This window comes from Flavobacterium sp. Leaf359, assembly GCF_001423985.1.
Taxonomy (GTDB): domain Bacteria; phylum Bacteroidota; class Bacteroidia; order Flavobacteriales; family Flavobacteriaceae; genus Flavobacterium; species Flavobacterium lindanitolerans.
In genome coordinates, this window is sequence record NZ_LMPW01000013.1 from 79,633 (window position 1) to 167,919 (window position 88,287).

Here is an 88,287-nt window from a genome sequence, read left to right on the forward strand (position 1 = left end):
GGAACAGTTGCATCATACGTAAGGTCTTCCAGTTTTCCAAAATTGGTTGAGGCTTCGTAACTGATTTGAGCCTGGCTGGCATAGCTCAATAACAGTAGTAAAGCAATGGTAATTTTTTTCATAATAGACATTTTTTGTTTTTCTAAATTTTCAAAAAAACAACAGCTATTTCAAAAAAAACAGGCGGACATAGTGTGACATCCTTTCGGACAAAATGTGATTTGTTGTGTTAAAGCGTTGAAAGATAATCGTATAGATTAATGTCGTGTGGAAGTTCCATTCGGGCGGCAATACGTTCCTTTCTTTTCCTGCAGGCATCTGCAGTAATGTTCAGCATGGAAGAAATTTCCTTTGTGCTGAGGTTCATATAGATGTAGGTTATGAAACGGATATCGTTTGAATTCAGTTTTGGATGTTTTTCTTTCAGGCTGTTAAGGAAAGTCTGGTTCACTTCTTCGAAATGGGTAATAAAGCTGTCCCATTCGTCGTCGGTCTTCAAGTGTCCTTTTAGGTTTTGGATATGGTTTACCAATGCCGGGTCTTTAGAAATTTCCGGCAGTTTTGATAGCGATTGGAGTGTTTCTTCAATTAATTCGTTTCGTCCGGACAGGTAAAGAGCCTTTGCAGAGAGTTTCCTGTTTTTAAGCTCAATTTCATTTTTCAGCTTTTCCTGTTCCAGCAGTGCGCTGGTTTCTTTTTCCTTGAACATTTTTTCGAGCAGGAGATTATCGCTTTTTTCCTTTTCGAGTTCCAGTAGCACGATTTGTTCGTTTCGCTCGGCAATCAGCTTTTTCTGTTTGTGTTTGATGGAAATGTTTCGCAATGTCCAGACCAGAAAGACTACAACAATAAATATAACGGCAATGATGGAATAAAAAAGTTTTCGTTCTTCGGCTATCTTTGATTCGTTGTTGGCGATTTCTTTCTTGTAATTCTCAATTTCAAATTTAACCCGGCTGTTTTCAAAGACCTTTCCGTTTTTAATCTCATTCAGTTCGCTTTCGGTTTTTATAATGGAATCCCTGTAATTTAAAGCCAGGGCATATTTTTCCTTCTTAAAATTAATATCTGATAAAAGCCTGAAGATGTTGATTTTGGTTTCCAGATTGGGCTTCCTTTCGAAAACCTTATTGGCATAATCGCTGGCCAAATCAAGGTTGTTGTCATTTAGATAGCTCTTTGATATGATGGTCAGTAACGAAATGCCGATGTCGTTATATTCCAGGTCTTTTGTTGTTTTGTATAGTTCTTGAGCTATGGTGCGTGCCTGTTTTGAATTTCCCTGCAGGTTTTCATTTTCGGCTATTGCCATTTTGGCTAAAATCTGCAATTGGGGTTGCGACCCCAGTAAGGGCAGGGATTCATTAAAATAGGCCCGTGCTTTTTTTAACTCGTTGGTTTCATTAGCAACATTTCCCAGATTCATGGCATAAAGCCCCACTTTAAGCGTATCCTTGTTTTCCTGTGCGATATCATAGGCTTTCTTGAAATATTCGTTTGCCTTTTCGTAGTTCTTTTCTTTTGAATAAAGTATGGCGATGTTGTTCAGGACAACCATTTCTGATTTTGGGTCCAGGTGTTTTACCGCAATGGTGTAGCTTTCGAGGTAATGATTGAGCGCTTCGCCATAATCGAGCATGGTATAGTAATTGGCGCCAATATTATTGGTTGCGAGAAAAAGCTGCCTGTACCACCTGTTTTTTTCTGCCTGGTTTTTGGCCTGAGTTAGGAGTTCCAGAGACTTGACGTGATCTTTTTTCCACATGTAGTCAATTCCGGAAACAATGAGCGAATCGCAGTGCGCGGTGGCCTGAGCCTGGAGTTTGGACGTAAAAAGCAGGCATAACAAGAACGGCAAACAGACGGACTTGACGTAGCGGGCTTTTTTATGCATTGGGAGTTTTTTTATTCAAATATAAGAATAAGTATTGCATAAATGGTTGCGTGGCGATGTGTTGAAAATTCATAAAAAAAGCTTTTCTGTTAGGAAAAGCTCTGATTTGTATTGTGAATTCTGATTATGCCTTTTTGCCGGAAGCTACAAGGTTTCTTTCGATTTTGTGTTCCGGACGGCTCCATCTCGGTTTCTCTCCTAAGGATTCGAATTGCGAATCTTCGGCTTCTACTGTTTTAGGCTGTGAAACTTTTGTAAATGGTTTCTGCGGATTTAAGCCCAGCATTTCGAACATCTTCATATCTTCGTTTACATCCGGATTAGGCGTTGTCAATAGCTTATCGCCTGCAAAAATGGAGTTGGCTCCTGCAAAAAAGCAAAGTGCCTGGCCTTCGCGGCTCATGTTCGTTCTTCCAGCAGAAAGTCGTACCTGAGTGTGTGGCATAACTATTCTTGTAGTGGCTACCATACGAATCATTTCCCAGATTTCAACCGGTTTTTCTTCTTCAAGCGGTGTTCCTTCCACAGCAACAAGAGCGTTGATAGGCACAGATTCCGGTTGCGGACTTAAAGATGCCAGGGCCACAAGCATTCCGGCTCTGTCTTCAATACTTTCGCCCATTCCTATAATACCGCCACTGCATACGGTTACGTTGGTCTTACGTACATTCTCGATGGTTTGCAAACGGTCTTCATAACCACGTGTGGAAATAACTTCCTTATAGTATTCCTCAGAGGTATCCAAGTTATGGTTGTAAGCATAAAGTCCGGCTTCGGCCAAACGTTGCGCCTGATTTTCTGTAAGCATTCCCAAAGTACAGCATACTTCCATGTCCAGTTTGTTGATGGTTCTCACCATTTCCAAAACCTGGTCGAATTCCGGCCCGTCTTTCACATTTCTCCATGCGGCACCCATACATACTCTTGACGAACCGCTTGATTTGGCTCTCAGGGCCTGTGCTTTTACCTGCTGAACAGACATCAGGTCATTGCCCTCAACTCCGGTATGGTAGCGCGCAGCCTGCGGGCAATAGCCGCAATCTTCCGGACAGCCACCGGTTTTTATAGATAGGAGAGTAGAAACCTGAACCACATTTGGATCATGATTCATCCTGTGAATAGAGGCGGCTTCATATAGTAAATCCATCATCGGTTTGTTGTATACCGCTATGATTTCTTCTTTGGTCCAATTGTGTCGTATTATACTCATAATGGTTAGTCTTTTGTTTGTTCCAAAAGTAGGTAATTCCATAATAAGTATAAAAATCTTTTCCCGAAAGTTAGAAACATTGGATTGTTGATTAAATAAAGCAGGGGATTGTCAAATTTGACAATCCCCTGCTTCAAAACAGGCATCGTTATAATTTAGTCTACCTTATTGATTTTCTCTACTTTATCTTTCCAGTATTGCATCATGGCAAAGGAAACAATCATGGATGCGGCAGAACCTTCAATGAACAGTCCAAAACAGAACTGATATAAAGACGGGTCACCTCCACCAAAAATATAGCTGTCTGCAAAAGAGTCCAGATAGGTATTGCCGCCTCGGTATTCTACATAAATCATGAAAGCAATGAGTCCTAAAATCAGCCCGACCATTGCGGTTATAAAACCGGAAAGGAGATTGGTCAGATAGCCGTTTATGCCATCATGATAGTTTGATTTTATGGTCTTGTTTACACCATAGATTACAAAAATAAAATTAACGAGTCTGAGATAGATGTGGTCTTTTAGGTCGAGTGCTTCAATAAGCAGGAAGTATAATCCTAAACCTATAAAAATAATCACACCGTTGGTTACTAATCTGGATACTTTCATAATATTCTGTTTTTAGTTATACTATTTAAGTTATAAATGATTTGGTTTTAGGGGTACCGCTCGATTTATGTATTAAAATTACGAATATTATTTTATTTTTCGCATCCTATTTGGACTTGCTTTGAATTTTTAGTAAAATTTTAATAAATTAAGTTTTTTCTGATTAATTCAAAGAAGTTGATTTTACAGGTTTATTATTTTCGTCATACAGTAGAATCCAATCGTTATGTCCAAAATAATCCCATTTTGCAGCAGCCAGGTCTACAGTCGGATCGATGAGTTGTTTGTAAGGTTTGCCATTAATTGAAACATGACAATCCACAAAAACACTAACATCTTTGCCCTGTTTTGCAAATACCTTTTTTATTCTTTGAGCCATTTGCCAGATGGCATCGGGCTTGTCAGCAACCATGGCTATTTGCTTGTCCGTAAGGCTGGAATACAAGCTGTAAGGCAGGCGCTCTCCGGTCTTTTTGTCAATGACTTTATATGTGGAATAACCGGTTCTTGACCGAAGCATCATTCTCCAGCTTAAACGGTGTCCTTCTTCCGTCCAGAGTACGTCGCCTTTGATAAACCAATGGCGAACCGGCAGTGCAATCTGGATTAAAAAATAAGGAATAAAAAAGTAGAACAGAATTGATTTGTTCTGATAAATGGGTTCGTTTCCTTCCGGTTTGGGTTTCTTTTTGAAAAATAATGCCCTTATTTTTTCAGGAGGATAAAAGAATACGGCAAAACTCAAAGCAAAAAACGGAAAGATACCTATTTGCAATGTGATGGCGTTAAAGAGGTGGAATAGTAAAGAAGCGATAAAGGCAAGGGTTCTGGTTTTTTTCCAAAGTAGCATCGGCACGATAAGCATGTCGAACAAAATACCGGAATAGGCAATGAAAAGATAGAACCATTTTTGGTTGAAGATGTTCTGGATAAAAGGATAGGATGATTTGTTTGCTAAAAGATTTTTAGTAAAAGTGCCATCGAGCCAGTCCGGATAGAATTTAGATACTGTTGCAAAAAAGTAGACAATGGCCACCTGAAATATCATTACCAATGAACACCATTGAGGCATTGTCAGGCTTTTTATTTTGGGGTTTTGCTTGGCATCAAGAGAAGCATATCGGTTTGCGGGAAGGAAAATCATGATCAGGCAAACCAGAACCAGCATGTAATAATGATTGTTATAGGATGTTTTCTGCATCCAATAGGTTAGGGTCCATAAAACAGTAAAAGCAGAAAGACTCCATTTGTATTTCCAGCCAAGCATTACCAAAATGCCAAGGACTCCCATCGTGGCAAAATAAAAATACATTCCGTAACCAGGAAGCGGTTGCAGCCATTCCATTCCAATATGGCTGAATGTAAATTGTGGCTTTATGAAATTTTCTTTGACCCAACCAGTCAAAATGGCTCCAAAAGTTTCTGCTGCCAGTAGAAAACCGAAAAAAATACGAAAAATAATTAGCGGTGAATTGTCTATGGGCAGAAAGAGCTTTTTCATTTTAAACTTTTTATAAAACTTTGGGTTATGATTTTATCATTTTCAATCGCTGCTTTAAGGGTGTCAATAGAATCGAATTTTTCTTCAGAACGAATCCGTTGCAGAAAATAAATGCGCATTTCCTTTCCGTATAAATCTTCTTCCAAATCTAAGAAATTTGTTTCTATTGTTCTTTCCTTTCCGTCAACGGTAGGATTGGTGCCAATGTTCATCATGCCAAAAATTTCTTTTCCGTTCCAGTGGCTTTTGACGATGTAAACGCCATTTAAAGGAATCAGCTTGTATTCTTCTTCAATTTTTAAATTGGCTGTTGGGAAGCCAATTGTCCTCCCGAGCTGTCTTCCTTTTACAACTGTTCCCGTAATGAAATAGTTGTATCCAAGATATTCATTTGCTAATTGGATATCGCCACTCAAAAGGGCTTTCCTTATTTTTGTGGAGCTTATGGAAACTTCGTCGATTTCTTGAGCAGAAATTTGTTCTACTTCAAAATCGTATATTTTTCCATAGGCAATCAAATCGTTGATATCTGCAGAACGGTTTTTTCCAAAACGGTGGTCGTGTCCTATGATTATCTTTTTGATTTGAAATTGGTCGACAAGTATGGTCTTGACAAATTCTTCGGCACTTAACTGCGAAAAACTTTCGTCGAACGGATGTATGATTAGGTTTTGCAGCCCAATGTTTTCTAATAATTCTGCTTTTTCCCGGATCGTATTCAGGAGTTGTATTACAGAATTACCCTGTAGCACCATTCTTGGATGTGGGAAAAAGGTAAGTACCAGACTTTCAGTATTGCTTTTTTCAGCCTCTTGTGTGAGCCGTTCGATTATTTTTTTATGCCCCAAATGAACGCCGTCGAATGTTCCAAGCGTGGCAACGGTATTTTTGTTGGGTTTAAAATCTTGTATGTTGTGGAAAATATTCAAAATGGTGGGATTATCTTTTTGGCAAAATTAAGCTATATGCCCAATAAAAAAAACTTCTGGGTTCATATCTTACTGATGCCTTGAATAGTAAGTGGCTGTTATATAAAAATCAGGATATAGTGGATGTTGTTAAATATCTCTTTCATTTTTATTGTTAAATAATTAGAATATGCATATAAATCATTAATTTTGACTTCGTAAACTATAAAAATTATGAAAAAACTATTACCGCTAATTGTTTTTGTCCTTATGTTTTCTGCGGGTTATTCGCAGTCTCTACCAATTTGGACAAAAACCACTGCAGAAAAGCTAAGTGTTTTGGAAAAAGCAGACCGTAGCTCTATGCCACAAAAATTCCAGATTTATCATTTGGATTTTTCAGGATTGAAATCACAACTGCAAATGGCTCCTTCAAGGGAGACAGGTGAGGTTTCAAATGTAATAATTGCTTTTCCAAATCCACAGGGAAAGCTTGAAAATTACAGAATTTATGAATCGTCAGTAATGGCGCCTGAATTAGCAAAAAAATACCCTGAAATCCAGGCTTATATTGGTCAGGGAATTGATGATCCAACTGCTAAAATCCATCTTACAACTACAATTTTTGGTCTTCACACAATGACATTGTCTGGAAGAGGAACATTTTACATTGATCCTTATACCAAAGACGTAAAGAACTATATTGTTTATGATAAGTCGGATTTGACAGCGCCTCGAAATTTTGAGTGCCATGTTCAGGATAGTGCTACAAATTCAGAAGAATTTATCGGGACACCGCCTCCGGCGAGCGACGGAAGATTCAGGACATATCGTTTGGCAATGGCTTGTACGATTGAGTATGCAGCTTTTCACGTAAATGCAGCAGTTGCTGCAGGAACTCTGAGCCCAACGGCAACTACAGCACAAAAGAAAGCGGCTGTTTTTGGCGGCTATGAACGTTACTGTTGCTCGTGTAAACAGTGTTTATGAGAGAGATATGTCGTTGAGAATGCAATTGGTTGCCAATAATGAAAGCATTATTTTTATTGATTCTGATAACTTTAATAACACAAATGCAAATCAATTGATTAACCAAAGCCAGACACAGATTACTAACATAATTGGAAATGCAAATTTTGATATCGGACACACTGTTAGTACTGGTGGAGGCGGACTTGCCGGTTTGGGAGTTGTTTGTTTGACAGGGCAAAAAGCAGCTGGAATTACAGGTTCTGATGCACCTGTTGGAGATCCTTATGATATTGATTATGTTGCCCATGAAATGGGTCACCAGTTTGGAGCAGAACATACATTCAACGGAGTAGGAGGAAGTTGTACAACAGTAAATGGTTCGGATCCAGGTACACGTGCTCCGGGTCAAGCTGTTGAACCGGGAAGTGGTTCTACTATTATGGGTTATGCGGGAATCTGCGGAGCAGTGAACGTTCAGTCCAATTCCGATGATTATTTCCATGCGGTAAGTATTGCTCAAATGGTAGCGCATATTACCGGTTCAGGAAATTGTGTTCCTGGAGTAGCAAATGGAAATACACCGCCGGTTATTGCGCCATTAACTAATTATACTATACCTAAAGGAACGGCTTTTGTCTTAAAAGGGAATGGTACTGATGCAAATGGTGACGCTTTAACCTATTGCTGGGAGCAAACAAATCCGGGAGCAAGCACAGCAAGTCCAAGCTCTACAACAACAACATCTAATCCGAACTTCAGATCTGTACGTCCTTCTACATCGCCAAATAGATATATGCCGTCTTTAAGCAATGTGCTAAACGGTAATTTGACGTCTGCATGGGAAATGATTCCTTCTGTAGCCAGAACAATGAATTTTGCATTGACTGTCAGAGATAACAGAGCTCCAAATGGCGGACAGACATCCAGACAGAATATGACGGTTACTTTTGACGGTAATTCAGGACCTTTTGCTGTAACATCACAAAATACAGATGGAATTTCATGGACACAAGGTCAGACGCAAACAGTTAATTGGAATGTGGCAGGAACAACTGCAGCGCCAATTAATACTTCTAATGTAAATATTTTGCTATCTACAGATGGAGGATTAACGTATCCAATCACTTTGGCAGCTAATACTCCAAATGATGGATCAGAGGCAATTACTGTTCCTAATGTAGCAGCTCCTTTTTGTAGAATTATGGTTGAGGCAGTAGGAAATATTTACTACGCCATTAACTCAAAATCTTTTGCTATTGGATATACTGTAACAAATACTTGTAATACCTATACTACCAATACAGCTTTTGCTATACCTGATAACAATCAGAACTTTACTGTTAGAGCTACCAGCATACCAACAACTGCTAACATATCTGATGTAAATGTGGCTGTTAATATATCTCACACCTATCTTGCAGATTTACAAGTCGTACTTGTTAATCCGGCACAAACTCTTGTTCCTCTTTTCCTTAATGCATGTGACGGCGTGACTACGAGTTTAAATGCAACCTTTGATGATCAGGGTACTAATGTTACCTGTGGTGCTGTGATTACGGGTAATATTCTGCCAGCAGAGCCATTATCTGTTTATAACGGAACAAATCCACAAGGAAACTGGTTGTTTGCGGTTAGAGATTTAGCAGCACAGGATACTGGAACTGTAAATTCATTTTCAATAACAATTTGTTCTCAAACTGCCGTTTTGAGTACTGAAAATTTTGGGCTAGCAGACTTTAAGATTTATCCTAACCCAAATAATGGTACTTTCAATATTCAGTTTAATTCTGATTCAAGTAATGAAATTAAAGTCGGTGTACATGATATTAGAGGAAGAGAGATTTTTAATCAGTCCTACCAAAATACCGGATTGTTCTCACAAAGCCTTCAATTAAGCAATGCACAGTCGGGAATTTATCTTGTTACTGTTCAGGATGGAGATAAGAAAGAAGTTAAGAAGATAGTGATTCAATAATCACTGAATCTAAATCATAAAAAAGGAACTCGAAAGAGTTCCTTTTTTTATAGGTTTATTTTTATATGGGTGATTATTTGATTGTCAACAATTGGTGGCATGTCGATTTGCAGTTCAGAGCCTTTTTTGACGAGGTTGCCTTTAGTTACCCTGTAATACCCGGCTTTTCCTTTGCAATAACAAAAAACGCCAAAAAGCATTTTGGTACTTTGGATTCCTTTATCTGAAAAAGAAAAATCAGTATAATTCTTATCCATTTCGAAAACGATTTCTTCTGAATAACCGGCATCTTGCAATGTTTTGTCAGCTATTTTCTTTTGGTATTTATAAAGGAAAACAACCTTATCCGGATTTTCTTCAAGTTCATAATAAACCTTGTCGATACCGTCTGTTTTTACATTCATGCTTTTGTTTTGGAGAATTTCAAAACTGCAAATTCCTTCTTCTGGACAAGGGCTTTCAATTTTGGTTTTTTTGCTATTGTTTGCCATGGTTTTGGAAGTTTTGGTGCTACAGCAGGCTATGACCAATCCGATTAGTGGTAAAAGGATATATTTTTTCATAAATTTTGTTTTTCTTATATTAAAGATAGCAAAAAGAAAGCCAATTATTTTCCGTTGAAAGTATTCATGGTAATGTCAAGTCCTGACAATGCGAACGAGCGGATGATTTCTGCGGCAACGTCTAGCCTTTCCGGAAGTTTTGCCGTTTCTTCTTCATTCCATTCTCCCAATACATAATCGACCTGCCTGCCTTTTTTGAAATCGTCGCTGATTCCAAATCGGAATCTGGGATAATCGGAAGAGTTTAGGGTTTGCTGTATACTTTTTAATCCGTTATGTCCGCCATCGCTTCCTTTCGGTTTGATTCGTATGGTTCCGAAAGAAAGGTTCAGGTCATCTGTTATTACCAGAATATTGGAAGCCGGTATGTTTTCCTTATCCATCCAATATTTTATGGCCTTGCCGCTAAGGTTCATGTAAGTGTTGGGCTTTAAAAGAAAAAGCGTTCGGCCTTTTAGCTTGTATTCTGCCATAGCGCCAAGCTTTACGGTTTGGAAATCAAGACTTTCTTTCCGAGCCAGATGATCCACTACTTTAAAGCCTATATTATGTCGGGTATTTACGTATTCTGCGCCAATATTTCCAAGGCCAACGATTAAAAATTTTTTCATCGGGTCTGAATCTGTTGTTTTTTGTTTTTTGCTAAAAATGTTGAAAATCCAATTTTTCATTTCGTAAAAATAGTTTTTCTCTGCGGATTAGCTTTGCTGTTTTGTAATCTTTTATAAGTATGTAAAATAAAAAAAGCATCAGTTTTAGGCTGATGCTTTTGGTATAATTCAAGGTGAAAATTATTTTTTCTTTCCTTTTGCTGGTGCTTTTGCAGCTTTTGCAGCTTCTTGAGCAGCTTTCATTGCAGCACGTGAAATTCTTACCTGAGCAACAACAGTGTTGTCTGGGTGAAGCAATTTGTAGTTGTCAGCAACTAATTTAGTAACGTATAATTTGTTACCCATTTCAAGACCTGAGATATCAGCATCTACGAAGTCAGGAAGGTTTTTAGGAAGTGCTTTTACTTTCAATCTACGTTGGTTCAAACGTAAAACTCCCCCTAACAATACACCTGGAGAAACACCAGTAACTCTTACCGGAACTTCCATAGTGATTTCTTTGTCATCGTGTAATTGGAAGAAGTCTAAGTGCAAAATTTTGTCTGAAACAGGGTGCACTTGAGTATCTTGCAATACTGCGTTGAAAGTTTTACCACCTTCAAGTTCGATCACAACTGTGTGAGCGTTTGGAGTGTAAATCAAATTTTTGAATGCTTTTTCTTCTGCTGAGAAATGCACCGGCTGATCTCCTCCGTATAAAACGCAAGGAACCATTCCAGCATTACGTAAGGCTTTAGTCGCTGACTTGCCCACGCTTTCTCTTTCTGATCCTTTAATTGTAATCGATTTCATTTGTAAATATATATAATTAATAAAAAATTCTACATTAAGAATTTACCGCTGATAGAGTTATTGTGCTGTACCATCTGCATTACTTCTGCAAAAAGCGGTGCACAGCTCACCACACGGATTTTTTTCGATTCCTTCTTCAACGGAATAGAATCGGTAACGATTAACTCACTTAATTGTGAATTCTCAATTTTTTCATAAGCATTACCAGATAAAATGGCATGCGTACAAATAGCTCTTACGCTCAAGGCTCCTTTTTCAATCATCAGGTCTGCCGCTTTGGCAAGAGTCCCTCCGGTATCAATCATGTCATCCACAAGAATGATATTTCTTCCTTTTACCTCGCCAATCAGTTCCATACTTTCAATCACATTGGCGGCTTTTCTTTGCTTGTAGCAGATAACTACGTCCGATTCTAAGAACTTAGAATAGGCATAGGCTCTTTTAGAACCTCCCATATCCGGAGATGCGATTGTCAGGTTCTCCAGGTTCAGGCTCTTTACATATGGCAAGAAAATAGTCGATGCGAACAGGTGATCCACTGGTTTTTCAAAAAAGCCCTGAATCTGGTCAGCATGCAAATCCATAGTCATGATTCGGGTAGCTCCTGCAGCTTCAAGCAATTTGGCAACCAATTTTGCCCCTATGGGCACACGAGGTTTGTCTTTCCTGTCCTGACGGGCCCAACCAAAATACGGTATTACAGCCGTAATGTGGCGAGCCGAAGCTCTTTTGGCAGCATCAATCATTAGCAAAAGTTCCATAAGGTTGTCTGCACTTGGAAAAGTGGAGCAAACCAAAAAGACTCTTAATCCTCTGATTGATTCTTCGAAAGACGGTTGGAATTCACCGTCACTATATTTTGAGAACGTTATTTTACCTAGCTCCACGCCATAGCTTTTAGCTATCTGCTCGGCTAAATATACACTTTGAGAACATGCAAATATTTTTGCTTCCGGTTCTTGGTGCGACATTTTAATTTGTTGTTTAGTAGTTAGTTAGTGTTGTGTGTTGTAAACGAGGTGCAAATTTAGGAATAAAATCCAACTCTGAAAGAATATTTTTCACTATTTTTTCTTTTAAATGAAATTATTTTTTTTACATTTGCACCCACAATTGAAACACATCAATTGCCTGGATGGCGGAATTGGTAGACGCGCACGACTCAAACTCGTGTACTTAGGTGTGTGGGTTCGATTCCCACTCCAGGTACTTAAAAACAAAACCTCTGAGAAATCAGAGGTTTTTTATTGATGTTTGTTTAAATCTTCTTGATTACATAAGTCACAATACCCCAAATCATAAAATTGTTTTCTTCCGAAATTTTGATGGGTTTATAAGCCTGGTTTTCCGGCATAAGATACAATCCGTCTTTTTCTAGTTTTAATCTTTTTACCGTGAACTCGCCGTCAATAAAACAGATGGCTATTTTTTTATCTGCCGGTTCCAGACTGCGGTCAACAACAAGAATGTCCTTGTCATTTATTCCCGCATCTATCATGGAATGTCCTTCGGCCTTTATATAGAAAGTGGTTTCCGGATCTTCAATTAAGGCTTTGTTCAAATCAATTGTAGTTTCCAAAAAATCAAGGGCAGGCGAGGGAAAACCTGCCGAAACGCCTTGTGAGACATATGGAATTTTAAGCTCGTTTTGCAAATCGGGCTTGAAAAAGGTCAGTTTTTGGGCTTTATGTTTGCGGTCTAATGGCATTTGGCTACAAGTATTTGGTCCCAACGGGTAGTGTATTTTGGCGAAAGCATATTTTGTTTCATGTTCCATGTTTTGGAATCCTGAGAACCCAATTTGACTTTCCGGTCTCCGATTTTAGAATTGATTTTATCAATAGCTTTCATCAATAGATGGTGTTTCGGATTTTCTTCCTCAAACAAATGGAGCTGTTTTTCATTGGTATTGATTAGCTGGGTAACGATTACGCCTGCTTTTTGAAACCGCTCTCCCTTATGTTCCTCATATAATTTTTCCAGAATCCGTATGGCGGCCTGATTTATGGTTAGCGTAGAATCTGTACCAAACGGCAACGTAATCGAATTGTGATAATATTGTTTGGTTGCCGGTGTTTTGTGTTCCATGGTTGCCAGCATTACAACCACTGTATGGCAGCAGGAATCTTGCGCCCGGAGTTTTTCTGCACAGACAGAAGCAAAAGTAGAAACACGTTCTCTCAGGGCATCAAATTCAGTTAACTGTTTTGGGAAGCTTCGCGTAATGGCAATGCTTTTTTTATTACCGGGTTCTTCAATGCCTAAAACCGATTCTCCTAATAATTCTTTCCTGAGCCGTAGACCGGTAACTCCCATTTCTTTTTTTACCCAGCTTTCATGAAAGGGTTCCGTGAAATCATAAGCCGTTAGTATATTTTTGGCCTTCATCTTTTTCTTCATGCGGTATCCAATACCCCAAACGTCTTCGATTTTAGTCCATCGCAATGCCTTGATGCGTTTTTCTTCGGTGTCGATAACATAGACACCATTGGTACGTTCCGGATATTTACGGGCAATTTTATTGGCTACTTTGGATAGTGCTTTCGTCGGAGCAAAGCCAATACAAACGGGAAGGCTTAATCCTTTAAGGAGCGTATCTTTAATTTGTTTGCCATAATTGTCATAATCAGGAATATTCATTCCTTCGAAATTAAGGAAGGCTTCATCGATGCTGTATATTTCTACATAGGGAGTAAACCTGTTGAGGATATTCATGGCACGCCGGCTCATGTCGCCATATAGGGCATAGTTGGAAGAGAATACTTTGACCTTATGTTGCCTGAGCATTTCCCGGACTTTAAATTCAGGAGCTCCCATAGGAACGCCTAATGCTTTAGCCTCATCGCTTCGGGAAATAATACATCCGTCATTATTGGACAATACCACAACAGGCTTTCCATTATATTGTGGTTGGAAAACCCTTTCGCAGGACGCATAAAAGTTATTGCAATCGACTAAAGCATACATACTACAAAATTAAGGCAAACCCTTAAAAATTAGTCTTTGACAAAAGTTAATGTTGAAAATATTATCGTAAGAAAATTATACAAAAAAAGCCATCAATAGTATGACGGCTTTTCTATATAGGGTGTTTTTTATTTATACTAACAAATCCAACAGAAAAGAAGGATAAAGTCCTATTGCAATATTTAGCAGGATAGCGGCTGTTGCGACCGCACTGTATACAAAAGGAACGGGTTTTGCTGCTTCTGTGGCATCTTTAGTATACATGGCCAGAATCAATTTGAAATAGTAGCCAACACTGATGATAGAGTTTACTACGGCAACAATTACCAGAATGACATGTCCCGCATTCAGCATTTGCCCGAATAAGAAAACTTTAGCGAAGAATCCTGAAAATATAGGAATTCCGGCCATAGAAAGCAAAGCTCCGGTAAGCACAGCGGCTAACAGTGGGTTTGTTTTTCCCAGTCCGTTGAAATTAAAAATATCTTCGTTGTCTTTGTCTTTAGTAACATACAGCAGTACAGAAAAAGCGGCAATTCCTGCCAAAGCATAGGCAGAAGCATAATAAAGCAGTATTCCGGCAGAAGTTGAAACGGCCAAAAGTGTCATCAGCATAAATCCGGCATGCGAAATACCAGAGTAAGCCAGCATTCTTTTTACATTGTTTTGTCTTAGTGCCATGATGTTTCCAATTGTCATGGAAAGGATAGAAATCAACATCAAGGCTGTTTGTGACGAATCAGGAAGGTTCACATTCATTGCACTTACCAATTTAAAGAAAGCAGCCATAGCCACAACTTTAGCCAAAGTACTCATCAGGGCAGTTGTCAGGGCAGGAGAGCCTTCATAAACATCCGGTGCCCAGAAATGAAACGGAACCGCCGCTATTTTGAAAAGCATACCAATGCTAAGAAGGATAGCACCTATGTAAAACCAGTCTTCTACATCTGCAGAAGTTCCGGCTTCCTGAATTACGGCCATGTCAAAAGAACCGATAGCCCCATAAATCAATGCAATTCCAAATAAAATAAATCCGGAAGCAAAAGCTCCCATCAGGAAGTATTTCATACCCGCTTCATTACTTTTCAGGCTCAGACGATTGCTGGCTGCCAAAACATATAATGAAATGGAAAGAATTTCAATTCCAAGGAAAAACATGGCTAGATTTCCAAAAGCTACCATAGCAACGGCACCTGTCAATAGAAATAGTTTGATAGAAACAAAATCGGATATTTTGTGTATTTGCTTTTCGTGAAAGCTAGGTGTCAGGGCAATTAAGAACACTGTCAATATTATAAACAGGCAAGAAAACGGTGTTGAAAAATTATCGCTGACAATCATATTATTGTAGGTGTCGGCAGAATCATTTAATCCAGTCACTGTCAATCCCAGGATTGCAAGCAAGCCAATAATTGTTACAGGGACAATTGCTTTCCTTACGTTGAAAATTTCAGCCAAAAGGCATAAAACCCCTAATACGGCAATAGCTATTAATGTATACATTTTATATCTGACTAAATTAAATTCTGTTTATAATTTTTACTACTTCTTCAAGGCTTGGTGTAATCAAATCAATGATTGGTTTTGGATATAGTCCGAAAAATACCAATACGCCAATAATTATTACCATTACAACACCTTCATTGAAGTTGATGTCTGCAAAAAATTTCTCGTTTTTGTCTCCCAGCATTACTTTCTGGAACATTCTTAGCATGTAAAAAGCGCCCAGAATAATTGTTGTTCCACCAATAATACAAACGGTAACACTTCTTTGTGCTAAGCTGTAAAGCAATTCGAATTCTCCCACGAAGTTGAATGTTCCAGGTAAGGCTACAGAAGCTAAAACCAGAATCATGAACATGGAAGTGAATTTAGGAGCCTGAATTCTGATGCCTCCCATTTGTGAAATTTTTCCGGTTGCATATCTTCTGGAAATAATTTCGGCTGCGAAGAACAGACCTACTACGCCAAAGCCATGGGCAATCATCTGCAATGTAGCTCCTCTCAAACCATCTAAGGTCATAGTATAACAACCTGCCGCAATCAATCCGACGTGAGCCAGTGAAGAATAGGCCAATAATTTTTTAATGTCTTTCTGCTTCAAGGCTACGATAGAGCCGTAAATCACTCCGGCAACACTTAAACCTACAAGATAGAACAAATATTCTTTTGCCGCTTGCGGAGCAATAGGCAGTTGCCATCTGATAATACTGTAAAGCGCCATTTTCAACATAATACCGGATAATAGCATTGTTCCAACAGCCGGAGCTTTTTGGTATACTTTTGCCTGCCAGGTATGGAAAGGAATAAGTGGAATCTTAATGGCATAAGCCAGAAAGAAGCCAAGGAATATCCAGAATTGTTCTTGCGTAGACAATTGAGCTTTAATAAGGTCGCTCAACATAAAGCTTCCTGCTTTTTGGTATAGGTAGATAAAGGAAACCAACATGAATAAAGACCCGGCGAAAGTATAGATAAAGAACTTTACGACAGCTTTCTTTCTGCTTTGCGGATTACCGTTACCCCAGATTAATGCAATGAAATAAATAGGAATTAATGAAAGTTCCCAGAAAATATAATATAAGAAACCGTCTGCGCTTAAAAACGTTCCCACCATAGCAAAAACCATGAACAGGATTAAAGCATAGAAGTTTTTGGATTTAGCATAAGTATTTCCAAAAGACGAGAATATAATCAGCGGAGTCAGGGCTGTAGTAAGGACAATTAAAGCCATACTCAAACCATCTGCTCCAAGAGCAATATAGATTTTAGGAATTGTTATCCACGGCTTGATGAAGTTGATATCCTGTCCGGCATTATATAAGTTCAAAAGATAAATCGATGCACCAAACGCAGCAAGACTAAATAGCAATGCTATTTTTGAAGCCCATTTGTCTCCGGATAGAAAAGTAGCAATTGCTCCGACTAATAAAATAATTAATAATAAAGATACGTCCATTAGTGATGAATTATTGAGCTAAAAATAAATAAGCGATAATTGAAGCAGTTCCGATAACAAAAACAAAAAGATAGAATCCTACGCTTCCGTTTTGAAGTACTCTTCCTTGCGTTCCAACCATATTTGTGACTTTGCCCAATCCGAAAATAAATCCTGATAAGGCTGTTTCGATAAAGTTTTTCGAGAAGCTTGCTATTGCATAGATTGGCTTCACGATTACCGCCATATAAATTTCATCTACATAAAACTTATTATATAAAACTTTTGAGAATCCTGTAATTTCATTGTCTTCTGCAGGCACCTGAGATTTTTTGATATAATTGGAATAGGCAATTCCAATACCAATTAAGGCACCCACAACTGCCACTCCCATCAATATAAAAGTAGTGCTGTCTAAGTGGTGTTCTTCTCTTGCTCCAATAAAAATTGGCTTCAGGTATTCGTTCAACCAGCTATGTCCGGGGAAGCTGATAAAACCTCCAACGGTAGATAGTATAGCCAATACAATCAATGGGAAAGTAATCAGGCCCGGTGATTCGTGCAAATGATGTTTCTGTTCCTCGGTTCCTCTGAATTCTTTGAAGAAAGTAAGGTATAATAAACGGAACATGTAGAAGGCAGTCATGATTGAAGCCAACGAAGCGATAACCCACAATGCCTTGTTTTCATGGAAAGCTACCATCAGAATTTCGTCCTTAGAGAAGAAACCGGCAAAAATAGGAATACCTGAAATGGCTAAAGTTGCAATCAGGAAAGTAATGTAAGTAACCTTCATGTATTTTCTTAAACCACCCATTTTTCTCATGTCCTGTTCGCCGTGCATAGCATGGATAACAGAACCCGAACCTAAGAACAGACAAGCTTTGAAGAAAGCGTGTGTAATTACGTGGAAAACGGCAATTTCATAAGCGCCTAATCCTAAGGCCAAAAACATTAAGCCAAGCTGTGAAACTGTAGAATAAGCCAAAACCTTTTTAATATCGTTCTGAACCAAAGCAATAAATGCAGCAACTAAAGATGTTATGGCACCTATTATGGCTATAACCATCTGGATAGTTGGTGTCAAATCGAATATGAAGTTCAATCGGGTAATCATAAAAATTCCGGCAGTAACCATTGTTGCTGCGTGGATTAAAGCAGAAACCGGGGTTGGTCCTGCCATCGCGTCAGGAAGCCATGTGTATAATGGAATCTGAGCTGATTTTCCTGAAGCACCAATAAAAAGACATAGTGTTCCAAAAGCAAGCCATCCTAAATCAACCGTACGCCCGGAAGCTACTATGGCTTTAATTGTTGTGAAATCAACAGAGCTGAACAGGTAACCCAGGGTGAAAATTCCGATTAAGAATCCAAGGTCTCCGATTCTGTTCATGATAAATGCTTTTTTAGCAGCATCGTTGTAATCCTGGTTTTTATACCAGAACCCGATAAGCAGGTAGGAGCATAATCCAACACCTTCCCAGCCTATGAACATGATTAACAGGTTTGAACCTGTAACCAGTGTTATCATGAAGAAAATAAACAGGTTGAGGTAAGCAAAAAACTTATGCAGATTTTCATCATCGTGCATATAGCTTATGGAATAGATATGAATTAAAGTACCGATTCCTGTTACGAAAAGTAACCAAAGAACAGACAGCTGGTCTAACAGAAAACTGAAGCTAACGTCGAAGTTTCCAAGTGTCATCCAGTGAAACAGGTCAATGAGTATAGGCTGTTTTGTACTGTTTATCTGAAAGAAAAAGTTTAATGCGATTCCAAAGGAAACAGCAACTGCAATAGTCCCGATGGTTCCGGAAACATTACGGCTGACTTTTTTTCCAAAGAATACGTTGAATAAAAAGCCTGCAAATGGCGCCAATAATAAAAATAATAGTAAGCTTGTCTCCATTAGGGATTATCCTTTTAAATTTTTTAATTTATCAATATCAATCGAATGAATGTTTCTGTAAATTCCAACCAGAATAGCCAAACCAACTGCAACTTCTGCTGCAGCAACGGCCATAGAGAAAAATACGAATACTTGTCCTGCTGCATCCTGATGGTAGGTTGAAAAGACAACCAGCAAAAGATTTACCGCATTTAGCATAATCTCAATTGACATAAACATTACGATGGCATTTCTTCTGAACAGAACTCCAAATATCCCGATACAAAACAGTATCGTAGAAAGATAGATGTAGTTGTTAATGCCTATTTCCTGTAAAACATTCTGCATAACTATAAGCTTATTTTTTCTTCTTTTTTAGACAATAGAACTGCTCCAATCATAGATACTAATAACAATACTGACGCAAATTCAAATGGAATCATGAAGCCGTTTTTCTCATCAAGCAATACCTGTCCCAAAACTTTGATGGACTGGTAATCTTCACCAGAAACATAATATTCCTCAATAATTGGCATTGATTTTATGAAAGCAGCCAAAAGTACAAAAGCCACCAGACAGAAAGAAGCCACTGCTGCGAGTATCGTAAGCCCGCTTTTGTGTTTTTCGTCTTCTTTGTTGAGGTTCATTAACATTATCGTAAAGAGCAAGAGAATCATAATTGCTCCGGAATATACTATGATGTGTACAACAGCCAGGAATTGTGCATTGAACAGCAAATAGTGTCCGGCTATAGAAAAGAAACAGATTACCAGATAGATTGCGCTATGAATCGGATTTCTGGAAAAAATCGTCAGGAACGCAGTAGCTAAAGTAATTGCAGATAAAATATAAAATACAGTTGTCAACATATTAATTAGCCGTTTTCAATTTAGTATTATTCAAAGCCTGTTCTAAAGGCATAACCAATTTATCTTTTCCATAAATAAATTCGTCTCTTTCGTAATTTGCCTTTACAATCTTTTTAGATGTAGTCAGATAGATAGCCTGTTTAGGGCAAGCTTCTTCACACAAGCCACAGAAAATGCAACGCAACATATTAATTTCGTAGATAGAAGCATATTTCTCTTCTCTGTACAGGTGTTTTTCATCCGGCTTTCTTTCTTCTGCTTTCATTGTAATAGCTTCGGCAGGGCAGGACAGTGCACACAAACCACAGGCAGTACAACGCTCGCGACCTTCCTCATCACGCATGAGCATATGCTGTCCGCGGTAAACAGGACTCATTGGACGAACCTGTTCCGGATATTTAATCGTTACTTTTCTGGTGAATAAGTGCTTAATAGTGATTAACAATCCTTTTACGATTGCCACAAGATAAAGGCTTTCCCAAAAATTCATCTTTTTGTTGGAAACCTCCTTCTTTCTTCCCGATAATGATATAGTTTCTATACTCATTTTGATATATGATTTAAGATTTTTGATTGGAAATATCCCTTCTAAATCTTTTTATTAATCCTGATTTATTGAACCAACAGCATTACTACTGCGGTTACTATAATGTTTGCTATTGCCAGTGGAATCAAGGCTTTCCATCCCAATCGCATCAGCTGGTCGTAACGGAATCTCGGTATCGTCCATCTTACCCACATAAAGAAGAAGATGAAGAAACATATTTTTATAAACAACACGACTATTCCAAGGATGTTTGCCGGATTGACACCCCAGTTTTCAACAGCCCATTCCATTCCCGGATAGTTGTAGCCTCCAAAATAAAGAACGGCCAAAATTGTTGATGATATGAACATACTTGCATACTCGGCAAAAAGATAGAATCCCATTCTCATGGAAGAGTATTCCGTATGGTAACCCCCAATTAATTCGGCTTCACATTCTGCAAGGTCAAAAGGAGTTCTGTTTGTTTCGGCAAAAGAACATACCAGAAAAATAATAAAGCCCAGAGGTTGATAGAAAACATTCCAGTGCATGCCGCTTTGGTTGGCTGAGATTTCGCGCAAGCTAAGGGTTCCTTCCATCATCAGCAAAGCAATGATTGAAAGTCCCATAGCAATTTCATAAGAAATCATTTGGGAAGCTGCACGCATAGCAGACATCAATGAGAATTTGTTGTTCGATGCCCAACCTCCAATCATGATTCCGTATACTCCAACAGACAATACTCCGAATACGTATAAAATGGCAACGTCAATATCTGTAGCCTGCAAAACAATATCTCTTCCAAACAGGTGCAGTTTGTCTCCCCATGGAATAACGGCACTGGTCATTAAAGCAACGCTCATAGAGATGGCAGGACCTACTACGAATAAGAATTTGTTTGGTGTGTCAGGAAGGAATTCTTCTTTTGAAAATAATTTAAGTCCGTCAGCAAGCGGTTGTAATACCCCACCTTTTCCGGCTCTGTTTGGTCCGATACGGTCTTGAAGCCAGGCAGCGATTTTTCTTTCGGCAAGTGTAGAATACATCGCCATCAACATAGTGATAGCAAAGATTATGACAATAAAAACTCCTTTTTCTATGATTATCGTACTGTCCATCTTATCTAAATATTACCTTCCTTAAATTCCTGTTCCTCTTCTTTTCTCAAAGGAACGGCTGCCATACTGATTTTTCTTCTGTCCTGTTCACGGCCTTTCAGGATTCCTTTTTCTGTTTCGATAACAACCGTATCTAATTTTCTGGTGTAATTGTTTTGGTTGATAACCGAATCTTTTTCGAATTTTCTTGGACCTTCAATAACCCAGTCTTCTACATTTTTATGGTCAAAACGGCATTCGTTGCAAATGAATTCTTCCACTTCATGGAATTCGTCTTTTCTTCCGGTAACTCTTTGTATTTCGTTTCCAAACATCCATACGGTTGTCTTACCGCAGCATTTGTCACAGTTTCTGTGGGCGTTGAATGGTTTGTTGAACCATACTCTCGATTTGAAACGGAAAGTTTTATCTGTCAATGCTCCAACAGGACAAACATCAATCATGTTTCCTGAAAATTCATTGTCGATTGCTTTTGAAATGCAGGTTGAAATGTTGGAATGGTCACCTCTGTCAACAACACCGTGAACACGGTTGTCTGTTAGCTGGTCTGCAACCATAACACATCTGTAACACAAAATACAACGGTTCATGTGCAATTGGATATTCGGGCCTATGTCTTCCGGCTCGAAAGTCCTTTTTTCTTCAATATAACGGGTCTGTGATTTTCCGTGTTTGAAACTCAAATTCTGAAGATCACATTCTCCGGCCTGGTCGCAAACCGGACAATCCAATGGGTGGTTAATCAGCAAGAATTCCGTAACCGCTTTTCTGGCGTCTGTAACCCGCTCTGATTTGATGCTGTTTACTTCCATACCGTCCATTACGCCTGTAACGCATGAAGCTACCAATTTTGGCATTGGTGTTGGATTCGCATCGCTTCCTTTGGAAACTTCAACCAGACAGGCACGGCATTTTCCGCCTGAACCTTTCAGTTTTGAATAATAGCACATCGTTGGCGGAACCGATTCGCCACCGATCATTCGAGCAGCCTGCAGGATAGTGGTTCCTGGTTCTACTTCTATGGTTTGACCGTCTATTGTTACTTTCATTTTTTTATTCTTGATAAGATAAAGTCTTAAAGTTGTATAGTCTTAAAGTGTAAAGTCTTGAAGTTGTAAAGTTTTAAGGCGTTAAAATCATCTGGCTCTATACCTTCCGACTTTTGACTTTAGGATTTCCGACTTTATACCTTATGACATTCGACTTTAATACTTTCGACTTTAATACTTTCGACTTTATTACTTTCGACTAAATTTAAACTGTTTGTTTTCCAACCAAGTGTCTCACCTTTTCAAAAGGCTCGTTTACGAAATGGTCTCTGTTTTTTATTTTTTCCGGGAAACGGACATGATATTCGAATTCATCTCTAAAGTGACGGATTGCAGCGGCAACCGGCCAGGCAGCAGCATCACCTAAAGGACAAATTGTGTTTCCTTCAATCTTGCTCTGGATGCTCCAAAGCAGGTCAATATCTTCTTCGCGGCCATGGCCGTTTTCAATTCTGTGCAATACTTTTTCAAGCCAGCCTGTTCCTTCACGGCAAGGCGAACACTGTCCGCAGCTTTCGTGGTGGTAGAATCTGGAGAAGTTCCAGGTGTTTCTAACAATACAAGCGGTATCGTTGTATACTATAAATCCGCCGGAACCTAGCATGGAACCAGTAGCAAATCCGCCATCACTTAATGATTCGTAAGTCATCAGACGGTCTTCACCATTTGCAGTCTTATAAATCAAATTGGCTGGCAGGACAGGAACAGATGAACCTCCGGGAACAAATGCTTTCAAAGGTCTTTCGTCAATCATTCCGCCCAGATATTCATCAGAGTTCATGAATTCATCAACACTAAGTCCCAATTCGATTTCGTAAACGCCCGGATTTTTGATGTGTCCTGAAGCAGAAATCAGTTTGGTTCCGGTTGATCTTCCAATTCCTATTTTAGCATATTCTGCACCGGTATTGTTAACAATCCAAGGCACTGCTGCAATGGACTCTACGTTGTTTACTACGGTAGGATTTGACCAAAGTCCGGAAACAGCCGGGAATGGCGGCTTGATACGGGGATTTCCTCTTTTTCCTTCCAGAGATTCAATCAAAGCAGTTTCTTCACCGCAGATATAGGCACCACCACCACAATGAACATACAGGTCAAGGTTGTAGCCGGTTCCTAAAATGTTTTTTCCAAGCCATCCTGCAGCATAGGCTTCTTTAATAGCTCTTTCAAGAATTTTGTACACCCACATATATTCACCGCGGATGTATATATAAGATAAGTTTGCTTCTAAGGCATAGCTGGAAGTAATCATTCCTTCAATAAGAAGGTGAGGAATGTACTCCATCAGGAAACGGTCTTTAAAAGTTCCCGGTTCTGATTCATCAGCATTACAAACCAAATGTCTTGGCTTTCCTGATTTTTTATCGATGAAGCTCCATTTCAGCCCGGTAGGGAAACCAGCACCACCACGACCTCTCAATCCGGAAGCTTTCACTTCTTCCACAACTTCATCAGGGGTCATCGATTTCAGGGCTTTTTCTACAGAAGCATAACCACCGTTTTGGCGATAAACTTCATAGGTCTTAATCCCCGGAATACTTGCTTTCTCTAATAATATTTTCTTTGACATATTATTTATCGTGTAATATAACCTTGTTATCTCTGCAATCAGCAATAAGTTGGTCGATTTTGTCTTTCGTCAGATTTTCCTGGAAAAAGTCACCAAGCTGCATCATGGGTGCATAACCGCAAGCTCCGAGACATTCAACTCCACGTACCTCAAACATTCCGTCTGCTGTTGGCTCACCAACTTTAACGCCCAGTTTGTCACAGGTATAATCCATCAGATTTTCAACACCTCTCAAACAGCAAGGTGAAGTCTGACAGAACTCAAACATATATTTTCCAACCGGTCTTTGATTGAACATCGTATAAAAAGATACGACTTCATAAACCTCGATTGGCTTTATTTCAAGTATTTCGGCAACCTTATCCATCAGTTCAACGCTCAGCCAATTGTCATGGGCATCCTGAACATCGTGCAGGACTGGCAAAAGGGCCGACTTTTTCTTGTCTGCCGGATAATGGCTCAAAAGCTCGTTGATGCGTTCCATCAATGCTTCTGTGATATTTATTTCTTGTTTGATATGTAAACGTTCCATTTTCTATTTCAGATTTTTGATTTCAGATTCAATCTGACATTCAAAATTTATACTCCTAAATATATTTTCTGATTTCTGATTTTTGATTTCTGATTTCTGCGGCCTCAAACCCTAAATCTTAAATCTTAAATCCCAAATCTATAATCTCTATGCGTCTAATTCTCCTGCAATTACGTTCAAGCTTGACAGCGTAGCAATTGCATCTGAAAGCATTTGTCCTTTTACCATTTCATTGAATGCCTGATAGTAAATAAAGCATGGTCTTCTGAAATGCAGTCTGTAAGGTGTTCTGCTTCCATCAGTTATCAGATAGAAACCTAATTCGCCATTACCGCCTTCAACAGGATGGTAAACTTCTGTTACCGGAACAGGAATTTCTCCCATTACAATTTTAAAGTGGTAAATCAAGGCTTCCATTGTAGTATAGACCTCTTCTTTTGGCGGAAGATAATAATCCGGAACATCTGCATGGTATGGACCTTCAGGCATTTTTGCCAGCGCTTGCTTGATGATGCTGATACTTTCCCAAACTTCTGCATTTCTAACACAGAATCGGTCATAAGTATCACCTGATTTTCCAACCGGTACATTAAATTCAAAATCCTCATAAGAACTGTACGGTTGCATAACACGAATGTCATAATCAACACCTGTAGCTCTTAAGTTAGGGCCTGTAAATCCGTAGCTCATGGCGCGTTCTGCAGAAATAGGACCTACATTGATAGTCCTGTCCATGAAAATTCGGTTACGGGTCAGCAATTTTTCGAATTGTTCCCAAACAGGAGGGAACTCTTCAAGAAATTCATTAATTTTTCGGAATGCAGCAGGACTCCATTCTCTTTCAAAACCTCCAATTCTACCCATGTTGGTCGTTAGCCTGGCACCACAGATTTCTTCGTAGATTTCGTAAATTTTTTCCCTAAACTGGAATACATATAAAAAGCCTGTCAGGGCTCCGGTATCCACACCCAAAACCGAGTTGCAAATGATATGGTCGGCAATACGCGCCAACTCCATTATGATTACCCGTAGGTATTGTACTCTTTTAGGAACTTCTATATTTAGAGCCTTTTCCAAAGTCATCCACCACCCCATATTGTTTATAGGAGACGAACAGTAGTTCATTCTGTCGGTCAATGGTGTGATTTGGTAGAAAGGTCTGTTTTCAGCAATTTTTTCAAATGCGCGATGGATGTAACCAACAGTACCTTCTCCTTCTACGATTCGTTCCCCATCCATTAAAAGAATGTTCTGGAAAATACCGTGAGTAGCAGGGTGCGTCGGTCCTAAGTTCAGAATGGATAGCTCGCTTCCGTCTTCATTCTGTCTTTGTTTGATGATATCGGCATATCGTAATTCTGGTGGTAATAATAAGTCTGACATTATAGGTATTATTTCAGTACTATTAGCAATTATCTGTTGTTCTTCCGAAGAAACGGTCGTCTTTATCAGTTCTTCCGCCATCTTCCAATGGGAATTCTTTTCGCATAGGGAAAGAAACCATTTCGTCCATGTTCAGGATTCTTTTCAACTGCGGATGGCCTTTGAAAATAATCCCAAAAAAGTCATAGGTTTCTCTTTCCTGCCAGTTAGCTCCCAGAAACAGGCTGGTTACGGAATCAATTTCCGGATTTTCGCCATTCAGGAAGCATTTGATTCTGATTCGTACATTGTCTACCCAGTTGTGCATGTGATAAACTACGGCAAATTGCCTGTCTGTTTCAGCATCCGGATAATGAATGCCGCACACGTCTGTAAGAAAGTTAAAACGAAGCGTTTTGTCGTCTCTCAGAAACTGCATTACTTCGAGTATTGATGTGGAATCTACTTCAAAAGAAAAAATATCGTGTTGCTGTGAAAAATCGCGTACAATTAATTCGAAATTATCAACCAGCTTATTTTGTATGTCGGAAGTTTCTAAAGCCATTTTTAAGAAATGTTATAAGAAGCTAGTAATTCTTGATATTCTGGAGAACTTCTTCTCCTTACGGATTCAGATTTTACTAAATCCTGAAGGCGCATAACGCCGTCAAGAATCTGTTCCGGTCTAGGCGGGCATCCTGGCACATAAACGTCTACAGGAATTACTTTGTCAATGCCTTGCAATACGGAATACGTGTCGAAAATACCTCCTGATGAAGCACAGGCACCAACAGCGATAACCCATTTTGGTTCTGCCATTTGTTCATAAACCTGACGTAAGATTGGTGCCATTTTTTTAGCAATTGTTCCCATCACCAAAAGCATATCTGCCTGGCGGGGTGAAAAACTCATACGCTCTGACCCAAAGCGTGCAACATCATAATGTGAACCCATAGTTGCCATAAATTCAATACCGCAACAAGAAGTAGCAAATGGTAATGGCCAAAGAGAATTGGCTCTGGCAAGTCCAACTACAGTATCCAGCTTTGTAGCGAAAAACCCGGTTCCTTCATATCCTTCGGGAGTTTCTACCATATTTATTTTTGAATCACTCATTTTTTTTAGATTTTAGATTGCTGATTTCAGATTTCTGTGAAGTCCGAAACAAGAATCTGTTTCTTTGTTTTTATAAATTGGGAAAGTCTTAAATCATAATTCCCAAATCAAAAATCAATTATTCCCACTCTAATCCTTTTTTCTTCATTACATAGTAAAAACCTACTACCAGAAGAAACATAAAGATTGCCATTTTGGCCAATCCTGCCCAACCCATTTCTTTGAAATTCACTGCCCATGGATACATGAAAATAACCTCGACGTCGAACAACACGAATAAGATGGCAACCAAAAAATATTTTACAGAAAAAGGGATACGGGCGTTCCCTACAGATTCAATCCCGCACTCAAAGTTTTTGTCTTTGTTGACCGACTTTCTTCTTGGGCCTAAAAAACTTGATCCAATAATTGTCATAACCACAAACCCGGTAGCAAGCAAAAATTGCATTAATATAGGGAAATAACTAGTCTGATCCGTACTCATAAAGAATTTATTTTATAAAATAGTTACAAATATACGAGCCAATATTGAATTCACAGCCTACGGATTTCAATACTATATAGTATTGTCCTTAATTTTAATTTAGAATGAATAAAAATAATAAATTAGTAATGTCTGGGGTAGTTATTCGTTTTTTAAATGTTTAAATCAAAAAAAATGAAAAATTCATTTTTACTATTAAAAAAATGAAAATAATTTAATTTTATGTTAAATCCAGAGTATAAAAAAACCGCTCCATTTATGGAGCGGTTTAACTTTTAGGAAACTAAAAATAGTATGCTATATATTAGTTTTGAAGTACTGCAACCTGTGCAGCAACTTTACCTTTTCTTCCTTCTTCTTCTTCGTAAGATACTCTATCTCCCTCGCGAAGTTCTTCCGCTTTGATTCCTGAAGCATGAACGAAAATGTCTTTTCCTGTTTCTTCGTCTACAATGAATCCATATCCTTTGGATTCATTAAAAAATTTAACTGTACCTGTACGCATTGTAATAATAAAAATAATTAATAATGAACAAATGTAGTATTTAATATGATACGAAGTATAATTTTATGTTAATAAATTGAAAAAAAATTATTGATTAAAAAATCTTTTTGTGATTTTTCCTAAAATTCAACCATTTGATTTTCAATTTTTAAGCGAAATACCTCATTTTTTTGATTATTTATGATAAAGATAATCTAAAATTTTAAGAATTATTCAAACTCATTAATTCCATAAAGAATCTCTTTCATTTTTGATCCGTTTACCTCTACAGGGCGATAAGCCATGTTGAATTTGCTTATGGCAACATCAATATCGTCTTTTAATTTTTTGTACTCCAAGGGAAGCTTTGTTTCGCATTGTTTTTCATTCTCATAACTGTTAAGAATGATCTTGAACTTTTCATAAAATTTGCCTCCCTGATCAATAAAACTGTTGTATTGCGTTATGAATTGCAGGAGCCTGTCAATTGGAAAGATGATGTTAACCTGCGATGAATACAATTGGGGTCCCTGTTGTGTTTTCAGATTGGCAAGATAATCGTTTGTTTTCTGCTTTACGCTTTCCCAATCATCTGATGTCCTGCAGCTTTCCAGCGTATTGGCATATCCTATAGGCTTTGTGTATTCTTTGAATAAAGTTTCAATGTCGGTTCGAATCTTTTCATTGCTTTTCTGAAGAAAAGCTGTTTCAAAATAAATCGTATTGAGCTCATTTTGCATTCTGAGCGTAAAATCCAGAATGCACTCGATATTTGCAATTTCCTTGTCCTTTTCATCTTTTGAAAGTGAAGAAACCATCAGATTTGAGAAAGTCTGTACTACAGATACGATGGTGTTGGTTCCGAGTATTGAGGTGAGGTCAAAACCGGCCTTTCTATCTTTTCTGCTTTTTACAATTTCTTTTAGTTTTTCATATTCCGGATATTGATTTGGGTTGGAAATCTTGTTGATTTCAGAGAATGTTCGCACCGATGCAAAGTGATGGTCAAGGCTTAAAACTTTTTCATATAAAAGACGGATAATCTGGAGTCCTTTCAAATATCTGATTTTGGACAGATCCTGCATTTCTTCTTTTTTAAGAGATAAGATTTCCTCTTTCAGCAAATCCTTCTGGATTAAAAAATCGATTTTCGATGCAGTTTCTTTTGTGTCATAAATTTTAGCCGAAATGTCCTGAATACGCAGCTCTTTTTCGCGAATTTTAGGCGCATAATAGGCATTTATTTTTTTCAATTCTTTTTGCATTTCCTTGAAGATAGCATTAAACTCGGGATCGGATCCATTAACGGATGCGGAAGAAGCCGTAGCGAAAAAAAGGAAGGCAACCCATAAGACTGATCGTATCATGATAGTAATTTTTTAGTTTCCTGAAAGTGTCAATTTAATAAGGACATACTCGGAGTTGATTTCTACAGGATAACTTCCTGCGGCAACAATATCTTTTGCTGTACTGAGGTTGATCGCCTTTAAGAAATCATGTTCAACAGTATAGGAGGCAGGAATCCTGAAAGTAATCGCATCGCCAGGATTTACATTTTTTAATGCTTTGCCTAAAAGGGCAACTTGCTTATCTTCTGTCATAGCTGTTTTTTTAATTCCTATGCAGAACGAACTTTCACCGGTTTTATAAGCATTGGCATTTGAACTTTTCGGGTCCTGGTTGGTTGGAAACAATTTGCATATAGAGCCACTTAAAAGGCAGTCCGGAAATTGTTTTCCCAAACCATTGTCATCAATTGAAATACCAGGTGAAGATCCGCTTTGGGCCAGCGATATTCCGGAAAAAAGCAGGGCCGGGAGGTATAGAATTTTTTTCATCTTATTGTTGTTTTTAATTAGGCTCAGAACAATAAATTCATGGCCTTGGGTTAATCATCTCGATTTTGTTTTGTGTGAAAAGATCAGGCTCCTCATAAAAACGATACATACAAAAAGCAGGTTAATCAGGGCGGTAAAAAGGAGTACTATTACCGTTTTTCTGGGACTGGTAATTTTTTCTCCTTCATTCTTTACATAGCTTATCATTTCGTCATAGTTCGATAATTCGATGATAAAAAAGAGATTGATCAGGTTGATGACGATGATAAAAATTAATGGTATTTTGGTAGTTAACTTCATAATTGATTGATGATGTAGTGAAGTTGGGGCTATTACTTGAAATCTTTAATCATTTGTACTATTATTTTATCTGCAGCATCTTTTGAAAATTCTGCACTGTTTAACAATAATATATAGCTCTGTTTTGAATCAGTATCCACATAGGCGGCACTTGAATAGCTGATTGTTCTTCCTGCATAACCAAATAGGTTATACTGGTCATTTTTAAATTTTAGTGTCCCGATTCCGAAATATTTATTTTTTGTTGTTCCTTGTGGCTGTACAATTGTTGTCAGTATTTTGGCACTTTGAGAGTTTATCAGGCGATTTGAAAAAAACAAGGCGCGAATGAAAATATTCAATTCTTTGGCTGTTGTAACAAAATTTCCGACACCATCTGAGAAATTATTAATTCCAAGTTTAGGGAAATCATCAAGGTTCATTCCGCTGGCATAAGAAGAAGCCAAACCGGGAATGTTTTTTGAATAATATGTTTTTGTATGCTCAAGTTTCAAAGGTTTGATAATGCGTTCTTCCACTACATAATGCAAAGCCTTGTCTTCGATTTCTTCTATGATTTCCTTCAGGATAAAATAATTGCTGTTGGAATATTCATTCTTTTCATTGGGAGCAAATGACTTAGAATTGATTAACTTGTAAAAAGCGGTTCTGCTGAAGTCCTCATAAGGTTGTAAAAAAGAGGAATTAAACGTAGTGGCTGTGAGATAATCCTGAATGCCACTGCTATGTGACAAAAGGTTCTTTATAGTAATGTTTGCGGATATATTTTCGTTTTTCCTGATGATGTTGAATTTTGATAGAGGGTCATCAAGTGAAAGCTTTTTTTCTTCGATTAGCTGTAAGATCAAACATGAAATGTATAATTTGCTGGTACTTCCAATACAAAAAAGCTGATCGTTGGGACTGGGGACATTTTTTTCAAAACCGATATTCTCTATATATACCTTGTCTTTGCTTTCAACTAAGGCAACAATTCCAAAATCTTTAATAGAGTCTTTATAAGGCCCAATTATTTTAAGGAGCTTGCTTTGAGAAAAACCTGCACAGGTAAAAAGGACAAACAGTATTAGAATTTTATTTTTCATAAGCCAGTTGGTTTTCTAAATCTTTTTCATATTCAGAACTTGCATTACTATTGTCTTTTTTAAGGTAAGGAATATAATATGCCGCAACATTCAGTATAATCATCAAGGTTCCGAAAAAGTATAGACCCATAAAAAGGATAATGGATACGTGCATTGAAATAGTAAGTGTCAGCCAAAGTTTTCGGGTTTTGGAATAGTTGATGAAAACCGGATAAAATGTTTCCGTTATCAAAGTCAATATTCCAATACTGATATAGATAAAATTAGGTAGGTCGTAGTCTGCAAGACTGATTAGCCCGTTATAATTATGACCGGAAACAGCTCTCCAGACAGATTCTCCATTATACCAGTTTATTCCCAGCCCTTTGTCCAAGCCGGAAAAGAAATAAATGACACATAAATGGGCCTGAAGCAATAACAATGACCATTTTAAAGACGATTGATTTATTTGGAATTCCTTAATCATATAATCCAGCGAGAATTTCCCTTTTGGAAAAATAATGCAATAAAAAAGAGCCATGGAAGCGAAATAATCTGCACCATACAGATAATAGTTCATTGATTTTAGAATGATTATCTGTAGAATGAAGGACGCAATAGCGGCAACTCTGGTAAAAGCACCCAAAAGCAATAAGCCAAGCATGAAAATATAGACATATATTACGAGATATACGAAATCGTCAAATGCCAATGTAATGCCTAAGTTTGTAAGATAGTGATGGAGATCAACAAGAGTAGGGCTGTAGCCATCAAAGACAAGATCAATAACTTCAGGCTTGATAAAAGCATTTTCCAATAAAATATTGGGAATATCTGCCCAAAAGGAAAAAAGATTCAAAAGGCAGTAGAGCGCGATGGAAATTCTAAAAAAAGAATTCCATTCTATTTCTGAAACAGAGTTATTGAAGAATTTCATAATTCCAATTTTTAACATTGATTAATATTGGTCCGTATTTTTTAGCCAGATCTTTGCTTTTTGTTGCCAATGACGGATATTCAACTAAAAAATATTTTAAGGTTACTTCGTCACAGCCAGGATTATGGACCCGTATCTTGGATTGGTATTTGGCAGCAACATTTTTAATCAATAATTCGCCATATTGATCAAGTAGCAAATCCCGTTTGGTCATCTTATTTGCTTTTTTCTTTTTGGCAGTATTATCTAAATGGTCTGTCATATTCGAAATTAAAGTAGTATATCTCGAATTTCCTTCATTGGTAAGGAATTTTATATCAATACCTTTGTCACAATAATCAAACATGAACAATCCCATACTTTTGACATTAGGAGCAAAAAAGCCAAAACCTGTTTCTGTAGCCGTATATCGGTAGTAATATTGGCAATAGCTGTTTTGTTGGAATTTCTGAATTTTCGAAATAAAATTATCTGATTCCTTTTGGTGGTAGACATAGTAGATATGGTTGGTTGAAACCACACCTGTAATTACCAAAGTGAAAAGATGGAAAAAGAAAAATATTTTCATCCGGTTGTTTAATAGCTTCTTGATCATAATAATAAAGTTTAAAATGCACTATCCGGAGAAACCAGATAGTGCATTAATTAATACAGGAATACTAGTTTCCGGCATAAGCCGCGATTCTTCTGGATAGAGAAGTGAATTCAGCCATTTCTGCGTCACTTAATCTTGCGTTATCCCAAACCACAAAGTTTTTGTGAACTAAAGCAATGTTTAACCACGTTTCGTTCAAGATTGCTTTACCAGCTTGTGCCTGAAGCGCCATGCCTCCGTTGGCCATAGCTCTTTTCAATTCAACATCAGAAATGTTATATTTTGTTTGCAAAGTTTTGTTGATTACAGTTTGATCTTCACTGCTAAAGCGTGTATCACGAGTTACGTCATACAGGTCACGTCCAATTCTTTGAACTCCGGCTTCAGTAGATTTTGTGAAAGAGAATAATGTTAATGATAAACATGTAAGCGATGTTAAAACTAATTTTTTCATGATATTTAAAATTTAGAGGGCATTTCCGCTATAGTTGATTAGGAAAGCGGTTTGCCATGGTTGATTAATTTTTTTTGTTTGATTTTTTTAGGACCCAAACATGTCCTTCGATTTTTCCAAATTAGGAAATACTGGGATGGTCTCTGATATTTTTCATGGTCATTTTGATTGGTTTTGGTTGAACTTTATTTACTTAAACAACTTAACTTTCAGGTTATTCATTGATGGTATTCGCAATAGCATTTACACTGGCTGCTGTTGTGATGGCTTTTGCCATATTTTCATTACTGCCGTAAATTGAACCGGTTATTCCATGGTGGATGTCCCATCTCCTTCCTTTTCTACGCAGGTAATTGGCATGTCTGGCGATTGAGCTGGAAGTAAGGATTGCCTTTTTATCATTAGCTGTTAAAACAGTGTTGGACGATATGAGGACTTCAAAACCGACAATGTAATCGTGGATGCTTTTTGCTGTCGCTTCACTATCTATCATTTGTGTTAGGGCAGCAGCAAGATTCTCTAATTGATTTTTAGCGGTAACAGATAGATTGTTGTTATTGCTGATTGCCGTGTGATAACTTTCGTCAGTGCTTAAAATCCAATTAATATTATTGTAAGCAATTGGAGAATAGTTATTGTTCTTCATTGGGTCGAACTCTGAAAAATTATTGGCAATAGATTCAATATCAAATATGATTTGTGAAGGAGTAGTATTAGTAGGGGTGTTGGTGTAATACTCTTCAAGGATCTGGCGGTATAAAATCCCGGCGTTGTCATAAGAATTCGCAGTATTTTGTGGACTCCAGCTGTGTGGATTTTCCTTTTTATGATTGATAGCAGATGTACCGGATTCTGTTCCATTCATTTCGATATCCTCATCTGTAGAGCATGACAAAAATGTGAGTGATAAAAACAGGGATAATGATAATAGCTTTTTCATGTGATTGGGAGTGTTAGGTTTGTTGTTATTATTTTGCTCTCGGGTTCATTTTTATTCGGACATAGAACCCTCGATTTTTTTTAATCCGTTTTCAAAAATTGCTTCAGGATTACGTTGACAAAGCTATCTTGTGAATTTTCCGTTTGCAAGCGCATATGATACGAATTCGCGAAAAACGCGCTACGAATTCGCGAATTCGTAGCGCGTTTTATTTGATTTAAAATATTGATTATCAATTAATTATTTTAATTTCTTTAAAAAAATAAATCATCGTTTCGATGAAGTCATTGCAGAAATTAAAAACAGGAGATTTTTACTGTTTTATATATTTTTTTATGCTACATTTATAACTCTTTACATATTTGAATATATTATGCACATCAAAAAACCGCAGAAATTTCTTATGGAAAATAAGTTTGGTATCTTCCTGATACTTTTTTTGATGCTATCAATTCCTGTTTTTTCACAACAAAAAGGATTTTCTCTGCCAGATTCCCTAGAAGATAAATCCTATGACTACCTTAATAATAGAATTGACCTTTATGAAGAAGATACTATAAAGGCGCTTTTTTATCTGGATTCCTATTTATCAAAAGCCAAAAAGGAAAATAACCTGAATGAAATAGTCAATGCATATTCCAATACTATCTTTTTTGTATCAGACAGTCTGAAACCAATATATGCGGATAGTATAGTTGCTTCTGCAAAAATGACCAATAATGCTCCTATCATCGGATCGGCTTACATTTCGAAAGGGAATTTTTATTATTCTATCAAGGATTATGTTCAGGCTTTGAATTTCTACCTGAAAGCCAGTGATTATATTTCCCGTTCCAACGATGATTATCTCAAATATGAACTCAAGTATCATATAGCGGGAATTAAGATTCATTTAGGATTTAATGATGAGGCTCTTGCTTTGCTGAAGGAATGTGTTGATTTTTTCAAAAAGAGTAACGAATATGATTACCAACGAGGCTATTTGAATTCGCTTCATTCTTTAGGATTGGTTTATAATAGGCTCGGAAAATATGATTTAAGTACAGAAACTAATGAATTTGCCTTAAAGGAAGCCAAACGCCTGAATGTGGAACTGACACAGAATTATATCATCCATTCTGAAGGAATCAACCAATACTTTAAAAAAAACTATCCAAAAGCAATCCATGATATACAACAGGTATTACCGGCAATCATAAAAAATAATGATTTTGCCAATGAAGCTGTCGGTTATTTTTACATAGGAAAATGCTATTGGGACCAGGGACAACAGCAAAAAGCACTGCCTTATTTTAAAAAAGTAGATCGTGCCTTTGCCGAAAAAAATTACATACGTCCTGATTTGAGGGAAAATTATGAACTGTTAGTTGGCTATTATAAAGAAAAGGGAGATGTGAAAAATCAGCTTTATTATATCAACAGGCTGATGAAGGCAGACAGCGTGCTCAATGCGAATTTTAAATATATGTCCGGGAAAATTCATAAGGAATATGACACCAAAGCACTCCGTCAGGCCAAACAGGAAATTGAAAAACAATTGGCTGGAAAGGAGAAGACTACTTTACTATTGTATTTTTCACTGGCTGTTTTTTTCTTTTTGACACTGTATTTTTTCTATCGTTATTATAGTAACCAAAAACTTTACCGCCAGAAGTTTGAAGAGCTGATGGGGGCAGAAAAAGAAGAGTCCCAGGCTATAGCTGTTGAAAAAGAAGAAGTAGAAAAGAAAGGACTCGATATCAATCCCGATGTTGTAGCCGGTATAGTAAAAGAATTGGAGAAATTTGAAAGCCGTAAAAAGTTTTTAGAAAAAGACCTCACTCTTGTGAATCTGGCATCAACGTTCAATACAAACGCTAACTATCTTTCCAAGGTTATCAATCATTACCGGAACAAAAACTATAATACCTATCTGAATGATTTGCGTATTGAATATATAGTTGAACTTTTGAAAAGCCAGTCCAGATACCGAAACTATACTATTAAGGCCCTGGCAGATGAAGCCGGATTTAGCACACCGCAACACTTTTCAAAGGCCTTTTTTGCTTCTACCGGCATTTATCCGTCATACTTTTTAAATGAGCTCAATAAAGATTTAAATAATTAGCAGCATAAAAAAGCCCCGATTTCGGGGCTTTTATTATTTAAGTCGGATATGAAGTTCTTCCAATTGCTTGTCGTCAATGGCAGAAGGAGCATCAATCATCACGTCGCGTCCCGAATTGTTTTTAGGGAAAGCGATAAAGTCGCGGATGGTTTCCTGTCCTCCTAAAATAGCAACCAATCGGTCTAATCCAAAAGCTAGTCCTCCATGTGGCGGTGCTCCAAACTGGAAAGCATCCATCAAAAATCCAAATTGGTTTCGGGCTTCTTCTTCGGTAAAGCCAAGGTATTTGAACATTAGCTGCTGTGTTGCCTTATCATGGATTCTGATAGAACCACCTCCAATTTCATTTCCGTTCAAGACCATATCATAAGCATTGGCTCTTACGTTGCCCGGCTCGGTTTCAAGTAAGGAAATATCTTCCGGTTTTGGAGACGTAAACGGGTGGTGCATCGCGTGGTATCTGCCGCTTTCTTCGTCAAACTCCAACAAAGGGAAATCTACTACCCATAGTGGAGCAAAAACTTCAGGATTTCTCAATCCCAAACGGGTTGCCAACTCCATTCTTAAGGCACTCAATTGAGTTCTTGTCTTGTTTGCAGGGCCGGAAAGAACCAGAATCAAATCGCCCGGTTTTGCTCCGGTGGCTTTTGCCCAGTTTTGCAAATCATCCTGGTCGTAGAATTTATCAACAGACGACTTGATACTTCCGTCCAATTCATATTTGGCATATACCATTCCGGTAGCGCCTATTTGTGGTCGTTTAACCCAATCAATCAGGTTGTCGATTTCTTTTCTGGTGTATGAAGCACAGCCAGGAGCCGCAATTCCCACTACAAGTTCGGCATTGTTAAAAACGGCAAACTCTTTATGTTGTGCCACTTCGTTCAATTCGCCAAATTCCATACCGAAACGAATATCCGGTTTGTCATTACCATAGGTTTTCATGGCATAATCATAAGTAATCCTTGGGAATTTATCTACTTCAATTCCTTTGATTTCTTTCAACAGATGGCGTGTCAGTCCTTCAAAAACATTCAGAATATCTTCCTGCTCTACAAAAGCCATTTCACAGTCAATCTGTGTAAATTCAGGCTGTCTGTCGGCTCTTAAATCCTCATCACGGAAACATTTCACGATTTGGAAATATTTGTCCATACCTCCAACCATCAACAATTGTTTGAAAGTCTGAGGGGATTGAGGCAACGCATAAAACTGTCCTTCGTTCATTCTTGACGGTACGACAAAATCTCTGGCTCCTTCCGGAGTCGATTTGATAAGGTAAGGCGTCTCAACTTCACAAAAATCCAGGTCTGAAAGATATTTTCTGACTTCCATCGTCACTTTGTGACGGAAAAGCAGGCTGTTTTTTACCGGATTTCTTCGGATATCCAGGTAACGGTATTTCATTCTAATGTCTTCACCACCGTCAGTTTCATCTTCAATTGTAAATGGAGGAGTCAATGCCGCATTCAGCAGGCTTAATTCTGAAACTAAAATTTCAATATCGCCGGTTGACATGTTTTTGTTTTTTGACTCTCTTTCAATAACAGTTCCTTTTACCTGAATGACAAATTCCCTGCCCAATGTTTTGGCCATTTCAAAAACGGCAGCATCGGTTCTTTCTGAATCAAAAATCAATTGCGTAATTCCATAGCGGTCGCGCAGGTCAACCCAAATCATAAAACCTTTATCACGTGTTTTTTGAACCCAACCCGCAAGCGTAACTTCTGTATTAATATGTGAAGCATTTAGTTCTCCACAATTATGACTTCTATACATTATCAAAATTTTAGATGGCAAATTTAGTGATAATTGTCAATTATGAATTATGATTTTTCAAATTATAAAGAGTGGAAAAAATAAAATTTATATAGGTAATAATCAATGTTCTTTGAGGTTTTTGCTTCTTTATTCTGTTTTGAGCAATTGATGTGTTTTTTGGGGGATTTTGTGAATGCCAGTGTTTGTAGGACTTACGAAGATTCCAATGTTAAGTTTTTACTCAATGTTACCAAATTGTTAAGTTAAAGTTTTTTAATTGTAAAGGAATAATTATATTTGTTAGAGAATTGTAAATAACTAAAAAAGACAGAATTATGAAAAAGTGTTTGATTATGGCAGTGATGCTGGTTTCTGGAGTTGTTTTTGCGCAAAAAGCGGATCATAAATATGAAGTTGTAGATAATATGGTAAAGGCTACCTATTTTTATGATAATGGAAAAGTGATGCAGGAAGGATTCTATAAAGATGGGAAAGTCCACGGAAAATGGATTTCTTATGATGAGGCAGGAAACAAAAAATCTTTAGGAGAATATAATAACGGTGCAAAGACCGGGAAATGGTTTTTTTGGACAGATAATAATTTAAGTGAAGTTGATTATTCTGACAGCAGAGTTGCCACGGTAAAAAACTGGAAGCAGGATGCTCTTGCAAACAGAAATTAAATCTGATTATCTCCAAAAGAAAAATCCATTAGTATTCTAATGGATTTTTTTTGTTCTTATTTTAAACTTCTGTCACTGCTTTTTCCGGAACCAATTTCCTTGAAAGAAGCAATAATTTTGTCCATAGGTTCTTTGAATTTTTCCTTGCTGCTTTCTATCGTCCAGGTTACAATCTGGTAAAACCTGTCATTTCCCTCGACATAAGCGATATCATAAAAAACAGGAATTTCATCAGCTTTTCCAGTCAGCGTAAATGTTTTGGCTTTTAGTCCGTTGATTTGAGTGTCTTTTGTATCTGTAAAAACACCATTTTTGATAGACGCTTCCAGGCTTCCTCTTAAAATTTGATAATAACCGTTGAAATCGGGAGTAAATTCGGTTGTGGCTTTTGCCGCATTGGCGAATTCCTCTTTAGGCTCATCTATGATTACGATGTAAAACTCTTTGAAAGCATTTTGATATTGTAATGAAGCCATGTCATGCAGGCCTTTTGCTTCCGAAAGAAAGGAAGGCAGCTCTACGGAATATTTGTTTTTTACCGTTACGGTTTCGGTTTTGTCTGAAGTGCAGGAAAGCATCAAAACAAAAAGGCTAAGTGCCATTATCTTTTTCATAGGATGAAATTTTACTGCAATATAAAAAATGTGTCCGAGATTTATTCCGGTCGGACAAGAAAATAGGCTTTTGCAGGAGCAAAAAAATCCCGACTGATGGTTTTCAGCCGGGAAATTTCAAGGTTAATTCGTTTTTGGAACGATTATTTAAGAGTGTTTTGCGGTAAATCCGTCGTCACTCAATTCTTTGTGATCGTAATCGGCTACCATCAATTCCTCATATTTTACAGGTTCTTTGCCTTTGTTGAATCTTGCAATCAGGCTATCGAAAATAGCATATACTACAGGAACAATAATCAAGGTAAGGAATAATGAACTAATCAAACCTCCAATAATTACCCAGGCCAAACCGTTGTTCATTTCGGCAGCAGCTCCTGAAGCCAATGCAATAGGCACCATACCGAAAACCATCGCGATTGTTGTCATCAAGATAGGACGAAGTCGGGCATGGTTCGCCTGAATCAGTGCCATGTATGTCGTTTCGCCTTCTGCTTTTCTGTGGTTTGCGAAGTCGACAAGAAGAATCGCGTTTTTACAAACCAGACCAATAAGCATGATTACCCCTAAAATCGTGAAGATATTCAGCGAGTTGTTGGTCAGTGCCAACGCCATCAATGCTCCGATAAACGATAATGGTATCGAGAACAAGACCACAAACGGATAAACGAAACTGTTATATAAAGCTACCATTACCAGATAAACCAAAATAATAGCGGCTAATAAAGCAATTCCTAACGTACCGAAACCTTCTGCCTGGTTTTCCATATCACCACCCCAAACATAGCTTACACCTGTTGGTTTTTCCAGTTTTGAAAACTGCGCTTCCCATTCAGCAGCAACGTCTCCTGAAGGTCTACCTATGGTCTGTGCTTTAATCGATACGGCGGTTGCCTTGTCACGACGCTCCAGTAAGCTTGGTCCTGAACTTTCTTTAACGCTTGCAAATTGAGATAGTTTGATTTGCTGTCCCATATCGTTAATGAATACCAGGTCGCTTACGTTATTAATATTCGAACGGTCGTATTCATTAAAACGGATATTGATGTCGTATTCATATTCTCCGGCACGGAACTTAGCATCTGTGTTTCCGTTAAATGCAGTCTGCATGGTTGTTCCAACAGTTTGTAGTGTAAGACCTAATGCAGCCATCTTATCTCTGTCAACCTGAACGGCAATTTCAGGGCTACCTTCTTCTACGGAAAGTTTGATTTCTGTAGCTCCCTTGATTTTCATCAGCTGTGCTTCTGCTTTTTTGGCAAAGGCTGTTGCACTTTCTAAATCCGGTCCGGTAACGGTCAGGAAGATAGGAGCTTCATCGGCACCTCCCATGATACTAACAGGTACGGTCTTGATTTTGGCACCCACGAGAATTTTTTCCAATTCACGTTTCATTTTAGCCGCATAGATATACGTTCCGTCTTCACGAAGTGACTTATCAATCAGCTTCACGTCAATCTCTGCTTTGTAAACGGTAGCCTGTGTCGCACCAAAACCTTCACTGGTTTGTCCTACAGTGGTTACAATTTCTTCAATTTCTTTTTTATGTCTTAGATAATCTTCTGCTTTTTGGGCAATAAAGTTGGACTGCTCGATAGAAGCATCTTTTGGAAGTTCGATTTGTACAAGGAACTGCCCACGGTCAATTTTAGGGAAGAATTCTCCTCCAATAAATCCGGCACCAACCAATGCAAGTGAACTGAAGAATAATACAACAACAATAGCTAAAGTTGATTTCTTATATTTCAAAGACCATTTCAAAATATCAGTTACCTTATGCGTAAACTTGTCAAGTCCTCTCTCAAAAGCAAGGATTATTCTTCCAAAGAAAGTTCTGTCCGTAATATGCTCCAGTTTTCCATATCGTGAGGAAAGCCACGGTACAATAGTAAATGATGAGAGTAAGGATAGCAACGTAGCAATGATAACGGTAACACAGAATTGTGTAATAATGTTGGCAACCAGACCTGTACTCATAGCGATAGGCAAGAATACAACCACGATAACCAATGTAATTGCGGTTACGGTAAATCCGATTTCTGCAGTTCCGTCAAAGGCGGCACGTACTTTGTTTTTACCCATTTCCATGTGGCGGTAAATGTTTTCCAATACCACAATCGCGTCATCCACAAGAATACCAACCACCAATGAAAGTCCGAGTAAGCTCATTAAGTTCAGGGTATAACCCATCATATAAATCCCAATAAATGTAGCAATCAGGGAAGCCGGAATGGAGACCATTACAATAAAGGCGTTTCTGATACTGTGCAGGAAGAAAAGCATTACGAATGCTACCAGGAATACGGCCAGGAACAAGTCATGGATTACCGAATCAGCCGCAGCCAGTGTAAATTCTGAAGTATCGTTGGCTACTTTAAGTTTTAATTCTTGCTTTTCGTAATCTTTTTCAATTTTAGCAATAGCAGCATAAATCTCCTCACTCACCGTTACGGCATTAGCATCGGTCTGTTTGATAACCTGTAATACAATTGCATTGTTGGAATTGACACGTGCAATTTTCTCAACTTCTTTCTGTGAATCCTGAACATCGGCTACATCGCCAAGACGTATTTGGATTCCGTTTTTAGAGGAAATTACTAAATTCCTCATTTCTTCTACATTCTTGTATTTTCCGGCAAGACGAACCAACATAGTAGTTTCTCTTGTCTGGATATTTCCGGTTGGAAAGTCAAGGTTGGAAGACAATATCATCTGCTGTACCTGCGGAACAGAGATTCCGTAACCTTTTAATTTGTTTTGGTCAAGACTTACCTGAATTTCTCTTTCTTCACCACCAACTAAGTTCACCTGAGCCACACCTTTTACACGTGAAAGTATAGGCTGGATTTTCTTGTCTAACAAATCATAAAATGCCACTTCGTCCATTTTTGCGGTTGCCCCGATAGTAATTACCGGCAAGTCGCTCAAAGAAAATTTGGTCAGGGAAGGCGGGTCAACATCTTCCGGTAAATCCTTTTCTATGGCATTGATTTTTCTTTGCGCATCGTTAAGAGAATAATCGGCATCGGCTTCCGGTTCCAGAGTTACCATAACGATGGATAAACTCTCGATAGATTTCGATTCTACTTTCTTTACGTTTTCCAGAGAGGAAACAGCGTCTTCGATTTTTTTGGTTACCGTATTTTCTACTTCCCCAGGAGAGGCTCCCGGATATACAGTAGAAATCGTAACCACGTTTATTTCAAACTTCGGGATCAATTCATAGCTCAACTGGCTGTAGCTAAACAGACCGCCGAGCGTTAGAATGATAAACAACACAATCACAAGGGTTGGTCGTTTGATTGATATTTCTGCTATTTTCATTTTATAAGTTTAAAGTCTTGAGGTTTAGAGTCAAAGGTCATAAAGTCAAAAGTTGTAAAGTCAAAAGAGAGGAAGTCGAAAGTTGTAAAGTCAAAAGTCACTTTTTTGTCAACTATCCACTATTAACTATCCACTATCAATTATCGACTATGAACTAAACTGTCAACTATTTTATTGGATTTACTTTTGTTCCGTCAGTCAGGTTGATTTGTCCGCTTATAACAACAATTTCCCCATCGTTTAAGCCGTCAAGAACCTCTACTTTTTCTCCGAAAACTCTTCCGGCAACTATCTTTTTCAGTTTTGCAACATTGTTCTCTACAACAAATACCTGATTACTGCTAACACTTCCTACAAAAGCATTTCTAGGAATTACCTTAAGCGGTTTTTGCTGTGTCGCTTTTGATGTAAATTCCGCTGTTCCGTACATTCCTGCCTTGATTTCATTGTCAGGATTGTTTGCAATTTCAATTTCTACAGGGAAGTTTAATGATTCGTCTGCTTTTGGAGCAATGAAAGTAATTTTTCCGGAGAATTCCTTATCAGGAAATACACTTGCCTTTACTTTAACGACAGAACCTACTTTTAGTTCAGGAATCTGGTTTTCGCTCACGGCTACTTTCAATTTTAGCTTTGAAACGTTGACCAATTCAAACAATTCTGTCCCTGGTGCTACTACAGAACCCGGTTCGATGCTTTTCTTGTTTACGATTCCGTTAATGGAAGATTTGATTGTTGCATCACCATAAGTAATTTTAGCCTGGTCTAATTTTGCTTTAGCATTGACAAGCGCCAGTTTTGCCTGGTCTAATTGCTGTTGTGTAACACCACCTGTTTTATATGCATTTTCATAACGCTTGCTGTCTGTTAAAGCATTTTGGTAGGCTGCATTGGCATTCTGTACATCAATAGAAAGCTGGTCGCCTTTTATGATAGCCAATGTTTGTCCAATTCGAACCTGGCTTCCTTCTTCTACCAAAACTTTGATAACTCTTCCTGAATTTTCTGCGGAGAATTTTAATTCCTGCGATGGAATAAAATTACCATTTGCCACGAAGTCCGAGTTGATAGCTTCAGTTTTTACAGATGCAGTTCGTACAGCAACTGTGGTATTTTTCTCTGAAACGATTGCCGTTTCGGCTTCGTTTTTCTTTTTATTATTCATTAAAATGAAACCAAACAGTCCAAGGACGCCTATTCCAATACCTATATATATTAATTTTTTCATCTTTTGTATGATTGATTTTTAATTGATTAAAGTTTTTAGCTCTCCTTTAGCTTTGATTAGCTGAACTTCAGCCAGCTTGTAATCCAATAAAGCAGAGTTGTAATTGTTTTGTGCTTCTACCAAAGAGTTCTCGGCGTCAAGTAGATCTGTCAATGAAGCCAATCCATTATAATAATTGTTTTTGGTGTCGCTTAGGACTTCTTCAGCCAGTCTCACATTTTCTTTCTGGTTGTTTATCGTGATAATACTGTTGTTGATTTGCGTTTTTGAATTCTCATAGGCCAAATCAAGAGAAAGTTTTGTTTCCTGCATATCTTCTTTAACCTGTTTCAGCTCAATATCAGCCTGACGGACTCTCGCTCTTGTTCCAAATCCGGTAAAGATTGGAATTTTCAGGTCTAAGCCAATGATGGAATAGTCTGACCAGTAAACACCTTCTGAAGACTTTGCTCCTAAAGGCAATTTAGGTCCCTGTCCGATATAGTTATAGCTTCCGGAAATAGCTAAAGTGGGATAATACTCAGCAACAATAGATTTTTTTTGGTAGTCCAAAAGTTGCTCCTGTTTTTTCAGTAAGGCATATTCCGTTCTTTGGGTCGAATCAGGTTGTTCTGAAAGCGCATGAGGCGTAACCTCAAATTCTGTCTGCGGAATCTCGATTTGCGTTTCAATTGGCATACCCATATAAAACTTCAAAGAGTTTTCCTGTAATTGCACCTCATTGATTAACTGTTGTCGTTGCGTATTGATATTGTGCAATTTTACAGTAATACGGTCCAAATCAATTTTCTTTGCAAGCCCGTTCTCATACTGGCCTTTGATAATTTCTTTGACTTTTGAGGTATTCACATAATTACTGTCAATTACGGTAAGCTTCTGTCTTTGTACAAAAACCTGATAATAATTGTTGGCAACTCTTTCGATTACCTGTTCTTCTGTAAGCTGCTGATTGATTTGATAAAACTCACGGGTCGTTCTGGCTGCTTTCAAACCGGTAAATACGGCCTGGTCAAAAATGTTTTGCGTTAATGAAACACCTCCTACAGAACTCCACTTTTGTCCTAAAGGAGCTAAGATGGTAGTGCCCGGCTGTCCGAAAAAGTCACCCGGCAAGGCATTTAATTGTAAAATTGGATTGTAGGTCACATTTCCGTGAGCACTAATCTGTGGCAAAGCTCTGGAACGTACTTCCTGGATTTGGTATTCGCTGTTCTCTACTTTAAGCTTGGCCTTTTTAGCATCTGCTTTATTTTCCAAGGCATATTGGATGGCATCTTTTAGCGTCAGCTTTCGGGTCTGTGCCTGAATGCCTTGCGAAAAAATGAATCCGATCAGCAGGATAGCGAGTCTGTTCATACTCTTCATCTGATTTAAATTATTTATTATTGATTGATTTTGATTGTTCCTTAAATAAGGTATTCATTATAATTTCTTTTCTGTCGTCCAGAATTTTTTCATATTCTTCATCGGTCAGGCGCATGGTTTTTTGGAAAAGCGGACGCATGGAAATAGGAAAGGAGATTAGGGAAACCATATTAATTATAAACTGTATAGGTTCCATTTTTTCGATGGTTCCCTTTTCCATTTCTACAACCAATTCTTCGTAGAATTTTTTAAGCATGCGTTCCATTCCTTCTTCATCCTTAAAATAGCATCCCTGGTTAAATTGTGTTACCAGATAAATTTCCATGTAGGGATATTCTTTCGCCATTACAAAAGAATCATCAATAAATTCTTCAATTTTGGCCTTAAATGGCAATTCTGAAAAAACAATAGATTCTGTTCTTTGTTGCTCTTTTTCCTGAGCATCTGCAAAAACAATTTCAAACAATTTATCTCTGGAACGGAAATAATAATTTATCAAGGTTCTGTTAACTCCCGCGGCATCAGCTATTTCCTGGGTGGTTGCATTAAATTTACCTTCACCAAAAAATAATTTCTTGGCAGTTTTTTTAATCAATTCCTCAGTAGCTTCATCTTTATTTTTAATGTACATAGTGTTTAACATTTTTGTTTAACAAAATTATTAAATAATTTATTTTGACAAATTTGTCAAATTGTATTTAACTTTTCTTTAACAAAAAACGTTTTCGCGCTCTGTGAATTTTAGAACTTCGAAAGTTTGTTGAGGTATGAAGAATACCTTACTTTAGCCAAAATTATTTTTATGCATTCTATTAGTGAATATCAGGATGGCTTTATAGATTATTTAGAGAGCCAGAAGATTGTTGGTGAACCAAAATCGCTATACGAACCAATACAGTATATATTGTCATTAGGAGGAAAAAGAATTCGTCCTGTATTGACATTGATGGTCGCAGAGGTTTTTGATTTGGAGTATAAGAAAGCTTTGCCTGCAGCTTTTGCGGTTGAAGTATTCCATAATTTCTCTCTCGTTCATGACGATATAATAGATGATGCGCCGCTTCGTCGGGGCAAAGAGACGGTTCATGAAAAATGGAATATCAATACCGGTATTCTTTCCGGTGATGCGATGCTGATTTTAGCCTACCAGTATTTTGAACAGTATGAGCCGGTAATTTTTCAGGCATTAGCGAAGATTTTCAGCAAAACAGCGCTTGAAGTATGCGAAGGGCAGCAATGGGATGTGGATTTTGAAAACCGTGACGATGTTACTATTCCGGAATATCTGAAAATGATTGAATACAAGACAGCCGTACTGGTTGGAGCTGCCATGAAAATGGGAGGGATTATCGCTGAAACTTCTATTGAAAACTGCGAAGCGATTTATAATTTCGGATTAAATCTTGGTATCGCTTTCCAATTGCAGGATGATTATCTTGACGCTTTTGGAGATCCGGAAACGTTTGGAAAACAGGTTGGAGGTGATATAATTGAAAATAAAAAAACGTATCTTTATTTGAAGACGCTCCAATTTGCAACACCGGAAGTAAAAGAACAGCTGCTGCACCTGTATTCGATACAGCCAACAGACAATTCTGAAAAGATAAATTCTGTAAAAGAAATTTTTAATCATACCGGTGCCTCAAAAGCCACTCAGGAAGCTATTAAGGAATATACGTTTAAGGCTTTTGAAACCTTGGAAAAATTAAATATTGGTCAAGATAAAAAAGCAGTATTGAAAGCTTTTGGCGAAAATTTGATGGGTCGAAAAGTTTAATATCTGACGCTGATTATAAAACACCCTTTCAGGGTTCCAAACCCTGAAAGGGTTAAACCGAAAAGGTTATAAAAAATAGTATGAATTTTATTGCACCCATAAATACAGATGATTTGCTTTCTGAAGCAGAGAAAGAAAACCTGTATTTGAAATTACTGGAACAAGTCAACAAGGACTTTAATTTTGCAAACGAACCGATTGATTTTCCGTTGAGTACAAAGCCGGTTGAGTTGAAAATCCAACTGCATGAAAAAGTGTACAGGCTAATCCAGCATAAATTTGCAGAATACCTGAACCTGCTTTATATTATTGATGTTCCTGAAGTAGAGGTCAAAAAATTAGACGGCTCGGATTTGGTAGAGCTTTCCGAACAGATTACTTTTCTTATTCTCAAAAGGGAATGGCAGAAAGTTTGGTTTCGAAATAGACTTTAGAAAGTTTCTGAGTTGCTGAGGTCCTAAGGTTCTATGGTCTTTAGCTCTCTTATAGCCAGATGATTTCGAATTAATTTGAATGTGGTTTTAACCTACAAAATTTAGAAGCTAATTCACAAAAAGGAAATACATAACCTACCTTTAATAACGTTTTCTTTTAAACATAATATACACAACCTTAGCACCTCAGAGCCTTAGTCCCTTAGCACCTTAAAAAACACACAAACTTAGCATCTCAGTATCTTAGTGTCTTAGCACTTTAAAAATAAACCCTCACAAAAGGCATCAAAGCATCATTATAAACATTTTTGTCACTGTCGTGTAAAACATTATATCGGGCACCAACCGTAATATTGTCCATTCGGTAACCGGCTCCCAGAAAAAGTGCCGTACTCCAAAAATTGTCAGAACCACCCCCAACTTTATCGTCATAGTCCAGATTGACCCTTAACTGTTCCAATTCTGCAGAAAGTTGAATTTCGGGAATCGGATTTGTCAGGAGGATAAGGCTGGGGCCATAGATATAGGATTCATAAAAGTCTTTATCTCTTACATAACTTACCTGCAATGCCAAACCTGCTGAAAAATAGGGATTGAAGTCATATATTGCGCTTGGAGCCACGGAAAGATTTGTATATCCTGAACCAAAACCAAGACCTAATCCGCCTCCAAAACGTATCCTGCTTTGGAAATCATTGTTCGTATTTTGCTGTGCAGTAGCATTTGATGAAACAGCCAGGAAAATAACTGCCATCAAGGTTTTTGTTATATGGTTAAGATTAAGTATTTTCATGGCCAAATTTTAAGTTAAGTTTAAGACATAAAAGTATGAAATATTTATTAGATTGTTCTAATTGTCGTACTTTTGCAAAAATATTTTTAACAAATTAGGACATTCAATTAAATTATGGATAGGTTTTCCTTTTTAAACGCGGCACATACTGAATTTTTTGCTCAATTATATGATGAATATCTTGAAAATCCGGATAGCGTAGAGCCAAGCTGGAGAAGTTTCTTCCAGGGCTTTGATTTCGGGATGCAGACATATAATGAAGAATATGAGGCTCCGGCACAACAACTTGCCAATTATGCGACATCAGGTAATGTTGATGTAAGCCAGATTTCAGAAAAACTACAAAAAGAATTTAATGTGCTGAAGTTGATCGATGCCTACAGAACGCGCGGTCACTTATTTACGAAAACCAATCCGGTAAGAGAAAGAAGGATTTTCAGCCCGAATCTGGATCTTGAAAACTTCGGACTATCCCAGTCTGATTTGAATACTGTTTTTGATGCGGCAAAAGCCATCAAAATTGCACCATGCTCTTTACAGGAAATCATCGGTCACTTAGATAAAATTTACTGCCAGCACATTGGTGTGGAATACATGTATATTCGTAAGCCGGAAGTAATCCAATGGATTCAGGACAGAATCGGATACAATGACAACCATCCAAGATTTTCAGATGACCAGAAGAAAAATATTCTTAATAAATTAAATGAGGCAGTTTCTTTCGAGAACTTCCTTCATACCAAATATGTAGGTCAGAAACGTTTCTCACTTGAAGGTGGTGAAACATTAATCCCGGCTCTTGATGCTTTGATTGAAGCGGCGGCAGAAAAAGGAGTAGAGCAGTTTGTTATGGGAATGGCACACAGAGGCCGTTTGAATGTTTTGGCAAACGTTTTTGGAAAAAACACACAGGATATTTTCTCTGAATTTGACGGAAAAGATTATGATGATGACGCTCTTTTCGATGGTGACGTAAAATACCACTTAGGATTAACTGCTGATAAAAAGACAAAATCAGGAAAAAATATCAATATCAATTTAGCACCAAACCCTTCACACCTGGAAACGGTTGGAGCTGTAATTGAAGGAATCACAAGAGCAAAACAAGATCGCTATTTCCCGGATGACTTCTCAAAAGTATTACCAATTGCACTTCATGGAGACGCGGCTGTTGCAGGACAGGGAATTGTTTATGAAATCGTTCAGATGGCACAATTGGACGGATATAAGACAGGAGGCACAATTCACCTGGTAATCAACAACCAGGTTGGATTTACGACAAACTATCTTGATGCCCGTTCTTCTACCTACTGTACTGATATTGCAAAAGTGACACTTTCGCCAGTTCTTCACGTAAATGCAGATGATGCAGAAGCGGTGGTTCATGCCATGCTTTTTGCTCTGGATTACAGAATGCAGTTTGGAAGCGATGTTTTTATCGACCTGCTAGGATATAGAAAATACGGGCACAATGAAGGTGACGAGCCTCGTTTTACCCAGCCAAAATTATATAAGATTATTGCCAAGCATCAGAATCCAAGAGACATCTATGCAGAAAGATTAATGGCAGAAGGTGTTATTGATGATAAATATGTAGGCAAATTAGAAAAAGAATACAAGGCGATGTTGGATGAAAATTTGGAAGCATCGCGTAAAAAAGACCTGACTATTATTACTCCGTTTATGCAAAACGAATGGAATGGTTTTGTTCAGGCAGATGAAAAAGAAATGCTTCAGAAAGTTGACACGACTTTCTCAAAGGAAAAATTGGGAGAAATTGCACAGACAATTACAACATTGCCAAGTGATAAGAAATTTATCAGCAAAATCCAGAAGCTAATCAATGACAGAAAAGTCATGTTTGAAACGGATAAGCTGGATTGGGCAATGGCTGAATTATTAGCTTACGGTTCTTTGATGACAGAAGGTTATGATGTTCGTATTTCAGGACAGGATGTAGAAAGAGGAACATTCTCTCACCGTCATGCTGTTGTGAAAGTAGAAGATTCTGAAGAAGAAGTAATCTTATTGCAGCATTTGAAAGACCAGAAAGGGAAATTCCATATCTACAACTCGCTTTTATCAGAATACGGTGTGGTTGGTTTTGATTATGGATATGCTTTGGCAAGTCCAAAAACATTAACGATTTGGGAAGCCCAGTTTGGGGATTTCTCTAACGGTGCTCAAATCATGATTGACCAGTATATTTCTGCTGCAGAAGACAAATGGAACAACCAGAACGGACTTGTAATGTTACTGCCTCATGGTTATGAAGGTCAGGGAGCGGAACACTCTTCAGCAAGAATGGAAAGATACCTGCAGCTTTGTGCAAACCACAATATGTTTGTGGCCGATTGTACAACTCCGGCAAATTTCTTCCACTTGTTAAGAAGACAGATGAAAACGTCCTACAGAAAGCCATTGATTGTGTTTACTCCAAAAAGTTTGCTACGTCATCCGGCGGTAGTTTCTTCTGTAGATGAATTTGCAAATGGAAGCTTCCAGGAAGTTTTAGACGATCCGAATGCAAATGCTAAAGACATTAAAACTTTAGTATTCTGTACCGGAAAATTCTATTATGATTTGGTCGCAGAAAGAGAAGCAAACGGAAGAAAAGATGTGGCCTTTGTAAGAATCGAACAGCTTTTCCCATTACCGGTTGAGCAGTTGAAAGCGATTATTGAAAAATATCCAAATGTTGACGATTATGTATGGGCACAGGAAGAGCCTAAAAACATGGGAGCTTACGGATATATGCTGATGAATTTTGATTTAGTGAAATTCAGAGTGGCTTCTTTGAAAGCGTATAGCGCACCTGCTGCAGGAAGCTATGCTCGTTCTAAAAAGCGTCATGCGGCTGCAATAGCAATGGTTTTTGATAAAAATCTTTTCAGCTAATTAAGATTTTGATGCCTGTCAAGGCTAAAAAACGTAATTTTGAAATAATAAGTAGTATACAAATAACAACACCATAAAATTATATACAGATGATTTTAGAAATGAAAGTTCCTTCACCGGGGGAATCAATCACCGAAGTTGAAATCGCAACTTGGTTAGTAAAAGACGGAGATTACGTAGAAAAAGATCAAGCGATTGCTGAAGTAGATTCAGATAAAGCAACTTTGGAATTGCCGGCTGAAGCTAGCGGAATTATCACGCTAAAAGCAGAAGAAGGTGATGCTGTAGCTGTGGGCCAGGTAGTTTGCCTGATTGATACAAGCGCTGCTAAGCCTGAAGGAAGTGCTCCGGCAAAAGAAGAGAAAAAAGAGGAAGCTCCAAAAGCAGAAGTTAAAAAAGAAGAGCCTAAAGCAGAAGTAAAGCCAGCACCTGCTGCAGAAAAAACGTATGCTACAGGAACTCCTTCGCCTGCTGCGAGAAAAATCCTGGATGAGAAAAATATCGAAGCATCATCTGTTACAGGAACCGGAAAAGGTGGTAGAATCACTAAAGACGATGCGGTAAACGCAAAAGCTTCTATGGGAACTCCGACAGGAGGAAACCGCGGTTCTGAAAGAACAAAATTATCAATGCTTCGCAGAAAAGTAGCAGAGCGTTTGGTTGCAGCCAAAAACGAAACGGCAATGCTTACTACTTTCAATGAAGTAAACATGACGCCAATCAACCTGGTTCGTAATGAATATAAAGATGCCTTCAAGGCAAAACACGGTGGTTTAAGTTTAGGTTATATGTCTTTCTTTACAAAAGCAGTAACAAGAGCATTACAACTGTATCCGGACGTAAACTCAATGATTGACGGACAAGAAAAGATTTCATACGATTTCTGTGATATTTCAGTAGCAGTTTCCGGACCAAAAGGATTGATGGTTCCTGTGGTTAGAAATGCTGAAAATTTGTCTTTCCGCGGAATTGAGTCTGAAATCAAGAGATTGGCTATAAGAGCTCGCGACGGACAAATTACTGTAGACGATATGACCGGAGGAACTTTTACAATTTCTAACGGAGGTGTTTTTGGAAGTATGCTTTCAACACCAATCATTAACCCTCCACAATCCGGTATCTTAGGAATGCACAACATTATTGAGCGTCCGATTGCAGTGAATGGAAAAGTGGAAATCCACCCAATGATGTATGTAGCGCTTTCTTATGACCATAGAATTATTGACGGACGTGAGTCAGTTGGTTTCCTGGTTGCAGTAAAAGAAGGTTTGGAAAATCCGGTAGAATTATTGATGGATAACAATCCTAAAAAAGCTTTGGAACTATAATTTCAGGCTTTGGAATAAATAAAAAATCCCGTTCGAAAGAATGGGATTTTTTTATGTCTTTGTTTATTGTTTCAAATAAAAATACTCTCCGTTATAGTCAATAATACCCTTGCCTTTCATTAAAATATCTGCTCCAATAATGCCATGGACAGGTTTTGCCTTGTATTGCTCCAACGCCAGATTAACGTGCGACATATTAAAAATAACCAATGAAAAATCATCGGTTTTCCAACGTCCCAATTGGAGCGTGTTGTTTGTAGACATCTGGGTTTCCATTCCCACAGCTCCGGCTCCGGCTGCTTTTGTGGAAGATTCTTCTGCGAACAGGTTGAAATGTTCAATATCTCCAAAGCCAACACAGCTGTTGGATGCGCCGGTGTCTAATATAAAACTACCACTAACACCATTAATTTTAGCCTTAATGACGAGATGGTTCGTTTTTGATATTTTTAATTTGATTTTTTTGTAACCTTTCTTTTTTAAGGTATCGAAAATAGTATCCATTGGTAAGCTATGAGTAAAATCAAAAATAACGATTTACAGACAAACCCATCCCATCCAAAACATAATATTTTGCTAAGATTTTCCTGCTTTTGGGATTTGCGTACATTGTTCCTATTTTTGCAGTATGATTTTAGTAGACACCCATTCGCATATTTACAGCGAAGAATTTCAACAGGACAGAGAAGAAATGATGCAACGTGCTTTTGATGCCGGCGTTCAGAAAATTTTTGTTCCGTCAATCGATTCCGGCTATACCCAAAAAATGTATGATTTGGAAAAACAATATCCGGAAAACGTATTCCTTATGATGGGATTACATCCTACCTATGTGAAGGAAAACTATGAAGAAGAATTGGCCTTTGTGGAATCTCAACTCTCCAAAAGAAAATTCTATGCTGTTGGTGAAATCGGGATCGACCTTTTTTGGGATAAGACCCGATTAGAAGAACAGAAAATTGCTTTTAAAAGACAAATCCAGTTGGCTAAACAATACAGTCTTCCAATAAATATCCATTGCAGAGATGCATTCGATGAGGTTTTTGAAGTTCTTGAATCAGAAAAAGATGATAAGCTATTCGGGATTTTCCATTGCTTTACCGGCGATTATAATCAGGCACAACAGGCCATTTCTTATAATATGAAATTAGGAATTGGCGGTGTCGCAACATTTAAGAATGGAAAAATAGACCAGTTTCTGAATGAGATAGATTTGAAACACATTGTTTTAGAAACCGATTCGCCTTATCTGGCTCCGGTACCTTTTAGGGGCAAAAGAAATGAAAGCAGCTATACAAAGCTTGTGGCAGAAAAATTAGCCCTGATATATGGCGTTTCTGTTGTCGAGATTGCTAAAATCACGACCGAAAATGCCAAAGAGGTTTTCGGTATTTAACAAAGAAAACACATCAAATTCATAAAATTTTTGTTCATTTGTAGATTGTTAAAAAAACGTATGTAATGTCAAAATTCGATAAGATTCGACCGTTTTATGATAGCGAAGTAAACGAAGCCTTATGCAAAGTTGCCGATCATCCGATGATGAAAGCCATGATGAGCTTTACATATCCGGACATCGAAGAAAAAGATTGGATAGAACAGCTAAAAAGGACCCATTCCATTAGAGATTTCCAATGCAATTTTATTTATCATGCCGTCATGAAAGTGCTCGAAAAAAGTTCGGACGGATTGACTACTTCAGGTTTTGAAAAATTAGAAAAACATACCCCATATCTTTTTGTTTCCAATCACAGGGATATCATTTTAGATACGTCGCTGCTTAACACTTGTCTTTTCGATCATGGTTTGGTCATGACTGCTTCGGCTATTGGAGATAATCTAGTTCGTAAATCGTTCCTGCATACCTTATCCAAATTGAATCGAAATTTTCTGGTTCAGAGAGGTCTGTCGCCCAGAGAGTTGCTTCAAAGCTCAAAATTGATGTCGGAATATATCTGCCAGCTTATTTTAAGAGAAAACCGTTCCGTTTGGATTGCCCAACGTGAAGGAAGAACAAAAGATGGTAATGATGCCACACATCCGGGAGTGCTAAAAATGCTTTCGATGGGTTCTGACGAAGAAAACCTGATGAACTATTTTAAGAAATTAAAAATTGTTCCGGTATCTATTTCCTATGAATACGACCCGACAGATGCGCTAAAAATGCCTCAGCTAATGGCAGAAGCAAATGATGAGGTGTATATCAAAGAGAAAAACGAAGACTTTATGACGCTTCTGAGCGGAATTATGGGCCAGAAAAAAAGAATCCATATTCACGTAGGAGATGTTTTAGAATCTGAATTGGATGAAATTGCTTCTAAATTTGACAATTCTAACCGTCAGATACAGGCTTTAGCACAGGCAATAGACGATTCTGTGCTGGCAAACTACAAGCTATGGCCTACCAATTATATTGCTTATGATTTGCTGAACAATACGGATAAATATTCCCATCTGTATACCGAAAAGGAAAAGTCGCTTTTCGAAAGAAGATTAGAAATAAGAATTGACGAAAATAATCCGTTAGAACTGCAAGGCTTCCTGGCAATGTATGCCAATCCGGTAGTCAATAAATCAAAATATGAAAATGCTGTCTAAAGCAAAAATACTCTTGATCTATACCGGTGGTACTATCGGTATGGTAAAAGATTTTGAGACCGGTGCCTTAAAGGCTTTCAATTTTAGCAAACTGCTCCAAAGAATACCCGAATTGAAACAGTTGGACTGTGAGATTGAAACGGTTTCTTTTGATACTCCTATAGATTCTTCGAATATGAATCCTGATAAATGGGTCAGGATTGCAACGATTATTGAAGAAAACTACATTGCTTTTGATGGTTTTGTAGTGCTTCATGGTTCAGATACGATGTCGTATTCTGCCTCTGCACTGAGTTTTATGCTGGAAAATCTTTCCAAGCCGGTCGTATTTACGGGTTCCCAATTGCCTATAGGCGATTTAAGGACAGATGCCAAAGAAAATCTGATTACGGCAATCCAAATTGCTTCATTACAGCATAAAAACAAGCCGGTTATTAACGAAGTATGCCTTTATTTTGAATATAAGCTGTACAGAGGAAATCGCACTACAAAAATAAACGCAGAGCATTTCAATGCTTTTATGTCGCCCAATTATCCGCCATTGGCTGAATCAGGTGTCCATCTAAAAGTAAACAATGACTTGCTGTTGCCAAAATCCGGAAACAAAAAATTCCAGGTACATAAAGAACTGGACAATAATGTGGCTGTCGTAAAAATGTTTCCCGGAATTAGCGAAAATGTACTGGATGCTATTTTCTCTATTCCCAACCTGAAAGGCGTTGTATTAGAAACCTATGGCGCCGGAAATGCACCAACAGACGAATGGTTTATTGCATTGCTAAAAAAAGCCATTAAAAACGGACTACATGTCATCAATGTAACGCAATGTACGGCCGGAAGCGTAAGTATGGGACATTATGAGACGAGTACATCGTTGAAAAAAATAGGAGTCATATCCGGAAAAGACATCACTACAGAATCGGCAATAACAAAGCTGATGTATCTGATTGGGCAAAAAGTTTCCCCAAATGTATTCAAGACCATTTATGAAACCGCTTTACGGGGCGAATTGTCATAATTTTTTAGCGATAAATTTTCTTTAGTCATAATTTTTGCAGTTCTTTGCAACCGCAAATTAATAGAGAGGTGTCCGAGTGGTTGAAGGAGCAAGCCTGGAAAGTTTGTATATGGGTAACTGTATCGTGGGTTCGAATCCCATCCTCTCTGCTGAAAAATCCAAACCCTGTAAATCTGATGACTTACAGGGTTTTTGCTTTTGTAAATTTTTAAAATGGATCATCTTCTTTAATATGTTTAAGAAGGATTATCAATCTTGGTTGTGTCACCATGCGAATTTGGGCAGCCCATGCAAAATGCCGGCTATTGAACCAAATCGCTGTTAGCAGACATTTTTTCAAAATCTCCAGTTTGTTTATTAAAATAATATTTTTCGATAAGTTTTTTTTGTTTTATATTTAAACTATAGCTCTCTATTTTTCCAATAAACTTGCCTTCGTATATTTTAATTGTATCTACACATTCGTTATCGCTTTTGTAAAGTATGTCAATATAATTTACGAAATCTAATTTTTCTTTATCTTCTATCCAATCAAATGATGAAATTCCACAACTAAAAATTGAACTTATTTTTTGAGTTTTAGAATTATATCTCATAATATCCATATTGTGATAATTTCCTAATGTACCGCCTGCTGCAGATTCAACTATAAATTCTTTTTGATTATCGTTGCAATTTACATCGATAACTTTCAAATCTCCACTAGCTCCAGCTTTTGATACAATATATTCGTATTCTATTTGCGTTTTGGTTTTTCCATCAAAAAAGACATAGTGGCCCATATCACAAAATATATATTCCGGAATATTATCAGCGTTTAAATTTAGCCTTTCAGGCTTGAAAGATTTGATATAATCTTTGAATAATAATTTTGTGGATTTTATATTTTCCCTTTCTTTTTCTATTACATTCTTTTTGTCACTTTCCTTTTTACAACTTATAAAACTAATTATAGAAAGAATAAATATTATTTTTTGCAGGGTTTTCATAAAATGTTGGTTAACTAAAAAATTGGAAAAAATTTGACTCTCAAATATAAATAGATTCATTGCAATATTTTAGATAGTAATTATAATTGAACTAGTTTTTCATTGAATATCTAAACTTTCTCTTTTTTACTCCATTTTGACTTTAAAATTAAATTGAGTACCTTATGCTAAAAATACGGGAAGATGAGGAAAATTACAACCCTGTTTAATCTAAGTGAAGGAGAAGATAACCGGGAAAAGACACTCGAAAGCATAAAGAAAAACATTTCTTTTAAAGGAGCCAATCTTTGGATTTTGGCTTGTGCTATAATCATAGCTTCGGTAGGATTAAATGTGAATTCGACCGCCGTTATAATAGGAGCGATGCTTATATCACCTCTTATGGGGCCAATTGTTGGAGCTGGTTTTGCATTGGGAATTTATGATTTCGGACTTCTGAAAAGATCACTCAAAAACCTGTTGATAGCCACTGTGGTCAGCCTTACGGTTTCTACACTTTATTTCTTTTTAAGTCCGTTCAAAGATGTTCAGTCAGAACTTTTGGCAAGAACGGCGCCTAATATCTATGACATACTCATCGCATTTTTTGGTGGACTCGTTGGCGTTATTGCAGTAACCCGGGTTGAGAAAGGGAATCCAATACCCGGCGTTGCAATTGCAACAGCCTTGATGCCGCCACTTTGTACGGCAGGTTATGGTATTGCGACCGGACAATGGTCTTTCTTTTTAGGTGCTTTTTATCTGTACTGCATCAATTGCGTCTTTATAGGACTTGCTACTTTTTTAATTATAAAATATCTTAATTATCCTGCCGTAAAACAAGTAGATGAAAAACAACAGCGTCAGGTAAAGTATATTATTTCTTTTCTGATTGCTGTCATGATTATTCCAAGTAGTTATCTTGCCTATACGTTATATAGAGAACAACAGTTTAAGAAAAATGCAGATCTGTTTATTGAAAATAAATTTACAAGCAATGGTTATACGGTTATCTATAAAAAAACTGAATATAGTTCCAGAAGAAAGCAACTGGAACTGGCTTTTTTATCTAAAAGATTTGATAAGGCGGAACTTAAAGAACTTCAACGGGAATTTGTAAAGAATAAATATCTGCAAGGAGGCAGACTTGTTATCCGCCAGGACAGCACAGACAGACTCTCGGCACTGAAAGGGGATATACTTAACCAAATAAGAAGCAGTGAAAATGAAGTGGATGGCAAGGATGCTAAAATTATGAAACTTGAAAAAGAACTCGCAGATATACGTTTTGATAATGTGCAAATCCTAAAAGAAACCAAAGCGCTTTTTCCTTCGGTTACTTCCATAGGTGTATATAAAAATAACATTGCTATTCAAAAAGACAGCATCATTCCGATAACAGCAGTTGTTTATGAAACTTCTGTAAAATTGGACAAGAAAGATAAAGAAAGATTTAGGCAATGGCTCAAAGAAAGGCTTTCGGTAAATAATATGACTTTGTATAATAAAGACGACGATTAATTGGTTGATATTTTTAAAAATTGGAATCTAATAAAGGAAACTTCAGCTTAGATTGTCTTTTTTTATTACTTTTATTTGCTCAACTGCCTACCTATGAAAAAGTACTTTAGCATCTTTATATTCTTTATTTCTTTAAGCGCTTTTGCCCAGGATCCGGTGAAGGAAAAGCAGATTAAGCAGGCACAGGAACGAGAAGAGCAGGAGCGTATCAAGGAAGTTTTAAGTAATGATAAAACAACCGATATCCGTAAAGTGGAAGAGGATAAAAAGAAAAAAGATTCTATAAGCGCTACGGTAACCGTAATCGACTCGTTATATAGGGAAGACCAGTTTTACATTGGACTGACTTATGATTTGTTACAGAACAGGCCGGATGGTGTTAGCCAAAATTCATTTTCATCCGGAGTTCATATCGGTTTTTTAAGAGATTTTCCGCTCAACAAGAGAAGAAATATTGCCATTGCCGTTGGTCTGGGCTATTCCATGAATGATTACAGGCAGAACATAAAGATTACCGAAGTTGATGGAAAACCGTTTTATGAAGTAGTCAACGAAAACGATGTGAATTTCGATAAGAATAAATTTGCGCTCCATTATTTAGACCTGCCAATCGAATTCCGATGGAGAACTTCAACAATCCAAAGCCACCGTTTTTGGAGAATTTATACCGGATTTAAGCTTAGCTATCTGTTGCTTAATAAATCAAAATATGTCCAGGGAAATGAGAAAGTCAGGATTTTTGGCAATGACGATTTTAATAAGCTGCAATACGGCGCTTATATTTCCTTCGGTTATAATACATGGAACTTCCATGCTTATTATGGCTTGAATTCATTATTCAAATCGGAAGCAAAAATTGATGGGAAGTCAATTGATATGAATACTTTGAATATCGGACTGATGTTCTATATACTATAACCAAAAATAAAGAAGTCCCATTTGGGGTATCACTCCGGATAAAAATCCCACTATCAATTCTTTGGTGTCATGGGCTTTCATCGACAATCTTGAAGTGGCCACAATTCCATTTAGTAACAGGAGAAAAGCAACCAGATAAATATGATTGGTTTGTGTATGCAGACTAAATCCGATTGCAAAAACGGTTATCGAACTAATTGCAATCATGTGTATGCTTGCCTTCAGGTTGATAAAAACGAAAAGTAAGGCTAAAACCGTGCTGACCAAAGCTCCAAAGAAAAAATAATAAAGCTCAGGGATAAGTTCAATGCGAATACTTTCCCGAATCAGTATATAAAGCAATAGAATATTTACAGCCAATGGGATTTTTCGTTGCGAAATTTCCGAAAGCATAAAAGAATTGGCCCTGCCCAGAGTCATAAGGAAATAAAATATGGAAATCGGAATCAGGATTGTTAATATGATAACCTGAATCGTGACCAAAAAAACTTCCTGATAGGGATGGTATCGTTCTGTGAGGAAAAAATAGAGCAGGACTGCATATACCGAAATAAACATCGGATGGAAAACATAGGAAATTATAGAAAGCAGTCTTTTCACTATCTATATTTTCTTCCTCATTCGTGCGACAGGAATATCTAATTGCTCTCTGTATTTTGCAATTGTCCTTCTGGCAATCGGATAGCCTTTTTCCTTTAATATTTCGGCTAATTGGTCATCAGGCAACGGTTTCTGCTTGTCTTCTTCCTCAATGACATTCTGCAATATTTTCTTGATTTCCAAAGTAGAAACATCTTCACCCTGATCATTTTTCATGGCTTCAGAAAAGAATTCCTTAATCAGTTTTGTGCCATAAGGAGTTTCTACATATTTGCTGTTTGCCACGCGGGAAACTGTAGAGATATCAAGACCAATCATATCGGCAATATCTTTAAGAATCATCGGTTTCAACTTGGTTTCATCACCGTCAAGAAAATATTCCTGTTGGTAATGCATGATGGCATTCATCGTCACAAATAAGGTTTCCTGACGCTGACGAATAGCATCGATAAACCATTTGGCTGAATCCAGTTTTTGCTTAATGAATTGTACAGCCTCTTTCTGCTGGCTTGACTTGTCGCGGGAAGCCTTATAAGTCTGCATCATTTCCTGATAGTCTTTGGAAACGTGCAACTCCGGAGCATTTCGCCCGTTTAAGGTCAATTCCAGTTCGCCATCAACAATACGGATAGTGAAATCAGGAACAATATGCTCAATCATCTTATTGTTTCCGGTAAAAGCGCCGCCCGGTTTAGGATTCAGCTTTTCAATCTCATCAATGGCTTTCTTCAACTGGTCTTGTGAAACACCATATTTTTGAAGTAATTTATCGTAATGTTTTTTGGTAAAAGATTCGAATTGATTCTCCAAAATATCAATAGCCAATTCAACAGATTCGGTTGGTGTTTTGTGTTTTAGCTGTAACAAAAGACACTCTTGTAGGTCGCGCGCGCCTACTCCGGAAGGTTCTAATTCATGAATGATATGGAGTATTCGTTCCACATTTTTCTCATCGGTGTAAATTCCCTGAGTGAATGCCATATCGTCCACAATATCGGGAACGCTTCTGCGGATGTAGCCCATATCGTCAATACTGCCCACTAAAAACTCTGCGATTTCGCGTTCCTCGTCATTCAGTATAAAAGTATTCAGCTGATTGATAAGGTCCTGATGGAAACTCACAGGCGCTGCAAAAGGCATGCTGCGGTCTTCATCGTCATCGCTGTAATTGTTTGCCTGAAGTTTATAATCAGGCGTTTCGTCATTGCTTAAATATTCATCAATGTTGATGTCTTCGGCATCAATTCTGTCATTGTCAAATTCATCATATTCGTCATAATCATCGTTTTCGAATTCGTCTCTTTCGTATTCATCCTCTTCCTTCCCGGCTTCCAATGCCGGATTTTCCACCATTTCTTCTTTCAATCGTTGTTCAAAAGCTTGCGTAGGCAATTGGATTAGCTTCATCAGCTGAATTTGCTGTGGAGATAATTTCTGGGACAATTTAAGTTGTAAAAACTGCTTAAGCATCTATTGAGTTATTTGGTATTTATAGTTCAAATTTAAACATTTTCAACTAAAAATGGCACACGTTAAGATAAACTTGTGCCATTTTGATAAGGAGTTCTATAAAGAAATTAATCCACAATAAATTAGGGATAATTTTTATAATTAATTTTTAAATAGGGTAGCTTTTGGTTGAAAAATGAGAGGTGTGATTATCTCTTTTAAATCCTTTTTATTAGTTTTTATATTGAAATGAAAATATTATTCTTGACCCAATTTAGTCTTTAATTAATTTTTCTACCAGCCAAACCCGTTCAACAGGGTATAATTGCCCGAAATTTTCTTTATCTCTTATGTAAATACTTATATTAAAGAATTCTGAGTAATAAAATTCAGGTTTTTTTTCTCTTTTAGTTTTTGTTTTTTTTGCAACCATACTGTTTAAGTCTTCAATTGTACAGACATCATCCTTAATTAATTCGAATTTTTCTTCTTTTTTCTTCTTCTTTTTGTTGTATACAAAGGTTTGGTTGTCAATTGCGAATATGCCATCTTTAAAACAGTCTTTTGAGGAATCAAAAATGATGACAACTTTTTCTTTGTTGATTTGCGAAAAGCTTTCTGTAAAAACAATTACAAAAAGAATTATCAGATATTTCCTCATCATAGCTAATTGCAATTAGTGTTCGAATTTTAAGTTGTTACGTTAGTGAAATTATTCTCTGTAGTTGAAACAAATTATTCCAAATAACTGTATTTTGGTTTATATCATTCAATAGACCAATTCCATTTTACCTTGTATAGAATACCTTTATTATCACTTAGTTTTTCATAGATGTAAATTTTATCGAAATAATCATTATAATAGTATGCAACGACAGGCCGTTTAATTTTTTTTAAATAATTGTTGACTTTCTGAATGGCCTGTTTTACAGAGATTAATTTTTTTTCATAGTCTTTGAAATTGACCTCCTTTTTTATACCACTGCTATCAAATACAAAAGCAAGCTTATGATTACTCTTAGTGACTGATTTGTCTTTTAAATAAAAATTTATGGTTTCAGTATCAGAGTATTTCTCGTCACCGTTATTCTTATCAAAACAAATATAAATCGTCTCTTTTTTTATTTCTTTGTTTTGTGAACTGGAGTTATTTATGATTAAAAAGACAAATAATAAACTATATATTTTATTTTTTATTGACATGGTGGATTTGAATAGTTATTATGTTTATAATCTCGCCTCTTTGACATAAAGGAATATTTTGTCAAACAATTGAAAATTGGCTATTTCATATTACAAATTGAAAGCTAATGACAATAGAAGGAGTGTTATTTATTTCAAACACTTTTTGTTGTTTTATTCAACGCCTTTATAATAATGCCAACTAACTTCATATAGAATGCCAGCATTAGGGGAAGTTCTTTTGTATAAAAAAACTTTTTCAAAATAAGAATTATAGCTAGTTTCTATGATAGGTGGAGGGGTATTTTTAGGATTTTTCTGCCTCCATTTTTTTACATATTTTTTTCTTTGATTCATGATTTTTTCAACCGCCATTTTTTCTGTAATTAATTTTGAAATATCATTTTCTGAAATGCATTTCTGCTTTTGTTTGGATTTATTATAGCTGAAATAACTTCTGTTTCCTATATAAAAATTAGTAGTAATTGAATCAATTTTAATTTCCTTGTTGTTGATGTCCTTGTCGTCATAAAAAATATAAATAGTTTCTTTAGGCTTGTTTTGTACTTGACAAAAAACCACTTGAATCGTAAAGAAGAAAAAACTGTGTATTATAATTCCTTTTATTGACATTGGGAAGTGGTTTTAAATTCAATTACTGTTTTTAATCTTTTTTATTCTTGATATAAAGGGGTGCTGACAGAAAATTAGCTGTGAAGTATTACGTCATTATTCTTGTCCAATCATACCAGATTCCCAAATGTCAAATGTTCCGTTTTTTCTAGGGATTAAAAAGAACATTCTATTATAGATGTAATACTTTAAGGGATGTTTATAAAATTCTTCTAAAGTTAAATAAGGGAGGTTTTTAATTGTAGGGACGTTTTTTTTGGTTGTTGCCCAAAAAGCAACACTAATCGAATTTTCGGGTTCTGATGAAGATATAATGTTTGGAAATTCTGTTCTCTTTTTTAATTGGGCATTTATCAGGCTGTCTCTTTTTGTCTTAATATGATAGCCGCCTGTATATACAAAAAATGAAGCCCTACTGCTGTCTTTGGCTATGCCAAAATATAGGGTGTCGCACGGACGGCTTAAAAAAAGATACTCGACTTTTTTTATTTCTTGACAATGTGCATTTGTAAAAAATAACGGCAGTACACAAAAATATATTGTTTTGATTAGTTGCATGGATTTGTAGTGTTAGAGTTATTAAAAGTTCGAATGGTATTAATAATAGCAAGTCGCGTTGCCTGGGGTACAGCTAGCCATGCAACTGTAGAATCCGTAAAAAGCCCCGTTTGATCATTAATGCTTTGACCGGGTCCACCTCCCATCAACCCTTCCCAGGCCAGGGCATCGTAAAATGATTGAGGATGGGCATTGTTGTCAAATTGCATTAGAGCTGTTGCGATAACTGTTCTGTATTTTTCTGCCATATATTGGTGTTGGAAATCAGAAACTATGCCGTTTGTTGGAATTCCTAATTGGTATTTAGTGTAGTTTTCCCAAAGTTCAAAATAATTGTCTTTCATTTGGACTACCTCTGCCGGGCTTAGAGATAATAAAACATTTCCTTCCATATTAGAAATTTCCAACAGCCTCTTAAAAATTAAGGCATGGATAAATTCATGAATCATAGTTCTCGCAATACTTAATTTTGGTCTGTTTAATAAATCAGTATTAAATTTTATGCCTATCAGATTATTACTCAATACGCTAGTTTGTGCATATATTCGATTAGACGCAGAAAAAACTCCTGCACTTAAAGTTACATCTACCAAAGAAAGGTTGTTGTCGAACTGATTTATAAAATAATTGAAACTGGTTGATGAACTATTAAATTCATCATAAGTGGTATTCAAACAAGGATTATTCTCAAAAGTTGGGTCTTTTATTATTCTATATGTAAAATCAACTTCTCCACCACGCATCATCGCATCAATAGCTTCTTTTGCAAAAAGTGAGCTTGGAGTTGAAAAATTGTTTGAAATTAAAAAATTAAATATTGAGCGATAAACCGCTTCCGGCCTTTTGCCTGCAAGCCAGGTTCGCTGTTCGGGTGATAAACTTGCTAAAAACAACCTTCTGCCAACATTTACATTATCTCCATGTACAGGTACCGTATTTGGGACTGATGTGCCTGGAGCAGGACCGCGAATAGGAGTAGGATTTGACGGGTAATTTATATAACCTCCGCCACCTCCACCGCCGCTACCTGTAGTACTACAAATAAACATGTGTGAGGTGCTACTGCTTGGACCGCTTTGACAACTGCATGATTGTCCGGGCCAGTGTCCTGCGCAGGGGCATTGTTTTTCCGTTACAAATGTGAGTACATAACAGTCTCCTATTCCCATTCGGGCACCTGTTTTGTAATCTACAAAATAGGTTTCAACTACAGCCAGACCATCTGTGTCTTTGTTGTATTTGTATTTGATGACAGAAACTCTTGGCTCTTCCTTTCCCTCTATAATTTCAACTAAGAGATTTTCAAATGAATTTTCATCAGATTTATCTCTCAATATGGCAAATGTATAGGAAGTATATCCTTTTGCGCTAATTTTATTTATTTGGGTAGAATCGATAGTAAAACCATTAACGTCTTCGAGTGGAGATTTTTTTAAAAAACCAGAGTTTACAGATATATGCCTCGAAAGTAAAGAGGAAGTCTTTATAAATTCTTCTTTTTTGCTTAGTTCTGCAAAATTTGTTTTTATAAGTTCATACTCTTTTTGAATATTTTCAGTAGGTTCTGAGGTGTCGTCTTTAGTACAACTTATAGCTAACAGTAATAAAATGCTAACTTTTAAAAAGTGCTTAAATAGTTTCATGGCTTATAAAGTTTCTGTTAAGTTAACAAAAAACTTTATAAGCCATGAATTTTTAATATAATTTTTTTGCTATTTCTTAAAATTCTGCATTTCCAGGAGTCCTTGGAAAAGGAATTACATCTCTGATATTTGTCATTCCGGTTACAAACAGTACCAGTCTTTCAAATCCAAGACCAAAACCGCTATGAACGGCAGTTCCGAAACGTCTGGTATCTAAATACCACCAAAGTTCTTCTTCGTCTATGCCTAATGTTTTCATTTTTTCAACCAAAACATCATAGCGCTCTTCTCTTTGAGACCCACCCACGATTTCTCCAATACCTGGGAAAAGGATATCCATAGCGCGAACTGTTTTTCCGTCTTCGTTCAAACGCATGTAAAAAGCTTTGATGTTTGCCGGATAATCGTAAAGAATTACCGGACATTTGAAATGCTTTTCAACAAGGAAACGTTCGTGTTCAGATTGTAAGTCAGCGCCCCATTCCTCAATGATATACTGGAACTTTTTCTTTTTATTAGGAGTTGAATTCTTTAAAATGTCGATAGCTTCGGTATAAGAAACGCGCTTGAAATTGTTTTCCAAAACAAAGTTCAATTTTTCAAGCAAAGTCATTTCACTTCTTTCCGCTTGAGGCTTTGATTTTTCTTCTTCTAATAAACGGCCTTCTAAAAATTTCAGGTCGTCAGCACATTTATCCATTGTGTATTTAATTACATACTGGATAAAATCTTCCGCCAAATCCATGTTGTCATCCAGATCATTGAATGCTACTTCCGGCTCAATCATCCAAAATTCCGCCAGGTGACGGGAAGTATTGGAGTTTTCAGCTCTGAATGTAGGTCCAAAAGTGTAAATCTGTCCTAAAGCCATTGCAAAAGTTTCGCCTTCCAACTGTCCGGAAACGGTTAGGTTGGTGTGCTTTCCAAAGAAATCTTTTTTATAGTCGATATGTCCTTCTTCTGTTCTTGGCAGATTGTCTAAAGGCAACGATGTCACCTGGAACATTTCACCGGCACCTTCTGCATCGGCTCCTGTAATTACCGGAGTGTTTACATATACGAAACCTTTTTCCTGAAAATATTGGTGTACGGCAAAAGACAATACCGAACGCACTCTCATAATAGCACCAAAAGCATTGGTTCTAACGCGCAAGTGAGCGTTGGCACGCAAAAACTCAAGCGTATGCTTTTTAGGCTGCATCGGGAATTTTTCAGGATCGGAATCACCCAAAATTTCCAGACTTGTTACCTGAATTTCATATTTCTGACCGGCCCCTTTGCTTTCTGTCAAAGAACCTTTTAAAGCCACTGCCGCTCCGGTAGTGATACGTTTTAGCGTTTCAGCCGGAGTATTTTCAAAATCAACCACACATTGGATATTATTTATAGTCGAGCCATCATTCAAAGCAATAAATTGATTATTTCTGAATGTTCTTACCCAGCCTTTTACATAAACTTCCTGCAATGTTTGAGCACTATTCAATAGCTCCTTAACTTTTGTGTGTTTCATTTTTAATGTTATAAAATAGTTTTGATTTATTCCTGCGAGCCAAAAGACAGGCTTTTCGCTCTGAAAAACAGAACGCAAAGATAATAAAAAAATCAGTCAGGAGATGCCTGTTGTGTTGTCAAGTCTGTATTCCGTTTTTTTCTCTAATTTTACAAAAAAATAAAAATGAAAACCAATATTTTGGTCTCAGATACGCTGTATGTCATCGGGATTGTGTTCATCATAATTCTCGTGATTCTTGTATTTTTTCTTATTTACAAATTAAAAAAGGCAAAAGCCCAAAGAAGAGAATTTGAGGAAAAGTATAATACGCTTGAAGTGAAAGTCAATGGACTAAAATTAGAAACTCTGGAATCAAAACTAAATCCGCATCTTTTTAAGAACATACTGAATTCGATACAATCGCATGCCTATCAGACCTATCATGCGCTTGATAAGTTGGCAAATGTTCTGGATTATATCCTGTATGAAAGCCAGAAAAAATTTGTTTCTCCAAGAGAAGAAATAGAGTTTGCGTTAAACCTGATTGAAATCAATAAAATTAAGGTCAGTCCGCTTTTTGAATTAAAAGTAAAAACGAAAATCAAAGAGGCGGAATTGCTTTATGAACAGCCGATTTTAGCGCCAATGATTTCGATTGATTTGATTGAAAATGCATTCAAGCACGCTGATTTGAAAAGTCCTGATGCTTTTATCTCCATCGTATTTGAATTTCGGGACAGCTGTTTTTACCTTACCGTTTCCAATAAAATATCCGACCACCGGACTTTGAAAAAAGAATATAGCGGATTGGGTTCAAATACGCTGGACCAGCGACTTAAAATAATTTATAACAATAATTACAAGCTCGATAAATTTATCGAGGACGATGTTTATATTGCTCACCTAAAAATAGACTTACTTGAATACAAAGCTCAAATGCTTGCTGCTGGACGATGAATTGCCGGGATTGACGTATCTCAAAATGCTTTGCGAACAGATTCCGGAACTGGAAGTCGTGAAAGCTTTTGACAATCCTGAAAAATTGCTTGCCGAAATGGCCAACCTGGATTTTGACCTCTGTATAACAGATATCGAAATGCCTGGTATTGACGGTCTTAGCGTTGCCAATCTGTTGAAAGATAAAATGGTCATCTTTACGACGGCCTACAAAGAGTATGCTGCCGATGCTTTTGATATTGAGGCTATCGATTACATTACAAAACCAGTAAAGAAAGAACGGTTACAGAAAGCTGTGGTCAAGGCGTTGGAAAAAAACAACAAGAAAGCAACCAACAAGAAGTTTGTTCAGTTGAATACGGATAAAGGAAAAGCGCTGCTGTTTTTTGACCAGATTTTATACATACAGCCATCAGAAACGGACAGTCGCGACAAGGAAGTTTTAATGAAGGATGGAAATATAATCCTGCTCAAAAATATCACTTTTGCCAAATTGCTTTCTCATTTACCTAAAGCTGATTTTTGCCGAATCAATAAGAAGGAGATTATCGCCATGAAGACGGTTAAATTCTTTGCACATGATGAAATTACGGCTACAATTATGGATAAAAACGGAAAGAATCTGGTGCTTTTTTTAAGCGATATTTACCGTTCCGATTTCTTGTGTAAAGTCAATATTTGAGTTTTATTACAAAATTTTTCCTTCTTGTTACAATAGCCCCAAAGTATTTTACAAAATCAATTTGTAAGAGATTTTCAATACAGATATTTGCAACAACAAATTACTTACCTCATGCAAAAGCACAAAAATTCTATTTTTTATGTTCTTCTGATAGCTGTTTTTTCTGCAATAATGTATTGGTTCCTCGATAAGGGAAAACACCTGGAGCATGGAAGGACAATTATTGAAAAAACTTCCGATAAAACCCAATGGGAAGAGTTTATCCTTTCCATGCAGCATAGTTTGCAACATCCATTGGCGATTTTGTTGGCCCAGATACTTACCATTATTTTAGTGGCCCGTTTTTTTGGGTGGATTTGCAGAAAAATTGGTCAGCCATCGGTAGTTGGTGAAATCATTGCAGGAATTGTTCTCGGGCCATCATTGTTGGGATTGTACTTTCCGGAATTTAAAGAAACCATTTTTCCGGTAGCATCGCTTGGAAATTTGCAGTTCCTAAGCCAGATTGGACTGATTTTCTTCATGTTTGTTATAGGTATGGAACTGGATTTGAAAGTCCTGAGAAATAAGGCGCACGACGCAGTAGTAATCAGTCATGCCAGTATCATTTTTCCTTTTACGCTGGGAATCGGGCTTGCCTATTTTATGTATGAATCTTTTGCACCTGAAGGTATTGAGTTTTTGTCGTTTGCACTTTTTTGCGGCATAGCGATGAGTATCACAGCCTTTCCGGTTTTGGCTAGAATCGTTCAGGAAAGAGGCATTCACAAGACAAAATTGGGAAGCATCGTAATCACTTGTGCAGCGGCAGATGATATTACAGCCTGGTGTATTCTGGCGGCAGTTATAGCTATCGTTAAAGCCGGTTCTTTTGTAAGTTCTCTGTATATTATTGCTCTGGCTGTGGCTTATGTATTTCTGATGATTATGGTGGTAAAGCCGTTCCTGAAAAGAGTAGGCGACCTGTATTCTTCCAGAAAAACATTGAGCAAACCAGTTGTCGCTATTTTCTTCCTGACACTTATTATTTCTGCTTATGTGACAGAAGTTATTGGAATTCATGCGCTGTTTGGAGCTTTTATGGCGGGTGTAATTATGCCGGAAAGTGCCAAATTCAGAAGTATTTTTATTGAAAAAGTAGAAGATGTTGCTTTGATTGTATTGCTTCCGCTATTCTTTGTGTTTACCGGATTGAGAACAGAAATCGGTCTTTTGGATGATCCGTATTTATGGAAGGTAACCGGGTTAATTATTGCCGTGGCAGTAGCAGGTAAATTTTTGGGAAGTACATTGGCTGCAAAATTTGTGGGACAAAACTGGAGAGACAGTTTGTACATAGGTGCGCTGATGAATACCCGTGGATTGATGGAGTTAATCGTCCTTAATATCGGTTATGAACTGGGCGTACTTTCACCAATGATTTTTACGATGATGGTAATCATGGCTTTAGTAACGACTTTTATGACAGGACCGGCATTAGACTTGATTAATTTTATTTTCAAGACCAAAAACTCAATCATTCCGGAAACAATAAGCAACAAGATAAAGTATAAGATATTGCTTTCTTTTGCGATTCCGGATAGGGGAATCTCCTTGTTGAAAGTAGCGAACAGTCTGGTAAGAAAACAAAATGGCAATGCCATCGTTACGGCAATGCACTTGTCTTCCAGTAACGAACTGCACGGATTTGACGCCAGCCATTATGAACAGGAAGTGTTCAAGCCTATTGTTAATGAAGCCGAAAATCTGGAGCAAAAAATCATTACACTTTTTAAGGCATCGGTAGATATTGATTCGGATATAACCGAAATTGCCAACCAGGGCGAATTTGATTTGCTGTTGATAGGATTAGGACAGTCTATTTTTGAAGGAACATTATTGGGAAGAGTTTTAGGCTATACTACAAGAATCATAAATCCTGACAGGCTTATCGATAAATTTACAGGAAAGGAAGGATTGTTTGAAAACTCTCCTTTTGATGAGAGAACACGCCATATTATTGCCTACAGCAAGATGCCGGTTGGTATTCTGGTTGATAAAAATTTAGACGAAATCGATCAGGTGTTCATGCCGCTTTTCTCTGCTGAAGACCGATTCCTGATTGAATACGCACAGAAGCTGATTCACAATAATGGCTCACAGGTAACAGTATTAGATCCTACAGGAGAAATAAAAAACAACTCTGAAATTAAGGAAAGCATACGTGCTATAGAGCAAATTGCTCCGAACCACATAGCCATGTCAGGTGAAAAAACCATGAAAAAAGAATTTCTGGAGAAACAAGACCTGATGATTATCAGTCTTGATAGCTGGAAAAAATTGGTTGACTCGCAAAGCGTTTGGTTAAATAATACGCCTTCGGTGTTAATTATTAAGCCGTAAAAGTTTTAAATTTTTATTTTTGTATTGAATTATACTTATAAAGATTACGTTATTATTAATTCTAAAAACCTGCTATGGACAACATAGCAGGTTTTATATTTTAAAACGGTTTTAAAGTCCCAGATTCAATATTACGGTTAGTTTAATCGAAAGGTTATCTTCGAATTTTGCAAGCTGATTCGGTCCATATCTGTAAAATCCGGATAAACCAAAAGCTTTATAAATCTGGTTCAATTCGATACCAGACTCAAAATACCCGTCTCGTAAGGTTTTGTAGTTTAATCCGATATGCTGTTCGGGTTTTTCCATATCACCCCACGCCATTCGGGAAACCAAAACTAATGAAGGTTTTATTCCTTTAAAAACAGTTACTCTTTTAAAGCCATGTTTTAATTGAAACATCACATATTTACTGGAGAAAAACTCATTAAAATACATGGTCTCGAAACTGTTCTTGCCGGCAATCGTAATTCTTTCTATCAGTTTTTCTTTGGTAAGGCTGTTAGGAGAAGTGTTGTAAAGATGTGAAATAGGAACGTCGCCTAATGCATAGCCTGCTTCCATTAATAAGGCTGTTCTTTGTCCGTTCAGGTAGCGCTTTTCATACTCTGCTCTTACATCTATTTTTGAGAAGGCAAAATCGTTTTCAAAAACTTTTGGCAAGGATTGGGTAAACTGGAATGTGAATTTCGGATAGCGTTTTTCAATCTCTAGTTTTCCGGTAGGAGTCTGCATATAATCGCTAAAAGGATTCCATTGCAAGGAAACCATCGCGGTGGTCATATCATAATTTGTATATGATTTTCCATCAACAGTATAGATATAATTGAACTTTGGCTCAATCCGGCTATGGGTGAGCTGCCAGATACTTTCCGTTTTAGGAAGGATTTTCGTTTCGATATACCCCCGCCATGTCTTATGGTTATAAAAAGTACTTAAGTTGATAGGTCGCGGATCATAAATTTTAAAAACCCTTTTGTCAATAGCAAAAGAAGTACTCGCAATCTCTCGCACATCATCTGTGTAACCTCCGCCAATCCATGAATTTGAAAAAATACCTACCCGAACAGCGCCGCCAATGCTGTATTTGAAATCGCCATCTTTGGTTCCGTAAGCCGTATAGCCATCTAAGCGATATTTGTTGGAAAACTTCTCATTAGTAATCCCTCCCAAACCTACTCGGAAACCCTCATAGTTATTATAACTCAAGAGATATCGGAGATCCATATCTACCGGTCCGATAGGCACATAACCGTTGAGTATTTTTCTTCCCAGGCGTAACTTTTTTTCAAGCCGTTCTTTTTGGGCAATGCTATCTAAGGCAAAATAGGTTCTTTCACTGCGGCTATCCAGGCTGTCTTTCCGGAAACTATTCCAGAAGGCTTCGTCTTTTTTAACTGCATCATCCTTAATTTCAATAGCAATGGCATCATGTCTTATTTTTACAGGAGTATTGAGCTCTTTGCCAAAATTATATGATTTTGAAAGCAGATAGGTGAAATCCGAAGCGTCTTTTTTTCGATGTGTATTATTATTGTCTAAATCACCCTCAAATTTGATTGTACCGCCCAGTATCCGAATGTCATCATCGTTTTTTCCTTTGACAATTTTGAACTCTTTTTGAGTAGGGAACCAGATATCCATACCTTCAAGATATTCAAACTCATGTGTAGCAGAAATATCCAAAACACCGCGGATTCGCATGATGGCTTTTGCGATGGCATAATTCTCCTTGTCGATATAAACAATGCCTTCCAGCCCGGAAGATTTCCTTTTTTTCTTTGGCTTGAAGTAGATCATATACGTGTCCCGGTTATCAAGCTTTACTGTATCTAATATTTTGAATCGGTAATCTTTAAAAGCATCGGGCGCAATAGGACTATTGTATTTTGTTTCAAACAACTCGTATTTTGAGTCATAAACGGAAAAAGACTGTAGGTTGAAAGCAATAATCTCATAGATAGGATTCCTGAATCCGGCCATTTTCGTGCCCAGAATCGTCTCTTTCAGTTTTTTGCCATTGAATTGAAACTGCGATACTTTTTCCGTCTGGAATAAATGCTGGCGGTCAATAATTTTTTTGAATTTGTAATTCGTAGAATCGACATTCTTAAATTCCCTTCCCGTATAGCGTTCCACAAATACAGAATCAATGCTTCCGTCAATAGAGTCCGGATTTGCGGAAACAATCAGTTTGTTATAAGATTTGAATTGAAAACTCAACAGTTTTTGTTGCGGGTCGTTCTTCTTTTTGTTTTTAATGGCTTTGCTTATGATGCCGTTCGCAGGATTTTCATTTGAAGTGAGCTGTATTTCATCCAAATGCTCTGCTTTTGGTGCAAGCAATAAGTCATAATATTTTTTATTTCCCGTAACAGCTATTGTTTTAGGAGCATAGCCAATATAAGATATGGTAAAACTATTTATCTGGTTTTCGTTTTGCAACAGAAACTTTCCGTCTACGTCCGTTACTGTGGAAAAACTAGTGCCGGTTATTGTTGCAAAGGGAAGTGGTTTTTTTGTGTTTTCATCCCGCACGATTCCAGAAACCTGAAATTGTGCCTGTACCGAAACCGAAAGAAGAAAAAATAAAAAGGTCAGGTGCTTCATAAAGTTATGTAACAGACGAATAGATGGTAGTTTTGTTACACACTGCAAAAGTAATCGACTTCAATAAAAAAATCCACTATTTAAGTGGATTTTAATATTTAGTAATACAAATAGGATATAAATGCATTAAACTTTCATGATTTCAGCTTCCTTAGCAGCCAAAAGTTCATCTATTTTTTTGATAAAAGAGTTAGTCAGGTTTTGAACTTCTTCTTCAGCACTTTTGCAGATATCTTCAGAAGTTCCTTCTTTTTCTAATTTCTTGATATCAGTATTCGCATCTTTGCGGACATTTCTGATTCCGATTTTTGCATCTTCCGCTTCTGATTTAGCCTGTTTAACCAAGTCACGACGACGCTCTTCTGTCAAAGGCGGTACACTGATAATGATTACATCACCATTGTTCATCGGGTTAAATCCGATATTCGCTATCTGGATAGCTTTTTCAATCGGTTGCAACATACTTTTTTCGTAAGGCTGGATTGTAATAGTCCTGGCGTCCGGCACGTTGATGTTTGATACCTGACTAAGAGGTGTCGCAGCACCATAATAATCAACAAATACACTACCTAACATGGCAGGACTTGCTTTACCGGCACGGATATTTAAAAATTCTTTTTCAAGGTGCGCAATAGAACCTGACATCGATTCTTCAGCACTATCTAATATAAAATCAATTTCTTCAGTCATTTTATCTAGAATTTCAGATTTTCAGATTCAGATTTCAGCCTTCCGGCTATTATGCTGAGTCTGTTTTCTAATTATACATTAACTACAGTTCCTACGTTTTCTCCTTCGCAGATTTTCAAAAGATTTCCTTTTTTATTCATGTCGAAAACAACAATCGGCAAGGCATTTTCCTGACTTAGTGTGAATGCTGTCGTATCCATTACATTGAGGCCTTTTTTCAAAACATCGTCAAATGAAATGGCGTCAAATTTTATAGCATCCGGATTTTTTTCCGGGTCAGCCGTATAAACACCATCTACCCGGGTTCCTTTAAGGATAACATCTGCATTAACTTCAACACCTCGTAGTACAGCGGCTGTATCGGTTGTGAAATAAGGGTTTCCGGTTCCTGCTCCAAAAATTACAATCCTTCCTTTTTCAAGGTGGCGGACTGCTCTTCTTTTGATATATGGTTCTGCTATCGCCTCAATTTTTAAAGCTGTCTGCAAGCGTGTCAACATTCCTTTGTCTTCAAGAGCTCCCTGAAGTGCCATTCCGTTAATTACGGTTGCTAACATTCCCATATAATCGCCTTGCACCCTGTCCATTCCATTACTGGCTCCGGCAACACCGCGAAAAATATTTCCTCCTCCAATTACGATTGCAATTTCAACGCCTTTGTCATGAATTTCCTTGATTTCATCTGCATATTCCGCTAATCTTTTCGGATCGATGCCGTACTGTCTGTCGCCCATCAAGGCTTCTCCGCTCAATTTCAGGAGTATTCTTTTGTATTTCATCCGTTGACTTTGTTTTCGCTTAAGTTGTGCAAATATAGTCATAATCTGTTTTTTTGGAATAAGTTGGCGAAAAAAAAGTAATTCGTAATTTTAAGCTTATTTTCGCGCCATTAAATTGAGATTATGGAAGAAATTATTAAGAACAGTTTAGAAAAAAGCAGTACTTATTTAGAATACAGAAAAATAGTTGCTGATAAACTTTTGGAAGGGAAATCAACCGGTAGCGTCCAATCTGATGATTTATTGCATTACAGCAAATTGAATGAGACGAGAATGAACCGTTTGGAAAAAACGATTGTCGTTTCTGCTGAAATTGAAGAAAGGCTGAAGCTGTTAAAAAAGCAATATATCTGGCTGGTTATTTCTGAAGGTTGGTGTGGCGATGCTGCGCAACTGCTTCCTGTTATGCATAAAATGGAAGTTCTAACGGACCATATTGATTTTAAGATAGTATTCCGCGATGAAAATGAAGCCTTGATGAATAAGTTTTTGACTAATGGCGGAAAATCAATTCCTAAATTGATAGTTCTTGATAAAGAAACTTTGGATGTTTTGGCAGATTGGGGACCAAGACCAAAAGAGGCATTTGATTTAGTGAAGAACTATAAAGAAAAGCATGGTGTTATAGACGAAACAATCAAAACAGAATTGCAGATGTGGTATCTTCACGATAAAGGAATTAGTACTCAAAATGAGCTTTTAGAAATGATGCGGCTAATCGAAATTCAGGAATAATGGCAGGCTACGAAGAACAGGGCTATTTATATCTTAAAAACTTCTTTTCTGAAGCTGAAATCATTGCAATTGAAAACATCCTGAATAAATTTCATATAAAATGGTTGGAAGACAATGCCGTCTATTATGAAAAAGGATTGTTAAACAGCCATAGTCTTACTTCGGGCAATTATCTTAATGAGGAAGAGAAAACGTTACTTTTTAAGTTTATTACTCAAAATAAGCTGCAAACAATTTTGAAAACAGTTTTTTCAGAAACTCCAATCTTCCTGAATACACAGCTTTTCTTTGATCCTAAAAACAGCGAACAGAAGAACTATTGGCATCGGGATATCCAATACACCGGAATGTCGGTTGAAGAACAAAAGAAAGCCATTCACAATCAAAATGTGGTTCATTTCAGAATTCCGATGAAAAAGGAATCCGGAATTGAGCTTATCCCTAAAACACATCGCGAATGGGATTTGCCGGAAGAATTTGATGTCAGGAATTCTTTGAATGGTGCCTTTCCTAGTGATGATTTGCAACGAGGAAAAGTTGTCGGATTGAATAGGGGCGATTTGTTGGTTTTTTCTGCCAACATGATTCATAGAGGACTTTACGGACACAATAGATTTTCACTGGATGTACTTTTTTGTGACAATATTCCTGAAATGAGAAATTTCATTGACCGGAATAATTATCCTTCAAAAGAGATTTTAGAAAATCTGGGCAATAAAGAAATGTTTGATTTTTAGAACTACTTCAACGTTCCAAGAATAGAAATCTTATTGGATGTTGACATTCCACCAGGATTGCATCCCGGTTTGCCTTCCGGAATTTCACTACCTATCTGTTTGTAATATTCAACCCAGGCAGGGAAAAACTCATTAGTTCCCGGTTCTTTATAAGTCATTGGGAACAATTGGAAAAAAGGCTTGTCTTTATTGGCTTTTTTAAAAGCATCATAAATCAATTCCGAACAATAATACTTTCCGTTATCATACACATAGTCGTCATCATAAGGAACGCCTATTTGTTCTAAGGAAAAAGAAATCGCTTCGGGAATCAATTGGGTGTATTTCTTTTTTACACGGCCAATATACATAGGCTTAGAAGTGTTTTTTGAAAATTTTTCCAAAGTATTCAATCGCACTTTTGTTCCGGCCGCTTCAATGATATAAATCGTATCGTTTTTTTTGTAAACCAATCCCATGTGGCTAAAATCATTGCCTTTGTAGCCTTCGGTTACGGCTTCAATAGCATCACACAAAGGGCCGCAATCCATATCCTGGAAAATAAAATCGCCGGTTTTTAAATCGGATGGATTTATTTGGGCATATGAAAAACAGGAAAAAAAGAAAAAGAGTAAAAGGATTGTTTTTTTCATGGCTATTCTGTTTTTTCAGAAAGGGAATCTACAAAAGCTTCCAGCCCATAACCGTCTTTTACATCATAATTACCAATTTTAGTCCTGCGTAAAGCGGTAAGGTGACCTCCGGAGTGCAAGGCTTTTCCAAAATCAAAAGCCAGTGAACGGATATAGGTTCCTTTGCTGCAAACTACCCTGAAATCAATTTCGGGAAGTGCAATCCGCGTAATTTCGAATTCGTGTATAACGGTTTTTCGTGTTGGGATTTCAACTTCTTCACCATTTCTGGCATGTTCGTATAAGCGGACGCCATCTTTTTTCAGTGCCGAAAAAATGGGAGGACGCTGGTCAATTTCACCAAGAAACTGTTTTACGGTTTCATGGATAAGTTCCTCAGTAATGTGTTCTGTTGGAAATGTTTCGTTGATTTCCGTTTCCAGATCGTAAGAAGGCGTTGTGGCGCCAACGGTAATCGTTCCGGTATATTCTTTTTCCTGTCCTTGCAGTTCGGCAATCCTTTTAGTGAATTTTCCGGTACAGACCAAAAGTAATCCGGTAGCCAACGGGTCCAATGTGCCTGCATGGCCAATCTTAATTTTTTTTAATCCCAGCTTGCTTTTCAAGGCCCACTTTAACTTGTTAACCGCTTGAAAAGAGGTCCAGTTCAAAGGCTTGTCAATCTGTAAAACCTGTCCGTCTTGAAAATCTTGTGCCGTCACCGCAAATTATTTTATGTAAATGAAATAGATAAGGAGCAAAGTTCCTGCTACGATTCTATAATAACCCCATGGTTTGAAACCATATTTTTTGATAACACCTATAAAGAATTTGATGGCAATAATTGCAACAATAAAGGCGATAATATTTCCAATAACAAATAGTTTCAGATTGTCACCAGATTGTGTCAGCAATTCATAACCTTTTAATCCCGAGACTTTGTAGGTTTTTAAAAATACAGAATAGCAGGTAACAGCAAGCATGGTTGGAACGGCCAAAAAGAATGAAAATTCTGCGGCAACCTGTCGGGTCAGTCCTTGTTGCATACCGCCAATAATTGAGGCAGCAGAACGGCTTGTTCCCGGCATCATGGCCAGGCATTGCCAAAAACCAATAGTTACAGCTTTTTTTATCGAAATATCTTCTTCTTCTGCAACAACTGGATTTTTGAAATAGTTGTCAATAAAAAGCAGTATAAAGCCTCCCACAATCAATACGATTGCAATCGGAATAGGGTTGCCTAATACTTCATCAATATAATCATCAAAAAGATAGCCCAAAATTAATGCTGGAACTACCGCTAAGGCTAATTTGATATAAAAATTCAGCTTGCTGAAATTGAAAAATTTTCTCCAGTATAAAACTACGACAGCCAGGATGGCACCAAATTGTATGGAAACCTGAAATAGTTTGGTAAAGTCGTCTTCCTGTATTCCAAAATAGGAACTTGTGAAAATCATGTGTCCGGTAGAAGAAACGGGCAGGTATTCTGTTAAGCCTTCAACGATGGCGATTAAAATTGCTTCGATTAAATCCATTCTGTTAGGTAAGATTGTCAATTATCAGACGCTATTTCGCCAAACGAAATAGAGACCTGATTTTATTTTTTAGGATTTTTTAAAATGGCATAAATTGTAATTCCGAAACCAATCAGCACAGTAGTTGGAGCCAAACGGATTCTTCTGAAATCAAAAATCTTATCGCTAAAAACAGCCGGATCGTCTGAACCGCCTCCAGACATCAGGATAAATCCGAGTGCAATAACACCAATTCCTATCAGTAAAAATTTATAGTTTACCTTATCAAAAAGGAACTCGTTTTTTTGTGTATTTGTTTCTTTAGTACTCATAATTTTAAGTCAAAAGTTAATAGCAAAGATTTTTATATATACCAAAATCTTAAATCAAAAATCTTAAATCAAAAATCCAATATTAATACAAATCATCCGTACGCAAATTCAAAAATCGCTGGGTTGCAAAGAAAGTGCTGAACCAGGTAATAAGAATCCCGACAATTAGCACGCCAACCAACACCAGGCCAACCATCAACTGGTCTTCCATGATTTTCAGATTTGGGAAATTAGTGTCTACATAATACAATACGCCAATCAAAGCGAAGATGGCCAAAAGCGATCCGATGATTCCCAATTTGATGCTTCGCCAGATAAAAGGCTTGCGAATGAATGATTTTGTTGCGCCAACCATTTGCATGGTCTTAATGATAAAACGATTCGAATAAATCGACAGACGCATGGAGCTGTTAATCAGTAAAACGGCTACCAGCGCCAAAAATCCGCTGGCAATTAAAATCCAGAAACTGATTCTCTGGATATTGTCATTTACCAGATTGACTAAAACCTTATCATAAACAATATCAGAAACCATAGGATTTGTAACAATTGTTGATTCAAATTTTTTGATACTGTCCGCAACTATATAATCTGCTTTTAAGTGGATGTCGAATGAATTTTCCAATGGGTTTTCGCCCAAAAATGCCATAAAATCCTCTCCAATAATGTCCGTATGCTGCTTGGCAGCTTTTTCTTTGGTGACAAATTCGTAAGACTTTACAAATTTTGAGGTTTTTAATTGGGTGTCGAAAGCATTGATAATACTGTCGTTAGCCTCATTTTTAAAATAAACCGACATGGCGATTTCTTCCTTAAAGTCATCTGACAATTTCTTTGAATTGATTACAAATAACCCCAAAATTCCTAACAAAAAGAGCACCAGGAAAACGCTCAATACCACGGAAAAATAAGAAGAAATAAGTCGTCGTTTTTGAAATTTTTCAAATGATGAAGCCATAGTTTTGATTTAATGCTGTAAAAATAATAAAGATTTCTTTAAACACAGTTTATAACGCTCAAAGTTTTGACTTTCGTACAATAAACGTAAATTTGCCTCCTTGAATTGATTTTTTTTGTATATAGCAAAAAACTCTCAGAACATTAACCTTAAACCTAAAGATCTTAGCGACTTAGAATCTGATACGATGAAATACAATCCTAACGAAATTGAAGCCAGATGGCAAAAATACTGGGCAGAAAACGGAACTTTCCACGCAGAGAATAATTCTGAAAAGCCAAAATACTATGTTTTGGACATGTTTCCTTATCCTTCGGGAGCGGGCCTCCACGTAGGACATCCGCTTGGATATATTGCTTCAGATATTTATGCAAGATTTAAAAGACACCAGGGGTTTAATGTTTTGCATCCGCAAGGTTATGACAGCTTTGGTCTTCCGGCAGAGCAGTATGCTATTCAGACCGGGCAGCATCCGGATAAAACAACCAAAGAGAATATTGCCCGTTACAGAGAGCAGTTGGATAAGATTGGTTTTTCCTTTGACTGGAGCAGGGAAGTAAGAACATCCAGTCCTGAATATTACAAATGGACACAGTGGATTTTTATCCAATTGTTCAATTCCTGGTATGATAAAGATGCTGATGAGGCACGCGATATAAGAACCCTTGTCCTTGAATTTGAAGAAAACGGAAACGAAAAAGTAAATGCTGTTGCTGATGATGCGATTCCAACGTTTTCTGCAAAAGAATGGAAATCCTATTCCAAAGAAGAACAGGAAAGAATTTTATTGAAATACCGTCTTACGTTTTTGGCAGAAACAGAAGTAAACTGGTGCCCGGCATTGGGAACTGTTTTGGCAAATGACGAAATTGTAAATGGCGTTTCTGAAAGAGGAGGACATCCGGTAATCCGTAAAAAAATGACGCAATGGAGCATGAGAATCTCAGCTTATGCAGAGCGTCTGCTTTCAGGATTGGAAACAATTGATTGGACAGAATCTTTGAAAGAAAGCCAAAGAAACTGGATAGGAAAATCAGTTGGTGCTTCAGTTACGTTTAAAGTAAAAGACTCTCAATTTGAAAGAAATGCGGTAGATTATATTTTGAGCGGAGATGAAACAAACAATCATGTGATTGAAGTTTTTACAACCCGTCCTGATACCATTTTTGGTGTAACCTTTATGACTTTGGCTCCGGAACATGATTTGGTAGCAAAGATTACTACACCAGAACAAAAGAAAGCTGTAGAAGCCTATGTTGAAGCTACTTCTAAAAGAAGCGAGCGTGATAGAATGGCAGATGTAAAAACTATTTCAGGTGTTTTCACAGGAGCTTATGCAGAACATCCGTTTACGAAAGAAGCCATTCCGGTTTGGATTGGAGATTACGTATTGGCGGGTTATGGAACCGGAGCAGTTATGGCGGTTCCTTGCGGTGATGAACGCGATTATGCCTTTGCCAAGCATTTTAATATTCCGATTAAAAATATTTTCGGAGGAGTGGATATTTCTGAAGAGGCCTATGCTTCAAAAGACAATGTGGTCATTGATAATTCCGATTTTCTAAACGGACTGGATTACAAACAGGCTACTAAAAAGGCAATTGAAGCATTGGAAGAATTAGGGCAAGGAAAAGGAAAAGTCAACTATCGTTTGCGCGATGCTGTTTTTTCACGCCAAAGATATTGGGGTGAGCCTTTTCCGGTTTATTATGTGAACGGATTGCCACAGATGATTGAAGTGAAACATTTACCGGTTCGCCTTCCGGAAGTAGAAAAATATTTGCCAACAGAAGACGGGCAACCGCCTTTAGGGAATGCATCAGAATGGGCATGGGATACTAAGAACGCTAAGGTTGTCAGCAATGAGCTGATAGACGATGTGACTGTTTTTCCTTTAGAGCTCAATACGATGCCGGGTTGGGCAGGAAGTTCCTGGTACTGGCTTCGTTATATGGATGCACATAATGAAGAGGAGTTTGTTTCTGAAGAAGCCCAGAATTATTGGCAGAATGTCGATTTGTATATAGGAGGTAGTGAACATGCTACAGGCCACTTGCTGTACTCGCGCTTCTGGAACAAATTCTTGAAAGACAGAGGTTTTGTGAATCAGGAAGAGCCGTTTAAAAAACTAATCAATCAAGGAATGATTTTAGGAATGAGTGCTCTGGTTTACAGGATTTCCGGAACCAATACTTATGTTTCTAAAAACATCAAAAACAATTATGAAACAGAAGGACTTCACATTGATATTAGCCTTGTGAATGCTTCAGATGAGATTGACATTGAACAATTGAAAAAATGGCAGCCACAATTTCAGGATGCTGAATTTGTGACTGAAAACGGAAAGTTTTTTGTAGGCAGGGAAGTAGAGAAGATGTCGAAGTCAAAATACAATGTTGTCAATCCGGATCATATATGTGAAGAATACGGAGCAGACACATTACGCCTATACGAAATGTTCCTTGGGCCGTTGGAGCAAGCCAAGCCATGGAATACTGCCGGAATTACAGGTGTCTTTGGTTTCCTGAAAAAACTTTGGAAGTTGTATTTTGACGATAGCGGTTTGATAGTAAATTCAAATCCTGCTTCACCGGAAGCGTTAAAGACTTTGCACAAGACAATCAAAAAAGTACAGGAAGACATCGAGAACTTCTCATTCAACACTTCCGTAAGTTCTTTTATGATTGCGGTTAATGAATTGACAGCAATGAACTGCCACGAACGTTCTATTTTGGAACCTTTAGCAGTTTTAATTTCACCTTATGCACCTCATATCGCGGAAGAGTTATGGGAAAGATTAGGCCATAAGGAAAGTATTTCAGCGGTACCGTTTCCACTATTCAATCCGGAATATCTGATAGAAAACAATAAAGAATATCCGGTATCGTTCAACGGCAAAATGCGTTTTACAATCAATCTTCCACTGGATTTGACCGTTAAGGAAATTGAAAATATTGTAATGGCTGATGAAAGGACAATCAAACAGTTGGATGGAAAAACACCAAACAAAATTATTATTGTTCCTGGAAAAATAATCAATTTGGTAGGCTGATTTTAAGAGAATATTAGCACTGACAAACTTTCAGTATTGACAAAACCTCGCTATATTGGCGAGGTTTTTGTTTAATATCAAACAATCAAAAAACTTAAAAAATGATAGGATATTATATCTTAATAGGTGTTATCGCGTTGGTTAGCTGGGCTGTTAGTGCCAGGCTTCAAAGCAAATTTGAATTTTATTCGAAAGTACATTTGCGCAACGGAATGAGTGGTGCTGAAATAGCCGAAAAAATGTTGCAGGATCATGGCATTACAGGAGTACGTGTAATTTCGACTCCGGGCCGATTGACAGACCATTATAATCCGTCAGACAAAACAGTAAACCTGAGTGAAGCAGTATATAATCAAAGAAATGCTGCCGCTGCTGCTGTTGCAGCCCACGAAGTAGGACATGCCGTACAGCATGCACAGGCTTATGAGTGGTTAACGATGCGCTCTAAACTGGTTCCGGTTGTGAGTGTAACTTCAGGAATGTCACAATGGTTAGTAATTGGTGGTTTGATTCTTGGAGCCGCTACAGGTGTTGTTGCAGGATTCTATATTGCTGTTGCAGGTCTGGTTATGATGGCATTTGCTACCATCTTCAGTTTCATCACACTTCCGGTTGAATATGATGCCAGCAACAGAGCTTTGGCCTGGTTAAAAAATAAAAATATGCTGACACAGCAAGAATATGCCGGGGCAGAGGATTCTTTAAAATGGGCTGCGCGAACCTATCTTGTAGCTGCAATTGGTGCATTGGCTTCGCTATTGTATTGGGCGCTACAGGTTTTTGGAGGAAGAAGAGATTAAAGGGAATTTATGATTTAAGAGTTAAGATTTTAGATCTTGTAGAATAATTGAAATGATCCGTGTTTGACAAAGCACGGATTTTTTTTGACAATAGCTTATGCATGGCAATTTAAGTTTGTATACATATCATCTGTTTTACATCACCACCAAAAATCTGAAATCTAAAATCTGAAATCTAAAATCCCAAATCTACAACTGTATCTGTCTTTCTATCTGCTGGTCTAAAGAAATAAAAGTTTCGGTTCTGGAAACACCTTCTATGACCTGTATTTTGGTATTAAGTAATTGCATTAAATGTTCGTTATCCCGACAAATCATTTTGATAAGGATGGACCAGTTTCCTGTCGTATAATGACATTCCAGAACTTCAGGAATTTTCCGTAATTCACGAACAGCTTCCGGATTTCGGGCTGCCTTGTCCAAATAGATTCCTACAAAAGCCATGGTACTGTAGCCTAAAACTTTTGTGTTTACAACGAATTTTGAGCCGGAAATAACGCCGGCTTGTTCCAGTTTACGCAGGCGCTGATGAATAGCAGCTCCGGAAATACCTATTTTATTGGCAATTTGAAGTATGGGTTTTCGGGCATCTTCCATTAAGTTACGAAGAATTTCTTTGTCGATGCCATCGATTTCTATCTGTAAGGAATTAATCTTCATAACTTTGATTTGTAACCGAATTGAAGATTTCCGGTTTTAGTTTAATCAAAAATATGAATTTTTTGTTTGATTTTGAGGGATTAATGCCGCAGATTACGCAGATTCTCTCGGATTTTATTAATCAGCGGAAATCAGCGTAATCAGTGACAAAAAACATCTTATCCGGCTACATGCATTGGATTATAACCCATATAAGGTACTTCTTTTTCATTAAAGGTTACACCGTAGTTTTCCAGTTCTTTTAAAATTGGAAGATAAACTTCTTTGCGTATTGGCAGCTGAACACCAGGAGTTTTGATGTTTCCGTTCAGGATTTGTAAAGTAGCTATGGCTACAGGAAGTCCCACAGTTTTTGCCATAGCAGTATAAGTCTGGTCATCGCCTATGCAAACCATGGTGGAATCAATCTGTTTTTCTTCTCCGTTAAGTACATAACCAAATTTGTGATACATCACAATCATGTCTTTGTCATGTTCTTCCAACGACCAGCTTTCGCTTAATATTTTTTCAAGAATCTGTGCGGGCGTAGCATTTTTCAGGCCAACAATTTTCTTGTTATTGAACAGGTCCAGTTCCAATAATTTATCCCATTTGATATCGTCCTGGTCAATTTTCAGGATTAACCGCAATTTGATTTCTACAGAATCGGTTGGGTGGTAAGGCAAAAAGGAATTGGTGAATTCGCGATAGGTCATCGTTTCGGAATTTTCCATAACATAGCTGTCATCTGTCATTCCAAGCTGAACAAACATATTCCAGGCTTTGGAAAAACCTACACGTCGGATAGTTCCTCTGTATAAAGTCAGTGCGTCATCCAATCCGTAAACGCTTCTGTATTTCAGGGAATCGCGATTGGCATAACCTTCAAACCGGCCATAACCTTCAACTTCCATAAATTCAGTTCTTCTGAATAATTTATGATAAGGAATATACTTATAAGTACCTTCCTGAATAAATTTGGCAGCACCGCCTTGTCCGGCCAATACTACATTTCTGGGATTCCAGGTAAATTTATAGTTCCAAAGATTATTGTCTGATTCCGGAGCAACAAGTCCGCCACAAAAAGATTCGAAAAGAATAATTTTACCGCCTTTGTCACGAATCTCGTCTATTACTTTCATGGCACTCATATGGTCTATTCCCGGGTCGAGCCCGATTTCGTTCATAAAAACCAAATTATTTTCTTTGGCTTGAGCATCCAGGTTTTGCATGGCTTCGCTGATGTAAGAAGCGGTAACCATATGCTTTTTATACGTTATGCAGTCTTTTGCGACTTCAATGTGCATATGGGCCGGCAGCATGGAAATTACAATATCTGCCTTTTGTATCTCTTCTTTTCTCTGGCTTTCATTAAAGATATCGAAAGCAATAGCAGTGGCATTTTTGTGATTTTTTGTTTTTCTCTGAGCCAGTTCTAATGACAGGTCGCCAATAGTGAGGTGGAGATTTTCTTCTTCCGATTTGTTTAGAAGATATTGAATTAGTGAAGAAGCAGACCTTCCGGCCCCGATTATTAGAATATGTCTCATGAAAAACCGTAAATTTTTAATAATAACACAAAAGTAAGTATTTGTTATATTTTATAAAACTTAATGTGGGTTTGATTATCATAAAGTTTTTAAGATGCTTAACTTTGCAGTAAATTAAAAACAATGGATAGGAAGATTATAGCTGCGGCGGCAATTTTAGGTTTTGTCGCTATTATATTAGGTGCATTTGGCGCACATGCCTTGAAAAAGGTCCTGGATGTTGAGCAATTGGTTTCTTTTGAAACAGGAGTGCGATATCAAATGTACCATGCCTTATTTCTACTATTTCTTGGAACTACAAAACTGGTGTCTGAGAAAACTAAAAGCACAATCTATTATTTAGTTATATCAGGCGTTTTGTTTTTTTCCGGCTCTATTTATCTTTTGGCAACCAGAAATATAACAAATGTAGATTTCAGCGTTATAGGATTTATAACGCCAATTGGAGGTTTGCTGATGATTATAGCCTGGGCTTTGCTTTTTTTGAATATCCTTAAGCAAAAAGCATAAAGTTTTATCAAATATATTCAAACTGAAATTTAATTTTTACTTTTGCCAAATAATTTTAAACACAACTCAATAAGAATTCTATGGATAATTACACCCAATTTACGAAAACGATTTCGTTAGAGAAATATGGAATCAAGAATGTTGAAGAAGTGATTTACAATCCTTCTTATGAAATGCTGTATGCGGAAGAGTTAAATCCAAATCTCAAAGGGTTTGAAAAAGGGCAGTTGACAGAGCTGGGAGCAGTAAATGTAATGACGGGTGATTTTACAGGACGTTCTCCAAAAGATAAATATATTGTTCAGGATGATGTCACTAAAGACACAATCTGGTGGACATCAGATAAAGCGGTTAATGATAACAAACCAATCAGTCCGCAAACCTGGGAAGCTTTAAAAAAGACAACAGTAGATCAGCTTTCTGGTAAGAAATTATATGTAGTGGATGCATTTTGCGGTGCCAATGAAAATACAAGACTAAAAGTAAGATTTATTGTTGAGGTAGCATGGCAGGCGCATTTCGTAAAAAACATGTTTATCCGCCCAACAGAAGAAGAGCTTGAAAATTATGGAGAGCCTGATTTTGTGGTAATGAATGCTTCAAAAACGGAATTTTCTGATTACAAAGCTCATGGGTTAAACTCAGAAGTATATATTGCTTTCAATCTTACTGAAAAAGTTCAGATTATTGGAGGTACATGGTATGGAGGTGAGATGAAAAAAGGACTTTTTGCCATGATGAACTATTACCTGCCTTTGCAAGGGATTGCTTCAATGCACTGTTCTGCCAACAAAGGAAAAGATGGTGATGTAGCTGTTTTCTTCGGATTGTCAGGAACAGGAAAAACAACGCTTTCTACAGATCCAAAACGCGAATTGATTGGAGATGATGAGCACGGTTGGGACAATGACGGTGTTTTCAATTTTGAAGGAGGATGTTATGCGAAAACAATCGACCTGAGCAAAGAAAACGAGCCGGACATCTATAATGCTATCAAAAAAGACGCATTGCTTGAAAACGTAACAGTTGATGCAAACGGTAAAATTGATTTCAAAGACGGTTCTGTAACTCAAAATACAAGAGTTTCATATCCAATTTATCATATCGATAATATTGTAAAACCGGTTTCTAAGGCCGGGCACGCTTCAAAAGTAATTTTCCTTACGGCAGATGCATTTGGAGTTATGCCTCCGGTAGCGAAGCTGTCGCCAGAACAAACTAAATATCACTTCCTTTCCGGATTTACGGCAAAATTAGCCGGTACTGAAAGAGGAGTGACTAAGCCGGAACCTACTTTCTCTGCTTGTTTTGGAAAAGCGTTCCTTTCGCTGCATCCAACACAATACGGTCAGGAGCTTGTAAAAAAGATGGAAGAGCATAAAGCTACTGCCTATCTTGTGAATACAGGTTGGAACGGTACCGGAAAAAGAATTTCTATCAAAAATACCAGAGCCATTATCGACAGGATTTTAGATGGTTCACTTGAAAAAGCAGAAACAACAACGTTGCCGATTTTTAATTTTGAAATTCCAACGGCCCTGGAAGGTGTAGACTCTGACATCCTTGATCCGAGAAAAACGTATGCTGATCCATCAGAATGGGAAACTAAGGCTACAGATTTAGGAAAATTGTTCGTAAAGAACTTTGCGCAATATGCTACTAACGAAGAAGGTCAAAATCTTGTAAAAGCTGGACCGCAAGTATAAAATAACAAACTAACCAAAAAAAAGCCCAACAATATTGTTGGGCTTTTTTGGTTAAAATATCTTCCTCTAAGTTTTATTCT

The 88,287-nt window shown here is 37.4% G+C and carries 84 protein-coding genes and 2 tRNA genes (1 of these 86 only partly in view); 24 read left to right on the forward strand and 62 right to left on the reverse strand.

The features are described from left to right. From ASG38_RS12825 to ASG38_RS12850, 6 genes are all read right to left on the reverse strand, one after another. Window positions 1-122, reverse strand: the 5' portion of a protein-coding gene (locus tag ASG38_RS12825) for a T9SS type A sorting domain-containing protein (RefSeq protein WP_056071659.1). It extends 2,182 nt beyond the left edge of the window; the window shows 122 of its 2,304 coding nt (coding positions 1-122); it begins with the start codon at window positions 120-122; its stop codon lies beyond the left edge, outside the window. A 107-nt stretch (window positions 123-229) separates the two neighbouring features. Further along, window positions 230-1,894 carry a tetratricopeptide repeat protein gene (locus ASG38_RS12830; RefSeq protein ID WP_056071662.1) on the reverse strand — a complete coding sequence of 555 codons (1,665 nt, stop codon included), beginning with the start codon at window positions 1,892-1,894 and terminating at the stop codon, window positions 230-232. 124 nt (window positions 1,895-2,018) lie between these two features. Continuing rightward, the gene (bioB, locus tag ASG38_RS12835; RefSeq protein ID WP_056072501.1) at window positions 2,019-3,104 is read right to left on the reverse strand and encodes a biotin synthase BioB; all 1,086 of its coding nucleotides are present in this window, start codon (window positions 3,102-3,104) and stop codon (window positions 2,019-2,021) included. A gap of 155 nt (window positions 3,105-3,259) precedes the next feature. Then, window positions 3,260-3,712, reverse strand: a complete 453-nt coding sequence (locus tag ASG38_RS12840) for a hypothetical protein (protein WP_056071665.1) — start codon at window positions 3,710-3,712, stop codon at window positions 3,260-3,262. Between the two features lie 163 nt (window positions 3,713-3,875). Continuing rightward, a complete protein-coding gene (locus ASG38_RS12845; protein WP_056071668.1) occupies window positions 3,876-5,213 on the reverse strand; it encodes an HTTM domain-containing protein in 1,338 nt (445 codons plus the stop codon). Further along, window positions 5,210-6,142: a bifunctional riboflavin kinase/FAD synthetase gene (locus ASG38_RS12850; RefSeq protein WP_056071671.1), complete on the reverse strand. Its 933-nt coding sequence runs from the start codon at window positions 6,140-6,142 to the stop codon at window positions 5,210-5,212. Before ASG38_RS12850 ends, ASG38_RS12845 begins: the two co-directional genes overlap by 4 nt. A gap of 213 nt (window positions 6,143-6,355) precedes the next feature. On the opposite strand from ASG38_RS12850, the gene ASG38_RS12855 reads away from it, so the two are divergent. Further along, window positions 6,356-7,111, forward strand: a complete 756-nt coding sequence (locus tag ASG38_RS12855; RefSeq protein ID WP_056071673.1) for a hypothetical protein — start codon at window positions 6,356-6,358, stop codon at window positions 7,109-7,111. Beyond that, a complete protein-coding gene (locus ASG38_RS12860) occupies window positions 7,074-9,068 on the forward strand; it encodes a zinc-dependent metalloprotease family protein (protein ID WP_056071675.1) in 1,995 nt (664 codons plus the stop codon). The genes ASG38_RS12855 and ASG38_RS12860 overlap by 38 nt, the downstream gene beginning before the upstream one ends. Before the next feature lie 47 nt (window positions 9,069-9,115). Here ASG38_RS12860 and ASG38_RS12865 read toward each other — a convergent pair whose 3' ends face one another. The 4 genes from ASG38_RS12865 to ASG38_RS12885 all read right to left on the reverse strand — a co-directional run bounded on the left by ASG38_RS12865 (window position 9,116) and on the right by ASG38_RS12885 (window position 12,005). After that, window positions 9,116-9,631, reverse strand: coding sequence for a hypothetical protein (locus tag ASG38_RS12865; RefSeq protein WP_157486175.1), 516 nt, complete (start codon window positions 9,629-9,631; stop codon window positions 9,116-9,118). Window positions 9,632-9,675: 44 nt separating this feature from the next. Beyond that, window positions 9,676-10,302, reverse strand: coding sequence for an aminoacyl-tRNA hydrolase (gene pth / locus ASG38_RS12875; RefSeq protein WP_056071682.1), 627 nt, complete (start codon window positions 10,300-10,302; stop codon window positions 9,676-9,678). A 120-nt stretch (window positions 10,303-10,422) separates the two neighbouring features. Then, on the reverse strand, window positions 10,423-11,034 hold the full coding sequence (locus ASG38_RS12880) for a 50S ribosomal protein L25/general stress protein Ctc (RefSeq protein ID WP_056071685.1): 612 nt from the start codon (window positions 11,032-11,034) through the stop codon (window positions 10,423-10,425). Window positions 11,035-11,063: 29 nt separating this feature from the next. Beyond that, entirely contained in the window at window positions 11,064-12,005 is a 942-nt protein-coding gene (locus ASG38_RS12885) for a ribose-phosphate pyrophosphokinase (protein ID WP_056071689.1), read from the reverse strand. 158 nt (window positions 12,006-12,163) lie between these two features. Between ASG38_RS12885 and ASG38_RS12890 the strand changes: the two genes are divergently transcribed. Beyond that, window positions 12,164-12,243: transfer RNA gene (locus ASG38_RS12890), tRNA-Leu, on the forward strand. 49 nt (window positions 12,244-12,292) lie between these two features. On the opposite strand, the gene ASG38_RS12895 is transcribed toward ASG38_RS12890, so the two are convergent. From ASG38_RS12895 to ASG38_RS13015, 25 genes are all read right to left on the reverse strand, one after another. Next, window positions 12,293-12,742, reverse strand: a complete 450-nt coding sequence (locus ASG38_RS12895; protein ID WP_056071692.1) for a LexA family transcriptional regulator — start codon at window positions 12,740-12,742, stop codon at window positions 12,293-12,295. Continuing rightward, on the reverse strand, window positions 12,733-14,001 hold the full coding sequence (locus ASG38_RS12900) for a Y-family DNA polymerase (RefSeq protein WP_056071695.1): 1,269 nt from the start codon (window positions 13,999-14,001) through the stop codon (window positions 12,733-12,735). The genes ASG38_RS12895 and ASG38_RS12900 overlap by 10 nt, the downstream gene beginning before the upstream one ends. A gap of 132 nt (window positions 14,002-14,133) precedes the next feature. Then, window positions 14,134-15,504 (reverse strand): NADH-quinone oxidoreductase subunit N, encoded by a 1,371-nt coding sequence (locus ASG38_RS12905; protein ID WP_056071698.1) that lies wholly within the window; start codon window positions 15,502-15,504, stop codon window positions 14,134-14,136. 16 nt (window positions 15,505-15,520) lie between these two features. After that, on the reverse strand, window positions 15,521-16,960 hold the full coding sequence (locus tag ASG38_RS12910) for a NuoM family protein (RefSeq protein ID WP_056071701.1): 1,440 nt from the start codon (window positions 16,958-16,960) through the stop codon (window positions 15,521-15,523). Window positions 16,961-16,970: 10 nt separating this feature from the next. Next, complete coding sequence (gene nuoL / locus ASG38_RS12915) at window positions 16,971-18,851, reverse strand: NADH-quinone oxidoreductase subunit L (protein ID WP_056071704.1); 1,881 nt, start codon at window positions 18,849-18,851, stop codon at window positions 16,971-16,973. A 6-nt stretch (window positions 18,852-18,857) separates the two neighbouring features. Continuing rightward, window positions 18,858-19,178, reverse strand: coding sequence for an NADH-quinone oxidoreductase subunit NuoK (gene nuoK, locus ASG38_RS12920; RefSeq protein WP_056071706.1), 321 nt, complete (start codon window positions 19,176-19,178; stop codon window positions 18,858-18,860). A gap of 2 nt (window positions 19,179-19,180) precedes the next feature. Further along, a complete protein-coding gene (locus ASG38_RS12925; protein WP_056071709.1) occupies window positions 19,181-19,699 on the reverse strand; it encodes an NADH-quinone oxidoreductase subunit J in 519 nt (172 codons plus the stop codon). 1 nt (window position 19,700) lies between these two features. Further along, entirely contained in the window at window positions 19,701-20,246 is a 546-nt protein-coding gene (gene nuoI / locus ASG38_RS12930) for an NADH-quinone oxidoreductase subunit NuoI (protein WP_056071712.1), read from the reverse strand. 65 nt (window positions 20,247-20,311) lie between these two features. Then, window positions 20,312-21,343 carry an NADH-quinone oxidoreductase subunit NuoH gene (gene nuoH / locus ASG38_RS12935; RefSeq protein ID WP_056071715.1) on the reverse strand — a complete coding sequence of 344 codons (1,032 nt, stop codon included), beginning with the start codon at window positions 21,341-21,343 and terminating at the stop codon, window positions 20,312-20,314. A gap of 5 nt (window positions 21,344-21,348) precedes the next feature. After that, the gene (locus tag ASG38_RS12940) at window positions 21,349-22,392 is read right to left on the reverse strand and encodes a 2Fe-2S iron-sulfur cluster-binding protein (protein WP_056071717.1); all 1,044 of its coding nucleotides are present in this window, start codon (window positions 22,390-22,392) and stop codon (window positions 21,349-21,351) included. A 205-nt stretch (window positions 22,393-22,597) separates the two neighbouring features. Further along, on the reverse strand, window positions 22,598-23,965 hold the full coding sequence (nuoF, locus tag ASG38_RS12945) for an NADH-quinone oxidoreductase subunit NuoF (protein ID WP_056071720.1): 1,368 nt from the start codon (window positions 23,963-23,965) through the stop codon (window positions 22,598-22,600). Between the two features lies 1 nt (window position 23,966). Continuing rightward, window positions 23,967-24,497 (reverse strand): NAD(P)H-dependent oxidoreductase subunit E, encoded by a 531-nt coding sequence (locus ASG38_RS12950; RefSeq protein WP_056071723.1) that lies wholly within the window; start codon window positions 24,495-24,497, stop codon window positions 23,967-23,969. Between the two features lie 147 nt (window positions 24,498-24,644). After that, the gene (locus ASG38_RS12955) at window positions 24,645-25,880 is read right to left on the reverse strand and encodes an NADH-quinone oxidoreductase subunit D (protein WP_056071727.1); all 1,236 of its coding nucleotides are present in this window, start codon (window positions 25,878-25,880) and stop codon (window positions 24,645-24,647) included. A 22-nt stretch (window positions 25,881-25,902) separates the two neighbouring features. Then, complete coding sequence (locus ASG38_RS12960; protein ID WP_056071730.1) at window positions 25,903-26,424, reverse strand: NADH-quinone oxidoreductase subunit C; 522 nt, start codon at window positions 26,422-26,424, stop codon at window positions 25,903-25,905. A gap of 2 nt (window positions 26,425-26,426) precedes the next feature. After that, the gene (locus ASG38_RS12965) at window positions 26,427-26,975 is read right to left on the reverse strand and encodes an NADH-quinone oxidoreductase subunit B (protein ID WP_056071732.1); all 549 of its coding nucleotides are present in this window, start codon (window positions 26,973-26,975) and stop codon (window positions 26,427-26,429) included. Window positions 26,976-27,093: 118 nt separating this feature from the next. Next, on the reverse strand, window positions 27,094-27,459 hold the full coding sequence (locus tag ASG38_RS12970; protein WP_056071736.1) for an NADH-quinone oxidoreductase subunit A: 366 nt from the start codon (window positions 27,457-27,459) through the stop codon (window positions 27,094-27,096). 304 nt (window positions 27,460-27,763) lie between these two features. Then, window positions 27,764-27,964, reverse strand: a complete 201-nt coding sequence (locus ASG38_RS12975; RefSeq protein ID WP_056071739.1) for a cold-shock protein — start codon at window positions 27,962-27,964, stop codon at window positions 27,764-27,766. A 209-nt stretch (window positions 27,965-28,173) separates the two neighbouring features. Continuing rightward, window positions 28,174-29,310, reverse strand: coding sequence for a hypothetical protein (locus tag ASG38_RS12980; RefSeq protein ID WP_056071743.1), 1,137 nt, complete (start codon window positions 29,308-29,310; stop codon window positions 28,174-28,176). A gap of 12 nt (window positions 29,311-29,322) precedes the next feature. Beyond that, the gene (locus ASG38_RS12985; protein WP_056071745.1) at window positions 29,323-29,781 is read right to left on the reverse strand and encodes a hypothetical protein; all 459 of its coding nucleotides are present in this window, start codon (window positions 29,779-29,781) and stop codon (window positions 29,323-29,325) included. 54 nt (window positions 29,782-29,835) lie between these two features. Beyond that, window positions 29,836-30,081, reverse strand: a complete 246-nt coding sequence (locus ASG38_RS12990; protein ID WP_056071748.1) for a hypothetical protein — start codon at window positions 30,079-30,081, stop codon at window positions 29,836-29,838. A gap of 32 nt (window positions 30,082-30,113) precedes the next feature. After that, window positions 30,114-31,166 carry a serine hydrolase gene (locus ASG38_RS12995; RefSeq protein ID WP_056071751.1) on the reverse strand — a complete coding sequence of 351 codons (1,053 nt, stop codon included), beginning with the start codon at window positions 31,164-31,166 and terminating at the stop codon, window positions 30,114-30,116. Next, window positions 31,156-32,082 carry an HTTM domain-containing protein gene (locus ASG38_RS13000; RefSeq protein ID WP_162239702.1) on the reverse strand — a complete coding sequence of 309 codons (927 nt, stop codon included), beginning with the start codon at window positions 32,080-32,082 and terminating at the stop codon, window positions 31,156-31,158. The genes ASG38_RS12995 and ASG38_RS13000 overlap by 11 nt, the downstream gene beginning before the upstream one ends. Further along, on the reverse strand, window positions 32,066-32,677 hold the full coding sequence (locus tag ASG38_RS13005; protein WP_056071758.1) for a hypothetical protein: 612 nt from the start codon (window positions 32,675-32,677) through the stop codon (window positions 32,066-32,068). The genes ASG38_RS13000 and ASG38_RS13005 overlap by 17 nt, the downstream gene beginning before the upstream one ends. 64 nt (window positions 32,678-32,741) lie before the next feature. Continuing rightward, window positions 32,742-33,131, reverse strand: coding sequence for a hypothetical protein (locus ASG38_RS13010; RefSeq protein ID WP_056071761.1), 390 nt, complete (start codon window positions 33,129-33,131; stop codon window positions 32,742-32,744). 214 nt (window positions 33,132-33,345) lie between these two features. Continuing rightward, window positions 33,346-34,071: a hypothetical protein gene (locus tag ASG38_RS13015; RefSeq protein WP_157486176.1), complete on the reverse strand. Its 726-nt coding sequence runs from the start codon at window positions 34,069-34,071 to the stop codon at window positions 33,346-33,348. Between the two features lie 403 nt (window positions 34,072-34,474). On the opposite strand from ASG38_RS13015, the gene ASG38_RS13020 reads away from it, so the two are divergent. Continuing rightward, window positions 34,475-36,178, forward strand: coding sequence for an AraC family transcriptional regulator (locus ASG38_RS13020; protein WP_162239703.1), 1,704 nt, complete (start codon window positions 34,475-34,477; stop codon window positions 36,176-36,178). Window positions 36,179-36,211: 33 nt separating this feature from the next. On the opposite strand, the gene aspS is transcribed toward ASG38_RS13020, so the two are convergent. Beyond that, window positions 36,212-37,957 carry an aspartate--tRNA ligase gene (gene aspS / locus ASG38_RS13025; RefSeq protein WP_056071771.1) on the reverse strand — a complete coding sequence of 582 codons (1,746 nt, stop codon included), beginning with the start codon at window positions 37,955-37,957 and terminating at the stop codon, window positions 36,212-36,214. 317 nt (window positions 37,958-38,274) lie between these two features. Here aspS and ASG38_RS13030 point away from each other — a divergent pair, with 317 nt between their 5' ends. Further along, window positions 38,275-38,622: a toxin-antitoxin system YwqK family antitoxin gene (locus tag ASG38_RS13030; RefSeq protein WP_056071774.1), complete on the forward strand. Its 348-nt coding sequence runs from the start codon at window positions 38,275-38,277 to the stop codon at window positions 38,620-38,622. Between the two features lie 56 nt (window positions 38,623-38,678). Here ASG38_RS13030 and ASG38_RS13035 read toward each other — a convergent pair whose 3' ends face one another. From ASG38_RS13035 to ASG38_RS13055, 5 genes are all read right to left on the reverse strand, one after another. Further along, a complete protein-coding gene (locus tag ASG38_RS13035; RefSeq protein WP_056071776.1) occupies window positions 38,679-39,236 on the reverse strand; it encodes a hypothetical protein in 558 nt (185 codons plus the stop codon). Window positions 39,237-39,383: 147 nt separating this feature from the next. Continuing rightward, complete coding sequence (locus ASG38_RS13040) at window positions 39,384-42,557, reverse strand: efflux RND transporter permease subunit (RefSeq protein ID WP_056071778.1); 3,174 nt, start codon at window positions 42,555-42,557, stop codon at window positions 39,384-39,386. 166 nt (window positions 42,558-42,723) lie between these two features. Further along, on the reverse strand, window positions 42,724-43,785 hold the full coding sequence (locus tag ASG38_RS13045; protein ID WP_056071781.1) for an efflux RND transporter periplasmic adaptor subunit: 1,062 nt from the start codon (window positions 43,783-43,785) through the stop codon (window positions 42,724-42,726). Between the two features lie 18 nt (window positions 43,786-43,803). Beyond that, entirely contained in the window at window positions 43,804-45,141 is a 1,338-nt protein-coding gene (locus ASG38_RS13050; RefSeq protein ID WP_056071784.1) for a TolC family protein, read from the reverse strand. A 19-nt stretch (window positions 45,142-45,160) separates the two neighbouring features. Beyond that, window positions 45,161-45,781, reverse strand: coding sequence for a TetR/AcrR family transcriptional regulator (locus tag ASG38_RS13055; protein WP_056071786.1), 621 nt, complete (start codon window positions 45,779-45,781; stop codon window positions 45,161-45,163). 171 nt (window positions 45,782-45,952) lie between these two features. Here ASG38_RS13055 and ASG38_RS13060 point away from each other — a divergent pair, with 171 nt between their 5' ends. Both ASG38_RS13060 and ASG38_RS13065 read left to right on the forward strand, forming a co-directional pair. Beyond that, on the forward strand, window positions 45,953-46,927 hold the full coding sequence (locus tag ASG38_RS13060) for a polyprenyl synthetase family protein (RefSeq protein ID WP_056072503.1): 975 nt from the start codon (window positions 45,953-45,955) through the stop codon (window positions 46,925-46,927). 80 nt (window positions 46,928-47,007) lie between these two features. Then, window positions 47,008-47,361, forward strand: coding sequence for a hypothetical protein (locus ASG38_RS13065; protein WP_056071788.1), 354 nt, complete (start codon window positions 47,008-47,010; stop codon window positions 47,359-47,361). Window positions 47,362-47,620: 259 nt separating this feature from the next. Here the strand turns inward: ASG38_RS13065 and ASG38_RS13070 are convergent, their stop codons facing one another. Next, the gene (locus tag ASG38_RS13070) at window positions 47,621-48,154 is read right to left on the reverse strand and encodes a hypothetical protein (RefSeq protein ID WP_056071791.1); all 534 of its coding nucleotides are present in this window, start codon (window positions 48,152-48,154) and stop codon (window positions 47,621-47,623) included. Between the two features lie 114 nt (window positions 48,155-48,268). Between ASG38_RS13070 and ASG38_RS13075 the strand changes: the two genes are divergently transcribed. Together ASG38_RS13075 and odhB are read left to right on the forward strand one after the other, a co-directional pair. Beyond that, a complete protein-coding gene (locus ASG38_RS13075; RefSeq protein WP_056071793.1) occupies window positions 48,269-51,052 on the forward strand; it encodes a 2-oxoglutarate dehydrogenase E1 component in 2,784 nt (927 codons plus the stop codon). 89 nt (window positions 51,053-51,141) lie between these two features. Then, complete coding sequence (gene odhB, locus ASG38_RS13080) at window positions 51,142-52,380, forward strand: 2-oxoglutarate dehydrogenase complex dihydrolipoyllysine-residue succinyltransferase (protein WP_056071796.1); 1,239 nt, start codon at window positions 51,142-51,144, stop codon at window positions 52,378-52,380. A 63-nt stretch (window positions 52,381-52,443) separates the two neighbouring features. On the opposite strand, the gene ASG38_RS13085 is transcribed toward odhB, so the two are convergent. After that, window positions 52,444-52,884, reverse strand: a complete 441-nt coding sequence (locus ASG38_RS13085; protein ID WP_056071799.1) for a retropepsin-like aspartic protease — start codon at window positions 52,882-52,884, stop codon at window positions 52,444-52,446. Window positions 52,885-53,008: 124 nt separating this feature from the next. On the opposite strand from ASG38_RS13085, the gene ASG38_RS13090 reads away from it, so the two are divergent. The 4 genes from ASG38_RS13090 (at window position 53,009) to ASG38_RS13105 (ending at window position 56,145) form a co-directional block, all read left to right on the forward strand. Then, window positions 53,009-53,776, forward strand: coding sequence for a TatD family hydrolase (locus tag ASG38_RS13090; RefSeq protein WP_056071802.1), 768 nt, complete (start codon window positions 53,009-53,011; stop codon window positions 53,774-53,776). Between the two features lie 65 nt (window positions 53,777-53,841). Continuing rightward, entirely contained in the window at window positions 53,842-54,978 is a 1,137-nt protein-coding gene (locus ASG38_RS13095; RefSeq protein WP_056071804.1) for a 1-acyl-sn-glycerol-3-phosphate acyltransferase, read from the forward strand. Beyond that, on the forward strand, window positions 54,968-55,996 hold the full coding sequence (locus tag ASG38_RS13100; protein WP_056072505.1) for an asparaginase: 1,029 nt from the start codon (window positions 54,968-54,970) through the stop codon (window positions 55,994-55,996). Before ASG38_RS13095 ends, ASG38_RS13100 begins: the two co-directional genes overlap by 11 nt. Before the next feature lie 62 nt (window positions 55,997-56,058). Next, window positions 56,059-56,145, forward strand: a tRNA-Ser gene (locus ASG38_RS13105). A 153-nt stretch (window positions 56,146-56,298) separates the two neighbouring features. Here the strand turns inward: ASG38_RS13105 and ASG38_RS13110 are convergent. Continuing rightward, entirely contained in the window at window positions 56,299-56,985 is a 687-nt protein-coding gene (locus ASG38_RS13110) for a hypothetical protein (RefSeq protein ID WP_056071807.1), read from the reverse strand. 183 nt (window positions 56,986-57,168) lie between these two features. Between ASG38_RS13110 and ASG38_RS13115 the strand changes: the two genes are divergently transcribed. Further along, window positions 57,169-58,485, forward strand: coding sequence for a DUF389 domain-containing protein (locus ASG38_RS13115; protein WP_056071811.1), 1,317 nt, complete (start codon window positions 57,169-57,171; stop codon window positions 58,483-58,485). Between the two features lie 93 nt (window positions 58,486-58,578). After that, window positions 58,579-59,403 carry a porin family protein gene (locus tag ASG38_RS13120; RefSeq protein WP_082482224.1) on the forward strand — a complete coding sequence of 275 codons (825 nt, stop codon included), beginning with the start codon at window positions 58,579-58,581 and terminating at the stop codon, window positions 59,401-59,403. Here the strand turns inward: ASG38_RS13120 and ASG38_RS13125 are convergent. From ASG38_RS13125 to asnS, 8 genes are all read right to left on the reverse strand, one after another. Then, window positions 59,398-60,003, reverse strand: coding sequence for a hypothetical protein (locus ASG38_RS13125; RefSeq protein WP_157486177.1), 606 nt, complete (start codon window positions 60,001-60,003; stop codon window positions 59,398-59,400). The two genes, ASG38_RS13120 and ASG38_RS13125, sit on opposite strands and share 6 nt — an antisense overlap. Window positions 60,004-60,006: 3 nt before the next feature. Then, a complete protein-coding gene (gene rpoN, locus ASG38_RS13130) occupies window positions 60,007-61,473 on the reverse strand; it encodes an RNA polymerase factor sigma-54 (RefSeq protein WP_056071818.1) in 1,467 nt (488 codons plus the stop codon). 253 nt (window positions 61,474-61,726) lie between these two features. Then, complete coding sequence (locus ASG38_RS13135; protein ID WP_157486178.1) at window positions 61,727-62,116, reverse strand: hypothetical protein; 390 nt, start codon at window positions 62,114-62,116, stop codon at window positions 61,727-61,729. A 101-nt stretch (window positions 62,117-62,217) separates the two neighbouring features. Then, on the reverse strand, window positions 62,218-62,655 hold the full coding sequence (locus ASG38_RS13140) for a hypothetical protein (protein ID WP_056071824.1): 438 nt from the start codon (window positions 62,653-62,655) through the stop codon (window positions 62,218-62,220). Between the two features lie 153 nt (window positions 62,656-62,808). After that, complete coding sequence (locus tag ASG38_RS13145; protein WP_056071827.1) at window positions 62,809-63,267, reverse strand: hypothetical protein; 459 nt, start codon at window positions 63,265-63,267, stop codon at window positions 62,809-62,811. A 96-nt stretch (window positions 63,268-63,363) separates the two neighbouring features. Continuing rightward, window positions 63,364-63,825, reverse strand: a complete 462-nt coding sequence (locus ASG38_RS13150; RefSeq protein ID WP_056071830.1) for a hypothetical protein — start codon at window positions 63,823-63,825, stop codon at window positions 63,364-63,366. Continuing rightward, the gene (locus ASG38_RS13155) at window positions 63,816-65,468 is read right to left on the reverse strand and encodes a hypothetical protein (protein WP_056071834.1); all 1,653 of its coding nucleotides are present in this window, start codon (window positions 65,466-65,468) and stop codon (window positions 63,816-63,818) included. Before ASG38_RS13155 ends, ASG38_RS13150 begins: the two co-directional genes overlap by 10 nt. Window positions 65,469-65,544: 76 nt before the next feature. After that, on the reverse strand, window positions 65,545-66,978 hold the full coding sequence (asnS, locus tag ASG38_RS13160; protein WP_056072512.1) for an asparagine--tRNA ligase: 1,434 nt from the start codon (window positions 66,976-66,978) through the stop codon (window positions 65,545-65,547). Window positions 66,979-67,143: 165 nt separating this feature from the next. On the opposite strand from asnS, the gene ASG38_RS13165 reads away from it, so the two are divergent. The 3 genes from ASG38_RS13165 to ASG38_RS13175 all read left to right on the forward strand — a co-directional run bounded on the left by ASG38_RS13165 (window position 67,144) and on the right by ASG38_RS13175 (window position 70,981). Then, entirely contained in the window at window positions 67,144-67,917 is a 774-nt protein-coding gene (locus ASG38_RS13165) for a sensor histidine kinase (RefSeq protein WP_056071837.1), read from the forward strand. Further along, window positions 67,880-68,599: a LytTR family DNA-binding domain-containing protein gene (locus ASG38_RS13170; protein WP_056071840.1), complete on the forward strand. Its 720-nt coding sequence runs from the start codon at window positions 67,880-67,882 to the stop codon at window positions 68,597-68,599. The genes ASG38_RS13165 and ASG38_RS13170 overlap by 38 nt, the downstream gene beginning before the upstream one ends. Before the next feature lie 111 nt (window positions 68,600-68,710). Then, window positions 68,711-70,981, forward strand: a complete 2,271-nt coding sequence (locus ASG38_RS13175) for a cation:proton antiporter (protein ID WP_056071843.1) — start codon at window positions 68,711-68,713, stop codon at window positions 70,979-70,981. 111 nt (window positions 70,982-71,092) lie between these two features. Here the strand turns inward: ASG38_RS13175 and ASG38_RS13180 are convergent, their stop codons facing one another. The 3 genes from ASG38_RS13180 to pyrH form a co-directional block, all read right to left on the reverse strand. Beyond that, a complete protein-coding gene (locus tag ASG38_RS13180) occupies window positions 71,093-73,591 on the reverse strand; it encodes a DUF5686 and carboxypeptidase-like regulatory domain-containing protein (protein ID WP_056071846.1) in 2,499 nt (832 codons plus the stop codon). Window positions 73,592-73,717: 126 nt separating this feature from the next. Next, window positions 73,718-74,281, reverse strand: coding sequence for a ribosome recycling factor (gene frr / locus ASG38_RS13185; RefSeq protein WP_056071850.1), 564 nt, complete (start codon window positions 74,279-74,281; stop codon window positions 73,718-73,720). Window positions 74,282-74,352: 71 nt separating this feature from the next. Beyond that, a complete protein-coding gene (pyrH, locus tag ASG38_RS13190; RefSeq protein ID WP_056071852.1) occupies window positions 74,353-75,060 on the reverse strand; it encodes a UMP kinase in 708 nt (235 codons plus the stop codon). 123 nt (window positions 75,061-75,183) lie between these two features. Here pyrH and ASG38_RS13195 point away from each other — a divergent pair, with 123 nt between their 5' ends. Both ASG38_RS13195 and ASG38_RS13200 read left to right on the forward strand, forming a co-directional pair. Continuing rightward, entirely contained in the window at window positions 75,184-75,795 is a 612-nt protein-coding gene (locus ASG38_RS13195; protein WP_056071855.1) for a thioredoxin family protein, read from the forward strand. Further along, window positions 75,795-76,532, forward strand: a complete 738-nt coding sequence (locus ASG38_RS13200) for a phytanoyl-CoA dioxygenase family protein (RefSeq protein WP_056071859.1) — start codon at window positions 75,795-75,797, stop codon at window positions 76,530-76,532. The genes ASG38_RS13195 and ASG38_RS13200 overlap by 1 nt, the downstream gene beginning before the upstream one ends. Before the next feature lie 2 nt (window positions 76,533-76,534). Here the strand turns inward: ASG38_RS13200 and ASG38_RS13205 are convergent, their stop codons facing one another. The 5 genes from ASG38_RS13205 to ASG38_RS13225 form a co-directional block, all read right to left on the reverse strand. Then, window positions 76,535-77,164, reverse strand: a complete 630-nt coding sequence (locus ASG38_RS13205; RefSeq protein ID WP_056071862.1) for a YiiX/YebB-like N1pC/P60 family cysteine hydrolase — start codon at window positions 77,162-77,164, stop codon at window positions 76,535-76,537. Window positions 77,165-77,166: 2 nt separating this feature from the next. Further along, window positions 77,167-77,865 (reverse strand): tRNA pseudouridine(55) synthase TruB, encoded by a 699-nt coding sequence (gene truB / locus ASG38_RS13210; RefSeq protein WP_056071864.1) that lies wholly within the window; start codon window positions 77,863-77,865, stop codon window positions 77,167-77,169. Window positions 77,866-77,871: 6 nt separating this feature from the next. Next, window positions 77,872-78,681 (reverse strand): undecaprenyl-diphosphate phosphatase, encoded by an 810-nt coding sequence (locus ASG38_RS13215; RefSeq protein WP_056071867.1) that lies wholly within the window; start codon window positions 78,679-78,681, stop codon window positions 77,872-77,874. 62 nt (window positions 78,682-78,743) lie between these two features. After that, window positions 78,744-78,992 carry a DUF3098 domain-containing protein gene (locus ASG38_RS13220; RefSeq protein WP_056071869.1) on the reverse strand — a complete coding sequence of 83 codons (249 nt, stop codon included), beginning with the start codon at window positions 78,990-78,992 and terminating at the stop codon, window positions 78,744-78,746. 82 nt (window positions 78,993-79,074) lie between these two features. Then, on the reverse strand, window positions 79,075-79,950 hold the full coding sequence (locus ASG38_RS13225; RefSeq protein WP_056071873.1) for an ABC transporter permease: 876 nt from the start codon (window positions 79,948-79,950) through the stop codon (window positions 79,075-79,077). Window positions 79,951-80,137: 187 nt separating this feature from the next. Between ASG38_RS13225 and leuS the strand changes: the two genes are divergently transcribed. After that, window positions 80,138-83,002: a leucine--tRNA ligase gene (leuS, locus tag ASG38_RS13230; RefSeq protein ID WP_056072515.1), complete on the forward strand. Its 2,865-nt coding sequence runs from the start codon at window positions 80,138-80,140 to the stop codon at window positions 83,000-83,002. 101 nt (window positions 83,003-83,103) lie between these two features. Then, window positions 83,104-83,802: a zinc metallopeptidase gene (locus ASG38_RS13235; RefSeq protein ID WP_056071876.1), complete on the forward strand. Its 699-nt coding sequence runs from the start codon at window positions 83,104-83,106 to the stop codon at window positions 83,800-83,802. A gap of 189 nt (window positions 83,803-83,991) precedes the next feature. Here the strand turns inward: ASG38_RS13235 and ASG38_RS13240 are convergent, their stop codons facing one another. Then, entirely contained in the window at window positions 83,992-84,462 is a 471-nt protein-coding gene (locus ASG38_RS13240) for an Lrp/AsnC ligand binding domain-containing protein (RefSeq protein WP_056071879.1), read from the reverse strand. Between the two features lie 158 nt (window positions 84,463-84,620). Further along, window positions 84,621-85,991, reverse strand: a complete 1,371-nt coding sequence (locus ASG38_RS13245) for a saccharopine dehydrogenase family protein (protein WP_056071881.1) — start codon at window positions 85,989-85,991, stop codon at window positions 84,621-84,623. Between the two features lie 123 nt (window positions 85,992-86,114). On the opposite strand from ASG38_RS13245, the gene ASG38_RS13250 reads away from it, so the two are divergent. Together ASG38_RS13250 and pckA are read left to right on the forward strand one after the other, a co-directional pair. Beyond that, window positions 86,115-86,501: a DUF423 domain-containing protein gene (locus ASG38_RS13250; RefSeq protein WP_056071884.1), complete on the forward strand. Its 387-nt coding sequence runs from the start codon at window positions 86,115-86,117 to the stop codon at window positions 86,499-86,501. A gap of 80 nt (window positions 86,502-86,581) precedes the next feature. Continuing rightward, on the forward strand, window positions 86,582-88,207 hold the full coding sequence (gene pckA, locus ASG38_RS13255; protein ID WP_056071887.1) for a phosphoenolpyruvate carboxykinase (ATP): 1,626 nt from the start codon (window positions 86,582-86,584) through the stop codon (window positions 88,205-88,207). The last annotated feature ends 80 nt before the right edge of the window (window positions 88,208-88,287 follow it).

Coding starts and splice junctions, on each gene's coding strand:
- ASG38_RS13110 (WP_056071807.1), bottom strand. CDS start 56,985: ATGAAAACCCTGCAAAAAATAATATTTATTCTTTCTATAATTAGTTTT.
- ASG38_RS13215 (WP_056071867.1), bottom strand. CDS start 78,681: ATGGATTTAATCGAAGCAATTTTAATCGCCATCGTTGAAGGCTTAACA.
- nuoI (WP_056071712.1), bottom strand. CDS start 20,246: ATGAGTATAGAAACTATATCATTATCGGGAAGAAAGAAGGAGGTTTCC.
- ASG38_RS12965 (WP_056071732.1), bottom strand. CDS start 26,975: ATGAGTGATTCAAAAATAAATATGGTAGAAACTCCCGAAGGATATGAA.
- odhB (WP_056071796.1), top strand. CDS start 51,142: ATGATTTTAGAAATGAAAGTTCCTTCACCGGGGGAATCAATCACCGAA.
- pth (WP_056071682.1), bottom strand. CDS start 10,302: ATGAAAAATTGGATTTTCAACATTTTTAGCAAAAAACAAAAAACAACA.
- ASG38_RS13085 (WP_056071799.1), bottom strand. CDS start 52,884: ATGGATACTATTTTCGATACCTTAAAAAAGAAAGGTTACAAAAAAATC.
- ASG38_RS12950 (WP_056071723.1), bottom strand. CDS start 24,497: ATGGAACGTTTACATATCAAACAAGAAATAAATATCACAGAAGCATTG.
- ASG38_RS12910 (WP_056071701.1), bottom strand. CDS start 16,960: ATGGACGTATCTTTATTATTAATTATTTTATTAGTCGGAGCAATTGCT.
- leuS (WP_056072515.1), top strand. CDS start 80,138: ATGAAATACAATCCTAACGAAATTGAAGCCAGATGGCAAAAATACTGG.
- ASG38_RS12960 (WP_056071730.1), bottom strand. CDS start 26,424: ATGGCTTTAGAAACTTCCGACATACAAAATAAGCTGGTTGATAATTTC.
- ASG38_RS13090 (WP_056071802.1), top strand. CDS start 53,009: ATGATTTTAGTAGACACCCATTCGCATATTTACAGCGAAGAATTTCAA.
- ASG38_RS13205 (WP_056071862.1), bottom strand. CDS start 77,164: ATGAAAAAAACAATCCTTTTACTCTTTTTCTTTTTTTCCTGTTTTTCA.
- ASG38_RS13145 (WP_056071827.1), bottom strand. CDS start 63,267: ATGTCAATAAAAGGAATTATAATACACAGTTTTTTCTTCTTTACGATT.
- ASG38_RS13155 (WP_056071834.1), bottom strand. CDS start 65,468: ATGAAACTATTTAAGCACTTTTTAAAAGTTAGCATTTTATTACTGTTA.
- ASG38_RS13035 (WP_056071776.1), bottom strand. CDS start 39,236: ATGAAAAAGATAATGGCACTTAGCCTTTTTGTTTTGATGCTTTCCTGC.
- ASG38_RS13070 (WP_056071791.1), bottom strand. CDS start 48,154: ATGAAAATACTTAATCTTAACCATATAACAAAAACCTTGATGGCAGTT.
- ASG38_RS13015 (WP_157486176.1), bottom strand. CDS start 34,071: ATGAAAAAGCTATTATCATTATCCCTGTTTTTATCACTCACATTTTTG.
- ASG38_RS12925 (WP_056071709.1), bottom strand. CDS start 19,699: ATGTTGACAACTGTATTTTATATTTTATCTGCAATTACTTTAGCTACT.
- ASG38_RS13235 (WP_056071876.1), top strand. CDS start 83,104: ATGATAGGATATTATATCTTAATAGGTGTTATCGCGTTGGTTAGCTGG.
- ASG38_RS13225 (WP_056071873.1), bottom strand. CDS start 79,950: ATGGCTTCATCATTTGAAAAATTTCAAAAACGACGACTTATTTCTTCT.
- ASG38_RS13050 (WP_056071784.1), bottom strand. CDS start 45,141: ATGAACAGACTCGCTATCCTGCTGATCGGATTCATTTTTTCGCAAGGC.
- ASG38_RS12895 (WP_056071692.1), bottom strand. CDS start 12,742: ATGCCATTAGACCGCAAACATAAAGCCCAAAAACTGACCTTTTTCAAG.
- ASG38_RS12975 (WP_056071739.1), bottom strand. CDS start 27,964: ATGCGTACAGGTACAGTTAAATTTTTTAATGAATCCAAAGGATATGGA.
- nuoF (WP_056071720.1), bottom strand. CDS start 23,965: ATGTCAAAGAAAATATTATTAGAGAAAGCAAGTATTCCGGGGATTAAG.
- ASG38_RS13165 (WP_056071837.1), top strand. CDS start 67,144: ATGAAAACCAATATTTTGGTCTCAGATACGCTGTATGTCATCGGGATT.
- ASG38_RS12940 (WP_056071717.1), bottom strand. CDS start 22,392: ATGAAAGTAACAATAGACGGTCAAACCATAGAAGTAGAACCAGGAACC.
- ASG38_RS13065 (WP_056071788.1), top strand. CDS start 47,008: ATGAATTTTATTGCACCCATAAATACAGATGATTTGCTTTCTGAAGCA.
- ASG38_RS12885 (WP_056071689.1), bottom strand. CDS start 12,005: ATGTCGCACCAAGAACCGGAAGCAAAAATATTTGCATGTTCTCAAAGT.
- ASG38_RS13060 (WP_056072503.1), top strand. CDS start 45,953: ATGCATTCTATTAGTGAATATCAGGATGGCTTTATAGATTATTTAGAG.
- aspS (WP_056071771.1), bottom strand. CDS start 37,957: ATGTATAGAAGTCATAATTGTGGAGAACTAAATGCTTCACATATTAAT.
- ASG38_RS12830 (WP_056071662.1), bottom strand. CDS start 1,894: ATGCATAAAAAAGCCCGCTACGTCAAGTCCGTCTGTTTGCCGTTCTTG.
- ASG38_RS12840 (WP_056071665.1), bottom strand. CDS start 3,712: ATGAAAGTATCCAGATTAGTAACCAACGGTGTGATTATTTTTATAGGT.
- ASG38_RS13120 (WP_082482224.1), top strand. CDS start 58,579: ATGAAAAAGTACTTTAGCATCTTTATATTCTTTATTTCTTTAAGCGCT.
- ASG38_RS12855 (WP_056071673.1), top strand. CDS start 6,356: ATGAAAAAACTATTACCGCTAATTGTTTTTGTCCTTATGTTTTCTGCG.
- nuoL (WP_056071704.1), bottom strand. CDS start 18,851: ATGGAGACAAGCTTACTATTATTTTTATTATTGGCGCCATTTGCAGGC.
- ASG38_RS13075 (WP_056071793.1), top strand. CDS start 48,269: ATGGATAGGTTTTCCTTTTTAAACGCGGCACATACTGAATTTTTTGCT.
- ASG38_RS12900 (WP_056071695.1), bottom strand. CDS start 14,001: ATGTATGCTTTAGTCGATTGCAATAACTTTTATGCGTCCTGCGAAAGG.
- ASG38_RS12845 (WP_056071668.1), bottom strand. CDS start 5,213: ATGAAAAAGCTCTTTCTGCCCATAGACAATTCACCGCTAATTATTTTT.
- bioB (WP_056072501.1), bottom strand. CDS start 3,104: ATGAGTATAATACGACACAATTGGACCAAAGAAGAAATCATAGCGGTA.
- ASG38_RS13010 (WP_056071761.1), bottom strand. CDS start 33,131: ATGAAAAAATTAGTTTTAACATCGCTTACATGTTTATCATTAACATTA.
- ASG38_RS13000 (WP_162239702.1), bottom strand. CDS start 32,082: ATGAAATTCTTCAATAACTCTGTTTCAGAAATAGAATGGAATTCTTTT.
- ASG38_RS12880 (WP_056071685.1), bottom strand. CDS start 11,034: ATGAAATCGATTACAATTAAAGGATCAGAAAGAGAAAGCGTGGGCAAG.
- ASG38_RS13055 (WP_056071786.1), bottom strand. CDS start 45,781: ATGTACATTAAAAATAAAGATGAAGCTACTGAGGAATTGATTAAAAAA.
- ASG38_RS12995 (WP_056071751.1), bottom strand. CDS start 31,166: ATGAAAAATAAAATTCTAATACTGTTTGTCCTTTTTACCTGTGCAGGT.
- ASG38_RS13115 (WP_056071811.1), top strand. CDS start 57,169: ATGAGGAAAATTACAACCCTGTTTAATCTAAGTGAAGGAGAAGATAAC.
- ASG38_RS12990 (WP_056071748.1), bottom strand. CDS start 30,081: ATGAAGTTAACTACCAAAATACCATTAATTTTTATCATCGTCATCAAC.
- frr (WP_056071850.1), bottom strand. CDS start 74,281: ATGACTGAAGAAATTGATTTTATATTAGATAGTGCTGAAGAATCGATG.
- ASG38_RS13030 (WP_056071774.1), top strand. CDS start 38,275: ATGAAAAAGTGTTTGATTATGGCAGTGATGCTGGTTTCTGGAGTTGTT.
- nuoK (WP_056071706.1), bottom strand. CDS start 19,178: ATGCAGAATGTTTTACAGGAAATAGGCATTAACAACTACATCTATCTT.
- ASG38_RS13180 (WP_056071846.1), bottom strand. CDS start 73,591: ATGAAGCACCTGACCTTTTTATTTTTTCTTCTTTCGGTTTCGGTACAG.
- ASG38_RS13020 (WP_162239703.1), top strand. CDS start 34,475: ATGGAAAATAAGTTTGGTATCTTCCTGATACTTTTTTTGATGCTATCA.
- ASG38_RS13250 (WP_056071884.1), top strand. CDS start 86,115: ATGGATAGGAAGATTATAGCTGCGGCGGCAATTTTAGGTTTTGTCGCT.
- asnS (WP_056072512.1), bottom strand. CDS start 66,978: ATGAAACACACAAAAGTTAAGGAGCTATTGAATAGTGCTCAAACATTG.
- ASG38_RS13045 (WP_056071781.1), bottom strand. CDS start 43,785: ATGAAAAAATTAATATATATAGGTATTGGAATAGGCGTCCTTGGACTG.
- ASG38_RS12980 (WP_056071743.1), bottom strand. CDS start 29,310: ATGATACGATCAGTCTTATGGGTTGCCTTCCTTTTTTTCGCTACGGCT.
- ASG38_RS12985 (WP_056071745.1), bottom strand. CDS start 29,781: ATGAAAAAAATTCTATACCTCCCGGCCCTGCTTTTTTCCGGAATATCG.
- ASG38_RS13005 (WP_056071758.1), bottom strand. CDS start 32,677: ATGATCAAGAAGCTATTAAACAACCGGATGAAAATATTTTTCTTTTTC.
- ASG38_RS13200 (WP_056071859.1), top strand. CDS start 75,795: ATGGCAGGCTACGAAGAACAGGGCTATTTATATCTTAAAAACTTCTTT.
- ASG38_RS12865 (WP_157486175.1), bottom strand. CDS start 9,631: ATGAAAAAATATATCCTTTTACCACTAATCGGATTGGTCATAGCCTGC.
- ASG38_RS13135 (WP_157486178.1), bottom strand. CDS start 62,116: ATGATGAGGAAATATCTGATAATTCTTTTTGTAATTGTTTTTACAGAA.
- ASG38_RS12955 (WP_056071727.1), bottom strand. CDS start 25,880: ATGTCAGACTTATTATTACCACCAGAATTACGATATGCCGATATCATC.
- nuoH (WP_056071715.1), bottom strand. CDS start 21,343: ATGGACAGTACGATAATCATAGAAAAAGGAGTTTTTATTGTCATAATC.
- ASG38_RS13245 (WP_056071881.1), bottom strand. CDS start 85,991: ATGAGACATATTCTAATAATCGGGGCCGGAAGGTCTGCTTCTTCACTA.
- ASG38_RS12905 (WP_056071698.1), bottom strand. CDS start 15,504: ATGTATACATTAATAGCTATTGCCGTATTAGGGGTTTTATGCCTTTTG.
- ASG38_RS13150 (WP_056071830.1), bottom strand. CDS start 63,825: ATGCAACTAATCAAAACAATATATTTTTGTGTACTGCCGTTATTTTTT.
- rpoN (WP_056071818.1), bottom strand. CDS start 61,473: ATGCTTAAGCAGTTTTTACAACTTAAATTGTCCCAGAAATTATCTCCA.
- ASG38_RS13140 (WP_056071824.1), bottom strand. CDS start 62,655: ATGTCAATAAAAAATAAAATATATAGTTTATTATTTGTCTTTTTAATC.
- ASG38_RS12970 (WP_056071736.1), bottom strand. CDS start 27,459: ATGAGTACGGATCAGACTAGTTATTTCCCTATATTAATGCAATTTTTG.
- ASG38_RS13040 (WP_056071778.1), bottom strand. CDS start 42,557: ATGAAAATAGCAGAAATATCAATCAAACGACCAACCCTTGTGATTGTG.
- ASG38_RS12860 (WP_056071675.1), top strand. CDS start 7,074: ATGAACGTTACTGTTGCTCGTGTAAACAGTGTTTATGAGAGAGATATG.
- pyrH (WP_056071852.1), bottom strand. CDS start 75,060: ATGAAATACAAAAGAATACTCCTGAAATTGAGCGGAGAAGCCTTGATG.
- ASG38_RS13095 (WP_056071804.1), top strand. CDS start 53,842: ATGTCAAAATTCGATAAGATTCGACCGTTTTATGATAGCGAAGTAAAC.
- ASG38_RS13220 (WP_056071869.1), bottom strand. CDS start 78,992: ATGAGTACTAAAGAAACAAATACACAAAAAAACGAGTTCCTTTTTGAT.
- ASG38_RS13100 (WP_056072505.1), top strand. CDS start 54,968: ATGCTGTCTAAAGCAAAAATACTCTTGATCTATACCGGTGGTACTATC.
- pckA (WP_056071887.1), top strand. CDS start 86,582: ATGGATAATTACACCCAATTTACGAAAACGATTTCGTTAGAGAAATAT.
- ASG38_RS13240 (WP_056071879.1), bottom strand. CDS start 84,462: ATGAAGATTAATTCCTTACAGATAGAAATCGATGGCATCGACAAAGAA.
- ASG38_RS13195 (WP_056071855.1), top strand. CDS start 75,184: ATGGAAGAAATTATTAAGAACAGTTTAGAAAAAAGCAGTACTTATTTA.
- ASG38_RS13175 (WP_056071843.1), top strand. CDS start 68,711: ATGCAAAAGCACAAAAATTCTATTTTTTATGTTCTTCTGATAGCTGTT.